The organism is Marinobacter halotolerans (assembly GCF_008795985.1).
GTDB lineage: Bacteria > Pseudomonadota > Gammaproteobacteria > Pseudomonadales > Oleiphilaceae > Marinobacter > Marinobacter halotolerans.
Window position 1 is genome coordinate 632,952 of record NZ_VMHP01000002.1, and the last position, 113,434, is coordinate 746,385.

Sequence of the window (113,434 nt, forward strand, 5' to 3'; positions counted from 1 at the left end):
TAGGTCCCGTAGTGCGTTGGAGAAAAAAGGACGGGCGCTGTAAAACACCACGGGTGTAGCCACCAGCAGGCTGAACCAGCGGAAGAAATCCACAAACTCGGGCGACACGTCATTGATCAGCTCGAAGTAGAGCGGAAACGCCAGCATCATGCTCTGGAACGAGCCAATGCCTGCCACTGCAAGGCGGATCAGGGCGGATCGGTTTTCAGTCTTCAGGGCCTGCTCCGCTTCGTCCGCCTGATACGGTCTGGCGGTGTAGCCGAGCTGGTGAACGGCAATCAGCAAGTCACTGAGTTGGGCCTGACTGGCATCCCAGACCAGCCTGGCACGCCGGGTGGTGTGGTTGACGGAGAAGGCGATCACGCCGGCCTGTTTCGCCATGTGATGTTCCAGCAGCCAGATGCAGGCAGCGCAGGTGATTCCGCCCACCAGCAACGTCGCCTCCTGACCGGCGGTAACAGGGCTCACAAAGGATTGCTGCACCAGCGGGTGGTCCAGCTCGCGCAGCCGGTCGATCTCGGTGTTCGTCAGCTTCTTGGGGGTAACGGCAGGTTCCGTCCGGAACCGGTAAAAGCCGCTCAGGCCTTCAGCGTTGATGGTCTGGAAAACGGCCTTACAGCCTTCACAGCAGAAATGGTGGTTCTTGCCCTCCCGTTCCAGTGTGATTGGTGGGTTGCCATTGGCGGGCTCACCACAGTGGAAACACGCCAAGGCATTCACCCGCGATCGTCAGTCCGGTAACCAAGTATCAGGTTCTGGGAAAGGGGCAGGTAGGCCTCGCCTTTCAGTCGCCAATCGTTGTCCGGACCGCGCAGGTCAAAATACCAGCGGCCGTCGATGGGCTGATTCAGGCTGGCGGTATACTGCCCGTTTCCGCTGGGGCGAAACTGTATGGTGCGGTCGCGCTCCGCCAGGGTGGGGTGATAGAGCTGTAACACCAGATAGGGGAAGTCGGCAGTGCCGTTTTCCGCTTCCATGGTCAGGCTGGCGGATTTGCTGTCGAAATCCAGGCTTGCTTCCAGGCCCATGGTTCGCGCCGTCTCGTCTCTCGCCCGCTCCAGGGCAATACCCCGGCCTTTCTTGGCGTAGTCGTCCATGACCAGGGAACTGTCGATATTCATGGCAACGGTGATCATGCTGATGCACCAGATAATTGCGGCGCCGGGGAAAATCAGCAGGAACCAGAACCAGGGCTGTTTATACCACGGGCTGATAATCTCTTCGTTACTCATAGTGCTTTCCAGAATGCGTTCAGCGATTAGGACCGAGGAATCGGCTTTCAGTTTCCAGAACCAGCGATGGATCGGTCTTCGAGGTCGCGGTAAAGGTAATGGTGTTGCTGGCGGATGAAATACTGTCCGGGTCGACATCAACAACGGTTGGAAGCGCGCGGATATCGGTGCTGTCCACCGTAATCGTGTTGTCCGTCAACAGTTGCATGTCGTCCATGCCGGAGACCGACAGGGTGAAGGTTTGCGGCACCTCGGACATATTCTCGATCCGGACGCTGAAGCTGTTCTCGACACGGCCCTGGCCGTTGAATCTGAACAGTGCGCCCCGATCACGCTCGACTTCCAATTTGGCCGGCACCCGGGTTGCAATGGTGTAGCCCATCGCAAGGATCATCAACACCAGTGCAATGCCGTAGCCGAAGGTGCGAGGACGCATGAGCTTGGAGGGCTTGCCCTCCAGCTCGTTTTCGGTGGTATAACGAATCAGCCCGCGGGGATAATTCATCTTATCCATGACCTCATCGCAGGCGTCAATGCACAGAGCGCAGCCAATGCACTCATACTGAAGACCATCCCGGATGTCGATCCCTGTGGGGCACACCTGAACGCATTGGCCGCAATCAATGCAGTCGCCCAGCCCTACTTCTGCCGGGTCTATGCCTTTCTTTCGGCTGCCTCTTGGTTCTCCCCGGTTGGGATCGTAGGACACCACACGGGTGTCCGGATCAAACATCACAGACTGAAAGCGGGCATAGGGGCACATGTACAGGCATACCTGCTCCCGCATCCAGCCGGCGTTCAGATAGGTTGCTGCGGTGAAAAAGGCCACCCAGAAATAGGCCCAGCCACCGGCCTGGAAGGTGAACAGGTCGGCGATCAGTTCCCGGATGGGGTAGAAGTAACCGACAAAAGTAAGGCCGGTCGCCAGCGCGACCAGGCCCCAGGCGGCGTGTTTCGCGGATTTCTTCGCGACTTTGCGGCCGGACTTTGGTGCCTTGTCCAGTTTTATGCGCTGATTGCGACTTCCCTCTATGCGTTCTTCAATCCACATGAAGATAAACGTCCACACGGTCTGGGGGCAGGTGTAGCCGCACCAGACCCGGCCAAACAGGGTGGTAATGAAAAACAGCCCGAATGCACAGATGATCAGTGAGCCGGAGAGCAGGATGAGGTCCTGGGGAAAGAAGGTGATGCCGAACAGGTGGAACTCACGTTCCGGGAGGTTGAAATAGATCAGCGGCTGACCGTCCACTGAAATCCACACGAACAGGAAATACATTCCCATAAGTGCGACCAGGCTGACATTACGAATGCGCTGAAAGAAGCCCTTGACCTCTCTCACATAGATTTTCTTTCGGCTGGCGTATAGATCTACGGTTCCGGTGTTGTTCTTGTTATCGGAGGCGCCAGAGGAAGGGTCAATCTGTTTGACCGGAATCTCACTGTTCATCGTTACCTCCCGATGATGTCCGCTGCGTTATGTCAGCGGAATCGGCTTACCGGATCAGAAACGATTTCCGACCCGGCAAGCCTGTCCGGAGCATAAGCTCCAGTTACTGATTACTTCGACAGACCGTAAACGTAAGCCGCCAGGATCTGTATCTGATCGTCCGAGAGGCGGCCACTTTGCGCAGGCATCATGTTCTGCCGGCCGTTGACAACCGTTTCTTTAATCCACTCATAGGTTGAACCATAAAGCCAGGCATCGTCAGTCAGGTTCGGAGCACCAATGCTATTGTTGCCTTTGGCATCGGGGCCGTGACAAGCCACACAGGCCTGCATGTAGACTTCCTGGCCTTGTTTGGCTGCTTCTTCATCCTGAGCCCGTCCGCTGAAGCTGAGCACATAATTGACCACCTGATCGACCTGCTCTGATGTCATGTTGGGCATGGTGCCCATGGCAGGCATGGCGCCAGCACGACCATTGTGCAGTGTCTGCAGGATGGCATCTGGGCTGCCACCGTATAGCCAGGCGTCGTCAGTGAGATTCGGGAAGCCAATGTTACCGCGCGCTGCCGAGCCATGGCATTGGGCGCAGTTGTTGGCGAACAGACGCTGTCCGATCTGCATGGCCTCCTGGTTGGTATAGAGTTCTTCAACCGGAGTGCCACCGTAGCGGGCGTAAAGCTCGCCATAACGGGCTTCTGCAAGCTGTTGCTCGGTTTCCCACTGGTTTTCCTGGGTCCAGCCCAGCAGGCCTTTATAATTGCCCAGGCCCGGGTAGAGCGCGAGATAGACCAGAGCAAACACACAACTGGCGACAAACAGGTAGTACCACCATTTTGGCAGCGGGTTGTCCAGTTCCTCGATTCCATCAAAGGAATGTCCGGTCGTGCGGTCAGTCTCTGTATCGCTTGTTTGCCCTTTGCGGGTCGCGTGCAGCAACCACCAGCAGCCAAATACGGTACCGAGCACGATTACGCTGATCCAGATGCTCCAAAAGGTACTCATCGCTTTTTCTCCGTCTTTTCCTGTTCAAGAGTACGCTTTTCCACCTCTTCATCATCAAACGGGAGGTGGGCTGCTTCTTCGTTTGCACGCCTGCGGCGGGAGCTGTAGGCCCACCAGATAATGCCGAAGAACATGGCCATGATGACCAGGGTGTGCACGCCGCGTAAGTCGTTTATATCCATCGGGATCACCGTTTCTCTGAAATCACGGTACCAAGTTGCTGCAGGTAGGCGACCAGCGCTTCAATCTCGAACTTGCCTTCCACCTGTTCTGCCGCATTATTGATCTGCTCGTCGCTGTAGGGGACCCCCAGCGTGCGCAAGGTTCTCAGCTTGTCGGCTGTCTTGGTGTGGTCAACATAGTCTTCGAAGAGCCAGGGAAACGACGGCATGTTCGATTCCGGAACCACACTGCGCGGGTCATAAAGGTGCTGGCGTTGCCACGCATCGGAGTAGCGGCCGCCAACGCGGGCCAGGTCAGGACCTGTGCGCTTTGAGCCCCAGAGGAACGGGCGGTCGTAAGTGAACTCCCCAGCCACGGAGTAGTGTCCATACCGCTCGGTTTCTGCGCGGAACGGGCGGATCTGCTGGGTATGGCAAACGTGGCAGCCTTCACGAATGTAGATGTCCCGTCCTTCCAGTTCCAGCGCCGAGTAGGGCTCCAGGCCTTCAACCGGCGTATTGGTAGACTTGAGAAAGAACAGGGGCACTACTTCCACCAGAAAGCCGCCACTGATGGTCAGGATGATCAGGATGATCATCAGGCCAATGTTTTTTTCAATAATGTCGTGTTTCATCAGACTAGTCTCCCGTTACGCCGCCTGTACTGCCGCACTTTCGTTCGTGGCGGGCTCTTTCTGGTTCACAGTCCGGTACACGTTATATGCCATGATCAACATGCCACTGAGGAAAATAACGCCACCGAAGAAGCGCACCAGATAACCGCCGTAGGAGGCCTCAAGGGATTCCACGAAGCTGTAGGTGAGCGTGCCGTCTTCGTTGACTGCGCGCCACATAAGACCCTGGGTAATGCCGTTGACCCACATGGCGACGATGTACAGAACGGTACCGATGGTGGCCAGCCAGAAGTGCAGGTTGATCAGCGGTGTGCTGTACATTTCCCGGACACCCCAGAGTTTCGGAACCAGGTGATAAACCGCGCCAATACTGATCATGGCAACCCAGCCAAGGGCGCCGGAGTGGACGTGGCCGATGGTCCAGTCGGTATTGTGGGAGAGCGCGTTCACGGTTTTGATGGACATCATTGGACCTTCAAACGTGGACATGCCGTAGAAGGACAGCGATACCACCAGGAAGCGCAGAATCGGGTCAGTGCGCAGTTTGTGCCAGGCCCCGGAGAGGGTCATCATGCCGTTGATCATGCCGCCCCAGGATGGCGCCAGCAGGATCAATGACATTACCATACCGGCGGTCTGCGCCCAGTCCGGTAGTGCCGAGTAGTGCAGGTGGTGACCGCCTGCCCAGACGTAGGTGGCGATCAGCGCCCAGAAGTGGACGATGGACAAACGGTAAGAGTAAACCGGGCGGTCTGCCTGCTTGGGCACGAAGTAGTACATCATGCCCAGGAAACCGGCTGTAAGGAAGAAGCCCACTGCGTTATGGCCATACCACCACTGCATCATCGCATCCGTTACGCCAGCGTAGGCCGAGTAGGACTTGAAAGCGCTGGCCGGCAGGGCCAGATTGTTGCCGATGTGGAGTATGGCAACGGTGACGATGAAGGCGCCATAGAACCAGTTAGCAACATAGATATGCGGGGTGCTGCGCTTCATGATGGTGCCGAAAAATACCAGTGCGTAGCTTACCCAGACAACAGCGATGGCAATGTCGATCGGCCATTCCAGCTCTGCGTATTCTTTCGAGCTTGTCAGGCCAAGGGGCAGGGTAATGGCTGCGGCAACAATGATTGCCTGCCAGCCCCAGAAGGTGAAGGCTGCAAGGCCATCAGAAATCAAACGTGCCTGGCACGTGCGCTGAACAACATAATAGGCTGTCGCAAACAGCGCGCTTCCGCCAAAGCCGAATATTACGGCATTGGTGTGCAGAGGCCGGAGGCGGCCGAAATGGGTCCAGGGCAGGTCAAGGTTGAGAGCGGGCCAATAAAGCTGCGCTGCGATCAGCACGCCAAGTCCCATTCCCACGATGCCCCATACGACGGTCATGATGGTGAACTGTCGCACCACCTTGTAGTTGTATGTCAGGTTTGAATTTGCTGTGGTCATAGCCTTACCAAGAGGGTTCAGAGTGAGGGAATCTGCGGGCGCAAGTATGGAGAATCGCTCCGCCGTTTGCAATGCGCTAGTTGACCCCGAGTGTTCTGTCAAATCCGCCCAAATCAGTAAGATGGCGAATGTATTATAGAATTCGCGCGGGTAGTTGCCGGAGTAGACAATGGTAAAAAAGATCCGGGGATACTCTGTATGTAGTCCACTGATCGGGAGACCGCAATGACAGTCGCAAGATTGCTGGAAAACAGGCCAGAAAAAATTGATAAATGTAAAAGAAAAAATAATTCTTTGATTCTGGCCCATGGGGCCGGGGCACCGGCCGACTCGGAGTTTATGGAGCGTCTGTCTGAAGCTCTGTGTGCGGAAGGCGTTGCAACTGTACGTTTCGAATTTCCATACATGGAACGCCGCCGGGAGGACGGGCGTAAGCGCCCGCCGGATCGCGCCCCTGTGCTGCTTTCGCGGTTTCGTGATGTGATCAGGGCGGTCATTGAGGATCCCGCCAGAAAAGGTGACCGGATATTTATCGGGGGAAAGTCCATGGGCGGCCGAATGGCAAGCCTGCTGGCAGCTGAGCCTGATCTGGCGGGTATCCTGGCCGGCTGCGTCTGCTTCGGCTACCCCTTCCATCCGCCGGGCAAGCCTGATCGCTGGCGGGTGGAGCATTTCGGGCGATTCGCCGTTCCGGTGCAGATTATTCAGGGCACCCGGGATCCGTTTGGCAAGCAGAGCGAGGTGCAGGACAGCCCTTTAGTTCAAGTCGACAGCTGCGGAATTTACTGGCTTGATGGGGCGGACCACGATTTCAGGCCCCTGGCGCGACAGCCCGAAACCCAGGAACAGATGATCGCAAACGCTGCGAGAATAGCGGCCGGCTTCATGGCAGTTAGGGGTTGATTACGAACCTGCTTCCAGGGCCTGCACGGTGCGGTTTCGGCCACTGGTTTTGGCGGTATAAAGGGCCTGGTCTGCGCGTCGGAAAAGCCCCTTTTCGTCTTCTCCGGGCTGCAGTGTGGCTGAACCGGCGCTCATCGTGATTGTTGTGCTCTCGCCGTTGGGCGTTGTCATTGAACTCTGTTCCATATCTTCGAGGATGCGCTGACAAAGGCCCATCGCCCCGCTGGCTTCAGTTCCCGGCAGAAGCAGTGCAAACTCCTCACCGCCAAAACGGATGGCGACATCTCGCGGCCGTTTTACATGTCGGCTTAGCACATTAGCGATGTGCTTCAGGCATTCATCACCAAAGTCATGGCCCCAGCGGTCGTTAACGGATTTGAAATGGTCTGCGTCGAGCAGGGCAAGTGTCAGCGGTTGTCCGGTTCGCCGGGCTTCAGCGCAGAGCTCCGGTAGCAGGTTGTCCATGTGGCGGCGGTTATGAAGCCCGGTCAGGGAATCATTGAGGCTTAGAGTAGCCAGTTGCCGATTGGCCTTCTCCAGCTCCCGCATAGTGGATCGCAATTGGGCGGTGCGCTCATGAACCTTGTGCTCAAGTTCAGTTCGGGCGTTCTGCTCTACGTCCAGTAGCTTCTGATTCAGCAGGCGCCAGCGTTGCACGATCGCATAGTTGAGCAGCAGAACCTGGGTGCCCACCGCCACCTGCATGAAAATCTCCCGGGCCATGAAGTCCGCGATATAGCCGAATGCGGCGAGCGCATAGATCAGAGTGCCCGCCAGCATGCCGGACCAGGCCAGCACGTACCACTTTGCAGGACTATAGCCTTCATACCAGCGAATCCAACCGGTTATGAAAAGGCTTGCAACGATGAGCAGCCCGACAGCCGCATTGATCATGATCGACAGACTGTATGGCAGCACAAACGCCAGTATTGCCATGACAACGCTGGTCCATGCCTGGGCCTTGAGCAGGCGGTCAGACAGGGTATTGGTCGCAATGTCGAGAAAGGATCGGCCGAAAAGGGTAATCGAAAGGCAGCAAATCGCAACCAGCAGGGGAATGGAAGTGTTCGCAAAGCCGGTACTGTCGGGCCAGAAATACTGGTTGGCGAAACCGCCCATGGCGAACAGGAACATGGCCAGTGACGCCATGTAGAAGGCGTTATGGAGGTAGTAGACGGTTCCCGAGCTGAAGTAGAGCAGCAGATTGAAGATGGCGAATATGGTCAGGGCCCCGTAGAACAGACCATGGGCCAGGGTCAGGTTGTTGCTGCGAGTGATAATGTCGTCAGGCGTAGAAAGCGATAGCGGAACGTTCAGGGCGCCGTCGCTCTGTATTCTGAGTGTCAGGGTTGCTTTGTCACCGGCTCCGAGTGTGACGGGGAACAGGTAATATCGGTAATCTACCGCCCGTGAATGAAAGGGATGCTGATCGCCGGTCTCTATGTATTGATTCTCGGGATCCTGGGCCGAACTGTCACCGACCATCCAGAACCGGAGCTGATCGAGCAACGGGTAGTTCAGCCTCAGGTACCATTGCTGGCGCAGGTCCGACAGGTTTGCGACTCTGACTCGAACCCAGTACACCGATTCGGTCTGACTGAACACCAGGTCGTGCCCGTCGGCGGATTGCCAGTCCAGGTCTGCCGGAAGCTGCGATGGCTGCCCGGCACCGTGGGCCGGATGCAATGGAGGTGCGGCTACAAAGCAGACATACTCCATCAGCGCCTGTCGCTGGGCGGGATCGCTGGCATCAAGTGTGGGGCAGGCGTCCCCCTGTTCAGCACCTGCGCCCGAAGCAGGCACTGACACGATCAGGGCCGCAAAGGCAAGCAGGCAGCGCAGATACTGCATTATTGTTGTCTCTGCCGGGATTAAGCAGAATAGTGTAGCCAATAACGGGAGTTTCGTTTGTTAAACAGTTACAAATTTGTCCAGTGTTGTGAAGGGCGCGGTTTTGATGTGCTATGCCCCTGGGGTGCCCGATGATGGAGCAGCTGGTGGCATTCTGCCGTCCGGGTTTCGAGGTGGATGCGGGCAGGGAATTAACCGATGCCGCAGCTGCCGTCGGTGCTTTCGGTTATTTTGAGCCGGGATCGCAGCCGGGGTTTGTGCTGTTCAATCTGCCCGGCCCGGCGACCGCAGCAGATCTGCTGGATAGCCTGGCCGTGGAGGATCTGGTTTTCGTCCGGGACTGGTTCGTGGTTGTGGCGGATATTGCGCTGCCACGGGAGGATCGTGTGGGAGCCGTTGTTGATGCGTTGCGGGAGTCCGAAAGCCGATATCCTGACTGTAGTCGCGTTGAAATCAGGCTGACCGAGGCGAACGACGATCATGATTTGGGTAATTTCGCCCGGAAATGGGTGTCGCCGCTGTCAAAAGCGCTCAGAGGTGCCGGTCAGCTCGGGCAGGATCCGGACGCCGCTGCCCCGGCAAGACTCGAGCTGTTGCTGCTTTCCTTTGAGCGGGTTGTCGCGGGGATCAGCCTTGCCAGCAATCGGGCAAGGTACGTTAGCGGGATTGTCCGATTGCGATTGCCCGGCGCAGCACCAAGCCGGTCAGCGCTGAAGCTGGAGGAAGCCTGGCGGGTATTCCTGCCCCGGGGAAAGGAACTGGATTATCTGGGTGGCGGCAAGCAGGCCGTGGATCTTGGGGCGGCACCAGGTGGCTGGACCTGGCAATTGGTCAAGCAGGGCATGCTGGTTACCGCCGTGGACAACGGCCCAATGAATCCGGAGCTGATGGCTTCAGGTCAGGTGACTCATATCCAGGCAGACGGCTACCAGTGGAAACCCCGTCGCGGCGTCGACTGGATGGTATGCGATATTGTCGATCATCCAAGGCGAACCACGGCCATGGTGGTTGAATGGCTGACCGAAAAGCTCTGCCGTTACGTGGTTTTCAATCTGAAGTTGCCCATGAAAAAACGATATGATGAATGGGTGATCTGCAAAGAGATTCTGGAAACCGGTCTGGGCCAGAGTGGCATGAATTTCCGGGTCAATGCCCGTCATCTGTACCATGACCGTGAAGAGATCACCTGTTTCATCGAGCGGGTCGACTGATCTGTCGTTCAGCCAGCATGCTGGAGAACGGTAATTACCTCGTCCCGATCCATCATGGGAACCAGTTCCGCCATGAGATATTTGCGTTCATCGGACCCGTACCAGCGTTGCCAGTCCGCCTCGGAACGCCAATTGGCGAGGGTAAAGCGGTGGTTCGGGTCATCAGTGTCCACCAGAGTTTCGCCGGATACGAACCCTGGCGCACTGACGGCACGCTGGAGAATCTTGCGGGATCTTTCCTCGTACACAGGCTCCAGAGATTCAGCGATATGGCGTTCAATCAGTACCCGGATCATTGTTCACCTCTGTTTATTTAGACATCTATAAACAATAATTTAGCACGTATTTTTGAAAAATCAGCCTTTAATCTGGAGACCACAGTGAGTGCGAATTCAGGCGAAAATTCCGGAGCAGGTTCCGCAACGCGCAGCGGCGACCGGTCGTGGGATGAAGAAATGGATGCCCGGGGGCTATTCTGCCCGGAGCCGGTGATGCTACTGCACAACCGGATCGAGGAGGTCAGTGAAGGACAGATACTGAAGGTTGTTGCGACAGACCCCTCCACAACTCGTGATATTCCGCGCTTCTGTCAGTTTCTGAACCATGAGCTGCTGGAGAGCGTGGAGAAAGACGGGGAATTCCTCTTCTTCATACGCCGGGGCGGCTGAGTCGCCCAAGGTGGTCGAGGAACTGGTCCCGATCCATTTCCCCCAGCACCCGGGCATTTTCAAGCTCTTCGCCCCCCTCACTGTAGAACAGGATCGCTGGCGGGCCGAACAGCCCCAGTTCGTTCAGCATCGCCTGCTGTTCGGGTGTGTTCTCCGTCATGTCCAGCTGCAGCAGAGTGTAGGGTTCCATTGCCTCGGTGACCTGTGGATCACTGAATACGTTGCGCTCCATGACTTTGCAGGAGATACACCAGTCAGCATAGAAATCCAGGATGACCGGTGTGTTGTTCAGGCTGGCATTGCGGATGGCGTTGCGGATCGACGCTGGCGATTCTACCCTGAGGAACTCGGCGTGGCTGACTGTATTTGCCGGTTTTGCGCCGCCCGAAGGCTGGGCCGCCATTAGTGGGTCCAGCGGTCGCAATGGATCGTTGGCGCCGGTGACCGCTCCGGCCAGAAGTGCCAGACCATAGGCAAACATGATCAGGCCGAATCCCTTGTGGGTGCGCTCCCAACCGGCTCTGGCGGCATCAAAAGCGCCCAGCTGAACGCCGGTGATGGCAACCAGCAGTCCCCAGAGTGTCAGCGCCAGCCAGGCCGGCACCAGCCGTTCCACCAGCCAGATCGCGACGGCCAGCAGCATCACACCGTAGAATGCTTTGACCACATTCATCCAGGGACCGGTGGTCGGTAAAAGTTTCCGTCCACCAACCGCTACCAGAATCAGTGGAATGCCCATGCCAAGCCCCAGAGCGAACAAGGCGACGCCACCAATAACAGCATCCTGGGTGGTGCTGATGTAAAGCAGACTTCCTGCCAGGGGGGCGGATACACAGGGCGAGACAATCAGCGCGGACAGCGAACCAATGCCGAAAATACTGAACAGGCGAGTACCGGTCAGTTTCTGGCTGGCGTCGTTCAGCGGTTCGCGGATAAATCGTGGCAACTGGATTTCGTACAGGTTGAACATGGATAGGGCAAACACCACGAAAAGCCCTGCAAACACCCCGAGAACCCAGGGCGACTGAAGCTGCGCTTGAAGATTGAAGCTGGCTCCGAGCAACCCGGTAATGACCCCGGCGGCGGCGTAGGTCAGTGCCATGCCGAGGACGTAGCTGACCGACAGCAGCAGGGCGTGGCTCGTGGTGCGGGTATTACGCCCTGAAACCAGCGATGAAATGATCGGCACCATCGGCAGGACACAGGGTGTAAAGGTCAGGCCCAGGCCAAGAAGCAGGAACAGGCCGGCGATCACCAGTGTGGATTGTTCGGCAAGAAATCCGGCCAGGCCGGTGGCGGTGCTCGTGTCGCTTGCCGCCGCCGGCGTGCTTGTGTTGGTCGCCGGCACCGGCGGGTTGCCGCCAGCAGAGGCGGATTGCGTTGAACCCGCGTAATAAAGTACATCCCGGGTCTGTGGTGGATAGCAAAGGCCCGCCTTGGCGCAGCCCTGATAGGTCACTTCCAGCTGCGCCTCCCGGACCCCATCGGGAAGATTGACCGGCACCTTCGCCTGTACCGGGTCATAGAATACTGTCACCTTTCCAAAAAAGTCGTCTTCGGTATCCGTGCCCTGGTAGGAAAATTCCGGCTGGCCTAAAGTAACGCCTGGTGTCTGGCTGGTGACACTGACGCGGCCCTTATACAGGTAATGCTCGGGGGCGATATTCCAGTTGAGGAGGACACCATCGGGGCCATTTGAAAACGAAAACGGCAGGGCCTGGTCCACCGGCAGGAAATCGGTGCTTCCGCCGAACAATGAACCTGTTCCCTGGCCCAGAACGGGTGTGGACAGCCCCAGTAGCGTGAAGAAAAACACAAGGCAGCGCAGTGCAGCTTTTGTGGTCGTGCGGATCAGCGCCGGATGTTTGCGTTTCGTCATTAATAAGGTACCGTTCTGTGACGTTGATGGACACACACTGGCCGCTAAAGTTCCCTCTGGTATTGGCAGCCCGAAAGTCGCACAATGGCCTTCCCATGAAGCACGACCCGAATGATCTTATCATGCTGTTCAACGACCTGTTCCGGGGACCCTTCCGGACGGTTCTGGTCAGAGGCGGCGGCGAGCCAGAATATATACCAGCAGACGAAGCGAATGGCTTCGCCCAGATTATCTTCGCTCACGGGTATTATGCCAGTGCTCTGCACGAAATCAGTCATTGGTGTATCGCAGGTGTGGAGCGCCGCACACTCCATGACTATGGCTATTGGTATTGTCCCGACGGTCGAACCACCGAACAACAGCAGGCCTTCGAGGCGGTGGAAGTGAAACCGCAGGCTCTGGAGTGGCTGTTTTCGGCCGCGGCCGGATCGCGGTTTCATATCTCCGTGGATAATCTCTCGGGTGATGGCGCCGTTGATGAAGCGGCGTTTCGTCGGAATGTCCTCGGCCAGGCAGACCGCTACCTGACTCATGGCATGCCCGCGCGCGCCGGGACGTTTTTCCGCGCGCTCAGGACATTTTATGGAACATCCGACGATTTTCGGCGGGTCTGGCAGCAACAGACCGGGCGTCGGGAAATCAAGTGCTCCGAGACAGACACCGAGGTAAGTTAAGTTCCTATGACATCCGATACACCAGAATCCGGCAAGACGCTGTTCAAAGATCTGAATCTGGATCAGCGAGTACTTGATGCCATTACCGATATCGGTTTCCGGTATTGTACGCCCATTCAGGCAGAGACACTGCCTTTTACCCTGGCCTGTCAGGATCTGATTGGTCAGGCCCAGACCGGTACCGGCAAGACCGCGGCCTTCCTGATCACCGCCATCCAGAGCATGCTGGAAACACCGATTCCCGCCCAGGACCGTTTTGCTTCCGAGCCCCGAGTGCTTGCTCTGGCGCCGACCCGGGAACTGGCAATGCAGATTGCCAAGGATGCGGAAGAGCTGTGCGGATACACCGGCCATAACGTGGTGACCGTTGTTGGCGGCATGAACTACGACAAGCAGCGTGACCAGCTGCAGAACGAGATCGTGGATATTCTGGTAGCGACTCCGGGCCGGCTGATCGACTTCCTGGGCTCCCAGGATGTGTTCCTCGACCAGCTTGATATCCTGATTCTGGACGAAGCGGACCGCATGCTGGACATGGGCTTTATACCTGACGTGAAACGGATCATCCGCAAGTGCACGCCCAAGGAAGAGCGGCAGACCCTGCTGTTCAGCGCCACCTTTAACCAGGATGTGCTGAATCTGGCCTCCATGTGGACCAAAAACGCCGAATTTGTGGAGATCGAGCCGGAACAGAAAACGGCAGAGCGTGTGGAGCAAACGGTTTACCTGGTGGGCGAGGATGAAAAGCTGCCCGTGCTGGTGAACTATCTCAAGAAGCCGGAAGTGGAAAAGGCGCTGGTGTTTGCCAACCGCCGGGATCAGTGCCGGGACCTGGACGAGGATCTTCGCAATCAGGGCGTGAAAGTCGCGCTGATGTCCGGTGAAATTGCACAGAACAAACGCCTGAAAACCCTGGAACAGTTCAAGGAGGGCAGTATCCAGGTGCTGGTGGCAACGGACGTCGCCGGTCGTGGTATTCACGTTAACGGCGTCACCCATGTATTCAACTATAATTTGCCCGACAACGCCGAAGATTACGTGCATCGGATCGGTCGTACCGGCAGGGCTGGAAAAACCGGCGTTTCGGTAAGCTTCGCCAGCGAAGACGATGCCTTCTCGCTGCCGGCGATTGAATCCTATATCAGCCAGAAGCTGACAACGGCCGTACCGGAAGAAGCGTTGATGGCTGAAATGGAAAAACCGCCAATCACACGGAAACGGGGCGGACGCCGTCCGCCTCCGGGCAACCGTAGCTCGGGCGGCCGCTCTGGCGGTCAGCGACCACGCAGATAATGACTGGCCGGAAAACAGCATCATGATTATCGTAGCGGACGAAAATATTCCCTTACTCGAGTCGTTTTTCAGCGATATTGGCGACATTCGTCAGGTTCCCGGGCGCGCCATGTCCGCGGCCGAGGTGAAAGACGCGGATATCCTGCTGGTGCGCTCGGTTACGCGAGTGGATGAAGAGCTGCTTGCGGGAAGCCGGGTCCGTTTTGTCGGAACCTGCACCATTGGTACTGACCATATTGACCAGCAGTGGCTGGAATCCGCCGGTATTGCCTTCGCGGCGGCGCCGGGTTGTAACGCCAACAGCGTCGTTGAATATGTGCTGTCGCTCATCTCCCTGCGAGCTGAAAAGCTCTGTATCAACGACTGGACCGAACTTAGTGTCGGAATTGTTGGTGCGGGTAACGTGGGCGGTGGTTTGGCACACAAGCTCGAGCGTCTGGGCTTTGACGTGGTGGTTTGTGACCCGCCCAGGGCTGAAGTCGAGGAAGAGGACGAAGAAGCGTTCGCTGAGCTGGATGAGGCTCTGAAGTGCGATGTGGTGACGCTGCATACACCTTTAGTGCGCGATGGGGACCACCCCACCTATCATCTGCTTGATGCGCCGAGGCTGGCTGCGCTGAACGCCGACCAGTTACTGATCAATACCAGTCGCGGTGAAGTCATTGATACCGCCGCCCTGGTGCAGCGACTGGCTGAGGCCGACTCACCCTGCGTGGCACTGGATGTGTGGGAGAACGAGCCGAGAATCAACCCGGAACTGGCAGAACTTGCGTGGATTGCCACGCCCCATATCGCCGGGTACAGCCTTGAAGGAAAAGTGCAGGGCACCGAGATGATCTATCAGGCCCTGAGCCGTTTCATGGGCCTGCCGGTGAGGAAACAGTCGGGCCAGTTTCTGCCAGAGCCGGCGCTGAGCAAACTGTCGTTCACCAGCGCCGCCGATGAAATGGATGCCGCCAGCACTGCGATTCGTTGCTGTTTTGATCCCAGACGGGACGATGCCCGGTTCAGGCGCAGCCTGAGCCTTGCTGCAGACGAGCGCGGTCGGGAGTTTGACCGGCTTCGCCGCGAATACCCGGTCAGGCGGGAATTCTCCAGCCTCAAGATCCAGCTCAAGGGCACCAGCAAATCCGCCCAGGACACCTTCCGCGCCCTGGGCTTCAAGCTCAAACTCTGATCGCGGCCCTCAGAGCTGGGCGTTGGACAGCGCTTCGATTCTCTTGTCCAGAGGAGGGTGGGTCATGAACAGAGCACTGAGGCCACCCCTCGCGCCGCGATTAATGCCGAATGCCTGCAGAGTGTCCGGCATCTGATCCGGCACCTCACTTTCCCGCTTGAGGCGCTGCAGCGCGCTGATCATTGAACTACGGCCTGCCAGCTGGGCCCCGGCAATGTCGGCCCTGAATTCACGGCGTCGTGAGAACCAGAACACGATTGTACTGGCGAGGATGCCGAGCACGATTTCCGCCGCAATACTGACCGCGAAAAAGCCCAGGCCGTGACCGCTTTCATTGCGGAACACCACCCGGTCCACGACCGAGCCGATCACCCTCGAGGCAAAAATGACAAAGGTGTTCACCACGCCCTGAATCAGTGCCAGGGTTACCATGTCCCCATTGGCGACATGGCCGATTTCGTGGCCAAGTACTGCGCGGATCTCCTCTTTGCTGAAGCGGGACATAAGCCCCTCACTGACGGCAACCAGCGCCTGGTTCCGGTTCCAGCCCGTTGCAAAAGCATTTGACTGGCTGGCCGGAAAAATGGCGACTTCGGGCATACCGATGCCGGCGTTCTGGGCCAGTTGGGCCACTGTTTCCACCAGCCAACGTTCTGCAGGTGTCCTTGGAGTTTCAATGACCCGCGCTTTGGTACTCCATTTTGCCATGCGTTTGGAAATCAGCAGGGAAATGATGGAGCCTGCAAAGCCGAACACGGCCGCAAACGCCAGCAACGACCCATACTGGATACCGTTCTGGGCGAGATAGGAATCAACGCCAAGCAATCGGAGCGTGACACTTGCGATCAGAATCACCGCAAGGTTAGTGGCAAAAAACAGTAGAATTCTCATGGTCTGTCCTGATCCCCACGGCTCTGGGCGCCGTTGATGTCGTGCATTATGAGGCAGTTATAGGGACTGGGAACTCCGGATCAAGAGGTTTACGCCAATTTAATGATCCTGGAAGAAAATAGCCTGCATAACGCGGCTGATACGGGCAGAACTGCCGCTTTTGAGGGCATCGCGGATGGCGTGGATATTGGTGGAGAGGTCACTGCGGATGGCCGGTGGCAGGGCCGGGTCCGGTGCTGGCTGGCCGGGCTCGAGATCGGCACGGGCGGGCGCGCTCAGCTGGATAAAGGCCTGCTGGGTCAGTACTGCCTGGTCCAGCGCGTCCTGGCGGATGGTGTCCACATAGCGCAGCAGGTTTTCCTCGGCCAGCCACAGCAGGGTTCCGAAACAGGCCATATGACGTTTGCTGTGCAGGCCGAACTCATCCGGGCTGTCTGACCCCGCGATATCCTCGACAAACAGGTTCACCCTTCTGGGAAACGCGTTGTAGAGCTGCACCAGTGCAATGGCGCTGTCCTTGTAGAATTCCTCGATGTGAATATCTGCCACTGCAGCCTCCGTCAGACCCGGTACGACGCCAGAAAGTGTGCCAGACGTTTCATGGCGTCTTCCAGAGTGTCTTCCCTGGGCAGGAATACCACGCGCAGGTGCTGCTTGTCGTCGATATTGAATGCCGAGCCTTGAACCAGAAGGATCCGTTCCTGTATCAGCAGGTCCAGCACCAGCTTCTCATCGTTCTGGATCGGGAAACGCTTCGGGTCCAGGCGAGGGAACATGTAGAGCGCGCCTTTGGGTTTGACACAGCTGACGCCCGGTATGTCATTCAGCAGGTTGTAAGCGGTCTCACGCTGTTCATAAAGCCGTCCGCCCGGGGCCACCAGGTCATTGATGGACTGATAGCCGCCCAGCGCAGTCTGGATCGCCAGCTGTGCCGGCACGTTGGCGCACAGCCGCATATTGGACAGCATTTCGATGCCTTCGATCAGGTCCGGTGCCCGGTGCTTGGCGCCACTGATGATCATCCAGCCGGAACGATAGCCGGCCGCCCGATAGTTCTTTGACAGGCCGTTAAAGGTGAAGAACAGAACATCGTCGGCCAGCGAAGCCGTGGGGATATGCTTTGTTCCGTCGTAAAGAATCTTGTCGTAAATTTCGTCCGACAGAATAATCAGATTGTGCTGGCGAGCCAGTTCAACGACCTGCTCTAGCAGTTCCCGGGAATACACCGCGCCAGTAGGGTTGTTCGGATTGATCAGTACGATGGCCCGGGTGCGGCGGGTAATCTTTTTCTTGATGTCGTCGATGTCCGGAAACCATTCCTGCTGTTCATCGCACCGGTAGTGGACCGGCTTGCCGCTGGAGAGGGTCACTGCGGCGGTCCAGAGGGGATAATCCGGCGCCGGGATCAGGACTTCATCACCAGTGTTGAGCATTGCCTGCATGGACATCACGATCATTTCACTAACGCCATTGCCCAGGAAGATGTCGTCGATGTCGACCTTGTCGATACCAATCTGCTGGCAGTAGTGCATCACCGCCTTGCGCGCGGAGAACAGCCCCTTGGATTCCACATAGCCCTGGGCCAGCGGCATATTGTAGATCACGTCCTGCTGGATCTCTTCCGGGACGTCCAGCTCGAATGCTGCCGGATTGCCGATATTGAGCTTCAGAACCCGGTGGCCTTCTTCTTCGAGCCGGCGGGCTTCACGCAGAACCACGCCACGTATCTCGTAGCACACGTTATCCAGCTTGGCGGATTTCAGATAGTTCTGCATAAGCCCGGGTTGTCCTTAAAAACGGTGTAAGTCGTTGATCTCGCAATTTCTCATCAAGCCTGTATTCTAGCGGAGCAAGGGCGCTGCACAACAGGGCAATTGTGATGAATTGTGGCATAGATGCCTGGATTCGATGGTTTTAACGGATAGAGGGAAGGAAGATGGCTGAGCAGACGGTGTATGACTTTACCGCAACCAGTATTCAAGGCGAGGAGCAGTCCCTGGACAGATTCCGGGGAAAGGTTCTGTTGATCGTCAATACGGCGAGCAAGTGTGGCTTCACACCCCAGTTTGAAGGGCTGCAGTCGCTTTATAATGATTTGAAAGGCAAGGGGCTGGAGGTGCTGGGCTTTCCCTGCAACCAGTTCAGAAATCAGGACCCGGCCGACGATCAGGCCATCAGTGAGTTTTGCAGCCTGAACTACGGTGTGGATTTCCCCATGTTTTCGAAAATCGATGTAAACGGTCCGGGTGCCCACCCTCTGTTCCAGCACCTCAAGCGTGAGGCCAAGGGTCTGCTGGGCTCTGAAGGCGTGAAATGGAACTTCACCAAGTTTTTGGTGGACCAGCAGGGCCGGGTTGTGGGCCGGTATCCGCCCACCACAAAACCTGAAGCCATTCGTGCGGACATAGAAAAACTTCTGGGTTAGCCCGGCGGTGTATCATCCGTCGGGGGCGGCGCCCAGCGTTCGATAATGGCCTTCAGGTCAGCGCGGTTATAGGGTTTGGTGATGTAATCGTTCATGCCCGATCCCAGGCAGTCGTCCCGGTCTCCCTGCATGACGTTGGCGGTGATGGCGATGATGGGGAGCCTGTTCCAGTCAGGGTTCTGACGGATAATCTGGCTGGTCTCATAGCCATCGAGCACGGGCATCTGGCAGTCCATCAGAATCATGTCAAAGGCGTCGTCCGACGCAAGAATGTCCAGCGCCTGCTGGCCCTGGTCGGCGACCACCACCTCATGACCGAGCTTCTTCAGCATGCTGCTGGCGACCAGCTGGTTGACATGGTTGTCTTCCACAAGAAGAAACCGCATTGGCCGGTCGGCGCCCGCAGCTTCGGTCTGGCTGTCGGTGCCGTAAACCCCCGGCGGTTCCCCGATCCGGCCCCGGATGTCTTCGTCCGTCCCGGTTGCCAGCCCCATGGTATTACGTAGCGCAAAGAGGAACGGGCCGCGGCGTAGAGGCATGGCCAGATGCGGCTGACCGTTCTTTCTTCGGCTTTGCCCAAAACGGTCAATCAGCAGAACGCCGGCCCCGGTCCAGGTATCGGGGTTAATGTCGATGGCATCGTCATTGCCTCCGACAGAGGCAATCAGAATGCCGCCTCCGCCCGTGGACGCCTGTCTGACCGGTATACCCCAGGCTTCAAGCTGGGATCGGATGGGACGAAGGTGAGGGTGATGGTCTGACAGGGCAAGGTCCACACCTGCCCGCCTGAGTTCATCCGGAACCGGCGACCCCGGCAGGTCAACGCCTGTGCCCGGTTCTTCCACGGGCAGGGGCAAGCTGACAGTAAAGTGGGTGCCCTGATTCGGCTCCGATTCCACCAGTATCTGGCCATGCATGCGTTCGACCAGCTGCCGACAGAGCGTCAGGCCGAGGCCGGTGCCGCCGTAGAGCCGGGTGGTGTCGGCATCCGCCTGGGAGAAGGGCGAGAAGATGCGATGCAGGCCCTCTTTGGACATGCCGATGCCTGTGTCCACTATATCGAAGCGAACATTGCCGTTATTCCGGGTTACAGAGAGCCTCACGCTGCCGCTTTCAGTGAACTTGATGGCATTGCTCAGCAGGTTATTCAGGACCTGGCGGGTCCGTGTGGGGTCGCCGATAAACGTTTCCGGCAGCTGACCGTCTATGTCTGCAACCACGTCGATATTCTTGCGACGTGCTTGCTGGGCGTGGAGTGTGGCGCATTCCTCGACCAGATTGCGGACACTGAAGGGAATGGTTTCCAGGCTGAGCTTGCCGGCTTCCACCTTGGAGATATCAAGAATGTCATTAAGCAGCCCCAACAGGCTCTGGCCCGCATTCAGGGCAATTTCCAGCCGGTTTCGCTGTTCCGGCTCGACCTCGTTCTCGAGGGACAGGCTCAGCATTCCCAGCACGCCGTTTAGCGGCGTGCGTATTTCATGGCTCATGCTGGCCAGGAAGTTGGCTCGTGCCCTGGCCCGTCTGACCGCGTCCTCTTTGGCTCTCACCAGTGCCTTGTTGCCGCGCTGGAGCGCCTCGTTCTTCTCGGAAATCTCCCGGGTCCGGTCCTCAACCTCATGCTCGAGCTTGCCCGAATAGTTTTTGATGGCCGCTTCTGCATCGCGCAGTTGCGCCAGGCTCTGATCGATGGTTTCCAGGTGCCGGTTGATGATGCCCACCATCTGCCCGATTTCGTCGTCCCGGTGATTGGGCGGTACCGGCAATCTGGCTTTTTCCGGGCTTTCCGCTTTTACCCGGCCCAGGGCATTAATCACGTTGAGCATCGGCCGGGTAAGGGTGAAATAGAAAATGGTCAGCAGGGCGATGGTCAGAACCAGGCTCTTCAGCAGTCCGCTGAGCAATGTGTAGCCGGCCCGTTGCAGGAACAGCAGGCCGTAGTGATAGGTATCAATGGTGATGGTCAGGTAACCGAGGGAAAGGTCGCTCAGTTGGGGTACCTTGAGTTCTTCCTGAAAGCTGCGGCTGGCGCCGAACAGCATATCGCTGATCCATCGGTAACTGGATTCGGGGCTGCTCTGGCTGGCCGCCGCCATGGTCTGGCCGTTGCTGTCGATGATGCGCGCGTCGATGGTGGCCGGGTGTCGCAGCAAGCCATCCAGCAATTCTTCAGCAAGTCGGATATCGATATTGTAGGCAATCTGGGACGCAGGGCTGAGGCTGATATCAATCAGCGCAGTGATTTCCTGTTCCATGGAGTCACGGGCATTGAAGTAGTCCAGTGTCACCTGAACCACATTCAGAATCAGTCCCAGAAGCATGGCAATTAAAACGGTGTCTCGGGTCAGTCTGAAGGACAGCCGTTTTTTGAATGGAGTTGTCACAGCGCTTTAGGTTTCCTGCCCGGCAGAGTGTGTTAGCGGTATATACGTTGTGTCTGAGCTTTCCGGGTTGTTGTATCAGTTATCGTAATCCGCTTTTTTGCGCCATTCGTCATCGTGCAGAAAGGTGTCCCACTCGCGGTCGAGTTTTGACTGACCCTCTTCCTGATGACTCTGCTTGCCGTCTTTCTCCATGGCTTCCAGTTCCTTGATGCGGGTACGGAAGCTCTTGACGGCTTTGAGCGCCAGCGGGTTGTCCCTGGACTTGCCCATCTCGGTGCTGGCCAGATGGTAGGAGTGGATGGCCTTGCGAATCTGGTTCTGCCGGACATGGTCCCGGGCCTGGAATACGTGCAGGTCGGCATGGGTTTTATGAACCAGAAAAAGTACAAATTTCAGATTTTTCTTGGCAGTAGGGCCGTCTATCTGACCCGCCTTGTGCATGCCCTCTATCATCCGGAAGAGGTTCTGCAGCAGTTCCTGCACGTAATTGGATTTATCGGGCGAATCTATTTTTACCGGCGTCCGCTGGTCATCGTTGTTCTCTACTTTCTGGCGAAGTTCGGCGGTAGACGCCTGCCAGGCGGCGACATCGGATCGGGCTTTCAGAGCCGCGAGCGATCGGCAGGAATCTTCCATACTCCGTATCAGTAAAAGCTTCAGGTCGTTGGTCAGGTATTGCCCGGGCAGCTCCGACAACAGACGGCTGGCGCGTTTGTAGGCATCTTCGAGAGCAGTGATTTTGCGTGCCCGCTCTATCCGGGCCCGTTCACGCATCTGGCTGCCTACGATAATGACGATTGATACGGTCACGATCGCGGCCAGCAGCAGCACAATCATTGTGGTATCCATGACAGTTCAGATACTCCGAGTGGTGGACAAGCGGCCGGACGAATCAGACAAAAAACCCGAAAATCCAGCGAGTAACAAAAGATTAGCAGAAAACACCCAAAGATACCGGTAACCAAAGGTAAACATTTCCGCTTCATATCAATGGCGTGAATTGTTAACCTCGTGGCAATAGATCTGATGAATAAAAGCACGTTTCGGACGGTGACTGAGCATGGACATTTCCCGCGTAGACCTCAACCTGCTGGTGTATCTTGATGTTCTCCTGCGGGAGCGCAATGTCACCAAAGCTGCCAACCATCTGGGTATTACCCAACCGGCCATGAGTAACGGTCTGCGACGGCTAAGAGACCTTTTCGGTGACCCGTTGCTGGTCAGAACCAGCGAGGGTATGACGGCAACCGAGCGTGCGACCGAGTTGCAGCCTCTGGTGCGGGGCATACTGTCTGATATCGAGCAGGCCGTTCATGAGAAAAGCGCTTTCGCGGCCATGGAAAGCCAGCGGGTTTTTCGCATCATGGCCAGTGATTACGCTGAATCCTGCCTGATGCCCAGGGTTCTGCGGCGGATTCGCCAGGAAGCGCCCCATGTCACGCTGGATGTGCTTACCCCAAGCGATGTGAGCTTTCTGGATGTGGAGCAGGGCCGGCTGGACATGGCCATTAACCGGTTCGACAAGATTCCGCAGTCCTTCCACCAGAAAACGCTCTGGACCGAATATTTTGCCTGTCTGATGAATGCCCGCAATCCGATACTTCGGGAGCCCTTTACTCTCGATACCTATCTGGATGCCAGCCATATCTGGGTCAGCAAAACCGGCTTTGGCGTGGGCGTAGGGGTAAATCCCAAAGACGTACAGCGGCTCGGCTGGGTCGACGAGGCTCTTTCCAGAATGGGGCGTAAGCGCCAGATCTCGGTGTTCACCCGCCATTACCAGGTGGCCATGCTGCTGGCAGAACAGCACGACCTGATCGCGACCCTGCCGTCCCGGGCGGCCTGGCTGCAGAAGGACAACCCGAATCTTGTGGTTAAGGTGCCGCCATTCGAGATTCCGCCGTTTGAACTGAAAATGGCGTGGAGCCCGTTACTGCAGCACAACACGGACCATCAGTGGCTGCGCCGATTGATTACCGAAGTCGCTGAGGAGGTGGACGCCGAGTTTGTGCCTTTCGGAGCCCAGTTCGAGTCCGCCGAGACCGCCCGGATGCTGCACTCAGAGCGGTAGCTGTCTCAATTCGATGGAGCTGCGTCCGCCGTCCCACATGCGCTGGAAGGCATCCTCCAGCAGCTTTACGCGCCCGCCATCAGCGAACTTGGCAAAGCCTTCCGGGTTCTCGAAATCGTGTCGGTAAATGACGCCTTCCCGGTCAGCCAGCAGGAATGGCTGGTCTTCAAAGGGCAGTTCGTGATTGATCAGGCGGATGAAGATATGGCTGGGAAGGCGCCGCATCAGTTCCACCAGGCGATGGCGCCGCTTTACCAGGGGTTTTTCATCGTGAATCAGTATCCGGACTTCGCTTTGCCGATGACGACGGGCCAGGGCGGACAGCAGCTCTCGAAAGCGGGCGCGGTCGTACAAATCATGGTCCAGAAAGCGGTCATACAGCCAGACCCGCTGGCGGGCCTGGCCTACCACCGAATCCATCAGTTTCAATTGGGTGTCTTCCCTGTCAAATAGCCAGGCGTTGCTGTCCGCACCCGCGATCATCGGCCTGGGGTGGTCCCCGAGGTTGTCGAGTATCAGGCCGGGCGCGTAGCAGCGCATATCGAAGTGCGGGATACCGGCATCGTCGTAGACGTCAGAGCAGACGTGAAAGCCGGACTGCTCATAGAAGGGGATCGCATGTTCCTGGGCGGACAGCTGCAACTGGCCAAACTCCGCACCGGCTTCCCCCATCAGATGTCGCAACAGATGCTGGCCGTGGCCCTGGCCACGGAATGCCGGCAGAATGGCCATCCGGCCGATATGAGCGACTTCCCCCAGGGTTGAGAACACCCGGGCAACGCCGATAGGCGTATTGTCAGGCAAAACCATGAGGTAGTGATCGGCAATCTCGTCCGTGCTGTCCCACTCGAGCTCTGGTGGTACCTGTTGTTCGTCGATAAATACCCGCTGGCGAATCTCCCGCACCGTGCCCGGCGCCAGTTGCCAGCTGTACTTGCGTATCCGTGCCGTCATTCGAAGTAGAGTGAGCCCTGGTTAACCAGTGTACAAAGCAGTCCGCAGATGGCGTCGTCCCCGGCAAAACCGGCCAGCCTGTTCATGTCAGGCCTGGCGCCGGCGCAAAGCAGCCCGGCGATAGGTGTGGCGTCGCCGCGAAGCAGATATTGCTCGCCATCCACGAACAGCGCCGTTTCATCTTCAAATTCATAATAGGCGAAGCGGGAGCCTTCGTTCCAGCGTATCTGGTTGTCAGCGGAAATGAGCTGGCTCAGAAATTCCGGTGTCAGGGTCTCGTCCGGCGGCACCACAATGTCGAGGCTCTTGGGTGCCGTTGAGAACTGCCCGAACCAGAGCGCGAGTTGGCGGCGGTCCTGGAGTTTTTCACGCATGATGCGGTCCAGCCGGCCGATCACATCGGGACTAATGGCGCCGGGGTTGTCCTGTACGTCAAGGTCGGGATCTGACAGGTGCTCGCTGGTGTCCGAGCGGCTGCAGAGGAAGTCGGTAAACCCGGTCAGCAGGTCGTCGACGGTTGGCGCCCTGAAACCGATGGAAAGGGTGATGCAGTCGTTATCGGCGATACCGTGATGGCCGATGCCCGGCGGTAAATAGAGCATGTCACCAGGGTTGAGAGTGACTGTTTCCTCTGGCGCCCAGTCCTTCAGTATCCGCAGGGGTGTGCCATCGACTCTGGGGGAGTTTTCGTCGCAGTGGCCGCCAAACTGCCAGGTGCGTTGGCCTTCGGCCTGAAGCAGGAAGACGTCGTACTGGTCAAAATGCGGGCCGACGCTGCCACCTTGTGGCGCGTAGCTGGCCATGATGTCGTCCAGGCGCCAGTTGGGAACAAAACGGAACTCATCCAACAGATCGGCGATCTCGGGCACCCAATGGTCCAGCCCTTGCACCAGCAAAGTCCAGTGGGTTTGCGGGAGTTCACTGAAGCGTTCGGGCGCGAACGGCCCGTTGTGCAGCTGCCAGGGTTTGCCGTTGTCGTTCTCGATGACAATCCGTGACTCCACGGCTTCCTCGCAGGCCAGCCCCGCCAGTTCATCGGCGGACACCGGGCACTGGAAGTCGGGAAAGGCCTGCCGTAGGACTCTGGGTTTTTTCTGCCAGTTTTCCCGCAGGAACTGCTCTGCTGGTAGGCCGCCCGGAAGTTTCATGGTTCAGATATCCCGGGCCTGGTCTGCGGCGTTGCCGACATAGGTGCCCGGCGTCAGTTCCATCAGCTCGTTTTTGGCCGAGTCGGGAATATCCAGCGACTGCACAAACGACTTGATCAGTTCCGGCGTCATGGCTTTTCCGCGGGTCAGATCCTTCAGTTTTTCGTAGGGCTTTTCGATGTTGTAGCGGCGCATAACCGTCTGAATGGGCTCCGCCAGAACTTCCCAGGCATGGTTCAGATCGTCGTCCAGTCTCGCGGCGTTAAGCTCGAGCTTGCCCAGGCCTTTCAGGGTAGCTTCGTAGGCAATCAGGCTGTGGGCGAAGCCAACGCCGAGATTGCGCAGCACGGTGGAGTCCGTCAGATCCCGCTGCCAGCGGGAGATAGGCAGTTTGGCTGACAGATGGCTGAACAGGGCATTGGCAATGCCCAGGTTGCCCTCGGAGTTCTCGAAATCGATCGGGTTCACCTTGTGAGGCATGGTGGATGAGCCCACTTCGCCCGCCACGGTTTTCTGTTTGAAATAGCCCAGGGAAATATAGCCCCAGATGTCCCGGTCCAGGTCGATCAGGATGGTGTTGAAGCGGGCAATGGCATCGTAGAGCTCGGCAATATAGTCGTGGGGCTCGATCTGGGTGGTGTAGGGATTCCAGTCCAGACCCAGGCTCTCGATGAATTCCCGGGCATTGGCGGCCCAATCAATAGACGGATAGGCGGAAAGATGGGCGTTGTAGTTGCCCACCGCGCCGTTGATCTTGCCCATCAGCTCAACCGCCCCGATCTGTTTGATCTGGCGACGCAGCCGGTGAACCACGTTGGCGAACTCCTTGCCCACGGTTGACGGTGACGCGGTCTGACCGTGGGTGCGGGACAGCATGGGCTGCGTCGCGTGTTCGTGGGACAGTTCTGCCAGGCGATCCACCACACGGTTCATGGCGGGCAGCAGGCCGTGGTCCAGGCCTTCTCGCAGCATCAGAGCATGGGACAGGTTATTGATGTCCTCGGAGGTGCAAGCGAAGTGAACGAATTCGGTGACGGCATGAAGTTCCGGGACCGGTTCGATCTTTTCCTTGATGAAGTACTCGACCGCTTTGACGTCGTGGTTGGTCGTGCTTTCGATGGCCTTGATGCGCTCGGCGTCTGCCAGGCTGAACTCTGAAACCATGCGATCCAGAAAGGCGTTGGCCTCGTCGGAGAAGGCGGGAACCTCGGTCACCTGCGGATGCGCCGCCAGCTTCTGCAGCCAGCGGATTTCCACCGTTACGCGGTTTCGTATCAGGCCATATTCGCTGAAAATCTCGCGAAAAACGCTGACCTTGCTGCCGTAGCGGCCATCAACCGGAGAAATGGCGGTGAGGGTGGAAAGCGGTGTGGGTTCCATCAAAAACCTCTTAATCATCAAGAATCGGAAACGTGTCAGAAAACAGGGGCGCTAATGATACACCAGCGCAGGTGGCAATTCAGTCGTAAACCGACCGGTTGGCTTTCTCCGCCAACTCCGCAGCAATGCCGATCACTTTGCGGCGGTTGAAGATCAGCTGCCACCGCCGCCCGCCGGTCTGGTGCCAGAGCACCGCGGAGCGGATACCCGCCAGCAGCAGGGCCCGGACCTTTGCCGCATTCTCTTCACGCTGCAGAATGGTGGGCTGGCCGCTGACCTGAATTCTCATCCGGAAGGTGCTGATGGTGTCGGTGTAGACCGAGCCCAGATTGGCTATCAGGTTAGGGTGGGTGTAGCCAAAGTGGCTGGCGGTGTGCCGGGCCTGGTCAATGCGGCTGCCAATGACGTCAAGCATGTCCTTGTCCCGACGCAGCTTGGCTTCCAGGTTGATCAGGTTCAGGGCGTAACGCAGCACCTCGATGTCCTGCTGACGGGTCTGCTTGCTGAGAACACCGGACAGCGTTGCCAGGCCTTCGCGAAGGTCTCTGAGTTCGCCACCGTAGACGTCCAGCGTGTTGGCCGGCTCCGTGGCGAACAGTGATCGGATGCAGGTCTCAAGGCTGGAGTCGGCACACTGGCCGGTCTGGGCGACCTGCTGTACAAGTGCGGACGCCTGAAAAACGCCTGCCAGCGCAAGGGTCTGATCCTGAAGTGATCGGCTCATGGGGTGGTTTCCTCATCCCGCCAGGTCTGTTCGATAACGCCGCCCCCCAGGCAGATATCGCCATCGTAGAAAACCACGGACTGCCCCGGGGTCACTGCCCGCTGGGCATGGTCAAAAACCACCCGTACACCGTCGCCGAGTTCCGTGACGGTGCAGTCCTGATCCGGCTGGCGATACCGGGTTTTTGCCTTGCAGCGGAACGTGTTTGTTTCGGAGGCAGGCGGCCGACCGCCAACCCAGTCCACGGGCCCGCTGATCAGCCCGCGGGAGAACAACAGTGGGTGCTGTTTGCCCTGTACGGCGACCAGCACGTTGCGGTCCAGGTCTTTCTCCGCCACATACCAGGGTTCGTCGCCGTAGTGGCTCAGGCCTCCAATGCCAAGCCCCTGACGCTGGCCTATGGTGTGGTACATCAGCCCCTGATGGCGTCCGATGACTTCGCCATCCGGCGTTTCGATCCTGCCGGGCTGGGCCGGCAGGTACTGTTTCAGGAAGTCGCTGAATTTGCGCTCGCCGATGAAGCAGATGCCGGTGGAGTCTTTCTTGTCATGAGTGACAAAGCCCTGTTCCGCCGCGATGCGACGAACCTCCGGTTTCTCAAGTTCACCCACGGGGAACAGGGTTCTTGCGATACGCTCACCGGACACTGCATGCAGGAAATAGCTCTGGTCCTTGTTCGGGTCCAGTCCCTTGAGCAGCTGTGCACGGTCTTCGCTAACGGCCCTGCGCCGCGTGTAGTGGCCGGTGGCAATGTAGTCAGCGCCCAGGGTAACCGCGTAATCCAGAAAGGCCCGGAACTTCACTTCCTTGTTACAGAGAATATCCGGGTTCGGCGTTCGCCCGGCCTTGTATTCCGACAGGAAATGCTCGAACACCCGATCCCAGTATTCCGCGGCGAAGCTTGCAGTATGAAGGGTAATGCCGATCCGGTCGGCAACGGCCTGAGCGTCGGCAAGGTCGGTCATCGCGGTGCAGTATTCGGTGCCGTCGTCCTCATCCCAGTTCTTCATGAACAGGCCTTCCACCTGGTAGCCCTGATCTTTCAGCAACCAGGCGGCCACGGACGAATCCACGCCTCCGGACATTCCGACAATTACCCGCGTCTGTGATGGTGCTTTGTTCATGGCAGACTGAAATGGCCCTTCAGAAAAGGAGGCGATAGTACCATTTCATGCCGGTGGCGTCTGCGCCTCGACGATGACATCCAGCGGGAAGCGCCGCCCGTTTCGGTAATCTTCTATGCATTTGAGTACCAGCGGGCTGCGCAGCTGGTCCTGGCGATCTTTCAACTGGTCGACGGTGAGCCAATGGGCGGCAATAATGCCATCATCCAGATTGTCGGTGATCCTCGTCAGGGCCGTGGCTGCAAAGCAGAAGCGATAGTAGGTCACGCCATTGGCAGGGGCGGTAAACGTGTATAACCCCAGGAAATAGTCCGGCCGAACCTGGTAGCCGGTTTCTTCAAGGGCCTCCCGGAGTGCAGCGTCCAGGATGCGTTCATCCTCCTCCACATGACCGGCGGGCTGATTGAACACTATCTGGCCGTGGCTGGATTCCTCCACCATCAGAAACCGGCCCTGATCGTCTTCGACAACAACGGCAACGGTTGCATGGGGTGTCCAGGTCATTTTCCGGGTTTCCTCCGTTTTCCGGGCCGGGCAGGGGGGTGAAGCGTCAGCGCACGGTATTCGCCGGGCGCAAGATCTTTAACGGTCCATTCGCCAATAGCGTAACGGACGAGACGCAGGGTGGGGAAGCCCACGGCCGCGGTCATCCTCCTGACCTGGCGGTTGCGGCCTTCGGTGATGGTAATGCTGAGCCAGCTGGTGGGTATGGTTTCGCGGTGGCGAACCGGTGGTGTGCGTGGCCACAGATCCGGTTCCGGAAGATGCTCAACCGTGGCCGGGCGGGTTCTGCCGTCTTTCAGGGTGACGCCCTGTCGCAGGGAATTCAGTGCGTTATCGTCCATCTGCCCCTCAACCTGCACCCAGTAGGTCTTCGGCATTTTGTTCCGGGGAGAGGCAATCTGGTGCTGCAGGGGGCCGCTGTCGGTCAGCAACAAAAGGCCTTCGGAATCATAGTCGAGCCTGCCCGCGGGGTAGATTGCAGGCATGCTGATCCAGTCAGCCAGTGTTGCGCGGCGGTTCGAGGGATTGCCGGAATTATTGTCCGTAAACTGGGAGAGAACCTGAAAGGGTTTGTTGAATAGAATCAGGGATGCCATGTTGCCTGCAAAAGCTAACCGCCAGTCGCAATGGGATTTACGACTGGAAAGTTGTGTGTTGCTTCAGGATGCAGGTGTCAGCCGTTTACAGCGCGCTGCTGCTCCTGATAACTGGTTTGCTCGGATTTTTCCCGAGACCCTTCGCCGGTGTTTGCCTCATCAACGGACGGCTTCTCCTGTCGCTGGGGCATTTCCTGCGGGACAATATTAACAGCGTGGACGCCTTTGTCGCTTGGTTTCTTTTCAAAGGTGACCGGCTGGCCTGCCTTGAGGGTCTTGTAGCCCTCCATCTGCACGGAAGAGAAATGGGCAAACAGATCGTCGCTGCAGCCGTCCTCGATGATAAAGCCGTACCCTTTGGCGTTATTGAACCACTTGACCTTGCCTTGAGGCATGATGAACTCCCCTGTTCTGTCACTGTCGGACGTTTATTGTCGTCTTGTTATTCGACGGTTTTCGGCCGTTTAATCAGCGCGCATTTGCCTCGCGCGGTTGACGCCAGGTTACAAACCCGTTACGCCAGTTAACAAGATTTTACATTGCTTTGTTGCTATTGGCCAATAATCGTTCAGTTCAAAATGAGAAACAGTGCGTATCTATGATTCAAGTCCAGGTACCTATGGTTGAAGCCGGGCGTCAGCCTGTATCATTACCGTATGCTTAACTTTGCTGTTCTGGTTTACCTGACGCTTGAAAACGGGGACAGTGACAACCATCTTTAACGACGAGGCACCGATTTCCGGTAAAGAATCATGCGGACTATCCAGAATTCTCTACTAGTATTTAATCAGGGGGATGAAGAACAGCCCGGTCGTCAGGACGACGTCAGTACCGCGCCGGAGAAACCGGCATTAAAGCGTCCTGCGCGCTTTCGGGTGATGCTTCTGAACGATGATTACACGCCCATGGATTTCGTCGTGGACGTGTTGATGAAGTTCTTCGGGATGAATGAAGAAAAGGCGACGCAGGTGATGCTGGTCGTCCATACGCAGGGAAAAGCCGTGTGCGGGGTATATTCCCGGGACATCGCGGAAACAAAGGCAGCACAGGTGAACCAGTATTCTTCGGAATGCGAGCATCCGCTCCTTTGCGAGATTGAACGTGCGGACTGATAGACCTTGGGGTGGCCCATGCTGAGCAAAGATCTTGAAATTACACTGAATTCGGCTTTCAAAAGTGCGAGAGACAAGCGTCATGAGTTCATGACCGTCGAGCATCTTTTGTTGGCTTTGCTCGATAATGAATCGGCAGTGGGCGTACTGAAGGCTTGTGGCGCAGATCTGGCCCAGCTTCAGGAAGAACTGGTTGAATTTGTAGATTCAACCACTCCACTGATCCCCAGCAACGACAGTGAGCGCGAGACTCAGCCAACGCTCGGCTTCCAGCGCGTATTGCAGCGTGCTGTATTTCATGTCCAGTCCTCTGGCAAGAAAGAGGTTACTGGCGCCAACGTGCTGGTCGCGATTTTCAGCGAGCAGGAAAGTCAGGCTGTCTATGTTCTGAAAAAGCAGAGCATTGCCCGCATTGATGTGGTCAATTTCGTCTCCCACGGGATTTCCCGGGTACAGGGTGCCGAGGAAGAAGGACACGATCAGGCATCCCAGGAAGAAATGGGAGAAGAGGGCGGTGGTTCCAGTCCCCTGGAAAGCTACGCAACCAACCTCAACGAACAGGCCCGTCAGGGTCGCATTGACCCATTGATTGGCCGTGAACATGAGGTCGAGCGGGTTGTGCAGATTCTGGTACGGCGCCGTAAGAACAACCCGCTGCTGGTGGGTGAAGCCGGTGTCGGTAAGACGGCGATTGCCGAGGGGCTGGCCAAGCGCATTGTGGACGGCCAGGTGCCGGACATCATTGCCGACGGTGTGGTCTATTCTCTGGATCTTGGCGCCCTGCTGGCAGGCACCAAGTATCGGGGTGACTTCGAGAAGCGGCTGAAGGGATTGCTGGCGGATCTCAAGAAAGAAGATCATGCCATCCTGTTCATCGATGAAATCCACACCATCATCGGTGCCGGATCGGCTTCCGGTGGTGTCATGGATGCTTCGAACCTGCTTAAGCCCATGCTCAGCTCGGGCGAAATGCGTTGTATCGGTTCCACGACCTTCCAGGAATTCCGGGGCATCTTCGAGAAAGACAGTGCTTTGGCTCGTCGATTCCAGAAAATTGACGTCAATGAGCCGAGCGTCGAAGACACCTATCAGATTCTGAAAGGTCTGAAGACTCACTTTGAGAAGCATCACGACCTTAAATACACCGATCAGGCGTTGCGAGTTGCAGCGGAGTTGTCGGAACGTTACATCAATGATCGGCATCTGCCGGACAAAGCCATTGACGTAATCGACGAGGCGGGTGCCCATCAACGGCTGCTTGCCCCTTCCAAGCGCAAGAAGACGATCGACGTTTCTGAAATCGAGGACGTCGTTGCCAACATCGCGCGGATTCCGCCGAAGAACGTTTCCAGCAGTGACAAGGATCTGCTGCGCAACCTTGAGCGGGATCTGAAGATGACGGTGTTTGGGCAGGATCCGGCGATCGAATCGCTGTCCACTGCTATCAAGCTGGCCCGTGCCGGTCTGAAAGCACCGGAGAAACCGGAAGGTGCCTTCCTGTTCTCTGGCCCCACCGGCGTCGGCAAGACCGAAGTGACCAAGCAGCTGGCGAAAGTGCTGGGCATCGAGCTGGTGAGGTTCGACATGTCCGAGTACATGGAGCGGCATACGGTTTCACGCCTGATTGGCGCGCCGCCGGGCTACGTTGGTTATGATCAGGGTGGCCTGCTGACCGAATCTGTCAGCAAGCACCCTCACTGCGTACTGCTGCTGGATGAGATCGAAAAAGCCCATCCGGAAGTCTTCAACCTGCTGTTGCAGGTGATGGACCATGGCACGCTGACGGACAATAACGGTCGCAAGGCCGATTTCCGCCACGTGATTCTGGTTATGACCACCAACGCCGGGGCCGAAAGCATGGCCAGACGTTCCATTGGCTTCAGTGAGCAGGACCACAGCACGGATGGCATGGAGATTATCTCCAAGACCTTCACGCCGGAGTTCCGCAACCGCCTGGATGGCATTATCCAGTTCGGCGACCTGCAGCCTGCGACCATCACGCATGTGGTGGACAAGTTCCTGACCGAGCTTCAGGCACAGCTTGATGAGAAGCATGTTGTGCTGCACGTGGATGATGAAGCGAAAGTCTGGCTTGCAGAGAAAGGCTACGACGTCACCATGGGCGCCCGCCCGATGGGTCGGTTGATTCAGGACAAGATCAAGCGGCCATTGGCTGAACAGATCCTGTTCGGTCAGCTGTCAGAGAACGGCGGTGATGTGTATGTTCATCTCAAGGATGACGAGCTTGTTTTCGAATATGAGGACGAGCCAGCGGAGGCCGTTTAATCGGTCCGCGATCCTGAGATGTCAGAAACAAAAAGGCCACACTCCCGGGTGTGGCCTTTTTCGTTCAGTCAGATGTCGGCAGTAATCAGCGGGCGCGGTAAACGATGCGGCCCTTGCTGAGGTCGTAAGGAGTCAATTCGACCTTCACCTTGTCGCCGGTCAGAATGCGGATATAGTTCTTGCGCATTTTTCCGGAAATGTGAGCTGTTACAACGTGGCCGTTTTCGAGTTCAACACGAAACATGGTGTTTGGAAGCGTATCAAGAATAACGCCTTCCATTTCAATGGCATCTGATTTCGGCATTCAGTAGAAACCTCGTAAATTAGCTTGCGGTAATTTTAAACTGCGCAATTCTGCCTTATTTGGGCGGATATGGCAAAAATCAGTGGGGGTCCATGACCTGCCAGTGACCGTCCCTGAGCGCCTCAATGGGGCGGAAACGTGTTTTATAGTTCATTTTACGGCACTGTGCGATCCAGTAGCCAAGATAAAGATAGGGAAGTTCCTGGCGACGGGCCTCCTCCACCTGCCATAACACGGCGAACGTGCCCAGGCTGCGATGCTCGTAGGCGGGGTCAAAAACCGTATAAATGGCGGAAAGACCCTCATTCAGCCGGTCGACGGCGGCCAGTCCCACCAGTTTTTCACCATCCAGAATCTCGATGAACCAGGAGTCCGTTGCCCCTTCCACCAGGAATGAGGTGAACTGTTCCCGCGAGGGCGGGTACATGTCCCCGTCCGCATGACGCTCTTCGATGTAGTGGGCGTAGAGTTCGTAGTAACGTTCGGTGAAGCAGGCCCGCACCATGCGACAGGTCAGGTCGCTGTTTTTCTTCAGGACTCTGCGTTGGCTGCGGTCGGGGTGGAAATCCTCAACTCTTAGCCGCACTGGCACGCAGGCGTTGCAACTTTCACAGTGAGGGCGGTAGTAGTGGGAGCCGCTGCGGCGAAAGCCCAGGGCTGTAAGCTGGCTGTACAGGCGCTTGTCTACCTCGGCCCGGGGGTCAACAAACATGGTGGTTGCCTGGCGGTCGGGCAAATAGCTGCAGTCGTGAGCAGGCGTGGCAAAGAAGACCAGCGTTCTGAGGTTGCTCATTTAACCCTCCGCGTTGACCTTGGCTGCCCCTCCGGGCCGGGCCATCGCCATTGAATGTCCCAGGCGTCATGGCCGGGGCGTTCGCTGACTGCTTCCCTGAGTATAGATAAAAACCGGCGGCGAGGAATAGTGCGGGCGCCCATTCTCAGCAAGTGTCCGCTTTCCACCTGGCAGTCCATTATGGAGTATCCCCAGGATTCCAACTGGCCCGCCAGGTGAACCATCAATACCCGCGACGCGTTGGTCTCTAGCGAAAACATGGATTCGCCAAAAAAGCAGCGGCCCAGGCCAATCCCGTACATGCCGCCCACCAGTTCGCCATTGGGGTTCCATGCCTCGATGGAGTGGGCAATGCCCTGGCGGTGGAGTTCGCTGTAGCTGGCGATCATGTCTTCAGTGATCCAGGTTCCCTCAGCGCGGGTCCGGGCGCACAGGCGAATCACCCGGCTGAAGGCCCGGTCGGCGGTGATGGTGAAATACTGGCGGTTCAGAGTGCGCCTGAGGCTCCGGGCAACGTGGATTTCATCCGGAAACAGCACACATCGGGGGTTTGGCGACCACCAGAGAATAGGCTGGTCGTCGCTGAACCAGGGAAATATGCCGCTCTGGTAGGCGAGAATCAGGCGCCTGGTGGAAAGGTCGCCGCCGATGGCGAGCAGGCCATCGGGGTCGTCCAGTGCCTGTTCCGGGTCCGGGAACCAGAGTTCCTTTTGGTCGAGCCAGGGCAGTGAGGTCATCTCGGTCCGGCTATTGTTCGAGATCAGTCCTGATCCAGAAATTTCTCGGCGTCCAGGGCTGCCATACAGCCAAAGCCTGCCGAGGTGACCGCCTGGCGATAGACATGGTCAGCCACGTCACCAGCGGCAAATACGCCAGGCACGCTGCTTTGCGTGGCCATGCCCTCAAGGCCGGACTTGATGCGGATATAGCCGTTTTCCATGTCCAGCTGGCCCTGGAACAGGTCGGTGTTGGGCTTGTGACCGATGGCGATGAATACGCCCGCCAGTTCCATGTCCTGGGTTGAGCCGTCTTTGGTGCTTCTGATTCGCATGCCGGTCACACCGGTGCCGTCACCCAGCACTTCGTCCAGAGTGTGGTCCCAGACGATCCGGACGTTGCCGTTTTCGGCTTTCTCGAACAGTTTGTCCTGCAGGATTTTTTCGGCGCGCAGGCTGTCGCGGCGGTGCACCAGAGTAACTTCGTCGGCGATATTGGACAGGTACAGCGCTTCTTCCACGGCGGTATTGCCTCCGCCGATGACGGCGACTTTCTGCTTCTTGTAGAAGAAGCCGTCGCAGGTGGCGCAGGCGGAGACGCCCTGGCCCTTGAACTTCTCTTCCGATTCCAGGCCCAGGTACATGGCAGACGCGCCGGTGGCAATGATCAGCGCGTCACAGGTGTATTCGCCGTTATCGCCTTTCAGGCAGAAAGGGCGGCTGTGCAGGTCAGCTTCGTTGATGGTGTCGTAAACCACGCTGGTTTCGAAGCGTTCGGCATGTTTCAGCATCCGCTGCATCAGTTCCGGGCCCTGTACGCCGTCGTTATCCCCGGGCCAGTTATCAACATCCGTGGTGGTGGTCAGCTGGCCGCCCACTTCAATGCCGGTGATCAGGGTCGGGTTCAGGTTGGCCCGGGCCGCATAAACTGCGGCGGTATAGCCGGCGGGGCCCGAGCCAAGAATGATCAGTCTGGAATGCTTGGTGTCGCTCATGGATGTTGCTCGCTTACAGATCTTGAAGTGTGTAGTCGGATCTTAATTACTCAATGACAGAAACTGAAGTCAGCAGATGCCGTATCCGTTCCTGGCTCTTGCCGGATTCGCCCTGTTCCAGGCGGTGTTCGGCGACCGCGGGGAAGACCGCCTGGATGTCGTCCGGCAGTACATGATTGCGGCCGCTCATCAGTGCCCAGGCCTTAGCGGCCCTGACCAGTCCCAGTCCGGCCCGCGGAGACAGGCCATAGACCAGCCCCGGCATTCGGCGGCTCTGTTCCAGCAGTCGCTGGACGTAATCCAGCAGGGCCGGGCTGGTGGTGATTTTTTCAACGGCGCCCTGCAGCGAACGGAGGTCTTCTCCGGAGAGGAAGGTGGCTAAGCGATCAGTGAGTATGCGGCGGTCCTCTCCCTCAAGTAGCTCCCGTTCTGCCCTCGGGTCCGGATAGCCCAGGCGGATTCTCATCAGGAAACGGTCCAGCTGTGATTCCGGTAGCGGGTAGGTGCCGCCCTGTTCAATGGGGTTCTGGGTCGCAATGACAAAGAAGGGTACTGGCAGGGGGCGGGTTTCCCCCTCGATCGATACCTGGCGCTCTTCCATGGCCTCAAGCAGGGCACTCTGGGTGCGCGGCGAGGCGCGGTTGATCTCGTCGGCCAGTACCACCTGGGCAAAAATAGGGCCGGGGTGGAATACCAGGCTGCCGGCAGCCTTGTCGTACATGGAAAAGCCTAGCACGTCGGCCGGCAGCAGGTCGTTGGTGAACTGGATACGCTTGTAGGTCAGGCCCATTACCTTTGCCAGGGCGTGGGAGAGCGTGGTTTTGCCCATGCCGGGGATGTCTTCTATCAGCAGGTGGCCCTTGGCCAGCAGGCCGCAAAGGGCCAGCCGGACCTGGTGGTCCTTGCCCAGCAATATGCTGTTCAGTGCCTCTATCACCCGGTCTGTTTTGGCTTTCATGCGTGGCTCAGTCCCTCACCCGTTTTGTGATGTCGCCATAGGCGTCTATGCGACGATCACGGAAATACGGCCAGATGCGTCGAACCGATTCACTGCGGTTGCGGTCGATGGTGGCGGAGAGCACGATTTCGGCCTTATCGTCGGCGCGGGCAAGGAATTCACCCTGGGCACCACAGATGAAACTGTTGCCCCAGAACCTGATGCCATCCGACGCTCCGGACGGGTCGGGTTCGGTACCAACACGGTTGGGCGCAATGACGGGAAGGTTGTTGGCCACAGCGTGACCACGCTGTACAGTCACCCAGGCATCCAGCTGGCGGGACTGCTCATCCGGCTCGTCGGTAACGTCCCAGCCGATGGCGGTGGGGTAGATCAACAATTCGGCTCCGGCCAGCGCCATCAGGCGGGCCGCTTCCGGGTACCACTGGTCCCAGCAGACCAGCACGCCAAGGCGTCCAACGGAGGTGTCGATGGGGGTAAAGCCGTTACTGCCATCGTTCCGTGTGCCATCACCGGGGGTAAAATAGAATTTCTCGTAGAAGCCCGGATCGTCGGGAATGTGCATCTTGCGGTATTGGCCTGCAATGCGGCCATCCGCTTCAAACACCACGGAGGTGTTGTGGTAGACGCCATTCATCCGGCGCTCGAAAATGGATCCCACAATCACCACGCTCAGTTCCGCGGCCAGGGCTGCCAGTCGCTCGCTGGTTGGGCCGGGAATCGGCTCCGCCAGGTCAAAAACGCTGGCGTCCTCGGTCTGGCAGAAATACCGGGTGGCGTGGAGTTCCTGCAGTATCACCAACTGGTGTTTATCAGCGGCAGCCTGGCGGATCAGCCGTTCGCTGTGGTCCAGGTTTGCCTGTTTGTCATCGCCGCAGCTTTGCTGGATCGCCGCGACTTTCAGCAGATTGGTGTCGGAGTGGCTCATGGACAGACGACCCCTTCCGGAAGTTGCATGGTGACACAGTGCAGGCTGCCATGCTGATGGATCAGCGGGCGGCAATTAATGGCAATAATTTCCCGTTCCGGGAAAATGCCCCGGATGATCTCCAGGGCCTGCTCGTCCTGGGGAACGTCATAAACGGGCACCAGCACGGCGTTGTTGATGATCAGGAAATTGGCGTAGGTGGCAGGCAGACGTTCGCCGTCTTCGTCGACAATGGCATCGGGCCAGGGCAGCGCCGTCAGCCGATAGGGTGAGCCGTCCGCCTGCTGGAACTGCGCCAGATCTTCTTCCATGGCTGCCAGTGCGCTGTAGTGTTCGTCGCTGACATCCGGGCAGCCCACGTAACAGATATGGTCGGGGGCGCAGAAGCGTGCCAGGGTATCAATGTGGCTGTCGGTATCGTCGCCTGCCAGATAGCCATGATTGAGCCAGAGAATGCGGTCGGCCCCCAGGGTTTCTTTCAACAGCGCCTCGATGGCGGAGCGGTCCATTTCCGGATTGCGCGACGGCGCCAGCAGGCATTCGCTGGTGGTCATAAGAGTTCCCTGACCGTCCGATTCCAGAGATCCGCCTTCCAGAACGAATTCCACCGGCACCAGGGGTGTCCTGCCAAAACTGCTGAAATTCGCCAGGTGCCTGTTCAGGGCGTTGTCCTTTTCCCAGGGAAACTTTCCGCCCCAGGCGTTGAAACTGAAATCCAGCAGTTCGGCCTTGCTTTCGCCAGTGCGCAGGGCAATGGGGCCATGGTCCCGGGCCCAGGTGTCATTGGCAGGGGCGGGAACGCCGATGACGCGTCCCGGCAGCTGATGGTCGACAGCGTATTGGTTCAGTTCTTTCTCGAGGGCCTGCACTCTGAACACGTGTTCGCAGCTCAGTAGCAGGTTTTCGAAGCGCAGAACGGCCCGGGCGATCTCGAGGAAAACCGGTTCCACTTCATCCAGCACAGCGCTCCAGTCTGTACCCGGATGGGGCCAGGTGAGCATAACGGCGCTTTGAGGTTCCCACTCCGCGGGCATCACAGGTCTGGAGGTCAAGATACGAACACCTCAGTAAAAAGCGGACATTCTAACGGACAGACTGCGTTGCGTCAGGGTATGCGGCCAGATTTTTAGCGATTGTGTTTCAGAACCGAGTGAATGACCCGGTTGCCTTCGAAGTAGACCACGAAATCCTCATAGTGCCACTGATAGATGGGGGGCTCGCCCACAGGGCCGGTGACGGACTGGGGCTGGCCCCAACCGTTTCTGACCGAAGACTCGCTCATGCCATGGCGTGGCAGGTTTTCCTGAAGGGACTGCTGTACCTGGCTTTTCACTGACATGCGGACTTCCTCTGCGGCGATTCCGCTCGAAGCCAGTAGCAAGGTGGCGGAGGCAGTGGCAGCGCAAAGCGACTTTAACGTGGGTTTTCTCATCAGTGAACTACTCCCTGGCGTGTTACCGGAAAAATGCCGGACGTTGATTAATCGTAATTTGCGACAGAATGACTTAAAAAACCACCCTTAGTCTGTGACATTTGGTCACTTTTGCCGTGATGGTCGCGGCTATCCGTTCTGCCGCTGGCGTATCTGCCAGCGCAGAACATGCCGCGCGATCTGCTGGCGATCATGGTCGTGAATGTCGACGAATCCCGTATGGATGCTGGATCCACCGTCTTCGAGCGGTTCAACGGACAGAACCCTGGCGGTGGCTACGGGCTGGAAAAGTTCCGGCGGCAGGGTCATGCGCATGGCTAGATGCTCGCCGAGGGCGTAGTTTTCCGAGCGGCTGTAAAACGACAGCCCGCCCTCGCTCAGGGTGACGTCCTTCCAATCCTCCGGTTGCAACGGATTTTGCTCAAAGGCCATAATGCGCGCCAGTGTATCGAGCTTGCCGTTGAGTGATTTGATCAGCGACGTCAGCAGCCGGTCCCTTTCCGCGAGATTGGCCAGCTGTGACCGCACATCCTGATCCAGGCGGCGGAATTCGGCGCGCAGGACTTCAACGTGGCTGCCATCGAACGGTTGGCCAGAGGGTGATTCCGTCGCAACCTGACGACGTATTTCCAGGCCAATCCGGTCATTTATGCGATAGAAATCCCGGCGATCAGCCGAAGCAGAATCCGTCGCAGGATTGTCAGAATGGTTCGCGGCCATTGTTACCCCATAGCGCTGTAAACTTGTTATTGCGCAGTACACATTGATTTTTATGATCTGTTTTCAGAAATCAGTCTAACAGCTTCCGGCCGGATCACAGGCGGCAGGAATTCCAAAGCACCAGAAGGCAGCGACAGGCTCCTACCCAATGTTCAGACCCTTATCACTATACATCGGCTTGCGGTACACCGCTGCCAAACGGCGCAACCACTTTATTTCTTTTATTTCACTGACGTCCATGATCGGCCTTATGCTGGGTGTGGCGGTTCTCATCATTGTTCTGTCCGTGATGAACGGTTTTGACCGTGAGCTGAAACAGCGGATTCTGGGCATGGTGCCCCATGCGGTGGTTCAGGGTGACCCGTACCTTCAGGACTGGGAGTCCGTTGACCGACAGGTCCAGCAACATCCTTCCGTGCTGGCTGCTGCCCCCTTCATTCAGGGACAGGGCATGGTCACCGGCGGCGGCAACGTACGCGGTGTTGCCCTCAACGGCATACTGCCGGAGCAGGAGCGAAGCGTTTCCATTATCGAGAATCACATGCTGTCGGGCGGGCTGGAAGATCTGAAGTCCGGCGAATTCGGCATTATTATCGGCAAGCTGATGGCTTCGAGCCTGAGGTTGCAGGTAGGCGACAAGGTCACCGTGGTGCTGCCTGAAGCGTCCATCACGCCCGCCGGCGTACTTCCGCGACTGAAGCGCTTTACCGTGAAAGGCGTCTTCAGCGTTGGGGCCGAGCTGGACGGCAACTACACCCTGATCCACATGGATGATGCCGCAAAACTCATGCGGACCGGCGGCAATGCCCAGGGCGTGCGTCTGCTGGTGGATGATCTGTTCAAGGCGCCGGTTGTTGCTGAGCAGGTTGCCAGCCAGCTTTCCGGTCGCCACTTTATATCCGACTGGACCCGCACCCACGGCAATCTGTTCCAGGCCATCCGCATGGAAAAAACCATGATCGGGCTACTGCTTATGTTCATTGTAGCGGTAGCGGCATTCAACATTGTGTCAACCCTGGTGATGGTGGTGACGGACAAAACCGCGGACATTGCCATCCTCCGGACCATGGGCGCGACACCCGGGCGAATCCTACGGATTTTCATCGTGCAGGGCGCGGTTATCGGCCTGACCGGAACCCTGGTGGGCACCGCTCTGGGCATTCTCGGCGCCTACAATATCAGCGCGTTCATCGCCTGGCTTGAATCCTTTCTGGGCCACCAGTTCCTGAGTTCGGATGTGTACTTCATCAGCTACCTGCCGTCCCAGTTGAAGTGGCAGGATGTCTACATTATCAGTGGCGCCGGTCTGGCGATGAGCCTGCTGGCAACCATTTACCCGGCCTGGCGTGCGTCGCGGGTTGATCCGGCGGAGGCCCTTCGATATGAATGAACAGGCACCTGGCAGCGCCGAGCAGGCGATGATTATTGATTGTGAGAAGGTCACGCGTACCTACAACGAAGGCCCTGGCAAACTGACGATTTTCTCGGATATTTCTCTGCGGGTCGCCGCCGGTGAAACCGTCGGCATCGTCGGCAGCAGCGGGGCTGGCAAGACCACTCTGCTGAACCTGCTGGGCGGGCTGGACCGCCCGTCGTCAGGGCATATCGAGATCTGCGGCAAGGACATTCATCGTCTCAGCGAGGCCGCAAGAGCCCGTTTCAGAAACCGGCACCTGGGGTTTGTTTACCAGTTCCATCATCTGCTGCCAGAGTTTTCAGCGCTCGAGAACGTCATGCTGCCCGGCACACTCGGTGGCATGTCGGTCAGGGAAGCGTCCGATCGCGCCGCCACCATGCTTGAGCGGGTTGGTCTTGCCGGACGACTGAAGCACAAGCCTGGTGAGCTCTCTGGTGGTGAGCGCCAGCGTGTTGCCATTGCCCGGGCACTGGTCAATGAGCCTGACTGTGTGCTGATGGATGAGCCTACCGGTAACCTCGACGAGCAGACGGGGCAGGGCGTGCGTGAGCTGATTGAATCCCTGCGCGACCAGATTGGTATCGCCTTTGTGTTGGTCACGCATGATATGACGATCGCAAGGGCACTTAACCGGGTGTTGCGGTTGGAGCAGGGGCAGCTGTTTCAGGAATCCTGACCCGCCGCCCGCTGTTTCCGCGCTGCTTTAAGTCTGCGGTTCCTGGCCCGGATCCGTTCCCCCCAGTCCTTGCGAACCTTGCGACGCCAAAGGTACTGGACTATCAGGTATCCCGTGCATGCGCCGATCGTAGCGACCAGCAGCGAGCCCAGGTAGAGCGGGATGCCGATATCCATCAGACGCTCGCTAAGCCAGGACCAGCTCAGGTGGAACTCGAAGTCCAGCACCGGGCGGTCAAGCACCATGGCCCCAACCTTGTAGTTGAAATAGAACATGGGGGGCATGGTGATAGGATTGCTGATCCAGACCAGAATCACCGATAGCGGCAGATTGGCATTGAACCAGATGGCAAAGAGAACGGCGGCTACCATCTGGAAGGGCATGGGAATGAAACAGAAAAACAGACCGATCAGAAACGCCCGGGCCACGCTGTGACGGTTGATATGCCATAGGTTGGGCTCATGCAGTATATCGCCAAGAAAGTGGAGCGATTTGATCGCTCGCACCCGTTCCGGCGTCGGTAAATACCGTTTCATGAACTTCTTTGGCATCGGGAAGTTCTGCTGACAATTGGGGGACAAGGATTGTCCGGAAGTTTTATGGCCAGAATCGGCCTTGCCTGCTTTGCATGCGGCGTCATCTTACTGTATTGCCTGACAGTATTGCCACCTCCGTCGTGGGTCAGTCTGGTGACCGTGATGGTTCTGCTGCCGGTCTTTTTCATTGGCGGGGGCGGGGCGCGACTGCTCTGGCTGGCGCCGGCGCTTACCCTACTTGGATTCACCTGGGCGCTCTGGCAAGCCGACGCCCGCCTCGACTCCCGTTTGCCCGGCCTGCTGGAAGGCAAGGCTATTGAGGTGTCCGGTTATGTCTGCGGCGTGCCGGAACCCGGCAGTTTTGGTAGCGTCCGGTTTCCCTTCTGCGTTTCCACCTGGCATTTAACGGACGGGGATATGCCCCAGGGCGTGTCGGGTGAGCGTCTGCCGCAGCGGCTTCGCCTGGCCTGGTACGGCGAAGAGGCCGGTCTTCAGGTACCAACGCGGCTGCGTCTGACGGTAGTGCTTAAAAAGCCCCATGGTGGCGTCAATCCCCGCGGATTCCGCTATGAGTCCTGGCTGTTCCGACAGAATTACGGGGCCATAGGTACTATTCGGGGGGCCAGGCAGGATCTGTCCGTGCCCTGCGGTGTGGTGTGCCGATACCACCAGTGGCGCACAGACACGGTGGAGAATCTGATCGGGCGTCTGGAATCGGTTGAGTCAGCCCCGCTGATTGCCTCCCTCATGCTTGGCTATCGGGGATTGCTTGAACCGGAGCACTGGCAGGTACTGAAAGCTACGGGCACCATTCACTTGGTGGCGATTTCCGGTCTGCACCTGGGCCTGGTTGCCATCGGGGCCGGCTTCCTGCTTCGGCGACTACTGGTGTGGTTGCCGGAGCGCTGGTTTTCACCCGCGCAGGCGCGGTTAGCGTTATTCGTGCTGGTGTGTCTGGCCAGCCTGGCCTATGCCCTGGCCGCCGGGTTCTCGGTGCCCACCCGCCGGGCGCTGATCATGGTTGTGGTGGGTTGCTGGTATGTGTTCGCGGCTAGGCGTGGCCGGGCAGCGGATGCCGTGCTCTTTGCGCTGGTGCTTGTGCTGGTCTCTGACCCTCTGTCGCCGCTGGATCAGGGCTTCTGGCTGTCTTTCGGGGCGGTCGGTATTCTGACGCTTGTGTTCAGTGGCCTGCTCCGGCCGGCGGCCTGGTGGCGCAGCCTTTTGCTGGCCCAAGTGGCCATATTTGCCTCGCTCTGGCCAATCTTGGCGGCTCTGGATCAGTCGCAGCCGCTGGTGGGATTTGTCGCCAACCTGGTGGCTATTCCCCTGGTCTCACTGCTGATTATGCCCGCCGTTTTTCTGAGCGCATTAACCATGATTCTGGCGCCGGCGCTGGAGCCGTTTTTCACAGCTGTTCTCGATCTGTTGATGAAAGCACTCTGGTGGTTTCTTGAGCAGACTTCCGGTCTGGTTCTGCCGGTGATCACGCCTGGCTTTGGCGAGCTACTGGGTTTTGCGGTGGTTGTTGCGCTGGCAATGGCGTTTCCTTTCCGGGGATTTCGGCTGACTCTGGCGCTGACAGCGGCTTTATGGCTGGGCGTTTCGGGCGGCCTGTTCACGAAAAAGGGAGAAATGCAGAACGCCCGGGTCCCTTTTCCTGAAGTCCGGATTTGGGATGTCGGGCAGGGGCTTTCGGTTCTGGTGCGTGAGGATGACCGCGTGCTGCTTTATGACACCGGGCCGGCACTGGAGGGTGTGTATTCCTCGGTTGAATCGGTGCTGCTGCCAAATCTGCTGTCGCTGGGCGTTCAGCGTATTAACACGCTCGTGATCAGCCATGCCGACGGTGATCATTCCGGCGGCGTCCCGCTGCTACTGGATCGGGTCCGGGTTGATCAGATTATCAGCGGCGAGCCTGAAAAAATGGCCCGACGCCTGGGGCCTGCCAATTCGTTTGATATCCAGCCCTGCCAGGACCGATCCGGCGAGGCAGGCCCTGCCTTTACTGCCTGGCAGTCCGCCGGAGAAGAAAGCGGAAACAATGCCTCCTGCGTGCTCACCTTTGCCTTTAATCAGGGGCGCCAGCAGATGATACTCGGGGGTGATATTTCCGCCTCGAGCGAACGGTTGTTTATTGCGAACAGTCCGGCAGTGACGGCCGGTGCCAGCAGTTTCCGGGTGGTTCTGGCGCCGCATCACGGCAGCAATACCTCGTCATCCACAGAGTGGGTTGCCGGGCTTGCTCCGGATCTGGTGTTGTTCAGCGCGGGCTATCGCCACCGTTACGGACACCCGCATCCGGACGTTGTCAGCCGTTACCGGGCGGCGGGGAGTCAGTTGCTGAACACGGCAACCTCCGGGGCCATCCGTCTGACTTTCACTCCGGACGGCGTACGGGTGTTTAAGGAAAGGCAGGCTGCACCTTTCTGGATCGAGCGCTGGAGCGGCCAGGATCGCTGATCGGCGCGAATAGGCGCAACATTGCAGAATAGTGTGTAAATTCCGCAAGCTTGCGGGTGTGGCGACAATACAGAGCTATGCTAAAGTAGCGCGGCTTGCAAACAATCAGGGAGACCAAGCGTGTTCGAGCTTCTGAAAGCGGGTGGCATTTTAATGGTGCCGATTATTGCCTGTTCCATCATTGCCCTTGCGATCATCCTTGAGCGGTTTTACACCCTCAGACCGTCGAGAGTGACGCCTCAGCACACCATCAACGAGCTCTGGCGATGGATCAAAAAGAAAGAACTCAATGGCCGGAAGCTCAAGGCCCTGCAGGGTTCGTCTCCGCTTGGCAGAATACTGGCTGGCGGACTGATGAACGCCAAACACGGTCGTGAAATCATGAAAGAAAGCATCGAGCACGAGGCCAGCCAGGTCATCCACGATCTCGAGCGCTTTCTGAACCCTCTCGGTACCATTGCGACCATTACTCCGCTGCTGGGCCTTCTGGGTACGGTTATCGGCATGATCAAAGTGTTTGCCGAGATCCAGCTTGCCGGCGTGGGCAATGCCGGCAACCTGGCCGGCGGTATTTCCGAGGCCCTGATCACCACCGCCTCTGGCCTGAGCGTGGCGATTCCGGCGCTGATCTGCCATCGCTATTTCATCCGCCGGGTGGACGAGTTGGTTGTCGGTATGGAGCAGGAAGCCATCAAGCTGGTTGAAGTGGTCCACGGTGACCGCGAAATCGACGTGGAAGGAGCCTGAACACGTGAAGTTCAAGCGCCAGAGAAGCCAGGAAGTCGGCGTCGACCTGACCCCCCTGATCGACGTTGTGTTTCTGCTGCTTATTTTCTTCATGGTGTCGACCACCTTCACCCGCGAGAGCCATCTGAATATTGAACTGCCGGACGCGCAGGGTGAGCGGTCGGAGCAGCAGGCGGAGCTGATTGATGTGGTCATCAATGCCGACGGGCAGTACCGCCTGAATGATCGTGCTCTGGTCAATAATCAGCGGGCGACACTGGAGCGGGCGGTAAGCGAGCTGGCAGGCGGCGATACCTCTCTGCCGTTCATCATTACCGCAGACGCGCGAACGCCCCACCAGTACGTGGTGCGCGCGATGGACGTTGCCGGTTCCCTCGGCTTTGCCAAACTGAGTATCACCACGGAACGTCGGGGTGAATCCGAGTGAGTGAAGCGGCGGACACCGAGCAGACCCCCCGATCCGGCCAGACCGGTTCTGGCTGGATGACCTACCGGCGCTTGCTGGCCTACGTCAAACCCTTCTGGGTGGCGTTTGTGTTGGCAGTGATCGGCAACGTAATCTACGCAACCGCGTCAACGGGCATGGCCGCCGCCATGGAATACGTGATCACGGCGCTGGAGAACCCCACCGAGCAAAACCGGCTGTTGCTGACGGGCATGATTGTCGGCGTGTTTGCGCTGCGGGGCCTCGGCTTTTTCCTGAGCCAGTATTACATCAACTACGTGGGCCGTAATGTTATCAATGCGCTACGCAAGCAGGTGTTCGACCGCCTGCTGTCGCTGCCGTCGCGGTATTTCGACGAGAACGCTTCGGGTCGCCTGGTCTCCAAGCTGACGTTCAATGTGGAACAGGTGGCCGCTGCGGCCAGTAATTCCATCACAATCATGTTGCGGGAGGGGCTGACCATCGTCGGTCTGCTGAGCTTCATGATCTATACCAACTGGAAGCTAACTCTGGTGTTCATGGCTGTGGGGCCGATTATCGGCCTGGTCGTCAACTTTGCCAGCCGCCGGTTCCGCCGGATAAGCCAGCGAATCCAGACCTCCATGGGCGACATTACTCATGTGGCGTCTGAATCCATCAGCGGCTACCGCGTGGTCAGAACCTTCGGTGGCGAGCAGTATGAGCGTGACCGTTTCCGCGGTGTCAGTGAGAAAAACCTGGAACAGAGTCTGAAAATGGCAACCACCCAGGCCATCAGTGTGCCGGTGATCCAGGTGCTGGTCGCCGTCGCCATTGCCGCGCTGGTTTGGACCATGCTGGCGCCGGAGATTCGCGGCAGCATGACCACCGGTGAACTGGTCGCCTTTATCACCGCGGCCACCACCATGGCCAAACCGATTCGCCAGGTCACCTCGGTTCACGCGGAAATCCAGAAGGGCGTTGCCGCCTCCCACGATGTGTTTTCAACGATTGATGAGGAGCCGGAGGCCGACACTGGCACCTATGCCCCTGAGCGGGTGGATGGCCGGATTGAATTCGACAACCTGTCCTTCCGCTATCGGGACCAGCTGGACGATGTGCTTCAGGATATCTCGCTGACAATCCCGCCAGGGCAGAGCGTCGCGCTGGTGGGGCGGTCCGGCAGTGGCAAATCGACTCTGGTGAGCCTGCTGCCAAGATTCTATGAATACACCGGTGGCGACATCCGCCTTGATGGCCATTCCCTGAAAGACTATTCCCTGAAAGCGCTGCGTGCGCAGATTGCCCTGGTGACCCAGAACGTGGTGCTGTTCAACGATACCATCGCCGCCAATATTGCCTATGGCGTTCTGCGGGACTGCCCCGAAGAGCAGATCCGCGAGGCGGCCGCCAAGGCCCACGCCCTCGAATTCATTGATCGGATGCCCGAAGGGCTTCAGACCATGATCGGCGACAACGGCGTCATGCTCTCGGGCGGTCAGCGCCAGCGGCTGGCGATTGCCCGAGCGCTGTTGAAGGATGCACCGGTGCTTATCCTCGACGAGGCAACCTCGGCCCTGGATACCGAATCCGAGCGGCACATCCAGGAAGCGCTGGAGTTCGTGATGCGCGGTCGTACCACGCTGGTCATCGCCCATCGCCTGTCCACCATTGAAAAAGCTGACCGGATTCTGGTGATGGACGGCGGCCGCATCGTGGAGTCGGGACGTCACGACGAGCTGCTGGCTAAAGGCGGCGCCTACGCGCAACTTCACCAGATGCAGTTCAGCGAGCAGGGATGACTGGCTGGGTTGATCGGCTCTGGTACGGCAAGGGGCGACCGCTCTGGCCACTCTACCCGTTTGCCTGGCTGTATCGACTTATCTCGGAGCAGCGGCGCAGGGCCGGCTGGCAGGCCATGTCTGCGCCGATCCCGGTGCCGGTCGTGGTGGTGGGCAACATTACCGCTGGCGGCACCGGCAAATCACCGCTGACGGCGATGCTGGCGCAGTTACTGAAGGATGAAAGCTGGCGCCCGGTCATTCTTACCCGGGGATACGGCGGAAAATCCGGACACTACCCATTTCAGATCCAGCCGGAAACCTCCGCGTCAGAGGCCGGAGATGAGCCGGTCATGCTGTCCGATCAGGCCGGGTGCCCGGTGGTGGTGGATCCGGATCGGTGCCGGGGAGCGCTCTGGGCGCTGGATCAGGGTTTGGGGAACATTCTGCTATGCGATGACGGATTGCAGCACTATCGCTTGCCCCGGGATATCGAGATCGCCGTTTTTGACGGCCAGCGCGGCCTCGGCAACGGTGCGCAGATTCCGGTCGGCCCTCTGCGTGAACGCCCCGACCGGTTGTCTTCCGTTGATTTCGTGGTGACCAATGGCGGCTGGCTGTCGGAACTGGATCATCCGCACCAGCACACCATGACGCTTGTACCCACCGCCCTGCGGCATCTTGCCTCGGGAAGGGGTGTACCATTGGATGAAATCCGGGGAAAACCGGTGACGGCGGTGGCCGGTATCGGCAACCCCGGGCGTTTTTTCGATACACTGAGAAACCTGGGCGCAACGGTTTCAGAGCGCGCGCTGCCTGATCATCACCAGTTCAGGCCGGAAGACCTGCAGTGCAATGGTGACCAGTGGCTGGTCATGACCGCCAAGGATGCCGTCAAGTGCCGCGAGATGGCGCCGGATAATGCCTGGGTGCTGGAGGTTTCGGCGCAACTGCCGCAGGCATTTTCCGCGGCTTTTCTGGCGGCGGTGAATACAGCGGACCAAACCCATTAAGAGAAATAGCATGGACAAGAAATTGATCGCTTTGCTGGCGTGCCCCGTCTGCAAGGGAGACCTCGAACTGAATGACAAGCGTACCGAGCTGATCTGCTATATGGACGCAATGGCCTTTCCCATCAGGGAAGGAATACCGGTGATGCTTAGCTCCGAAGCCCGGACACTGAGCACCGACGAGCGACTTCACAAACGCTAACGGGGTTTTTATGTCGTACATCGTGGTGATACCCGCGCGATACGCGTCTACCCGGTTGCCGGGCAAGCCGCTGGCGGATATCGGTGGCAAACCGATGATTCAGCATGTGTATGAACGCGCTTGCGAAAGCGCCGCGTCGCGGGTTGTGATCGCGACGGATGACGAGCGTATTGAAAAGGCCTGCCGTGGATTCGGTGCCGAAGTGGTGATGACGTTGGCGACCCACGCCAGCGGCACGGATCGGCTGGAAGAGGTGGCCCGCAAACTGGGATTCGGCCCCCGGGACCGGGTGGTCAATGTCCAGGGCGACGAACCGCTTATCCCGCCGGAACTGATCGACCAGGTCGCCGACAACCTTGAAGCCTTTCCTGAAGCCGCTATCGCCACCCTGTGCGAATCCATTACCGATACTAAAACGCTGTTCAACCCCAATGTGGTGAAAGTGGTGGCCGATGCCAGAGGTATGGCCCACTATTTCAGCCGTGCGCCAATCCCCTGGGCCAGAGAGGCATGGAGTGGTGACGTGCGAGTAGACGGTGCACGCGACATGCCGGCGAACGCCCGATATTTTCGCCACATTGGCATCTACGGTTACCGGGTCAGCCTGCTTCAGGCCTTTGTAACCTGGCCTCCCGCCCCGACCGAACTCACCGAATCCCTGGAGCAGCTGCGAGCGCTCTACAATGGCGCGCTGATTCATGTGGCGGAGGCAGCGGTCAGGCCGCCGGCCGGCGTGGATACGCAGGAGGATCTTGAACGACTCAGAGCCATGGTTAATGAAAGGGGATTGCTGAATGAGTGAACCTGTCCGAGTGCTGTTTGTGTGTCTTGGCAACATCTGCCGTTCCCCCAGCGCAGAGGGTGTATTCCGGCAGGTGGTGGAGAATGCCGGTTTAAGTAACCAGGTGAAGATAGATTCCTGTGGAACCGGCAGCTGGCATGTGGGAAAGGCGCCGGACGGCCGTGCCCGGGAAGCGGCCGCCAGGCGTGGCATTGATATCAGTGACTTGAGGGCGCGGCAGTTTCAGGAATCGGATTTGTTCGAGTTCGACTATGTACTGGTAATGGATCGTCAGAGCCTTGCCGATATCAAGCGCGTCCAGAAGGAGATTGGCGGAACCGAGCCGGAACTGTTTCTTGATTACGGAAGTCCTTCCCACGACGAGGTGCCCGACCCGTATTACGGTGGCAATCAGGGTTTCGAGATGGTTCTGGACCTGATTCAGGAGGCCAGCGAAGGGCTTCTGGCCCGATTGCGGGAGAGACTGGCTTGAGCCTCCCCCCGGTCATTCGCGAGTGGGTCAGTCTGAGGGGCAAGAACAGCCTGGGCATCGCGGCAAGGGCCCAGTACTTCACCCAGGTTCGCTCCCTTGATGATCTACGTTTTGCCCTGGACTGGGCAGACACCCATGCCGCAGAAACACTGATTCTGGGTGGTGGCAGCAACCTGGTATTTGCTGGGGATTTCCGCGGGCTTGCGGTGCAGGTGTCTATCAGCGGGCGCTGCTGGCAGGCGGTTGAAGGCGACGCGGCCACCCTTGAATTGGGCGCCGGCGAACCCTGGCATGAGTGCGTGTTATACGCTGCCAAAGCCGGTTATCGGGGAATCGAGAATCTCGCGCTGATTCCCGGCACCGTGGGTGCAGCACCGGTTCAGAATATCGGTGCTTACGGCACAGAACTGGCCGACACCCTGGTGGATGTGACCGCGCTGGACCGGACCACAGGTGAGGAGGTGCGGCTGTCGAACGCGCAGTGCCGGTTCAGCTATCGCGACAGCCTGTTCAAGCATGAGCCAGGACGCTTTATCATTACCCGGGTTCGCCTCCGACTGTCCCGAAGCCTGCCCCTGCAACTGGAGTATCGGGACCTGAAAGAGTATTTCAGCGAGCAGAACACCAGAGAGCTTACCCCCTCCGACGTTGCCCAGGCGGTTATGGCGGTGCGCCGGCGCAAACTGCCGGACCCGTCGCAGATACCCAATGTGGGAAGCTTCTTCAAGAACCCGGTTGTCCCCATTGCCCAATGGCATCAACTGAAAGCGCAGCATCCGGGCCTGGCGGGTTATCCGGACGAAACCTCGGCCAAGGTGGCGGCTGCCTGGCTTATTGATCAGTGTGGCTGGAAGGGCTATCGGAACGATCGGGTGGGGGTCCACAACCATCAGGCTCTGGTACTGGTTAACCATTCTGATGGCAGCGGCCAGGACGTTCTGGATCTTGCGTCCAGAATCCGTGCCGACGTTCTTTCGACATTCGGTATCGAACTGGAAATGGAGCCCGGCGTAGTCGGTGACTTGCCCGCCGGGCCCTCAGACGGCTTTTAGAGCCCGCCTCTCGGAGACTGGTTGATCAGGAAGGGCAGAGCCTCATCCAGAGGAATGTCCTGTTTGTCGGCATCATTGCGGCCCTTGTATTCCAGGGTTTCGGCTTCCAGCCCGCGGTCGGACACCACGAACCGGTGGGGAATACCGATCAGCTCGATATCCGCAAACTTGACTCCGGGCCGCTCGTTCCGGTCATCCAGCAGCACATCGAACCCTGCCTGCTTGAGTTGGGCATAGAGCCGTTCGCCAGCTTCCTGAACCGTCGGGGATTTATGGCCGTTCAGGGTCACGATCGCGACCTCGAAGGGTGCAATGGCATCCGGCCAGATAATGCCTTTATCGTCGTGGTTCTGCTCGATGGCCGCAGCCACGATGCGTGACACGCCGATGCCATAGCAGCCCATTTCCAGGATGCCCGCCTTGCCGTTCTCGTCCAGCACGGTGGCGTTCATGGCGCTGCTGTACTTGTTGCCCAGTTTGAAGATGTGGCCCACTTCAATGCCCCGGCGGATTTCCAGAACGCCCTGGCCGTCCGGGCTGGTGTCGCCTTCCACCACGTTGCGGAGGTCCTCAACCCGGTTCAGGGGAACATCCCGTTCCCAGTTCACGCCGGTGAGGTGATAGCCCTCTTTGTTGGCACCACAGACGAAGTCTGCCAGGTGGGCCGCACTCAGATCGACGATGACCGGGACCGGCAGATTCACCGGGCCGATGGACCCGGCCTTGCATCCAACCGCCTGTTCGATTTCCTCGTCGGTCGCCATGGTAAGTGGCTCGGCCACACCCGCAAGGTTTTCCGCCTTGATTTCGTTGAGGCTGTGATCACCGCGAAGGATCAGCGCAACCAGGCCGCTGGTACCGTCTTCATCTTCCTCGGCTTTGACCAGCAGGGTCTTGACCGTCGACGTGACATCGACACCCAGGAAGCTGGCTACCGCATCAATGGTGCGCTGGTCCGGGGTTTCGACCTTTTCCAGTTCGGCTGATGGGGCTGGCCGCTCGCCCTGGGGCGGCAGTGCCACGGCTTTTTCGATGTTGGCGGCGTAGCTGCTTTCGGTGCTGAACACGATGGCGTCCTCACCGGAGGAGGCCAGCACATGGAATTCGTGGGAGGCACTGCCGCCAATGGCGCCGGAATCCGCCTCCACCGGGCGGTAATCCAGCCCCACACGATCAAAGATCGAGCAGTAGGTGCGGTGCATGACCTGATAGGTGTCGTTCAGCGACTCTTTGGTCAGATGGAAGGAGTAGGCGTCCTTCATGATGAATTCCCGTGCGCGCATCACACCAAAACGGGGGCGTCGCTCATCGCGGAATTTGGTCTGAATCTGGTAGAAATTCGCCGGCAGTTCCTTGTAGCTTTTCAGCTCGTTGCGCACCAGATCGGTGATGACTTCCTCATGGGTCGGGCCGAAGCAGAAGTCCCGGCCGTGGCGGTCCTGCATGCGCAGCAGCTCGCCGCCATACTGCTCCCAACGGCCTGATTCCTGCCACAGTTCCGCGGGCTGGATAGCGGGCATCAGAACTTCCTGGGCGCCGCTTTTGTCCATCTCCTCCCGCACTATGCGCTCAACCTTACGCAGCACTCGCAGCCCCAGTGGCAGCCAGGTGTAAAGACCGGCTGCCAGCTTCCGGATCATACCGGCTCTGAGCATCATCTGGTGGCTGATGATTTCCGCGTCTGCGGGGGTCTCTTTCTGGGTGGCAATCAGGTAACGGCTTGCTTGCATAATGTGATCCGTCGGAATTATTTGGGATTGGTGACAGGTCCGAAAGTCTGCTTTCAAAGACTGGGAGTGCCCGCTATTGTACGGAGCGAATCAGACAAGGTACAGACGGAGACAGGCGGATGAGTTTGACGGCACAACAACTCGGCGAGTTGATTCGCGCCGGGGTTCCCATGGCAGAGGATATCGGATTTACGGTAGACGACGCCGGTGAGGGATTTGCAAAGGCGAGACTGATTTTTTCGGAGCGGCTTATCCGGCCCGGTGGCACGCTGTCAGGCCCGGTGCAGATGGCCCTGGCGGATGCCGCCATGTATGCCGCAGTGATGGCCACCATCGGGCAGGTGGAAATGGCGGTGACCAGCAACCTGTCCATCAACTTTCTGGAGAAACCGGCCCCGGGGGATCTGATTGCGGATGCCGTGGTGCTGAGGCTGGGGCGGCGGATTGCGTTCTGCGAAGTGCGCCTGCTTTCCCCGGATGCGGACAAAGGCGAGGATGTGCTCGTTGCCCATGTCACCGGCAGCTACGCCTTGCCGGGGAACCGCTGAACGCCTATCAGGTCAGGTAGCCCAGGGGCAGTGCGGTGCTGTCAATCACCCGTCTAAGCACGAAACTGGAGTGCACGCCGCTTACGCCCTGAATCCGGGTAATCCGGTTGAGCAGGAAGTGGTGGTAGTGGTCCATGTCCGGTACCACCACCTTCAGCATGTAATCGGCGTCCTGGCCGGTAATCAGATAGCACTCCTGTACTTCCGGATACTCGCCCACCTTGGCTTCAAACTCGGCAAAGCGTTCCGGCGTGTGCCGGTCCATGCCGATCAGGATGATGGCGGTGAGGGACAGGCCCAGCTTCTTGTGATCGAGAATCGTCACCTGGCGCAGGATAATGCCGGATTCCTCGAGGGCTCTTACCCGACGAAGGCAGGGGGAGGGCGACAGGCCAACCTTGTCGGCCAGTTCCTGATTGGTCAGCGAGCCGTCTTTCTGGAGCTGCTCCAGGATATTCCGGTCTATTCTGTCAATTTTGATCAGTGTCTGGCTATTACTTGCCATAAATCGTCACCATTTTAAAAAAATACGCAATTTATCACTAATAAATAATCTTTTACTGAAAAAAAAGCAATCATTAACCCCTCCAAAGCCGGTAACCTGTTCGGTAATCACAGAAACCGTTTTCCGTTCAATCAGGGACCAGACGTTATGGCTTTTGATCACCGCAAATACATCCCGTTCAAACCGATGGCAAAAACCGATCGCCGTTGGCCCGACCAGGTCATCGAGAAGGCGCCCAGATGGTGCGCTGTTGATCTGCGGGACGGTAACCAGGCGTTGGTCAAGCCCATGACGGTAGCCCAGAAGCAGCGGCTGTTCGATCTGCTGGTAAAAGTTGGCTTCAAGGAAATCGAAATCGGGTTCCCCGCGGCCAGTCAGCCGGATTTTGATTTCTGCCGGAAACTGATCGAAGAGAACCGGATTCCGGATGATGTCCATATCCAGGTACTGACTCAGGCGCGCCCGGAATTGATCGAGCGTACCTACAAGGCTCTTGAGGGCGCAAAAAAGGCGATTGTTCACGTCTACAACTCCACCTCTACTGTCCAGCGTGAACAGGTGTTCGGCATGGATCGGGAGGGTGTTAAGGAAATCGCGGTCAATGGCGCCCGGGTCGTGAAATCCATCGCCGAGCGTTACCCGGACACCGAATGGACCTTCCAGTATTCGCCCGAGAGCTTCACCGGCACCGAGATGGACTATGCCGCCGAGGTGATCGATGCGGTGAACGACGTCTGGCGCCCCGATCAGGGCCAGCCGGTGGTGATCAACCTGCCGGCAACCGTGGAAATGGCAACGCCCAATGTGTTTGCCGACCAGATTGAGTGGATCTGCGACCGGGTTCGTTATAGGGAGCATATTGCCATCAGCGTGCACACCCACAACGACCGTGGATGTGCCGTTGCTGCGGCCGAGCTTGCGGTCATGGCCGGCGCCGACCGGGTTGAGGGCACCCTGATGGGTAATGGTGAGCGCACCGGCAACATGGACCTGGTAACCATGGCCATGAATCTCTATTCCCAGGGCGTTGATCCCACCGTGAATCTGTCCGGCATCGCCGAAATTACCGACGTGGTGGAGGCCTGCACCGAGATCTCGACCCATCCCAGGCACCCCTATGCCGGCGAGCTTGTATTCACCGCCTTCTCCGGCAGCCACCAGGACGCCATCCGGAAATGCCTGTCGAAACGCAAAGATGACGATCTGTGGAATGTGGCCTATCTGCCGATTGATCCCCGTGATCTCGGGCGCAAATACGAAGAAGTGGTGCGCATAAACAGTCAGTCCGGCAAGGGTGGCGTGGCCTACATTCTGGAACGGGATTACAACATCAGTCTGCCACGCTGGCTGCAGATCGAATTCAGCAAGGTGGTTCAACGCGAGGCGGAAACGAACGGCGGCGAAATCGATTCACTGACTATTCATCGCCTGTTCGAAACCCGGTATCTGAAGGTCCGTAAGGCCTGGGAGCTGCGTTCCTACGATCTGCATCGGGATGACAACGGCGTGAACGCGACGGTCAGTATCGGTCCGGAAGCCAGCCCGACGACACTCAGCGGTCACGGTCTGGGAGCGGTTGAAGCGGTGTCCGCGGCTCTGGAATCACTGTTCGATGTGTCCATTGCCGTTGAAGCCTATGACGAGTTTGCGCTGAGCGAAGGCACCAAAGCGAATGCGCTGGCCTGTATCCGGGTCACAGCAAACGGCGAGCACTGCAGTGCGGCTGCCCTGGCAGAAGACACCACCTCGGCGACCCTGCAGGCACTGTTCTCGGCAGTCTCCCAGGTGGTACCGACAGATCCCTCAGGAGCGGTGCAGAAAGCAGGCGAAACCGAACAGGTGGGTGTCTGACATAAAAAAGCCGGCTTTCGCCGGCTTCTTCATCTTCCCTGTGCCCGTGAGGGGCATAGGGCGGATGCGTAACTTTCCGGCCTGATCAGACCGGCGTCACGTTCTCCGCCTGAGGACCTTTCGGACCCTGTGTTACAGTAAACTGCACCTGCTGACCTTCGGTCAGGGTGCGGAAACCGCTGGCGTTGATTGCACTGTAGTGAACGAATACGTCACTGCCACCGTCCTGAGCGATGAAACCAAAGCCCTTGGACTCGTTAAACCACTTTACATGGCCTGTTTTGGTATCTGACATTGATCTTTCCTGTATTTCTGCAATTTTCCCTCACGGGACCTTCTAACTACCAGCTTTTGACAGCCAATTTTTAGTATAGACCGACTCTGGAGCGCGTCAACGGCTTTTTTTGTCACTTTTCTGAAATAATTAACGTTCAAAAACAATCGCTTGAATGCGTTGTCGGTCATCCTTTCAATTGTTCGCTGATCTCTTCCAGAATGGAGGGATCGTCGATCGTGCTTGGCACCTTGTATTCCTCACCATCGGCAATCTGCCGGATCACCCGTCTGAGGATTTTACCCGACCGGGTCTTGGGCAGGCGCTCAACAACAAGCGCCCGGCGGAAGCAGGCAATGGCGCCGATTTTCTCCCGCATCATCTCCACCAGTTCTTCTTCCAGTTCATCGTGGCCGATGGTTGCGCCGTCCTTGACCATTACCAGGCCAATCGGAATCTGTCCCTTCATGTCGTCCTGGGCGCCAACAACGCAGCATTCGGCAATCGCCGGGTGGCCGGCAATCACTTCTTCCATTTCGCCGGTGGACAGGCGGTGGCCCGCCACATTGATGACATCGTCGGTGCGGCCCATCACAAAAACATAGCCGTCCTCATCGACGAAGCCTCCGTCACCAGAGGTGTAAAAGCCGGGAATTGGGTCCAGATAGGTCTTGCGGAAGCGTTCGTCGTCGCCCCAGACGGTGGTCATGCAGCCGGGGGGCAGGGGGAGTTTTACCGCGATCTGGCCCTGTTCGCCTGCCGGCATCTGTGAACCCTTGAAATCCACAACCCGAACATCGTAACCGGGCGAGGGGAAAGTGGCGGAGCCGGGCTTGGTCGTCATCTGCTCCAACCCTACCGGGTTGCAACAGATAGCCCAGCCTGTTTCGGTCTGCCACCAATGGTCCAGCACCGGCAGGGTGGTATGCTCCTTGAGCCATTCATAGGTGGCCGGATCCAGCCGTTCACCGGCCAGAAACAGCCGTTTCAGCGAGCTGATATCGTAGCGGCCCAAAAGATCTGCTTCCGGATCTTCCTTGCGAATGGCCCGGAAGGCTGTGGGTGCGGTAAACAGGAAGTTTATCCGGTGATCCTGCACCACCCGCCAGAAAGCGCCGGCGTCGGGAGTCTTGACCGGCTTTCCTTCATAGAGGACGGTGGTGCATCCGGCCAGCAGCGGACCATAGACAATGTAGCTGTGACCAACGACCCAGCCCACGTCCGAGGCCGCCCAGAAAACATCCCCGGGGCCGGCATCGTAGACCAGTTCCATGCTGTAGCGCATGGCAACCGCGTGGCCGCCGTTGTCGCGTACTACCCCTTTGGGTTTGCCGGTGGTGCCTGAGGTGTAAAGGATATAGAGCGGGTCGGTCGCAGCGACAGGTACGGGATCGGCGGCTGTGGCACCGGCAATAAGCGACTGCCAGTCGATGTCCCGACCCTCAACCAGGCTGGCCTTGACCTGGGGGCGCTGGTAAACCACGCAGAATTCCGGCTTGTGGCTGGCCTCTTCGATGGCGAGATCGACCAGCGGCTTGTATTCAATGAGTTTCTGCACTTCGATGCCGCAGGATGCAGTGATCACGGCCCTGGGGGAGGCATCGTCGATTCTGACGGCCAGCTCGTGGGCGGCAAAACCCCCGAATACGACAGAGTGAACCGCGCCCAGGCGGGCGCAGGCCAGCATGGCGATAACCGCTTCCGGAATCATGGGTATGTAGATGATCACCCGGTCGCCTTTGGCGATTCCCCGACTTTTCAGCGCGCCGGCAAACAGGGCGACTTCATGGGTTAGCTGGCTGTAGGTATAGGATTTCTGATTGCCAGTCACCGGGGAATCGTAGATCAGCGCTTTCTGGTTGCCGCGCCCGGCGCGGATATTGGCGTCAAGCGCTGCCTCGCAGGTGTTGATGATGCCATCGGGAAACCACTGACCATGGCCGTTGTCGGTGGCCTGCCAGATTTTCGTCGGGGGCTCGATCCAGCTTACGTCCGCTGCCTTTTCCCGCCAGAACGCTTCCGGCGTGTTCATTGAACGACTGAACTCTGATTGATAGCTCACACGGCCCCCTTGCCAATTCCGTTGTTATAGTTCCACGGAATCAACTTTAGGCGCTTTGAGAATCGGCACTAGTAGACCATCGGCTAAGAGCTATACAGGAGAATTATTGGAGCCCGTTTCTGCACTTACGGAGGTTACTTCAGCCTCGATGCGGCCACCGGATACCCTAGCGGTCACGGCATCGCCAGGGCTCAGGTGTCCAACTTCCCTGACAATATTACCCCGCCTATCCTGAACAATCGCATACCCCCGGCCCAGTGTGGCCAGCGGGCTGACTACGTTGAGGGTCTGGGCCAGATGTTCCATACGGTTGTTCTGACGATCCAGCTGTTGATTGATCGCCTTGGAGAGACGCTCATTGAGGTTGTCCAGGTTGTTATGGCTTTCCTTCAGGCGCCGGGAAGGAGATTGCAGCGTCAGACGCCCGCTGAGATGAGATGCCCGTGTCTCGGAACGCTCCAGCCGCTGGCGCATGGCCTTGCCAAGCCGAACATCCAGCTCGTCCATGCGCTGGGCCTTTTCCATAAGCTCACGCCGGGGATCGCGAAGTCGAGCGCTGAGGTGCCTGAGCGCGGTTTCCAGTCGGGTGAGGGCCCGCTTTGCGGCTCCCGCCAGCCGAAGTTCGCCTTCTTCCAGTTGGCGTATCCAGGTGGTCTGGTCCGGCGAGACCTTTTCCGCCGCCGCCGAGGGCGTCGGCGCCCTGAGGTCTGCGACAAAGTCGGCAATGGTTATGTCAACTTCATGGCCTACAGCGCTGACGGTGGCAATCGCTGATCCTGCAATGGCGCGGGCAACGGCTTCTTCGTTGAAACACCACAGGTCTTCCAATGAGCCGCCTCCGCGGCCGATAACCAGCACATCCGCAACCCCATGGGCATTGGCGGTCTCGATGGCGCGCACGATATCGCTGGTCGCCGCTTTCCCCTGGACAGCCGTGGGGTAGAGGGTGACCGGAATCGAAGGGCAACGCCTGGCCAGAACGGTAAGGATGTCGTGAATGGCCGCCCCGGTCGGCGAGGTGATCACGCCGATGTGCCGCGGAACCGCCGGCAGCGGTTTCTTGCGCTCCATGTCGAACAGGCCTTCCTGCTGCAGACGGGCTTTCAGAGCCTCGAAGGCCTGCTGCAGGGCGCCGGCGCCGGCAGGCTCGATCTGCTCGACGATAATCTGGAAATCACCGCGATTCTCGTAAAGGGTGACTTTCCCACGGATACGCACCTGGTCGCCTTCTTTGGGAATGTCCCGCACCCGCTGGTTAAAGCCGCGGAACATGGCGCAACGGACCTGGCATTTTTTATCTTTCAGGGAGAAATACCAGTGGCCGGAAGAGGGCCGTGAGAAGCCGGAAAGCTCGCCTTCGACCCACACCTGAAGAAAACTGGCCTCAAGGAGATGTCGGGCCTGATGGTTCAGTTCACTGACGGACAGCGCGCGGGGCCGGGAATCCTGGAAACCGTTGGTCAAAAGTGCACTCCAGTGGGTTGTATACGCAAATGCCGAAAAAGAACTGGCAAAAATAACGGAATTTCAAAAAGATGCAAACTCAGGGGCGGAGGCTACCGGTTTACTGTCAATGACCGCGCACTTATAATAGGTCGATTAAGGATTTTGCTTTGCTGAATCCTCCAATCTAGCATGTTCAAAAGGCGGATCCCAATGCTGCGAATTGCCGAAGAAGCCCTCACGTTTGACGATGTTCTGCTGGTCCCCGGCCGCTCCGAAGTGTTGCCGCATCAGGTTGACCTGCAGACCTGGCTGACCAAGGATATCAGGCTGAACATTCCTCTGCTGTCGTCGGCGATGGACACCGTGACTGACGCGGATCTGGCGATTGCCATGGCCCAGGAAGGCGGCATCGGCATCATGCACAAGAGCATGTCCGTTGAGCAGCAGGCGGCAGAAGTTCGCAAGGTCAAAAAATATGAAAGCGGCGTGGTGAAAGACCCCATCACCGTGTCCCCCGATACCACCGTTCGAGAGCTGGTGGACATTACCACCGCCAACCGTATTTCCGGTCTTCCGGTTGTTGATGGCCGGGATCTGGTCGGCATTGTGACCGGCCGGGACATCCGTTTTGAAAGCCGCATGGATACGCTGGTCCGCGACATCATGACCGGCAAAGACCGACTGGTCACCGTCAAGGAAGGCGCCGACCTCGAAGACGTGAAAGAGCTGTTGCATCGCAACCGGATCGAGAAGGTTCTGGTGGTCAACGACGATTTCGAGCTGCGCGGCCTGATCACCGTCAAGGACATCCAGAAGGCCAAGGATTACCCGCTGGCATGCAAAGACGACCAGGGCCGTCTCAGGGTTGGCGCCGCGGTCAGCACTGGTGGCGATACCGACGCCCGGGTGACCGCCCTGGTTGAAGCCGGCGTTGACGTCATTGTGGTCGATACCGCCCACGGCCACTCCAAGGGCGTGATTGACCGGGTAAGATGGATCAAGAAGACCTATCCGGACGTGCAGGTGATCGGCGGCAATATTGCTACCTCTGCAGCGGCCATTGACCTGGCAGACGCCGGGGCGGATGCGGTCAAGGTGGGCATCGGCCCCGGTTCAATCTGCACCACACGCATTGTGGCGGGTATTGGCGTGCCGCAGATTACTGCCGTGTCCAACGTGGCGGCGGCCATGAAGGAGCGGGGCGTGCCGGTGATTGCCGATGGCGGCATCCGGTTCTCCGGTGATATTTCCAAGGCTATTGCCGCAGGCGCGCACAGCGTGATGATCGGCAGCCTGCTGGCAGGCACCGATGAGGCGCCGGGTGAAGTCGAACTTTTCCAGGGCCGCAGCTACAAGGCGTACCGTGGTATGGGCTCAATCGGTGCCATGGGGCAGGGCTCCGGTGACCGTTATTTCCAGGACGCCAGCAAGGGTATTGAGAAGCTGGTTCCCGAAGGCATTGAGGGCCGCGTCGCCTGTAAGGGTCCCATGCGTAACATCGTGCATCAGTTGATGGGCGGCCTCCGGGCCTCCATGGGTTACACCGGTTGTGCCACCATGGAAGAGATGCGCACCAAGCCGGAATTTGTGCGCATCACCAACGCCGGCATGCGGGAGAGCCACGTGCACGACGTGACCATCACCAAGGAAGCGCCCAACTACCGCATCGGGTAACCGGTTCCCGACAAGCGCGGCTCATCCAGTGAGTCGCGCTTTTTTCTTTCTGATCTGAGGATTTCATGGCTCATAACATTCACGACCACCGCATTCTGATTCTCGATTTCGGCTCCCAGTACACCCAGCTGATTGCACGCCGGGTTCGCGAGATTGGCGTTTTCTGCGAAGTTCGGGCGTTTGATATCACCGATGAGGAACTGGCCGAGTTTGCGCCCAGAGGCATCATTCTTGCCGGTGGTCCCGAATCCGTGACCCAGCTTGGCGGGCCAAGGGCTCCGGAGGGGCTGTTTGATCGCGGCATCCCCATTCTGGGCATCTGCTACGGAATGCAGACCATGGCAGAACAGCTTGGCGGCCGCGTGGCCAGCTCCGAGAAGCGTGAATTCGGCTATTCCCAGGTCAAGGTGCGGGCGGACGGCCCGCTGTTGAAAGATATCACCGATCATCTGACGCCCTCTGGGGAGTCCCTGCTGGATGTCTGGATGAGTCACGGCGACAAGGTCGTGCAGATGCCTGATGGCTTCGAGCTGCTGGCATCTACGGAAAGCGCACCCATTGCGGCCATGCAGGACGTCAGTCGCAAGCTCTACGGAGTGCAGTTTCATCCTGAGGTAACACATACCCTTCAGGGCAAGCGCATCCTCGAGCATTTCGTATTCAGCATTTCCCAATGCGAGGCTCTCTGGACGCCCGCCCGGATCGTGGACGATGCGGTTGAACAGATCCGCAATCAGGTTGGCAAGGATAAGGTCCTGCTTGGGCTTTCCGGCGGCGTGGACAGCTCCGTCACCGCGGCCCTGCTGCATAAGGCCATTGGCGATCAGCTCACCTGTGTATTCGTGGATAACGGCCTGCTTAGGCTTCATGAAGGCGACCAGGTCATGGACATGTTCGCCAGCAACATGGGTGTGAAGGTGATCCGTGTTGATGCCGAAGACCTGTTCCTGTCCAAGCTGAAAGGCGTGGATGATCCGGAAGCCAAGCGCAAGATCATCGGCAATACCTTTATCGATGTGTTCGACAGCGAAGCCGCCACAATTACCGATGTGAACTGGCTGGCCCAGGGCACCATCTATCCGGATGTGATCGAATCGGCCGCGTCAAAGACCGGCAAGGCCCATGTCATCAAGTCCCACCACAATGTGGGCGGACTGCCGGAAACCATGAAAATGAAACTGGTTGAGCCGCTGCGGGAGCTGTTCAAGGACGAGGTCCGCCGCATTGGCCTGGAATTGGGCCTGCCTTACGATATGGTCTATCGTCATCCGTTCCCCGGGCCGGGTCTGGGCGTGCGGATTCTGGGCGAAGTGAAGAAGGAATACGCGGACATCCTGCGCCTTGCCGATGCGATCTTCCTGGAAGAGCTGCACAGGGCGGATTTCTACCACAAAACCAGTCAGGCCTTCGCCGTGTTCCTGCCGGTTAAATCCGTTGGCGTTGTCGGCGACGCCCGTCGTTATGAATACGTGGTTGCGCTTCGCGCGGTCGAGACCATCGATTTCATGACGGCCCGCTGGGCGCACTTGCCTTACGACCTGCTGGAAACCGTGTCGAACCGGATCATCAACGAGATCACCGGGGTTTCACGGGTTACCTACGACGTGTCGTCCAAGCCGCCTGCCACGATTGAGTGGGAGTAAGGTCAGGCACTCGTCCCCGTCTTGGGATCGAGTGCCTGCGCCCTTACTGGACTATCTAACGGTCCTGACTACGACCTCTGGCAAGGCGAAATACCGAGCTCAGCAGCAGGCCACCGGCCAATAGTGCTAGTGATCCCGGTTCGGGAACCTCACGGGGGACCGGCGGAGCCGAAAAAATAGCACCGACCGCGTCAATATCCGCTCCTACTGTTGAGCCACTTGAAGCGCCCTCATCAATGTCGTCAATCAGCTGGACAGCGTCGAATCTGAGTTGGCCGGCCCCGAAACCTCCGAATACAGAATCAATATCCAGGGACGAAGTCGCACCAAATACTTTACCGATACTGAAGAAACCATCATTGATCTCCAGTCCGCTGAAAGCGCCAAGCAGGCTGAGGGTATCCGCCGTCGGACGAATGGCAACAAAGGTGTCTTCGACATCCGGTCCGATCTCGAAGATGTGCAGGTCGTTGTCTGCGTCACCGCTGTTGGTAAGGCTGTTGTTATCGAACAGCAATTGGATCAGTCCACCGCTACCTAACGAAACCGATCCGATATTCGAAGAATAGTCTGGCGCACCCAGGGCAGCCCCAGGATCAAGGAAGTTCGGGTCCGTCGGGACGGTCCCGCCGCCTGAGTTGCGCCTTTTACGGCGAGGGTAGGAAGGCAGAAAACTACCGGCTGTAAAGATTGCTGACGGTTTACCGGGGGCCCAGGCTATCCAGTCTGCGGGGTTTGGCAATACCAAAGCCCTGACCATAGTCCACCTGTATCTCCCGGAGGGCTTCCATGGTTTCCATGTCTTCGACATATTCCGCGATTGTGCGAAGATCCAGAAAATGGCAGAGCTCGTTGATTGACCGCACCATGGCGTAATTCGTCATGTTGGTGGTGAGATCGCGAACAAAGATGCCGTCGATTTTTACGTAGTCCACCGGAAGCTTCTGAAGGTACGCGTAAGAGGAGAGGCCGGTTCCAAAATCGTCGAGAGCGAAACGGCAGTTCAGGCGTTTCAGCTCGTTCATGAAATCAGCGGCAAAGTGGAGGTTGGAAACCGCAGAGGTCTCGGTCACCTCGAAACAGAGCTTGTGCGCCAGCTCCGGACTTCTCCTGAGCATTGTTTCCAGCCCAAGCATGAAGCTGTCGTCGCTCAATGAAGCGCCTGATAGATTTACGTTTAGTGTCGTAATCTTTTCCAGGGCGTCCGGATTATTCCGCATCCAACTCATTATCTCTGAAACAACCCACATATCCACTCTGGTGCTTCGCCTGAACTGTTCTGCCGCTTCGATATAACCCTGGGGAGAGACTTCTGCCCCGGAGCTGTCCTTTAATCCCAGCAAAAGTTCATACATGTTGCCCTCGCCCGACTCGGGGTCGAGAGAAACGATGGGCTGCGCGCGTAGATAAAGGCTTCCATCCTGGATGGTGCGATCAATCTCGGTTACCCACTGACGGCTGCTGTTCCGTAAGGGTTTGTCAGTCTCCCGAACCAGTTCAATGCGGTTGCCGCCCTGCTTTTTAGCGGTTCGCAGGGAGAGGCTGGCCTGGTTGAGAAGATCTCCGGGCGACGAGTCGGCTTCGGTCACCGGCCTTATGCTTATACTCACGGACGTCCTATATTCCGCCGAACCATGATGGAAAACCTGCCGCTCGATCTGGCGCCGGATGGATTCGGCAAAATCCAGACAGTCTTCTGTGGCGACATCGTCCAGAATGGCGGCGAACTCATTGCCGCTTATCCTGCCTATACAGGCATTCGGAAAGCGTTCCTGACACTCATTGCGAAGTCTTTCGGCAACGTGCTTCAGCAGCGCGTCACCGGTTTCGGCGCCGTAGGATGCGTTAATCACGCTGAATTCATCAATATCCAGTATCAGCAAGGCCGCGCCCGCGTCTCCGGAAGGGGCCGGGGCTCCGTTGATGCGTTGCAGTATCTGCTTTTCGAAATCATGCCGATGCATGCAGCCGGTGAGGGCATCGTGGGTGGCCTGAAAATTCAGCTTTCGATAAATGTCCTCAACGACGGCGAAAAGGCTCTGATCCAGAAAGGGAATTTCATGATCCCTGACCAACCACGCCTGGCCGTCGGCAAGTTTCTCCACAAACTCCGGGAAGTTAAAACTGACCTCACTCATTCCTTTGGGGGAGAGAAAAACAAATCGCAGGGATTCCTCCCCGCCCCACACCAGGCGCATTCGCCGGACCTCGCCGCTTTCGAGCCGGATTTCTACCCAGTCACCAACCGCAATGTCCCTCGCTCTTATGGCCCAGCGACTGTCCTCGACTTCCGGTGCCAGTGTTGTGTCTGCATCATCGTTGTCGCCGTACGACTCCAGCCAGGTAGTCTCTGCTTCCTGGTGACCCTCGAGAACCCGGGTCAGCTCGTCGATTACCGATCGGGTCAGCGCGGGATTACCAACGGTTTTGAGCTCCCGCTCGATGAACCTTAGTGTGACCCCGCTTTCTAGCTCCTTCTCGAACGCCAACTCGCCTGATGTGCCGTCTGGAGATAACCACTCCTGTAGCTGGCTCACAATCTCAAAAAGCTCTTCACATTGACGGGTTTCCGGGCCTTCCCGCAGCATCGCCAGGACAATGAGTTGCTCCCAGCCGGCTTCCAGCAGGCGGGTCAGTACCTTGGGTGTCTGCCGCCCAGCCAGAAGCCCGTTCAGTCGTTTGCCTGCGGCCCGGCGTGTCTGGCGCAGACGCTCCTTGCCTTCGAGGTTCTTGGCCAGCCGTTCCGAGTTGCGGACAAAAGATCGGTCCTGTCGCTCGACAAGTTGCCTTAGCCGTTCACCCACAACCTCAAGCTGGTCAGGATCCGATGCGTCCAGATTGGTCAGTTCATCAATAATTTCGGCAACCGTGGCTTCCAGTTTCTTGCTCGACGCCCGTTCTGCAAGGCAGATGTGCATCAGGTTATTGATAATGCTGCGGGCCGGGTGGTTCTCATCGTTCAGAAAATCCGGAGTCTCAACCAGTGTTTCGAAGATCGGTAATCGAAGCATTTGCAGATGGTGGCGGAGTGGTTCTGAAAGCTCCTCCTGGGTTTTTAGCGGGGCGAATATCCGGTCTACAAGGCTCGCCTTCTCAACAGCCGTGCGGTCAAGCGCACCGGCCAGGCCTGCGTCTGACACAGCCAGTTCCTGCAGAAGCCCCTCCATGTCCGGCTCTTCGCTTTTCAGGCGGTCCAGAATCTCAGTTCGCCTGGGCCTGAGGTTTTCAGTCAGTTGCGGGTTGGGTGCCTGCCAGCCTGATCCTGCTGCTCTCGGGTCCTCTTCCAGGGCCATTAACCGGAAAAGGGATTGGCCGGCCGTCGGCATTGTCGAGACCGCCTCGCCCGACCGGGAATTCCGGGCCGGCGTGCCGGCGCTGCTTTGATCGGCAAGGCTGTCAGCCTTTTGCGCTGTCTCGCTGCTTGACCAGTTTGCCGGCAGTTCGGTCAGGTCGATGGCTTCAAGCCCGCCCCGACGGAAGTCGTTAATCATGGAGCGGATCGCGGCGGGCCAGATTCCTGCAAGGGCGCTCTCCCAGGCCCGGTATATGGTCTGGCGATGTTCCCGAGCTATGCCCAGGTGGTCGACCATGTATTGCAGGCAAATGCTGAGCGCTCTGGGAGTAAGCGGATTGTTGTTTTCGTTAACGTCACGTTTGAAAATCTGGTTCAGAAACTGATTCAGCAGGAAAGTGGTGCCACGATTCTGCGAGTTGATGCGATTGGAGATGGCCTGCAGGTCCAACCAGTCTTCAAATTCGTGCTGTTCCAGCAGATGCAGTTCCTTCGCGCCGCGGCGGGACTGGGGGCTTGGCTCAAGATCGGCCTGGTTAGCCTGAAATTGCGTCTGAAAGTCCTGGAGCATCCGTTGTTCGCGACTCTGAAAGATAAAGCGCATGTCCTTCAGGCGCGTAATGTCCCGCAGCTCTGCCGCCTGCTGGAGCTCTGATTCGATGCCTTCAAACGTGCTTTCCATGAACTCGGGAAGCAGCTGCTCCAGCAGCCTGCGACAATGCTGGTTGTAAAGGTGACTGAGGGACGGCGCGCCGGCGGGCGGCATCAGCTTTGTTGAGGCAGCTCCCAGTTGCAGCAGTCGGTCGAATTCACTGGTTGTGGTCTGCTCGCGTGCCGTAACCTCGAGGAAAATCCGACTCGCCGGTCCGGCAGGGACGAGGCCTTTAAATTGGAAATGCTGCTTGTCCTGTCCGTCATCGGGGAAAATGTGCAACTCGGCCGGAATAGCGTCCGGTGATGAGAGCTGCTCATAGACGGCCGGGGAGGAAAAGTCTTTTAGCTGGAATCGAACGGTGGGGCCGTCCTGGCTGACACGCTCAATCAGGCACGAACAGGGAATAAGCCCCGGAGTCACTAAAAGCGCGTCCATCTTGAGTATCAGTCTTGAAGCCTTGGCCCGGGTCATCAACCGCCTTCCTGAGCAGAATAAATGAATCAGTGTTCCGTCTTTGCTTTGCCCAAGTGTAAGGCGATCGCTGCCAGAAGCAAAGTTAATCCGGATGAACGGGTGCGGCTGTCTCTGACGGCAGATGGATGCGAACTGCCACACTGCGGTGTTATATTCCCGTTCTTGAGAAAGCGCGGTAAGTTCATTTGAGGGGTGCGCGGCTTTGGGCAACATGCCAGATCAGGTTGACGGGTTGACCGACAGTTACTGGATGAACAGGGCTCTTGCTCTGGCGGAGTTGGCAAAGCGGATTGGCGAGGTACCGGTTGGCGCCGTGGTGGTGCTGGATGGACGGGAAATCGGGGCGGGTTTCAATGCCCCGATATCCGGTTGTGATCCGACCGCTCACGCGGAAATACGTGCTCTGCGGGATGCCGCAGCCCGGGTGGGCAATTATCGGCTTTCCGGGGCAACGCTCTACGTCACGCTTGAGCCCTGCACCATGTGCGTCGGGGCGGTCGTTCATAGTAGAATCAGCCGCTTGGTTTATGGGGCGACTGAGCCGAAAGCCGGCGCGGTTGAATCGATTCGTCAGAGCCTTCAGGAAAGCCATCTTAACTGGCAGGTAGAGTCCGTGGGCGGCGTCCTGGCGGATCAGTGTAGCAGCATCATCAGCGAGTTTTTTTCTGCGCGACGGGCCCAGATTCGCCGTCGCAGGCAGGCTCAGACAGGGAAGGAGTAATAGCAGCCAATGAAAGTACTTGTGACTGGAGGCGCCGGCTACATCGGCAGCCACGTCGTTCGGCAGTTGGGCGAGGCGGGCCACGACATCGTGATTTTCGATAACCTGTCTACCGGCTATCGCTGGGCGGTTACCTGTGGTGAGCTTGTTGTCGGGGATCTTGCTGATGAAGCTACTATCGAGCAGGTTTTCGCGGATCATGCTTTCGAGGCTGTGCTCCACTTCGCGGCCAATATTGTGGTGCCGGAATCCGTTGAAAACCCCCTGAAGTATTACAGTAACAACACCCGTAATACCCTGAACCTGTTGAAAGCCGTTGAGCGACACCAGGTTCCCCGCATGGTGTTTTCCTCTACAGCAGCCGTTTACGGCATGCCCGAACAGACCGTACTGACAGAAGATTTGCCGTTGGCGCCGATCAATCCTTACGGTGCATCCAAAATGATGAGCGAACGGATGATCATGGACCTGGCCGCGGCAAGCTCACTGAACTACGTTATTTTGCGCTATTTCAACGTCGCAGGGGCCAACCCGGACGGACTGCTGGGCCAGGCCACGCCCGAGGCCACGCACCTGATCAAGGTTGCCTGCGAGTGTGTTACCGGCAAGCGCGATGGCATGAGCATCTTTGGTACCGACTACGATACCCGCGATGGCACCTGTATCCGTGATTACATTCACGTGGAAGACCTGGCCAAAGCCCATGTGATGGCGCTGGATTATATGGCCGGCGGCGGTGAATCCCGTGTACTGAACTGCGGTTATGGCCGTGGTTTTACCGTTCGCGAAGTGATTGAAATGGTGAAGCAGGAATCCGGCGTCGATTTCAGTGTGACTGAAACCGGCCGCCGGCCAGGGGACCCGGGTGCACTGATGGCCGATAACACCAGAATCCGGGACGTGCTCGGATGGGAGCCATCGTTCGATGACCTGAAGACCATCGTTTCAACGGCGCTGGCCTGGGAAAAGATCTGGGCTGAAAGGCAGTCGCACTAGAGCTAAACGTGCCGCCCTTATTCAAAAGCTAAGAATTCTATTCAAATTTATTGATAAATCAGGATTTTAAGGATGAAGATTACAATTTTCGGCACCGGTTATGTTGGCCTGGTCACAGGTGCCTGCCTGGCGGATGTTGGTCATCATGTTCTGTGTATGGACGTGGATCAGGGAAAAATTGAAAAGCTGAAAAACGGCCAGATCCCGATTTACGAGCCGGGGCTCGAGTCCATCGTCAAACACACCGTCGAGGCCGGCCGCCTTGCTTTTACCACGGATACCGAGGAAGCCGTCGGCCACGGCATTCTGCAGTTCATTGCGGTAGGTACTCCGCCGGATGAAGACGGTTCCGCCGACCTGCAGTATGTGACTGCGGTGGCCCGTTCCATCGGTCAATACATGACGGATTACAAGGTGGTGGTGGACAAGTCCACCGTGCCGGTCGGCACGGGCGACCGGGTCAAGGCAGCGGTGCGCAGTGAGCTCGACAAGCGCGGCCTTGAACATGAATTCGACGTGGTGTCGAACCCGGAATTCCTGAAAGAAGGCGCCGCCATCAACGATTTCATGAAGCCGGATCGCATCATTGTGGGCACAGACAGCGACCGCGCCATGGAGCTTCTGCGTGAAGTGTATTACCCCTTCAACCGCAGCCACGACCGTATGATCTTTATGGATATCCGGTCGGCGGAGCTGACCAAGTACGCCGCCAACTCCATGCTGGCGACCAAAATCAGCTTCATGAACGAGATTGCCAACCTGGCAGAACGTCTGGGCGCTGATATCGAGAATGTGCGCCGGGGTATCGGTTCCGACCCACGCATTGGCTATCACTTTATCTACCCGGGCTGTGGTTACGGCGGTTCCTGTTTCCCCAAGGATGTTCAGGCGCTGACCCGCATCGCGCGGGATTGCGAATACGACAGCCATCTGTTGAACGCGGTCGAAACGGTCAATAATGCCCAGAAATACGTGCTGTTCGACAAGATCAGCCATTTCTTTAACGGCGATCTCAAGGGCAAAGTTGTGGCGCTCTGGGGGCTTGCGTTCAAGCCAAACACCGACGACATGCGGGAAGCGTCCTCAAGAACGCTGATGCAGCAGTTGTGGAAGGCCGGTGCGTCAGTCCAGGCCTTCGATCCGGAAGCCATGGAGGAGACCCAGCGCATCTTCGGGGATCAGCCGGGTCTGACGCTGTGTGGTACCAAAGAGCAGGCCATCAAAGGCGCGGATGTACTGGCCATCTGTACCGAGTGGAAGGAGTTCCGTTCTCCTGACTTCGAGGCTATTGCCTCAGCATTGAGTGGCAAGGCGGTCTTCGACGGACGGAACCTGTACGAACCGGAAATGCTGGAACGCCACGGCATGATCTACTACGCCATCGGTCGTGGCCGGAACCAGTTTCACGGTAATTGATATGAGTTACGATCAGCCCTTCGTTCTGCACTCAAAGCTGGAAGCGGATACCGTTTCCCTCGGCCAGAGCCGGCTGTGTGAAGTGCGGCTGATGAACGACAGTCACTGGCCCTGGGTGTTGCTTGTACCCAGGGTGGCGGATGTCCGGGAAATCTATCAGCTGCCCAAGGAACAGCAGCTTCGGCTGGCTGAAGAGTCGTCCTTGCTGGGCGAGGGCATGATGAAGGTGTTTGCCGGTGACAAGTTCAATGTGGCGGCGCTGGGCAACATGGTGCCCCAGTTGCACCTGCATCATATCGTGCGTTTCGAGGGCGATGCGGCCTGGCCCGGCCCGGTGTGGGGAAAGGTTAGCCCGGAAGCCTATGATCCACAGGCCATCGCTGACATCCGGGCCCGACTGCAACCGACTCTGGATGCATTGAAATAGCGCTATTCCCCGCGATCAGCAATGGCGCGGGAACCTACCAGAATGATTCTGAGCTCGGTCTTCAGTTTATCCTTCAGCAGTTCCTTCTCGGCGTTGGTGGCGTCCAGGGCATCGGCACCCTGATTGAATACCAGCGTCACCATCGCTTCCGCCACCAGCCTCGAGCTGTACAACGGGCGGTTGCGCTCCTCGGCAATCCGCTTCAGATCTGCCTCCAGTTCCGCCACGAAATGGTCGATCTCCGCCTTGATCGCCGTTCTGAAGGGCTTTGATACCCCGGTACTTTCCCGCAGCATCAACCGGAACAGGTTGGAGTTGTTGCCAAGGTACTCCATGAAGGTGTCGACCGACGTGCTGATTGCGCTGCCATCGCGGGCAATACGCTTGCGGGCCTGACGCATCAGTTGTCTGAGCGCCACACCGCCTTCATCCACCAGCGCCAGTCCCAGTTCGTCCAGTTCGGCGAAATGCCGGTAAAACGAGGTGGGGGCAATGCCGGCTTCCCGCGCGACCTCCCGCAGGCTCAGACTACCGAAACCACGATCGGCACTGAGTTGGGCCAGGGCGGCGTCCATCAGGGCGCGCCTGGTGCGCAGTTTCTGCTCGGCTCTTGTTGACAAATCGGCACTCCAGCGGCGTTGGAAAGGCAACATTCTAGCCGTCAATCACCGAACCGTCATCTACGATCCTTTTGCTCACAACGGAGCCTGATTTTCAGTGTCATTGTGTTTATAATGGCCCACTTTTCGCACACATCAGAAACAACGGGAACCGGTATGCGCAGTCATTATTGCGGTGGGATCAACGAATCCCACATTGATCAGGAAGTCACACTTTGCGGTTGGGTGCACCGTCGCCGCGATCATGGCGGGGTCATCTTTCTGGATCTCCGTGATCGGGACGGTATGTCCCAGGTAGTGATTGACCCGGATACCCCCGAAAGCTTTGCGCTGGCGGAAAAAGTCCGCAGCGAATTCGTCGTGCAGATTACTGGCCGTGTTCGCCGCCGCCCGGCAGGAACCGAAAACAGCAACATGTCCACCGGCCAGGTGGAAGTGCTGGGCAAACAGCTGGCCATTCTCAACGCCGCTGCAACGCCGCCTTTCCCGCTGGACGAGCACGAGCATGTGGGCGAGGACGTTCGCCTCAAATACCGCTATGTGGATCTGCGTCGGCCGGAGATGATCAATCGACTGCGCTTTCGTTCGCGAGTTACCAGCTATGTCCGGAACTTCCTGGACGGCAACGGCTTCATGGATGTGGAAACTCCGATCCTGACCCGTGCAACACCGGAAGGTGCCCGTGATTACCTGGTGCCGAGCCGCACCCACGAAGGTTCCTTCTTCGCGCTTCCGCAATCGCCCCAGCTGTTCAAGCAGTTGCTGATGGTGTCCGGCGTTGACCGTTATTACCAGATCGCCAAGTGCTTCCGCGACGAAGACCTGCGGGCGGATCGCCAGCCGGAATTCACCCAGATCGATATCGAGGCGTCCTTCGTTGATGAAGAGACCCTGATGTCGCTGACCGAAGACATGATCCGGGCCCTGTTCAAAGATGTACTGGAGATCGCCCTGCCAGCCTTTCCGCGCATGCCTTACAAGGAAGCCATGCAACGCTACGGCAGCGACAAGCCGGACCTGCGTATCCCGCTGGAGCTGATCGACGTGGGCGACCTGGTGGCCGGTGTGGATTTCAAAGTATTCGCCGGCCCTGCCAATGATGAAAAAGGCCGCGTCGCGGCACTGCGTGTTCCCAGGGGCGGGGAGCTAACCCGCAAGCAGATCGACGACTACACCAAGTTCGTCGGTATCTATGGAGCGAAAGGCCTGGCCTATATCAAGGTCAACGATGTGTCGAAAGGTGTGGAAGGCCTGCAGTCGCCGATCATCAAATTCCTGGGGGATGATGTCGCCCAGGCCGTGATCGAGAGGGTTGCCGCCGAAGACGGCGATATCGTCTTCTTCGGTGCGGACAAGACCAACGTGGTCAACGAAGCCCTTGGCGCGCTGCGCATCAAGGTCGGCCACGATATGAAGCTGCTGACCACCGACTGGGCGCCGCTCTGGGTCGTGGATTTCCCGATGTTCGAGGAAACCCCGGATGGCGGTCTGACCGCCATTCACCACCCGTTCACCGCGCCTTCCTGCACCCCGGAAGAGCTCGCCGCGTCGCCGGCCACGGCTTTGTCCCGTGCCTACGACATGGTGCTGAACGGTACCGAGCTGGGCGGTGGATCCATTCGTATCCACGACCAGTCCACCCAGGAAGGCGTGTTCCGTGCTCTGGGTATTGGTGACGAGGAAGCCCGTGAAAAATTCGGCTTCCTGCTGGATGCCCTGAAATACGGCTGTCCCCCCCATGGCGGTCTGGCCTTTGGCCTGGACCGGTTGATCATGCTGATGACCGGCGCCACTTCCATTCGTGACGTCATCGCGTTCCCGAAAACCCAGAGCGCGACCTGCCTGATGACCCAGGCTCCGGGCGAGGTCACCGACAAGCAGCTGCGGGAACTCCATATCCGCCGCCGCAAGCCGGCCGCCAAAGCTGGTGAGGGGAGCGTGGCACAGCAGGCAGAGGAATCGTAAGGGAACCCTGTGCCGATCATCCTGGGAGTCGATCCCGGTTCGCGAATCACCGGTTATGGCCTGATCAGGGTTGATGGACGGGATATCGAATACCTGGACAGCGGGTGTATCCGCGTCGGTGAAAAGCCGATGGCGGAGCGCCTGCAGACCATCTTCCACAGTCTGGCAACGCTGATCGGCGAATACCGTCCCGAGGAGTTCGCCATAGAGCAGGTGTTCATGGCGCGCAACCCCGATTCGGCCCTCAAGCTGGGCCAGGCTCGAGGTGCAGCAATTGTCAGTGCGGCAAATAGCGGGCTGGCAGTGCATGAATACTCGGCGCGGCAGGTAAAGCAGGCTGTGGTTGGCAAGGGCGGTGCCGACAAGGCTCAGGTACAGCATATGGTTCAGGTACTGCTGGGACTGTCCCGTAAGCCTCAAGCCGATGCGGCTGACGCCTTGGCCATTGCCTTGTGCCATGCCCATATGAGTCAGAGCATTACCCGCCTTGCCGGCAGTGGCGGAAAGGTTCGCGGTGGCCGGGTTCGCCGTTAACACCATAAGTCTGGAAAGTGAACGGGCATGTCTTGCCAGAATCGTGCGGAGCCATGGATGGCGGAGCCCGAGCGTACAGGGACTTATTTACAGCGTATTCTGGCAAGACATGCCCGCTCGCTTTGTGCACATTTGTTGAGCAGGAGGAAGGCCGGTGATTGGTCGTATTCGAGGAGTTCTGATCGAGAAATCACCCGCGCAGGCGCTGGTTGAGTGTGCCGGGCTGGGCTATGAAATCGATATTCCCGTGACAACCTTTTTTAACCTCCCGGAGCCCGGTGAAGAGGTCTTGTTGCACACCCACTTTGCGGTCCGCGAAGATCATCAGAGCCTGTTTGGTTTCGCCGCCCGGTTTGACCGGGATCTTTTTCGTCAGTTGATCAAGGTGAATGGCGTTGGCCCGAAAATGGCCGTTGGCATTCTGTCCGGCCTGGACGCCAACCAGTTCATCCGTTGCGTTGAAGCCCGGGATATCAATTCGTTAGTCAAACTGCCGGGTGTCGGTAAAAAAACCGCAGAGCGTTTGCTGATTGAGATGACTGACAGAATCAAGCAGCTTGAAGGCCAGTTTGCTCTAGCCACCGGTGGCGCAACTCCAACAGACCCGGCGGCAGCTCAGCCCCTGCCGGCAGGCCATTCTCCGGTAGAAGAAGCCGAGTCAGCCCTGATTTCCCTGGGCTACAAACCCCAGGAAGCTACCAAGACCATTAGCCGAATTGCCGAGGAAGGAATGTCCAGTCAGGAGCTTATCCGGCTGGCATTGCGGGCTATGATTCCGGCAAACTGATGGTTTGTGGCGTCTTGCTGCAAAGTCTGGTCGCTTACTCATGCCCCGGAGTTAGTATGTGTATAGAGCGTAACGTGACACTAACCCGGGTGTTTGTAGAATTGCGCTAAGATGTTGATTCACTCCAGCGAGTAAACAGATGATTGAGTCGGATCGCCTTATCACGGCCCAGGCAGGTCAGTACGAAGAAGTTCAGGACCGGGCAATCCGGCCTGGTGTACTGGCGGATTATGTGGGCCAGCCCGCTGTTCGCGAACAGATGGATATTTTCATCTCCGCTGCCCGTGGGCGTGAGGAAGCGCTGGATCATGTGCTGATCTTCGGCCCGCCCGGGCTGGGCAAGACCACGCTCGCCAACATCATCGCCAACGAAATGGGCGTCTCCATCAAGACCACCTCCGGCCCGGTACTGGAAAAGGCCGGCGACCTGGCCGCCATGCTGACCAACCTCGAATCAGGCGATGTGCTCTTTATTGATGAGATCCATCGACTGAGCGCCGCCGTTGAGGAAGTGCTGTACCCCGCCATGGAAGACTATCAGTTGGACATCATGATCGGTGAGGGCCCCGCAGCCCGGTCGATCAAGCTGGATCTTCCGCCTTTTACATTGGTGGGCGCCACCACCCGGGCAGGCTTGCTGACATCTCCTCTGCGGGACCGGTTTGGCATAGTTCAACGGCTGGAGTTCTATAACACCGAGGACCTGACCAGCATCATCCTGCGCTCGGCTCGGCTGTCTTCGGTGACCATTGATCAGGGTGGGGCGTTTGAAATCGCAAGACGATCAAGGGGCACGCCGCGGATCGCCAACCGCCTGCTGCGCCGGGTGCGTGATTTTGCCGAAGTGAAAGCAGACGGCGCCATCAGCGAATCCATTGCCGACCAGGCACTGAACATGCTGAAAGTGGATGCCCAGGGCTTCGATCACATGGACCGGCGTCTGCTGCTGGCGATGATCGAGAAATTTGACGGCGGCCCGGTTGGTGTTGAAAGCCTGGCGGCGGCAATCAGCGAGGAGCGCGGTACCATCGAGGATGTGCTGGAGCCCTTCCTGATCCAGCAAGGGTTCATGGTGCGCACCCCCCGGGGCCGCATGGTAACCTCCAATGCCTATCAGCATTTTGGAGTCGTGCCGGTGAATCCTGACCGGGAGGATCGTTTTGACTGAGCCCGCGCCCAATGGCTTCTCATTGCCGCTGCGTGTCTATATCGAGGATACGGACGCCGGCGGCATCGTCTATCACGCCAAATACCTTCACTACATGGAACGCGCCCGCACCGAATGGGTGCGTAGTTTTGGTGTAGGGTTACGGGATGGCTTGAGCGAGAACATCAGTTACGTCGTGCAGAAACTGTCGATCCATTACGGTGTGCCGGCAAAGCTTGATGACGAGCTGAGGGTAACAACCGAGCCCGCCGGGTTTGGCCGGGTGTGGATGGATTTCCGGCAGCGGGTGGTCAGGGTCTCTGACCAGAAAGAGCTGGCTGCCGCCGATGTCAGGGTGGCCTGTATTGCACTGGATTCCGGGCGACCGCGCCGTTTGCCACCGGCCATGGTGGATGTGCTTGCATTGAGCCAGCAACCGGTTTGACGGTCTAACGTAAGAGTAAGAACAAGGAGCTAAAGGTGGAGTCAGAACTTTCTGTCTGGTATCTCATTGCGAATGCCGGGGTACTCGTTCAACTGGTCATGCTGTTGCTGGCTCTGGCCTCGGTGGTTTCCTGGGCGCTGATTTTCCAGCGCGTACAGGTGTTCAGAAAGGCCCGGCAGGCTCAATTTGCCTTTGAAGAGCGGTTCTGGTCCGGCATGGATCTGGGCAAGCTTTACCGCGAGGTCAGCGAGAACCCGACGCCTTTTTCCGGCATGGAATCGCTGTTCCGGTCTGGCTTCAAGGAATTTTCCCGCCTGCGTCAGCAGAGCCGCGATGCGGATGCCGTTATGGAAGGTAGCCAGCGGGCCATGCGAGTCGCGTTCTCGCGGGAGCAGGAAAGGCTGGAAGCGCACCTTCCGTTTCTGGCGACGGTAGGGTCCACCAGCCCCTATATCGGTCTGTTCGGCACCGTATGGGGCATCATGAACTCGTTTCGCGGCCTGGCCCAGGTTCAGCAGGCAACACTGGCAACCGTGGCTCCGGGTATTTCAGAGGCCCTGATCGCAACCGCCATGGGCCTGTTCGCGGCCATTCCCGCGGTCATTGCCTACAACCGGTTCTCGGCCATGTCCGATGCGCTTCTGAAGAATTACGAAACCTTTGCGGAAGAATTCTCCAGTATTCTGCATCGTCGGGTTCACAGCTCCGAGGAGTAAACCGCTATGAAAGGCATGGGAATGATGCCGCCCCGGCAGCGCAAGCCAATGTCGGAAATCAACGTGGTCCCCTACATCGATGTGATGCTGGTGCTGCTGGTGATCTTCATGGTCACGGCGCCAATGCTCACCCAGGGTGTGAAGGTGGATCTGCCGGAAACCACCTCCGAGCCGATACAGTCAGATAAGAACGTGGAATCGATTGTGGTGTCGGTGGACAGCAACGGCGCCTACTTCATGGAAATTGGTGGCGACAGCAGTCAGCCGATGCCCCTGGCGGACGTTCGCGATCGCATATCCAAGATTCTGTCCCAGCGCGCCGATCGCGAGGTGCTGGTGCGAGGGGACGAGAACGTCAGTTATGGTGTAGTGGTGAGTCTGATGGCTGAACTTCAGGCCGCTGGCGCGTCCAATGTGGGCCTGATAACCGAAGCACCTATGAACGATGAGTAAGCAGAGATTGCTGACTGAAGGCCGGAACAGCGTGGGTAGTTCATTGTGATTGGTCATGAGCGGGACACAGGAGACAAAGCACAGGCACCCTGGAAGTCGCCTGTGGCGCTCTCCGTGTTTTTGCACGCCCTGGTGCTAGTGGTCGCATTGGCAGGCTGGTCCTGGACCAACCCTGACGACGACCCGCAGCCGCCCAGCATTTCGGCGCGGTTGATCACCCAGGCGGAACCCGAACCCAGCCCGGTTGTCGATACCGTAGACGAGCCTGACCGGGACCAGGAACGCCAGAAGGCCCAGGAAGAGCAACGTCGCCAGCAGCAGGAAGCCGAACGTCGCCAGAAAGAAAAGGAGCAGGCCGAGGAAGCTCGTCGTATCCAGCAGCAAAAAGAGCAGGAACGTCAGCGCCAGGCCGAGGCAGAAAAGAAACGGGAGCAGGAACGTCTGAAAGCCCAGCAGGCGGCCAAGGAAAAAGCCGAGGCCGAAGCGAAAGAGCGGGCACGGCAGAAAGCCGAGGAAGAACGCCGTAAACAGGAGGCCGCACGCAAGGCTGCTGAGGAAAAACGCCGCGCCGAAGAGGAGCGCCAGCGCCAGGAGGCCGAGCGCCAGGCCCGGGAAGAGCAGGAGCGCCTTGAGGCTGAACGGAAACGCAAAGAGCGCGAGCGTCAGCTCCGGGAATCCCAGCTTGAGGCCCTGGCCGAGGAAGCCGCCCAGGAGCAGCAGGCTGAGGAACGCAGGCGTAAGGAAGCGGCAGCCGCCAAGGCCCGCCAGGTGCAGATGCTGTCGGAAAGTCAGAAATTCCGGGCGCTGATCCGTGATCGGCTGATGAAAGCCTGGTATCCGCCACCGTCGGCGACCAGTGCCATGTCCACAACTTTGCAGATCAACCTGCTGCCAACGGGCGAGTTGGTTGGGGTGAAAATTCTGTCGGCGAGCGGAAACTCAGCCTTCGACAACACGACGCTTAGCGCAGTCCGCGCGGTGGGGCAGTACCCGGTTCCTGAAGACCGGCAGATATTCGAAGAATATTTCCGCCAGTTTTCCATAGAATTCAACCCAGAGAATGTGCAATGACGCCAACGAGGCAATCATGACAAATCGGAGCAACACAAAGGGCGGCGCACTATCGCTGCTGGTAGCGTTTATTCTGTCGCTGCTGGCCGTTCCTGCTGCTGCCAACGAGCTGCTTATCCGGATCACCGAAGGTGCCGAGTCGGCCATTCCCATTGCCGTGGTGCCTTTTGCCGAATCCGGCCAGATGCCCGCTGGTGACAAGATCTCCAGCATTATCCGCAGCGACCTGCGGCTGAGCGGAGAGTTTGACCCGCTGGCACCGGAGAAGATGCTCAGCCTGCCATCCAGCGGCGACGACGTGTTCTTCCGGGACTGGCGGTTGCTGGGCCAGCGTTATGTGCTGGTTGGGCAGGTGACCAGCACTGGCGGTACACTGCAGGCCCGTTACGAGCTTTACGATGTCAGCCAGGAAAAAAGACTGGTCGGTGCCACCGCCTCGGCGCCACAGTCGGCCTCAAGAACACTGGCCCACCACATCAGTGACCGCATTTATGAAGCCATTACCGGTGTCCCCGGCGTGTTTTCCACAAAGCTTGCCTACGTCACCCTTGAACGCAGTCAGGCAGGGTCCAGATATCGGCTGAACGTCAGTGACGTCGACGGTAAGCGGGCCACGGTCCGTCTTGAAAGTGACGAGCCCATCCTGTCCCCGGCCTGGTCGCCGGATGGCAAGAAGCTTGCCTATGTGTCTTTTGAGACCGGAAAACCCGCCATCTACGTTCATGAACTGGGTTCGGGTAAGCGGGAACGGGTTGCCGATTTCCGCGGGCTGAATTCAGCGCCGGCCTGGTCGGGTGATGGGCGTTCCTTGTTGATGACCCTGTCCAAGGATGGCAATGCCGAAATCTACCGGATGAATCTGGCCAGTGGTGAGCTGAAGCGCCTGACCAATCACTGGGCGATTGATACCGAAGCCAACTGGGACCACGGCGGTAACGGCTTTTTCTTCACCTCGGATCGCTCCGGTGGCCCGCAGATCTATCACAAGGCCAGTGAAAGCGCCGAGCCCCGTCGGATAACCTTCGGTAGCCGCTACAACGCGCGTCCCCGTTCTGATTCCGATGGTGAATATGTGTACTATGTTCACCAGCGTGAGGGATCGTTCCACATTGCCCGGACCAATCTTGAAACCGGCAACGAGACCATTCTGACGCGCACCGGATCCGATGAATCACCCAGTCTGGCGCCCAATGACCAGATGCTGATATACGCAACAAAAAAAGGCGAAGACAGTGTACTGACCGTCATCTCCGCGAACGGCGGATCAGCGTATAGTCTGCCTGCATCCCGTGGTGATGTCCGTGAACCGGCCTGGTCGCCGATCCTCCGATAGCGGCCGTGCCGCCTCGGCTTATTGCTAGCAACAGAAGACACTCAAACGAAAGGGTAAAGATATGAAACTGACAGCAACACACAAAGCACTGGCACTGGTTTTTTCATTCGGCCTGATGGCTGGTTGCAGCAGCACCGGCGACACCATGGGCGACGATGGAAGCATGGGTGGCACTGGCGGAACCTCTGGCCAGGAAAGCGGCACCACCGTGTTTGGCGGTGAAGACGGAAGCGGCGTGTCCTCCTCCGAGATGACCGAGCAGCAGCGTCGCGAAGCCGAAGCCCGTGCGGAAAGGGCTCAAGAGCAGGCCATGCGCGAAGTCACCACTTTCTACTTTGATTTCGATACCGCTGAAATCAAGCCGGAAGCTCGTGATGTGCTGGTTGCCCATGCCCGTTTCCTGCAGGCCAACCCGGACCAGAACGTGAGAATTGAAGGCCATGCCGACGAGCGTGGCACCAAGGAATACAACCTGGCCCTGGGCGAGCGTCGTGCCAATGCGGTTCAGCGTTTTCTTATCGTCAACGGTGCGGCCCGCGGCCAGACTGAAACCGTCAGCTACGGCGAAGAGAAGCCCGCTGTACTGGGTTCCGGCGAGAGCGTCTGGGCCCAGAACCGTCGTGTTGAACTGATCTTCCAATAACAGGCAATGATCATGAGGAAATCTCTCATGGCGGCCCTGCTGACCTCGCTGGCATTCATGCCAGTGGGGTCAGCGCTGGCCCAGTCGGGCGGCTCGGGCAGCCAGGCTAACGCCGAATTGTTTTATATGATCCAGCAACTGCAGGGCGAAGTGCGCCGTTTGCAGGGCAGGGTTGAAGAGCAGGGTCACCAGATCGAGCGCCTGACGGAACAGGCGCGTGATCGCTATATCGATCTGGACCAACGCATTCTCGATTTGTCGGCGAAAGTGTCAGAAGCTGACAAGCCTGCAACTGCCGCATCGGCAGAACAGGGCGGCGCCCAGGGGCAGCCTCAACCGGTAAAGCAGAAAGAGTATCGCGCGCCCACCGCTGAAGAAAAGAAAGCCTACGACACCATCCAGACGCTCATTCGTGAAGAGAAAAAGTTCAACGAGGCCATAAACGCCCTGTACGACTTTATCGACCGCTACGATGAGGGCGACCTGACCGTCAACGCCTATTACTGGTTGGGCGAGGTTTATCTGGCCGAAGACCAGCTGGAGCAGGCGAAGCAGGCGTTCACCATTGTGGCAACCCGTTTTGGCGATCACCGCAAGGCGCCGGATGCCGTCTACAAGCTGGGCGTGACCCTTGACCGGCTGGGTGAGACCGCCGAAGCCAAGCGTCGGATGGAGTCGGTTGTCCGCAAATACCCGGACAGCAATGCCGCCTCATTGGCTAAAAGCTATCTTGACGGTAAAAGGGGTTGATCGGCGCGTAAAAATCATTACTATATGCGCCTCGTTTGGGTCGTTAGCTCAGTTGGTAGAGCAGTTGGCTTTTAACCAATTGGTCGAAGGTTCGAATCCTTCACGACCCACCAAATCCGAAAATGAGCTGGTGGTTGTCATTGTCAGTTCATTCAGATTTTCCGGGCTCAGGCTTCGCCGGTTCAGGAAATCTACCAGTTATGGGTCGTTAGCTCAGTTGGTAGAGCAGTTGGCTTTTAACCAATTGGTCGAAGGTTCGAATCCTTCACGACCCACCAACGAAAAGGGAAGCCCACAGCTTCCTGAACGAAAAGAGCCTTCGGGCTCTTTTTTTTTGCCTGAATGATCATACATTGTACGTAGGCCACCGTAACAAAGACTGAAGGGTTGCGGTTGCAGGAATGTGACGCTGCCATGAAACTCCGGGCCAGAGTGATATACTTTTTCCAGCCCGACACCACCGAGACGTTGTAATGACACGAGCTGTAGACCGAATTCTGGTGCAGGAACACCTTGCACACCGCGCAGAGCCCAAGCCTTTGAGCGACAGTGAAAAATCCGATCTTGAAACCCTCATCAAAAACGCCCTCAAGGCCGAGGACGCGGTGCTGGTCGCGCACTACTACACGGATCCGGATATCCAGCGCCTGGCAGAGGAAACCGGCGGCTGCGTTGCCGATTCCCTGGAAATGGCGCGTTTTGGTAACCAGCACAAAGCCTCGACCGTGGTGGTTGCCGGTGTGAAGTTCATGGGCGAGACCGCCAAGATTCTGAATCCGGAAAAGCGGGTGCTGATGCCGACCCTGGAAGCCACCTGCTCACTGGATATTGGCTGCCCCGCTGACGAATTCACGCGATTCTGTGACGAACATTCTGACCGCACGGTGGTGGTATATGCCAACACCTCTGCCGCTGTAAAGGCCCGGGCTGACTGGGTGGTTACCTCCAGCTGCGCCCAGGCGATTGTGGAGTCACTGGACGCCAGAGGCGAAAAGATCCTGTGGGCGCCGGACAAACACCTGGGCCACTACGTGCAGAAAACCACCGGCGCGGACATGCTGTTATGGGATGGATCCTGCATTGTGCACGAGGAGTTCAAATCCCGGGGCCTGGAGGATCTGAAAGCGCTTTATCCGGATGCCGCCGTGCTGGTTCACCCAGAGTCTCCGGACGCGGTGGTCGAAATGGCCGATGTGGTCGGGTCTACCTCCCAGCTGATCCATGCGGTTCAGACGATGCCCAACGAGCAGTTCATCGTGGCCACCGATAACGGCATTTTTTACAAGATGCAGCAGCTGGCGCCCAATAAGACGTTGATAGAAGCGCCGACGGCCGGCAATGGCGCGACCTGTCGCAGCTGCGCCCACTGTCCTTGGATGGCCATGAACGGTTTGGAAAACCTGCTTCGGGTGATAGAGCAGGGTGATCAGGAAGTTCACGTTGATCCGGAACTCCGGGAGAAGGCTCTCAAGCCCCTTGAGCGGATGCTGGGCTTTACTGCCAACATGAACCTCAAGGCCGCTGGCAACGCCTGAGCCGTCAGCTCTTGCGCTTGTTCGCCAGGGCTGTTGATACCTGTGACAATCTCTCTGTTACAACCTGCCGCGTGGGCGTTCCCGGCGGCAGTTTTTCCTGGGCCTGGCGAAGCTGTCGTTCAGCGGCCTCAAGGTCTCCCATCAGAATGTTGTACTCGGCCCGGGCCCGGTGAACCCCGACGATGTTCCGTGCCATGCCTTCCGCTTCCGCCAACTGAAGCCAGAGGTGCTCACGGCCCGGCAATTGCCGGGTCAGCTGCTTGAGCCGTTCGGCGGCCTTTTCCGCATTGCCCGCCTTGATTTCAATCGTCGCCAGCTTCTCGGTGATGGGATAATTGCCGGGGTTTTTCTCCAGGGCTGTCAGCATCATCTGCCGCGCCTCCTGATATTGCTCCTGTTCCACCAAAGCTTCGGCCAGCGTGACAAGGTAGGTGATCCGTCCCGGATTGCGGTCCAGAAGCTTGCGAAGCTCGGTTTCCGCCTCAGCGGGTTGGCTGTTCCGGAGCAGGGCAACCGCCAGACCGTACTGCAATGAGCTTCCGTTTTCCGGCGTTGCCTGCTCAAGATCACTGCGGAAGGTGTTAACGGCAACGTCGGCGGAACGGGCATAGCGGACCTGCAGTCGGGCGCGTACCAAGTGGTATTCCAGCGAATCCTCATAGCTGGATTCCGGGTATTGCTTGGCCCGGCTCATGGTATCCGACACCCGGCTCTGGGTGAGCGGGTGGGTGGACAGATATTCCGGAACCTGATTTCCCTGAAGCCGGTTCTGTCGCATCATGATCTGGAACATTTCCGGCATGCCTTCCGGGTCCAGGCCCGCGTTTGCCAGAATTTCCAGGCCTACCCGGTCAGCCTCCTGCTCGTGACTCCGGCTATAGGCCAGCATGTTCTGTACGGCCATGGCCTGGGTGCCGGCGATCGCCGCAATGCCGATATCCGACTGGGTGACCGCCGTCAGCACGATCCCCGCCAGCATTCCCGCAATCTGCAGAGGGGCGCTCATTTTCTGTTGCTCCAGCCGGCGGGCAAAATGTCGCTGGCTCAGGTGGGCAAGCTCGTGGGCCATCACCGAGGCGAATTGCTGCTCGGTCTCGGCGTTCAGGAACAGGCCGCCGTTCACGCCCACAATGTTGCCCGGCACCGCGAAGGCGTTTATCGCCGGGCTGTCGATCAGGGCAAGCGTCAGGTCGGGGCTTTCCAGCGGGGTGAACGGCACCAGCCGGTAGGTTATGGCGCTCAGATAACTGTATACCAGCGGGTCCTCGATCTGGTCGGCAGAGCGGCGGATCGAGATCATCACCTGGCGGCCAATGTCGTTTTCCTGCTGTTCAGAAATCAGACCGCCACCCACGCCGCCAATGCTTGGCAGCGGTGCTTCTCCCGGCGACTGCCCGCTGGCCGGGGTGGCGACCAGAAGGACGCAGGCCAGGCTCGCGCAGAGAACACGGGCAAGGGACTTGGGGAAAAACAGGCGGTGATTCATGGCTCTGGGGCACTCACTGGTCTGATACTATGATGGTGCATTAAATTGGTTCCGGCGGCATAATGCTCGCCTTTCAGTCTATTTGATTCTGGTGCTTCTTCCCTATGACAGATCGTACTCTGGATACCACCGGGCTGCGCTGTCCGATGCCGCTTCTGAAAACGAAACTGGAGCTCAACGGCATGGCGGCCGGCGACGTGCTTCTGGTTATCGCTTCTGATCCCGGTTCCGCCAGGGATATTCCGGCATACCTGTCGTTGACCCGCCACGAGCTGGTCAGTTCCTCGGAAGAGGGAGGCCAGTATACGTTTATGATAAAGTGCGCCGGTTAAGTCCACGTTGTCAGTCTTTCGGAGTCATTGATGATCAAAATATTACGTGGTCTTGCCCACAAATACTTTTCAGATGAAGAAGCCGTCATACTTTTCCTCATTCTGGTGCTGGGCACGGTATTCATCATCCTGTTCGGCGCCATGCTGGCGCCTGCCATCGCGGCGGTGATTGTCGCCTTTATTCTGCAGGGCCTGGTTACCAAGCTGAATCGTGTTGGCGTGCCTGAGGTCGTTTCGATCATCGGCGTATTTCTGGTGTTTCTCGGGCTCCTGATAGGCTTCCTGTTTGGCCTTTTGCCTCTGATCTGGGGTCAGGTTACCTCCCTCGCCGGCGAAGCGCCGCGGATATTCCGCGAGCTGCAGACCTACCTGGAACTGCTGCCCCAACAGTATCCGACGCTGATCTCCATGGAAGGTATCAACACAATCTACAATCAGGTCACCACAGAGGCCGGCCGGATTACCCAGTGGCTGGTTTCGTTCTCCCTCGAGAGTATTCCCGATGTGGTTGCCCTGCTTATCTATATGGTGCTCTTGCCCATCCTGGTCTTTTTCTTCCTGAAGGATCGCAAGGTACTGCTGGGCTCCATTGCCCGGTTGCTGCCGCCCCAGCGCCCCATGATGGTCAAGATCTGGAATGAGGTAAATCTTCAGTGTGCCAATTATGTCCGGGGCAAAGCGGTTGAAATCCTGATCGTTGGCGGTGTCACCTACGTTGCCTTCAAGTTCCTGGGTGTGCCCTACGCTGCGTTGCTTTCTCTTATGGTGGGGCTGAGCGTGGTCATTCCCTATATCGGGGCGGCGGTGGTCACCATTCCCGTTGCCATGATCGCATTGTTCGCGTTTGGCTGGGGCAGCCAGTTCATCTGGGTCATGGTGATCTACGGTATTATCCAGGCGCTGGACGGTAACGTGCTGGTGCCATTGTTGTTCTCGGAAGTAAACAACCTGCACCCGGTGGCCATTATCATTGCGGTGTTGTTCTTCGGAGGCATCTGGGGTCTGTGGGGTGTATTCTTTGCGATCCCGCTTGCTACCATGCTCAAAGCGGTGTTTGCCGCGTGGCCGGTAAACGGTCATCAAACAACGGGGCCAACTGAACAGGCCTGAGGGCGGGTAATTCCCTTGTGTCAGTTCAAACCCGACATTACCATATCGCTTTTATTCGGACGGAGCTTTTATGATTACGGGTAGCCTTGTCGCTCTGGTCACGCCCATGCACGAAGATGGAAGCGTTCACTGGGAGCATCTCGACCAGTTGATCGACTTTCACCTGAACAACGGGACTCATGGCATTGTCGCTGTCGGTACAACCGGCGAGTCTGCCACTCTGGATCCGGACGAACATATGAGTGTGATCGGCCACATCATCAAACGGGTGAATGGTCGTATCCCGGTGATTGCCGGCACCGGCGGCAACAGCACCCGTGAGGCCATCGAGCTGACCGAAAGGGCCCACAAGCTCGGCGCCGACGCCTGCCTGCTTGTTGTGCCTTACTACAACAAGCCTACCCAGGAAGGCCTTTACCGCCACTTCAAGACCATTGCGGAAGCCGTCCCGGGCGTCAACCAGATCCTGTACAACGTACCTGGCAGAACTGCCTGTGACATGCTTAATGAAACGGTTGAGCGCCTGGCGGACATTCCCAATATCATCGGTATCAAGGACGCCACCGGTAATATTCCCCGCGGTGCGGAACTGGTCGAGGCCGTAAAAGGCCGCCTGGTTGTCTACAGCGGCGACGACGCCACCGCAGCCGGCCTGATGCTCGCTGGTGCCAAAGGCAATGTGTCGGTCACGGCCAACGTTGCCCCGAAGGGCATGGCGGCGCTTTGCGAAGCTGCGATTGCCGGCAACGAGGAAGAGACCGATCGCCTCAACGAATTGCTGATGCCCCTCAACCGCAAGCTCTTTCTTGAGGCCAATCCGATCCCCGTCAAATGGGCATTGCACCGTATGGGCATGATCGGGGAAGGCATCCGCCTGCCACTGACGCCGCTGAGTGAAAGATTTCACGGCGAGGTGGAAGACGCGCTTAAAGCTTCGGGCGTGCTCTGAGCCGGGCGGAAACACCTATCAAAACTGGAGTCGCCTGATGGCGTTCATGTTCAGGATTAATATCCCGACATTTAGTGAGTATTCTGTTAAGAAAATCGGGCCCCTTGCGGGCCTGATGTTTGTATTGGCGGCCTCCGGCTGCAGTTTTATCGAGGATCGTACCGAACGCTATGTCGATGCGCCGGAGGGTACACCACTGAAGCTCCCGGAATCCGCCGACGAAAGCCGTTTCAGCCAGATGATGCCGGTTCGGGAAATTTCGGCGCCGGATGCCGGTCGGATGTACGTCGGCGAATTGCCGGAACCGCCGGATATGACTTCCGAAATTCTCCAGGAAAACTACGTCATTGAAGTGGTTGATGACGAAATCTGGCTTCTGGTAAACGATGTGCCCGGTCGTTTGTGGCCTGCGGTCAGTACCTGGATGGCCCAGCAGGGGCTGGGCATTGCCTACCAGAACCCCCAGCTTGGTCTGCTTCAGAGCGAACTGGTCAATTACAGTAAGCGTGCCCGGGAGTTGCTGGGGCTTCCCGACAAGCCCGCTGGTGAAGAACAGTTGCTTGCAGTGCAAGCGAAGGTCGCCCCCGGTGTTCGCAGAAAAACCACTGAAATTCAGGTGCGCACTTTCAACGCACAAAGCAACGATGTCAGCCAGCTCGTGGCCTGGAATGACAGTGCCAGCCGTTCCGAAACCGAGCTGGAGACCAGCCGCAGGTTGCTGACCGACCTGAGCGAATTCCTCAAAGCCCGGGAAGACAGCAAATCATACTCCCGTGCGGCGTTGAATATGCCCGCCGAGCCTCTGGTCAGGCTGGTGTCCGAGGACGAAGTGGCCAAGCAGATTGTGATGGATCTGGATTATGGTCGCTCCTGGGGCGAGGTTCGCCGTGCCCTGGACGAAGCGGGAATACCCGTGGTCGATCTGAACCGGGAAGAAGGCTATTTCTTCGTGGATGCCCGGCCGGATTCCGCCAGGGATTCTGGCTGGTTCCCCTGGTCGAGCGACCCCTCCGACCCGGTTCGCACCCATGACCTGATTCTGGAAGCAGGGGAAGAGAACCTGATCGTGACCGCCAGAAGAGCGCCCGAATATACCGGTGATATCCGCCCCGAGGCTTTACTGTCCAGGCTTTTCGAATATCTTTATTAAGTAACAGCACTGCCCGGCGGCCCGGGCATGTCCGGAGACAAACGATGGAAAAACGTGAAGAGCTATACGCGGGCAAAGCAAAATCGGTGTATCGCACCGATGATCCGGAACGGTTCGTGATGGTCTTCCGAGACGACACCTCTGCCTTTGACGGTGAAAAGAAAGAACAGCTCAACCGTAAAGGCATGGTTAACAACCGTTTCAACGCCTTCATCATGGAAAAGCTCGAGGCGGCGGGTATCCCCACGCATTTTGAAGGCCTGTTGTCAGAGACCGAATCACTGGTCAAAAAGCTCGATATGATTCCGGTGGAGTGCGTCGTTCGAAATATTTCCGCCGGCAGTCTCTGCCGTCGACTGGGGGTGGAAGAGGGCAAAACCCTGCTCCCGCCCACTTACGAACTGTTTCTGAAAAACGACGCCATGCATGATCCAATGGTGAACGAGAGCCTTGCGGTCAGTTTCGGCTGGGCCGAGGAAGCCGAACTGGCGCGGATGAAGGAACTGACCTATCAGGTCAATGATGTCCTCAAGGCGCTGTTCGAGGAAGCCGGCATGCTGCTGGTGGACTACAAGCTCGAGTTCGGCCGTGCCGGCGACCAGATCGTCCTGGGTGACGAATTCAGCCCTGACGGCTGCCGCATCTGGGATAAGGAAACCCGCAAAAAGATGGACAAGGACCGTTTCCGTCAGGGGCTTGGCGATGTGATTGAAACCTATGAAGAAGTGGGTCGCCGTCTTGGAATCCAGTTCGGCTGACCACTGACTGACTATAACGGAGACAGGTATTTTATGCGTAAACTAGCAACAATCGCAGGCAGCGCCCTGCTGGTGACCAGCTCTTTTGCCGCGGCAGACGTTCTGGGCGTTGGCGCCAGCGTTAGCTACTGGGATTCTGATCTTTCCGGTGAGGCCGGCAAGAACTCCAGTGTAGTCGACCTGGAAAATGACCTGAATCTCAGTAGTGACAGCAGCGCCAACCTGGAAGCCTATTTTGAGCACCCGGTTCCGATTCTGCCGAATGTTCGCCTGAACTACACTCGGATTCAGCAGAGCGGTAGCGGCGAGCTTTCCACGGGTTACGATGTCATCAGCGGTGGCGCGCCCGTGGATTCCGACCTGGACCTGAGTCAGTTCGATGCGACGCTTTACTACGAGCTGCTGGATAACTGGGTCAATCTGGATGCAGGTCTGACCGTGCGCAGCCTTGATGGCGAACTGATCGTCCGGGAGCAAACCACCAACGGACAGGTCAGCCGTACCGAGATCAAAGGCGCCATACCCATGGGCTACCTTTCAGCCCGGTTTGACCTGCCGTTTACCGGCGTGTCGGTAGGTGCCCAGGGCAACATCATCAGCTATGACGGCGATTCGGTCTCTGACTTCAACGCCTATGGCCAGTATGAGGTCTCTGTACTGAGTCTTCGCGCCGGCTATCGCCAGATGAACATTGATTTCGAAGACAGCAACGATCGACTGGACGTAGAAGTAGGCGGGCCCTTCATCAGCGCGGGCCTGACTTTCTGACCCGGCCGGATATGAAGCCGGCCTGACCTTCCACGGATAATGGAGAAAGCAGTGAAAATTCTGGTTACGGGCACCGCGGGGTTTATTGGCTCCCATCTTGCGCATCGGCTTCTGGACCGGGGCGACGAGATTATCGGCGTAGACAACGTCAATGACTATTACGACGTCAGCCTGAAAGAGGCCCGCCTGAGCCGGCTGACCTGTAAGCAGGGTTTCACCGAGGTCCGCAAGGACGTGGCAGATCGTCAGGCCATGGCGGCACTGTTCGAGGAGCATAAGCCCGAAAGGGTCGTACACCTGGCCGCCCAGGCCGGTGTGCGTTACTCCCTTGAAAATCCCCATGCCTACATCGACGCCAACCTAGTGGGCTTTACCAACATTCTGGAAGGGTGCCGCCACAACGGCGTAAAGCATCTGGTGTACGCGTCCAGCAGCTCCGTCTACGGCGCCAACGAGGCCATGCCTTTCTCGGTTCACGATAATGTGGACCACCCGCTCAGTCTCTACGCCGCCTCAAAGAAAGCCAATGAGCTAATGGCTCACACCTACAGCCATCTTTACAACATGCCCACCACCGGCCTCCGCTTCTTTACGGTTTATGGCCCCTGGGGCCGCCCGGATATGGCGCTGTTTATCTTCACCAAGAAGATCCTGGCCGGTGAGCCCATCGACGTGTTCAACCATGGCCATCACAGGCGCGACTTCACCTACATTGATGACATTGTGGAAGGCGTGATCCGCACCCTGGACAACGTCGCCACACCGAATCCCGCATGGAGCGGCGCAAAACCTGACCCTGGCACCAGCATGGCGCCTTACCGTCTCTACAACATCGGTAGCAATAATCCGGTAGAACTGTCACGCTTTATCGAGATCATCGAAGAACGTGTGGGAAGAAAAGCCGAAAAGAATCTGCTTCCGCTGCAACCGGGAGACGTTCCGGCAACCTACGCCAATGTGGACGACCTGATCGAAGACGTGGGATACAAGCCCTCTACAACGGTCGAAGAGGGGATCGCCAACTTCGTGGACTGGTATCGGGAGTTCTATCAGGTCTGAGTAAGGCAATATAACGCCAGAAAGGAGGTCTTTATGAGCGGTAAAAGCCGGGCAGAGCAAAGGTTTGAGCGACATTTAAGGGACCATCTTCTTGTTGAATACCGTCAGTTGATGGACGAGGATCAGGAAAGCGAGGAAACGCTCGAAGCTCACGCTCTGCTGACCGACGCCGTCAACGCCCGCGCCACCGACCTTCACCTGGATCCTTTCCCCGATCAGTATCGGGTCCGGCTGCGGATCGACGGCATGATGGTCGACGCCATGGAAGTCTCCTACGACCAGGGCCGTCGCCTGGTAAACCAGTTCAAGGCTATGGCCACCCTCGACCCTATCCCATCCGTCCGCTGCAACGAAGGCAGCTTTGTCTATAGTCTCGACGAGACCGATCTGGATTTACGGGTCACCGCTATCCCCTGTGTTTCCGGCGACAAACTCGCCATCCGGGTGTTGTCACCGCCGGAAGCTGTCCAGGACATTCAGGAACTGGGCATTCCCTCCGAAGGCGTTGAATGGATCAGACGCTGGATGGACGCCACCGGCGGCATGTTTCTGGTGGCCGGCCCCACCGGCAGCGGCAAGACCACCACGCTCTATGCCCTTCTGCACGAGCTGAAGCTCAGCGACAGCCATGTGATCACTCTGGAGGATCCGGTCGAGTACGAGATACCGGGCATCAACCAGATTCAGGTGGACCCCATGCATGACCTGACCTTCGCCAATGGCACCCAGGCCATGCTGCGCCTGGATCCGGACTATGTGCTGATCGGCGAAATCCGTGATGTGCCCTCTGCCCAGGCGGGTATCAGCGTGGCCACCAGCGGCCGCTCATTGATGGGAACACTGCACAGCCGCGATGCGGTTGGCACCATTACTGCCCTTCGCAATCTAGGTCTTGACGATTACGAGATCGCTGCCAACCTTGGTCTGGTGGCCGCCCAGCGTCTGGTGCGCAAGCTTTGTCCCGAGTGCCGTACCAAAGGCAAACCGGACAACATTGAAAAGCAGTGGCTCAGGCAATGCGGCCGCGAGGTCCCTGACGAAACCTGGATACCGGTCGGTTGCCCGGCCTGCAATAACCTTGGCTTCCGTGGCCGGATTGGCGTGTTCGAGGTGTGGCAACTGACCGAAGATGACTACGCCCGTATTCTGCGCCATGAGGACGAGCTCAGCCTCCGGCACAGCCTGATTGAAAGAGGCCAGCCGCTTATGCTCGACGATGGCCTGGCGAAAGTTGAAGAGGGCTTTACCACGCTGCGTGAGCTGCTGCGAACCGGGGTTCTTTTGTCCCACCATTCTCCTTCAGAGCTCGACACGCAGGAAAAATAGGGCCTCGCAGCATCTGAAATTACCAAACCAGACGGGAGGAATTATGGATACCCGAACGTTCGGAAGTACAGATATTCAGGTGACACCGGTGGGCCTTGGCACCTGGGCCATTGGTGGCTGGATGTGGGGCGGCACGGATGAAACCCAGTCCATTGACACCATTCACGCCGCGATCGATAAAGGCATCGGCCTGATTGATACCGCACCGGTCTACGGATTCGGCCGCTCCGAGGAAATTGTGGGTAAGGCTCTGCAGGGCGGCCGTCGCGACAAGGTTGCACTGGCCACCAAGGTTGCCCTCAACTGGAACGACGACCACAACAAGGTCTGGCGCGACGCCACGGCCAGCCGTATAGAGCGGGAAATCGATGACTCGCTGAAACGCCTGCAGACAGACCACATCGACATCTACCAGGTTCACTGGCCAGACCCCATGACCCCCATGGAGGAAACCGCCCGGGCTTTGGAGAAGCTCTACAAGGCCGGAAAAATCCGCGCCATAGGCGTAAGCAACTTCAGCCCCGATCAGATGGCGGAGTTCAGCAAACACGCGCCCCTGCACAGCCTGCAGCCGCCCTATAACCTGTTTGAACGCGAGATCGAGCAGGACGTGCTTCCACACTGCCGGGAGCAGGGGATTGCCACCATTACCTACGGCGGCCTCTGCCGTGGCCTGCTGACCGGCAAGATGCGGGAAGACACCGAGTTCACCGGTGACGACCTGCGCAAGAACGACCCGAAATTCCAGGGTGAACGCTATGGCCAGTACCTGAAGGCGGTGGCAGAACTGGACGCCTTCGCCCGCGAGCGTTACCAGAAAAACGTGCTGGCACTGGCGCTTCGCTGGCTGGTCGATCAGCCGGGTGTGACCACGGCACTGTGGGGTGCAAGACGCCCGGAGCAGCTTGATCCGGTCAGCGAGATCGAAGGCTGGTCTCTGGATCAGGACGCGATGGCTGCTATCGACGGAATTCTGGAGCGCTGCATCAAAGATCCGGTAGGGCCGGAGTTCATGGCGCCGCCAGCTCGGAAGTAGCTCTTAGGGTCTTTCAAAAGGGCACAAAAAAGCCGCTGGGGATTAAATCCGCCAGCGGCTTTTTTTGTGGAATCCTCGGCGAGAGTGGTAGGACCAGGCAGATTTGAACTGCCGACCTCTGCCATGTCAAGGCAGCGCTCTAACCAACTGAGCTATGGTCCTATTTGTCATAACCGTCTCGCAACGGGGAGGAAATATACTGATTCGCCCCCATTCGGTCAACCTCTTTCAGGCACTTTTACGGTTTCTGGTCCGGTCCCTGATGGCTTTGCGCAGCGTGGTCCAGCGGTTGATCAGCAGAGCCGCGAAAATCAGTGCGCATCCGGCCAGTTGCATGCCGGACATGGTTTCACCAAACCAGCCCGCCGCAAACAATGCCACCCAGACCGGCTCCAGCACCAGAAACACAACGCCGTGGCTATTGGCAGACAGGCTCTGGGCGTAGGTCTGGGTCAGAAAGCGCCCGGCGGTGCCGATAATGGCGCTGGCGCCGATCCAAACCGCCAGTATGGGCGGAAAGTCAGACAGGGTAGGTGCCCAGGGTTCCAGTATCAGGGATTCAACGAAGGTCACGGCGCCGACCGTAAGCAGTGCGATGGCCGTCAGGGGCAGGGCGGGCACGCGGGCCTTTTCAATGGATCGGCCGCTTCGATCGGTGCTGGTGCGCTGGTTTGCCGCCCGGGTGTTCAGGTTGAAATAAAGTGCAAAAATAAACGCCGCCACCACGAAGAACAACTGGCCTACCTCCGGGCGAAAGCCGTTGCGAAGGGAAAGCATGGCCAGCCCGGCCACCGCCACCGGAATGGCAATCCAGGTGCTGACGGGCTGGGGTTCGCGGAAGATCACCCGCGCCATAACTGGCACAATCACCACGCCCAGGCTCACCAGAAACGCCCCTTCGCCCACATGGCTGGCATGGAATAGCCCCATCACCCAGCAGCTCATGGCAATGCCGAAAACCATACCGACACCGGCGGCGCGGCGGAACTGGTCCAGGGTCAGGGCCCGTAACGCCGGAAACGCAAACGCTGCCAGAATGCTGCCCGCCAGGAAAAAGCGCATGGCCATGAACATCAGCGGCGGCATCAGTTGTACGGCTTCTTTCGAGAACATCCAGCTGATAGCGGCCATGAGGGTGACACAGACCATCAGCAGGTCTGACTTTCTTGCGTTGGGCAAAACCATTGTGAATAGACCCTGATGCCATGGGGTAGGGAGATTAAGGAGGCAAGTCTATCACGGAGGGAGGGCTCGTCCTGAGCCTGAATGCCATTCCCTGGCAGGTAGGTTATCGGGAACCCTGAAACATCAGTTGTTCAGAGTGTTGTACACCAGTGAGGACATGTCGGTCTGGCCGGAGCCGGGTACTTCCACGTACTGGTCACCGGAACCCCACCACTGCCACCAGGCACGCTGGTTGTAGGTGCGGCTGGCGAAATCAACCCGCAGCCCGTTCAGCGTGCGGTTGTTGACCACAGGCACTGACGTGTTGCCGGTTTCCGATCCCAGCACCCCACTGTGGGAAGCGCCCTCGTTCATCAGCACGGGGTAATGGTTGTAGTACAGGGCGGATGGGCCGTCCTGGCTCGAAACCTTGCCCGCCAGGCTCAGATTCGACGAGCAAGAATCGATGCCGTTGCTGGTAGTGGCACCACAGGCGGAGTGGGTGGGCACCACGCCGTCATCCGTTCCGGCAATGAACGGCTTGGTAATGCCGCCATAGGAGGAACCACCAGCGACAAACCGCAGACGCGGGATGTTGTTGGGGCTGACCGCCAGATTGCGGGCCGCGTTGGTCTGCAGGTCGTTGACCACACCCAGGCTGCCCGGCTCCGGTGTAATGCCGGTAAAGGCGCGCACGGCCTGTTTCAGGGGCCAGTTATACCAGCTGTCGTTATAGGCCACGTTCAGTGCCAGATCCGCCAGCTCGGTGCCGCCACCGGCGCCGGAGAAGTCGATGGAGGCCAGAACCTTCAGCGGGGCAAGCCCGGCGTTCTGCAACCAGCGGGCCTGGTTTTCCAGCAGATAGCGGGTGACCAGATCACCGGTGGAGTGGGAAACCACGATGCAGTAATCGTTGCACAGTCCCTGCTGGCTGATGGATCGCAGTTGCTGGTAAGCCTGCTGGGCAATCTGGCCTTCCACCCGTCCGTCGCTGCCCCAGTCGATGCGCGCATCGGCACGGGACAGCCAGAAGGTGCGCCAGTAGTCCGCGCCGGCGTTCTTAACGTCCTGAAGATTGGCTGGCGGGTTTGCCAGGTCTTCCTGCTGGAAGCCGTGAACCAGAATCACATTGTGGCCGGCAAGCTGGGCGCTGGCACTGCCAGCGAACAGACTTCCCGTGATGGCGGCCGCCGCAAGGGCAACCTTACAGGCACTTCCTATTCTTGTTTTCATAGTGTTGCTCCGTCCTTTGCTTTGTTTTTGTTGCTAGACGTTTATCCGGCGGCTGGCCCCTTGTTCGGGCTTCTTGTTGGCCGGTACTGCCCGGCGTCGGGCCGGCGCGGCGTACCGCGATCAGAACTTGTCTGCCAGCTTCTGCAGCAGGGCAGCCCGTTGCTCTGATTCTGGGTCACTCGCCGGAGTGTCCGTCAGGGACTCCAGGTCCGGCGGTGTGAAGGTGTAGCCCTCGTCAGGTCCATAGCCGTAATCGGTACGGTCGCCGGGCTGGGCGGGTAAGCGGCGGATCTGAAGATGGCGAAGCTGCAGCTTGCCTTTCAGATTCTTCCCCGCCAGCACCGAGCCGTGGGCACGAAGGTCGATAGTGTTGCCCGAGGTTTCCAGGCGCTTTTCCGCGCTCAGCAGGGCAATCGGCTGGCCGTTGTCCATCAGCTGGGCGGAGAGGGCGTAGAAACCGGACTCCCGGGCATCAAACTCCACGGGAATGACCAGGTCGTTATTGCGCACTTCGGGGTCGCCCAGCCCTGTGAAATCGCCCAGGTCGGGCTCAACGGTCAGTGTTGATACATGGCGAACGGTCTCACCGTCGATGTCGGCTTCCACAATCAGACGGTACTCGCCGGGTTCGCCTTCCGCTGTCAGCACACCCTGGTAGAAGCCGTCCTCGCTGGTCAGCTCTGTCGACTCCATGGTGTCCCGGTTTTTCGCTTGCTCAAGGGTGGCCGTCATTTGTTGCGATACCACCTGGGGGCCGGTGATTGTGGCAGCAATCAGGATGTCCTCTCCCTGTACAAAGCGGAATTTCTCGAGGGTGACGGTAAAACGGCCATCCCCGGGCAGGGGCAGGGCAATGGGCTCGAATCGGTTGCCGGCATAGGCTTCTGCCTGGGCGTCGCTTAATGGCAGGGAGTACTCGGGGTAGCGGATGTTCTCGGCATACTGCTGCGCCACATTGGCAAGCATAAAGCCCAGGGCATCGTCAGAGGGTTCCGACGGGGAGGGGGGCTGGCCGGAGTCGGCCGTCGGCGGTTGCGGAGGTTGTTGACTGCCTCCGCTGGCCATGGCCGGTTGTGATTCTGACCCGGTCAGCCATGAAAAGCTGCCGGTGTTCTCTGCCGACAGCAGATAACCGAAACCGATGGTGCTAAGTACAATGAATGCGATGGCCAGTAACAGGCGAACAGGCATTCCGGAATCCTTGTTGTTGGCTTTTTCGGCGTGGGCGCCATTTTTATTGTCCTACAATACTAGGTCGCCCGCCGATGCAACGCCAAGAATCCCGTCGCAAATGTAAACGGATGTAATCAGGCTGTGACGCGGGTCACATTGAATGACCCGCGGATGCTCAGTTCAGCCAGCCGTCGGATTTCAGATTGGCCTCGAAGCCGAATCGCATATTGACGGTGTCTCCCACCAGGCCGTTCTCCACCGCATAGGTCATGCCCCATTGGCTGCGCTTCAGGGTCGCTTCCGCGGTCATACCCAGAGTGTATTTTTCATGGGTAATGGGGTACTCGGCCGCTTTGTTCAGGGTCACGTTTACATCGACCGGGTGGGTCTGGCCAAGCATGGTCAGGTCGCCGGTCACGACGCCGGTTTTCTCGCCGGTGGGTTTGAAATCGGTCACCTTGAAGGTAATTTCCGGAAACTCGTCGCTGTTCAGGAAGTCGTCACCGCGCAGGTGGTCGTCCCGTTTTTTATGGTTGGTGTAGACGCTCTTGCTCTTGAAGGTGAGCTGGCCGGAGTCCAGCTCGTTGGTTTCCTCGTTGTACTGGAACTGGCCTTCCACTTCCTCGAACATGCCCATCACCGGGGCATACCCGATATGCTGAATTTCAAACATCATGGAGAAGTGTTCGTCGTCCACCACAAAGGTGCGCAGTTCAGCAGTCGCCTGGGAAGCCCCCAGCGTCAGCAAAAGGCCAAGCAGGCCCATGACCGGAGCTTTGAGAATTTCAAGAATCTGTTTCATGGCGTTCTCCCGAATTGGCAAACGTTTGGTACAGCCAGCGAAGGTCTGTACCGAAGGAATAGCACAGAAGTGCCAGTGCTAACATCAGCGACCAGTAGGCCAAGGCGTCCGGTGTTACGGGTACCAGGGCCACCATCAGGGTAACCAGTTGCCAGACACACACGGTTTTACGGCGAAAGCTGTCGGGCAATGGCCGGTTAATGAACGGCCAGATAAGCCCTGCCACTACAAAACCGTAGCGCATCAGCCCCAGCGCTAGCACCCACGCGCCCGCTTTATCGAGGGCCAGGATGGCAACGCAAAGCCCGAGAATAAACAGCGCATCAAGCTCCATATCAAACCTGGCGCCGAATGCCGTCTGGGTGCCGGTGGCCCTTGCAGTCCAGCCGTCAACGCCGTCAAGCAACAGAGCGATTATACTCAGTGACACATACAGCCAGAGGTAGTTCCCGGCGGCGCCGGATGGCAGTTGGCCCAGAAACGGCGCCAGGCTGACCAGGGCCAGTACCAGCACACCTCTGGCCAGGGTGACGCGATTGGCCCAGCCGAAATCCCGGCGCCGGGGCCAGAAACAGACGATCAGACCGCCGCCCACACACCCGAACAGGGCCAGCACCAGGTAGAAAACGGACCCTGGATCAAACAGCGCGCCCAGTGCCACAGCCACCGCCAGCATCAGCAGCGCGGCCAGCACAAGGTCTGCGGCAAGAGGCAGATAGAATGTCGGGGAACGGGAATCCATCGTCAGCCCTCGGCGTATTCCTCAAGCAGAGTGTATTGTTCAGTATACGGCAGTCATGGAATTTTGATCTCAATCGAGATTAAGGATAGGCAACAGATTATGGCAAATGCATTCTGGGTCACCGGTCCGGGACAGGGCCGGATTGACGAAACCAGCGTCAGCCCAGGCTCCCCGGGCCAGGCCGACACGGTTCTGGTTAAAACCCGTTTTTCTGGAATCAGCCGTGGTACGGAATCCCTGGTGTTTACCAACCAGGTACCTGAATCCGAGTTCCAGACCATGAAGTCACCATTCCAGGAAGGGGAGTTTCCCTACCCGGTGAAGTACGGCTATGCCAACGTTGGGCGGGTAACCGAAGGGCCGGAGGACCTCAGGGGGAAAAGCGTGTTCTGTCTTTATCCCCATCAGGATGAATACCGTGTGCCGGCATCCGCGGTGATTCCCCTGCCGGAGGGCCTGCCAGAGTCCCGGGCCGTGCTTGCAGCGAACATGGAAACCGCCGTTAACGGCCTGTGGGATGCAGCGCCGGTTGTCGGCGAGCGAATCGCCGTGGTGGGTCTGGGCGTTGTTGGCTGTCTGGTGGCCTGGCTGGCCAGCCAGATTCCGGGTACCCGTGTAACAGCCATTGATGTGAACCCCCGCAGGCGGGCGACCGCAGAGGCTCTGGGGCTGAATTTCGCCACCGGTTCAGAAAACGATGACCACGATTTGGTGATCCACGCCAGTGGTCATCCGGGCGGGCTCGAAACAGCCCTTGGCCTGTGCGGGCCGGAAGCCCGGGTGATTGAGATGAGCTGGTACGGGGAACAGTCAGTCCCGGCGCCCCTGGGCAGGGCTTTCCACTCCCGCCGGCTGACCATACGTTCCAGCCAGGTGGGGCAATTGAACCCCAATCAGCGCCCGAGATGGGCCCACTCCGACCGAATGAAGCTTGCGCTGCAGCTACTGACTGATCCACGACTGGACTGCCTGATCAGCGGCGAAAGCCGTTTCGAGGATCTGCCCCGGGCCATGGCCAGTCTGTCGGGCCATGTGGATGACCCGGCCATGCCCTCGGCGGCGGACACCCTTTGCCATCGCATCGTTTACTGAACTTTCAACAATCCTCCACAGACACTTCTAAAAGGACACCGGTATGTTTTCACTAACCGTCAGAGACCACATGATGATTGCCCACAGTTTCAAGGGCGAGGTATTCGGCCCGGCCCAGAACCTGCATGGCGCGACCTATGTGGTGGACGTTACCTTTGAGCGCAAGGCCCTGGACGAGGACGATCTGATTGTCGATATTGGCCTGGCGTCGGACGTGCTGTCGTCGGTGATGGCGGAATTCAACATGCAGAATCTGGACGAGTTGCCGGCGCTGGCCGGGCGCAATACCACCACCGAATTCATGGCCGCCACCGTGTTTGACCGCCTGGCAAAAGCGATTCACGAAGGTCGGCTGGGGGAAACCGGAAAAGGGCTATGCGGCATGAAAGTCACACTGGGCGAATCCCATGTGGCCTGGGCCAGCTATCACGGCGAACTTTGATTGTGCTCGGCAGTAGCGATCAGCCTGTGCTGTTTCTGGTGCCCGGCGACCCCGGTCAGAGAACCGGGGGCTACCGGTATGTCAGCCATCTGGTCAGCGCTTTGAATCAGCGAGGCCTACGCGCCAGCGTCGAGGGGTTGGAGGGTCGCTTTCCCATTCCAGACGCGGCCGCGGAATCATCGATGGATTCCGCACTTTCGGCCTGTCAGGACGGTGCACGGGTCGTATTGGATGGCCTGGCGATGGGCGGGATGCCGGGGGTGCTGGAGCGACACGCCGGGCGACTGGAACTTGTGGCCCTGGTTCATCATCCTCTGGCGGATGAAACCGGCCTGGGTGAAGAAGACAGAACCTTTCTTTTTGCCTCGGAAAAACGCGCGCTGGCAGTTGTCAGTGGCGTGATAACCACCAGCCAGCATACGGCGGAACGCCTGAGGGATTTTCAGGTGGCGCCCGAGCGGATTAAGGTCATCGAGCCCGGGGCGGATACGGTTGCATCCGCTCCTCCAGTCGCCGATAGGGCACCTGACCGAACGCCTGAAAGAACACCGGAAAGAGTCGAGCTGCGTCTTCTCTGCGTTGCCAGCCTGTCTCCCCGCAAAGCCCAGCACCAGCTTGTGGAAGCGCTCAGTGAATTGCAGCACCTGCCCTGGCGTTGCACCCTTGCTGGCTCTACCGAACGTGATCCGGCCTACAGCCAGCAACTGGCTGAACAGATCTCAGCGGCGGGGCTGGGCGAGCGTATCACCCTGACCGGCGAGCTGGATGACGCGGCACTGGCGGACCATTACCGCAACACGGATCTTTTTGTGCTGCCGTCGCTTTATGAAGGCTACGGCATGGTGATTGACGAGGCCCTGGCAGCAGGGCTTCCGGTGATTACCAGTGACGGGGGAGCCCTGGCCAGCACTGGCAACCGCCCCGGGGTCCGCCAGTACCCGGCGGGTTCCGTCATGGCCTTGTGCAATTGCCTGGAGCTTTGCCTGACCGACCGGAAAGCTCTGATGGAGATGGCCGATGCCGTGCAGCAGAATGCTGGCGCCATCCGCCACTGGTCCGATGCGGCCGCGGAATTTGAAACCGTACTCAAGCGGCAACCCCCGCGATCCAGCCCGGGCAAAGACCATAGCCAGTTCGATCAGAACTGGCTGGCCCTGCGGGAGCCGGCGGACCATCAGGCGCGCAATCGCCAGCTACTGGCCCAAGTTCAGGACTGGTCGGCGGAGCGCACGCAGAACCCGGCCCACCGGCAGGCTACGCTGCAAATAGCGGATCTGGGCGCCGGCGCCGGTTCAAACGGCGTGTTTCTCAGCGCTGCACTCGCGGGCAAACAGCACTGGACCCTGCTGGATCAGGATCCGCTTCTGCTGGCGCAAGCCCAGGGGCGCCTGGCGCCGCTGGTGGACAGTCTGGATATCCGGCAATGCACGCTAGAGGCGAACAACCTCGCCGAACGGATTCCGGTGGAAACCGACCTGATAACCGCCTCGGCGTTGATCGATCTGACCTCGGCGCCCTGGCTGGACGCCCTGGCAAAAACAGCAAAGGCCCGGCAGGCCGCGGTGTACATCGTCCTCAGCTACGCCGGTGAATTCCGCCTGAATCCGGAACACCCGGACGATAACCTGATCCGTTCCCTGGTAAACGACCACCAGCATGGGGACAAGGGCAGCGGAGCGGCACTGGGCCCGGACGCGACGGAATATCTGAAGGAACGGCTTCAGGACCTGGGCTATCAGGTAGCGGTCGCGTCCAGCCCATGGAAGCTGAACAGAGACCACCAGGCCCTGCAGGCCGCCCTGATATCTGGCTGGTGCGAAGCTGCACTGGAGCAGAACCCGGCACAGCGGTCGCGTATCAGAGACTGGCAGGCTGCGCGGCTATCGGCGGCGGAGCAGGGCGGGCTGGCGACTGAGGTTGCCCATCACGATCTGTTTGCCTGGCCCGGAACCGACGCGACCCCATGAGTGACTCACGTCCCTCTGTCATCCGGGTGCCGCTCGCCGCCCGATGGTTGCTGACTCTGGTATTTCTCGGCTTGCTGGGCTGGTTCCTGGATCTTGAACAGTTAGTGGTGGAACTGTCCCGGTTCTCCCTGCTGGCGGTGGGTATGGCCCTGCTGGTGTCTGTAGCGCAGGTTGCGCTGTCGGCCTGGCGCTGGCGTTACACCGCGCGCCGCCTGGGCCTGGGGCTGACCATGAAAGCCGCGGTGACCGAGTATTACCTGGCCATGTTCCTGAATCAGTGCCTGCCCGGAGGCGTGATGGGGGACGTTAACCGCGCCTGGCGTCACGGTAGCGGTTCCGGCGAGCGGCAGAAAGCCTTGCATGGGGTGATGATCGAGCGTCTGTCCGGGCAACTGGTCATGTTTGCGGTGGCGGTTTGCGGTGGCTTCTGGTTGATCGCGGGCCATCCCGACCTGCAGATGCTGGCGGACAACTGGGCTAACGGCGTCATCGGCCCTGCGCTTGTGCTGATTGCTGTTTTCGTGTTGGTGCTTGGCCTCGGTAGCAGGGCCTGGCAAGGGCTGAGGCGCTATCTGGCGACTCTGGGCCGGGACATCTATCGCGGGTTGCTCAACCCGAGAAGTCTGCCGCTGCAGATTGTGTCGTCGCTGCTGGTGGTGGCCAGTTACCTTGGGGTTTTCTGGCTGCTGGCTGCCAGTGGTCGGGAAGGTATGAGCGCGGAACAGACACTGACCCTGCTGGCCCTATGCAGTCTGCTGTTGCTGGCGATGGTGATTCCTCTCACCGTCGCGGGGTGGGGCGTTCGCGAGGGCGCGGCGGCAGTTCTCTGGCCCCTGGCCGGGCTACCGGCGGAGCAGGGGGTCGCACTGAGTGTGGGATACGGGCTGACGGTTCTGCTGTCCAGCCTGCCCGGTGGCCTGTTTGTGTTCAGCCGTGCTTCAGCCGGTCGCTGAAATCCAGATCAAACAGCATGTCGCTGCCCAGATCCACCATGTTGGCGGAAGGGCGCAGGGCACTGTCCAGTTTTTCAATCTCCGGCAATGAAAAGGCAGGGCGCCCACTGCCAATTATCATGGGCGCCACCATCACATGAAGGTGATCCAGAAGGCCTGCGTTCAGAAAACCGGAAACGGTCAGGCCGCCGCCCTCGATAAACAGCCGACGGAGCCCGAAATCCGCCAGAACCGCCAGTATTCTGTTCGGTTGGGTCTGTTCCTCGCTGCCCAGGCATGGGACGTCCAGCACACCGTTTGCGGGAAGCGTCTTCTGGCCCGGCTCGTAGTCTCCCGCCACCAGGCGCAGGGTCGGGGACTGCTGGTCGGTAAACACGGTATGGGAGTCGGGCACCCGCCTGTTGCGGTCGATCACAACCCGTACCGGATTGGGCCCGCTGGCCAGGCGCACGGTGAGCCGGGGGTTGTCTTCAGAGGCCGTACCAGCCCCCACCACCACCGCATCACAGACCGCTCGCAGGCGGTGAAGGTGTAGCAGGCCGCCTTCACCATTGATGTATTTCGAGGCGCCGGTGACGGTGGCAATCCGGCCATCCAGGCTCTGGCCCATCTGCCCCACCACGATAGAAGCGGCGTTCTCCGGCAGATGGCGGCAAAGGGGCAGGAAGGTGGTCAATAGCTGCAGGGCCTCCGAATCGGCGGGAATGCGCAGATCCCAATGCCCGTTTTCGCCGATATCCAGCACCTGCTGGGTGCTGTCATCGGGCGGAATTGTGGCGTTGCGTTGGTCCACCGCCGAAAGAATTAGCTGCCAGGCGGTGTCGATGTCCAGAATGTCCAGAGCTTTTGCAGCCATTGCGTCTGTTCCCGTCAAAAGAAGTGTCGTCGGCCCTGCATGGATTGACGTCAGATTGTCCGTATCGCTTAATGTACGCTAGATTTCGGGTTTGATTCACTCCACAAGCGCCATTGGTCACAGAGAGCTATTCAGCTATGCGGTATCTGCAAAGTTTTCATCGCCGTCTCAGGCAGATTCGCGACAAGTCGCAACTGACCAGAGAGGATGTTGCCAGCATCTGCAATGTCGGTGAAGACCGGGTGGCAAGCTGGGAGGCAGAGGATAGCCGGCAGCGAACCTACCCGGGCGTCACCGAGCTGCTGGACCTGTGCATACGCACGGAAACGGCCGTGGATGAGTTTCTGGATCTTGATGATACCGGGGACACCGGCCAGCTTGAGTTGCCGGGGCTGACGTTTACTCGCGGGGATGATCTTTCGACCGCATTGAAACAGCTGGAGCAGGAGATAAAGCGGGTAGAGCTTTCCGATGAGGAAGCCGAGTTGCTGCGCCGGTTCCGTAAAACCTCAGCCGAAAACCGGCGCATGATTCTTCAGATTCTGGGCCGTTAGGCCCAGGGCAGCTTATTTGCCCTTCTTGTAAATGTTCTCGTAAACATAGTTGGTCGCTTCCACAAAGCCGTCAATGCTGCCGCAGTCGAACCGGCGACCCTTGAACTGGTAAGCCAGCACGCAGCCGTTCTTCGCCTGTTCCAGCAGCGCATCGGTAATCTGCACTTCGCCATTCTTGCCGGGCTCGGTACGCTCGATAATGTCGAAAATGTCCGGCGTCAGAATGTAACGGCCGATAATGGCCAGATTGCTGGGAGCATTTTCCGGGCTGGGCTTCTCCACCATGTCAGTAATGCGGTAGAGCCCGTCTTTCATCTCTTCGCCGGCAATCACGCCATACTTGTGGGTTTCGTCCGCCGGCACTTCCTCAATCGCCACGATGGAGCAGCGGAACTGGTTGTACAGCTTCACCATCTGCGCCAGTACTCCGTCCGAACCTTCATCCGCCACGCAGAAGTCGTCTGCCAGCACCACGGCGAACGGGCTGTCGCCCACCAGGTTGCGGCCGGTAAGGATGGCATGGCCCAGGCCCTTCATTTCATTCTGTCGGGTAAACGCGAAGGAGTTGTTGTCGATCAGGTCCCGGATGGACGTCAGCAGGTCTTCCTTGCCTGACCCGGCAATCTGGTGTTCCAGCTCATAGCTGATATCGAAATGATCTTCGATGGCCCGCTTGCCGCGACCGGTCACAAAGCCGAATTCGTGCACCCCTGCTTCCGCAGCTTCTTCAACGCCGTACTGGACCAGTGGCTTGTTCACAATGGGCAGGATTTCCTTGGGCATCGCCTTGGTGGCGGGCAGGAAACGGGTGCCGTAGCCGGCAACGGGAAACAGGCATTTTTTGATCATGTGAATTGTCCTTCTGCTGATACACAGGTGTTATCCATAAAGTGTGCCGAGTTTAACCAAGTTATCTGGCGAAATGCAGGGGTGACTCGCCGATTGTTTCTGAAACATTAAGATACAACTTTCATACACTGCGATAAGATTCTGTTTTTGATGAACATTAAATTTGTAATTTTTGGCAATAAGCGCTGTTTTTTAGCGCGGGTCTTTCCTAGAGTATACGTAATACTGCCAACGACCCACCGAGGCGTCTGTTTTGCGAATTCCTTGCCTACTTGCACTGTTGTGGTGCGCGCCCGTTGGCGCTGCGTCACTGGCGGACCTGGCCAGCAGGGCGCCGGTGAATCCCATCATGTATCCCATGAGCCTGCTTCGGTCGGTGTCCGGCTATCTGGCGTCGCAGCTTGAGTTCTCCGGCAACTCCAACCAGACCAGTGACGCCGCCAATGGCCAGCTCCATATGGTCGGCAGTAATCTGATTATGGCCAGCCACGATCTGGCACTGGATTTTCACGATTCGGTGTCCCGTCGCAATGGCAGTGAATCCCAGAGCCTGCGGGTGCGCTATGCCTTCCCGGTAGCGGGCGGTGATTTCAGCCTGGCACTGGAGGAGTCGGACCACGCCGGTGAGGTCAGCAGTGGCGACCAGCGATTCGACGCCCAGGGCGAGTACCGGGCTTTGTCCTTCTCCGGCAGCCGGGCCCTCTGGTCCGGACGGGGTCTGGAGCTCGACAGTGTGTTCAGCCATTCTTCAGGCTCAAGCAGCGCCTATCAGGATTCGGAGTGGGTGAGTGATTCCAGCCATCAATCGTCCCGCGTCGGCCTGCGGTGTTCAGGCCAGCGGGAATTGCCGGGCGGCTTCGTGGCGGGCTCCACTCTGACCGCCATGGGCGGTTGGGAAAGCTGGGAATCCGAGAGCGCGGATGACTCAAGCTCTGGTGGTTCCCGCTACCACAAGCTGGCCTTTTCAGCGTCACTGAACCGATCGTTTTATACCTGGGATTTTGGCGTTGATGGCCGCTATCAGTTCGCGCCAGAGGATCTGGCGTCTTCCGAGTACCTGCAGGTGGCCGGTCCGTCCATGATGCGGGGCTTCAATGGCCAGTCAAAGTACGTGTCCGAGGGCGGTTGGTTCCGCGTGAATGCCCGCAGCCCCGGCTACCCGGTACCCTTCACCAATGCGTTCAATTCCTACCTGGCGGTATCGGTTTTGAAAGGCTGGTCCGCTGAGTCAGACGCGGGCGATGAGGCGTTCCGCGCCAGCACCGGTGAAATCTCCCTCCGCCTTCAGGGGCAGGACTTTAACGCCAGCGTAAGTGTCGGCCAGATACTGGATCTGTCAGGCCAGGCCATGCAGCGCCCCGCAAGCCCGGATGTTTCCTTGACCATGGCCATGCGAATCTGAGGGTTTCGTAATATTCGGCCGGTTCCCCGAATCTTTTGTCCATTCCCGTGTAAAATTCGTATAAAGCGCTTACAAAGATGTCACTTGAGGTCAGTACCGCCTCAAGTGCTACATTCACGTCACGAAAAAAAATCGGGAAATTTTTGCATGAGAGGTTCAGGACTAACCCTAACCGGCCTGTTGCTTTGTCTGTTTGCCGCCTTGCCCTCGCTGGCCGGTGCTTTCGGCCTGGAGGACGTGGCAACCAAAGCAAAGGCCCTGGCGCAAAAGGAGTATCGCGCCCCCCAGCCGGCACCGGAGTTTTTAAGGGCGCTGGATTACCAGGCCTATCAGTCGATCCGGTTCAAACCGGAGGCCAGCCTGTGGCGTCGGGGCAGATCCCTGTTCCAGATCATGATGATTCCCCAGGGCAGCTTCTACCGTCACCAGGTCAAGCTTAATGTCATCGACCGCGAAGGCGTTCATCCCCTGGCGTTCGAGAAAAGCGACTTCGACTACCCCAATTCCGAACTGGCAAAACGCATCCCCGCAGACCTGGGCTACGCCGGTTTTAAACTGACTTTTCCGCTTTCCGGCGAGGGCGAGCAGAACCAGTTTCTGGTGTTCGGCGGAGCCAGCTATTTCCGTGGCGTGGGTACCGGCCAGCACTTTGGCCTGTCGGCGCGGGGGGTCGCGGTTGATACCGGCCTTCCGTCAGGGGAAGAGTTTCCTTCCTTTACCGAATTCTGGTTGGAGCGTCCCGCCGGGGGCAGTGACACCATGGTGGTTTACGGGCTACTGAATGGCCCCAGCCTGACGGGTGCTTACCGCTTTGTTATCGAGCCCGGTGAGAGTTTACAGATGAAGGTCCAGTCGAAGCTCTTCTTCCGCGACGACATTGATCAACTGGGTCTGGCACCGCTGACCTCCATGTTCTATTACGGTGAAAACACTGTTCGCCCCCGGGGTGAATGGCGGCCACAGGTTCATGATTCCGACGGCTTGCTGGTGCACAACCGCGAATCCGGTGAATGGCTCTGGCGGCCGCTGCTCAACCCGTCGCAACTGCAGTTGAGTTTTCACCAAGTGAAACAGTTGGACGGGTTCGGCCTGATCCAGCGGGACCAGAAGTTCCACCACTTTGAAGACAGCGAGGCCCGCTATGACCTGCGCCCCAGTGCCTGGGTACAACCAGTCGGGGAGTGGGGCCCGGGATCGGTTGTGCTGGTGGAGATCCCATCCAACGCCGAATCCAACGACAACATTGTTGCATTCTGGAAGCCCGACCAGCCGGTAAAGGCGGGGCAAGAACTGCCGTTCGAGTATTCCCTGGCCTTTGGTGAGCCGGGGATTACCAGCCATCCCGCCGGCCGGGCGATCAACACTTTTCTTGGCGATGGCGACCGCATAGGTGGCGGCGACGAAGCCGGTGCCTATCGGTTTATCGTTGATTTCAAGGGCGGGGCGCTTGGCGGGCTCAAGCCTGAGTCGCCGGTTGTCAGTAAGGTCACCGGCGGCGATGGCGTTGAGGTCATCGAACATTTTGTTGAGTATATCGAGGCCCGGGATGCCTGGCGTCTTTCGATACTGGCTCGCCCGGCGACAAATCGACCGCTGGCACTGAGAGGGTTTCTCAGCCTGGATGATCAGCCGCTGACCGAAACCTGGACCTATTCGCAGGCTCCCTCAACGGGACTTCGAGCCAATTCCGAATAGCGCCGCTAAGGACAGGAGGCATCCTATGGCAGACCAGACGCTGCAGCGTGTATTCACCCGCGTTTTTACCTATTTGACGGAGTCGGGTGTGGACATGACCCGGGCCGATTGCCGCACCCTGCTGCAACTGATTGACGATGCGCTGGTTGATGACACCCAGACCGATCAGTCGGGGGCCCTGGACGAAGCACGCCTGCTATCCCGCGCAATGGACCGGCTACCGGCTTACTTTCCCATAGCAGAGGAAATGCTGCCGGCACCCAACCCGCCCCTGTGCCGGGGCAGCATCGGATATCCCGCCCATGGCTGAGATCCAGGAGGGCAACCCGGCGCCCGCATCCACGCCCATCTCTGCACCCCGCCACCGCTGGCGGGGTGTCGCTTTTTTCCGGCGCAGCCTGCTGATGCTGTTTGTGTTCGGGCAGACCGCCGTGGCCTGCTACTACCTGCTCTGGGTGTTGCCGTACCATGGTGGCACCTGGCTTGAAATCGCCATGACGGCGCTCTTTGCCGTCCTTTATATCTGGATTGCGGTGGGTTTCTGGACCGCCGTGCTGGGTTTTGTCATGCGTCTGATTGGCGGCGACAGACACGCCCTGTCGCGTCGCCACACCGATGAAGAACTGGCGGCAACGCCCCTGGCAAAAACGGCCATTCTGCTACCGATCTACCATGAACCGGTGCACTGGACTTTGAGCGGACTTCGGGCGGTTTACGAGGACATCGAGCGTACCGGTAATATCGAGCACTTCGAGTTTTATATCCTTTCAGACAGCCGTGACCCGGATGTCTGGCTGGAAGAGCAGGCAGCCTGGCACCAACTGGCCCGGGAACTGGGTGCCGAAGGGCGCCTGTTCTACCGGCGGCGTTCGCTCAACCTCAACTACAAAAGCGGGAATGTGGCGGACTTTCTCCGGCGCTGGGGGCGCCGCTGCAAATACATGGTGGTACTGGATGCCGACAGCCTGTTGAGCGGCGACACGGTCGTGAAAATGGTCCAACTGATGGAGCGGGAGCCGGGCGTTGGCATTCTCCAGACCAATCCCACCATCATCAACGGCCAGTCGCTGTTTGCCCGCCTGCAGCAGTTTGCCAACCGGTTCTATTCCACCCTGTTTGCCACCGGCCTGGCCGCCATCCAGATGGGGGACGCCGCGTTCTGGGGCCACAACGCCATCCTGCGGGTGGAGCCTTTCATGAAACACTGCGGCCTGCCCAAGCTTTCCGGTTTTGGCATATTCGGCGGGCCGATCATGAGCCACGACTTTGTCGAGGCCGCTTTCATGGGAAGGGCAGGGTATGAAGTCTGGCTGGAAACAGGCCTCGGCAACAGTTTCGAGGAGTCGCCCCCGACGATTGCCGACGAGCTGTCCCGGGATAACCGCTGGGCCAAGGGCAACCTGCAACATCTGTGGCTGCTGTTGCGCGAGCCGAAGATCCGGTTTGCCCACCGAATGGCCTTCCTGAACGGCATTATGGCGTACCTGGCGTCACCGCTCTGGTTGGGCTTTTTGATTCTGACCACCGTGGAAGCGGCGCGGATGACGCTGTCGCCTATCGAATATTTCCCGGAGGGCCATCAGGGCCCGTTTCCCCTCTGGCCTGAGTGGCGCCCAGAGTGGGCTCTGGGCCTGGCGCTCAGCACCCTGGCTTTGCTGTTCCTGCCCAAGTTTCTGGCGATTCTGGACGCGGTCATTCACCGCTACGTTCGGGAATTCGGTGGTTTCATGAAGCTGTTCGCCAGCGTGATGATCGAAATTGTGATTTCCGTGCTGCTGGCGCCGGTGCGTATGTGGGCCCACAGTCGTTTCGTGGTGGCGGCACTGTTAAACCTGTCGCTGACCTGGGCGGGCCAGAATCGCACCGAGGAAACCACCTGGCGCGAGGCATTGGTGACCCAGTTTCCCGGCATGGTTCTGGGTGGTGGGTGGTCCGCCTTCGCCTGGAGCCTGGATCCGCTCTTCTTTTTATGGTCGCTTCCCGTTGCCGTTCCGCTGATTCTTGCCGCGCCAACGGCGGTGTATCTGAGCCGCAGCGGCCCCGGGGAGTTTCTGAAGGACCTGGGGCTTCTGAGCATACCCGAAGAGCAGGAGCCGCCCATGCCGTTGCTGAAAGATGCCAGGCGTTATCGCAATGAAGAAGCCGGCGAACACCGGCTGACCGCGTTCGAGCAGGCAGTGCTGGTGCCCAGACTGAACCGCCTGCACCGGGTATTGTCCCGGGATCTGCGGCGCGGCCCCCGACGGGCGGAACTACAGACGTCGGTTGCCCGCTGCCTGAAACGGGGCCCCGGCGACCTGACCCGCAGCGAACTCAGCTTTATTGCCCGTGATGGTCAGTCCCTGAAGGAAATGCACGCGGGCGCGTGGCGCTCCCCTGATGACAGCTATTGGGGCCGCTGCATCCAGCGAAAGCACCGGGAACCGGTCACTGATTGAACTCCAGGAAACAAACAGGACAGACAGCAATGATGGACAGACGAACACTGGTCAAGGCATTGGCCGCTCTGACCGGCACCGCGGCCTTACCCGTTGTGCCCTTTGCCTATGGCGCCGATATCAAAGCCGTTTCCGGCAGCCAGTCCCAGCCGTTCAGCTATGCCTGGCTCAAGGGCCGGGCCCGGAAGCGGGCCGGTGAAGCTTACGTGTCCCGCAAGGGGGAACTGCCCAAATCACTGCAGAATATTTCCTGGGATGACTATCAGGCCATCGGATTTCGTTCTGACCAGTCCCTGTGGCGGGGCTCTGACAGCGCCTTCCAGATTCAGCTTTTCCACCTGGGCCTGTATTTCCAGCAGCCGGTGAAGATTCACGAAGTGGTGAACGGCCAGGCCAACGAACTGGCTTACCGTCAGGACCTGTTCAATTACAACGGTGAACAGCCACTTGGCGACCTGCCAGACGATCTCGGCTACGCCGGGTTCCGGGTGCACTATCACAACAACTTCGCGCTGGATCTGGCGGCGTTTCTGGGGGCCAGCTATTTCCGCGCCGTGGGCTCCGAGATGCAGTACGGCATGTCCGCCCGTGGCCTGGCCATTGATACCGGCATGAATCGCGAGGAAGAGTTCCCGCGCTTCTCCGAATTCTGGCTGGAGCAGCCTGAGCCGGGCAGCCAGGTTCTGAAAGTCTGGGCGCTTCTTGATTCGCCAAGTATCACCGGTGCCTACGCGTTCCTTCTGGACCCGGGACGCAACATGGTGATGGACGTGGATGCTGCCCTTTATCCACGAACCGAAGTCGCGCGCGCCGGGATTGCCCCGCTCACCAGCATGTATCAGGTGGGGGAGAACAGCCAGCGCATGGATTACGACTGGCGCCCGGAGATCCACGATTCCGACGGCCTGGCCATGCACTCCGGCAGCGGCGAATGGCTCTGGCGGCCCCTGGTGAACCCGCGTAATCTGAATTTCAACAGTTACCAGGACAACAATCCCAGGGGTTTTGGTCTGCTGCAGAGGGACCGGAACTTCGATCACTATCAGGACGACGGCGTGTTCTACGAACGTCGGCCGAGCGTCTGGGTCGAGCCCCGGGGTGACTGGGGGCAGGGCAGTATTGACCTGGTGGAGATTCCCACCGTTGATGAAACCTTCGACAACATCGTCGCCTTCTGGCACCCGGAAAAGCCGCTGCTGCCGGGCCAGGAATACCTGTTCAGCTATCGTCTGCACTGGGGTGAACAGGCGCCGGTCAGGCCCTACGAGCTGGCCACCGTTCAGGCCACAAGAACCGGGTTGGGCGGCGTGATTGGCCAGAAACGCACCTACTTCTCCTGGCGCTTTGCCGTTGACTTCGCCGGCGGGCCTCTGGAAATGCTGGCCCGGAACGTGGATGTCGAGCCGGTGATCACGGTTAGCCGGGGCGAGGTAGAAGTGACGTCGGCCCGCCCATTGTCTGCAATCAACGGCTACCGGGCGATGTTCGACCTGGTGCCGGGGGATTCCGTCGAGCCCATCAACATCCGCCTGTACCTGCGGTTAGGGGAGGAAGCGCTTACGGAAACCTGGATCTACCAGTACACGCCGCCGCCCCTGGATGACCGCCGGTTGTACTGATTGGCGACAATCTCTGCCTCGTACCTTCCATTATTGTTGACAATATGGGTGGTCAGGCGTAGTTTTGCACGAAATCACGATGGTTTTGTCGACAAACTATGCCTGAACTCCTGTCTCCTACCTATACTCGCGCTGATGAAGCCTTCGATTGTCTGCAAACGGCCATCGTCAAGGGCGACCTGGCCCCCGGCGACAAGATCGGCGAGGTGGACCTGTGCGAACGCTTCAACCTGACCCGCGGCCCGTTGCGGGAAGCCCTGGGGCGCCTTGAATCCCGGGGCCTGCTGGTACGCCGCCCCCACGCCGGCGTGAAGGTGGTGTCGGTCAGCGCATCGGAACTGATGGAGCTTTATCGCATCCGGGAAGTCATGGAAGGCCTGGCCGCGCGTCAGGCCGCCGAACGCATGACCGACCAGGAAATCATCGACCTGCAGGCCACACTGGACAGCCACGAGCGGATGATTGACGAAGCCCGAGGCCAGGCCTATTACCAGGCAGAGGGCGATTACGACTTCCACCACCGCATCGCCACCGGCAGTCGCAACACCAAACTGGCGCAGATGCTCCTGGGTGATCTTTACTACATGGTAAGGATGTACCGTTACCGTTTAAGCACCTCCACCGGTCGCCCCCACCGGGCGCTGGGTGAACATCGCCGTATCGTCGAGGCCATCGCCGCGCGCGACGGAGAACTCGCCGAATTCCTGATGAAAAGACACATAAACGCCGCCCGCCTGAACATCGAAAAGAAGATTCAGCAGGGCGAAATCACCATTTAACACGTTGGATTACGGCTTCGCCTAATCCAACACCAGAATTCAAATCAGAGAGAGGCAACAACATGTCCACAAAACTCACCCCCGGCGCCCGCTTCCGCAAAGCCCTGAAAGACAACCACCCCCTGCAGATCGTAGGCACCATCAACGCTTACGCCGCCATGATGGCCGAGAAAGTCGGCCACCAGGCCATCTACCTGTCCGGCGGCGGCGTTGCGAACGCCTCCTACGGCCTGCCGGACCTGGGCATCACCACCATGAACGATGTGCTCGAAGATGTCCGTCGGATTACCGCAGCCACTGACGTACCGCTGCTGGTGGATATCGACACCGGCTGGGGCGGCGCGTTCAACATCGGTCGTACCATCCGCGAGATGGAACGGGCCGGTGCGGCTGCTGTCCATAT

At 58.5% G+C, this 113,434-nt stretch carries 111 protein-coding genes and 3 tRNA genes (2 of these 114 only partly in view); 64 read left to right on the plus strand and 50 right to left on the minus strand.

The window, feature by feature from the left end; genetic code table 11:
* The 7 genes from FPL19_RS13215 to ccoN form a co-directional block, all read right to left on the minus strand.
* Positions 1–720, minus strand: the beginning of a protein-coding gene (locus tag FPL19_RS13215; RefSeq protein ID WP_150913015.1) for a heavy metal translocating P-type ATPase. It extends 1,740 nt beyond the left edge of the window; the window shows 720 of its 2,460 coding nt (coding positions 1–720); its start codon is at positions 718–720; its stop codon lies off the left edge, out of view.
* Positions 717–1,232 carry a FixH family protein gene (locus tag FPL19_RS13220; RefSeq protein ID WP_150913016.1) on the minus strand — a complete coding sequence of 172 codons (516 nt, stop codon included), beginning with the start codon at positions 1,230–1,232 and terminating at the stop codon, positions 717–719. The genes FPL19_RS13215 and FPL19_RS13220 overlap by 4 nt, the downstream gene beginning before the upstream one ends.
* A gap of 19 nt (positions 1,233–1,251) precedes the next feature.
* A complete protein-coding gene (ccoG, locus tag FPL19_RS13225; RefSeq protein ID WP_150913017.1) occupies positions 1,252–2,682 on the minus strand; it encodes a cytochrome c oxidase accessory protein CcoG in 1,431 nt (476 codons plus the stop codon).
* Positions 2,683–2,792: 110 nt separating this feature from the next.
* On the minus strand, positions 2,793–3,683 hold the full coding sequence (ccoP, locus tag FPL19_RS13230; RefSeq protein ID WP_150913018.1) for a cytochrome-c oxidase, cbb3-type subunit III: 891 nt from the start codon (positions 3,681–3,683) through the stop codon (positions 2,793–2,795).
* On the minus strand, positions 3,680–3,865 hold the full coding sequence (locus FPL19_RS13235) for a cbb3-type cytochrome oxidase subunit 3 (protein WP_150913019.1): 186 nt from the start codon (positions 3,863–3,865) through the stop codon (positions 3,680–3,682). Before FPL19_RS13235 ends, ccoP begins: the two co-directional genes overlap by 4 nt.
* Positions 3,866–3,870: 5 nt before the next feature.
* Complete coding sequence (ccoO, locus tag FPL19_RS13240) at positions 3,871–4,479, minus strand: cytochrome-c oxidase, cbb3-type subunit II (RefSeq protein ID WP_150913020.1); 609 nt, start codon at positions 4,477–4,479, stop codon at positions 3,871–3,873.
* Between the two features lie 15 nt (positions 4,480–4,494).
* Positions 4,495–5,925 carry a cytochrome-c oxidase, cbb3-type subunit I gene (ccoN, locus tag FPL19_RS13245; protein ID WP_150913021.1) on the minus strand — a complete coding sequence of 477 codons (1,431 nt, stop codon included), beginning with the start codon at positions 5,923–5,925 and terminating at the stop codon, positions 4,495–4,497.
* A gap of 294 nt (positions 5,926–6,219) precedes the next feature.
* On the opposite strand from ccoN, the gene FPL19_RS13250 reads away from it, so the two are divergent.
* Positions 6,220–6,828 (plus strand): alpha/beta fold hydrolase, encoded by a 609-nt coding sequence (locus tag FPL19_RS13250; RefSeq protein ID WP_225314424.1) that lies wholly within the window; start codon positions 6,220–6,222, stop codon positions 6,826–6,828.
* On the opposite strand, the gene FPL19_RS13255 is transcribed toward FPL19_RS13250, so the two are convergent.
* The gene (locus FPL19_RS13255; protein ID WP_150913023.1) at positions 6,829–8,679 is read right to left on the minus strand and encodes a sensor domain-containing diguanylate cyclase; all 1,851 of its coding nucleotides are present in this window, start codon (positions 8,677–8,679) and stop codon (positions 6,829–6,831) included.
* A 134-nt stretch (positions 8,680–8,813) separates the two neighbouring features.
* On the opposite strand from FPL19_RS13255, the gene rlmM reads away from it, so the two are divergent.
* A complete protein-coding gene (gene rlmM, locus FPL19_RS13260) occupies positions 8,814–9,890 on the plus strand; it encodes a 23S rRNA (cytidine(2498)-2'-O)-methyltransferase RlmM (RefSeq protein WP_150914225.1) in 1,077 nt (358 codons plus the stop codon).
* An 8-nt stretch (positions 9,891–9,898) separates the two neighbouring features.
* Here rlmM and FPL19_RS13265 read toward each other — a convergent pair whose 3' ends face one another.
* The gene (locus tag FPL19_RS13265) at positions 9,899–10,186 is read right to left on the minus strand and encodes an antibiotic biosynthesis monooxygenase family protein (protein WP_150913024.1); all 288 of its coding nucleotides are present in this window, start codon (positions 10,184–10,186) and stop codon (positions 9,899–9,901) included.
* Positions 10,187–10,345: 159 nt separating this feature from the next.
* Between FPL19_RS13265 and tusA the strand changes: the two genes are divergently transcribed.
* The gene (tusA, locus tag FPL19_RS13270; protein ID WP_150914227.1) at positions 10,346–10,558 is read left to right on the plus strand and encodes a sulfurtransferase TusA; all 213 of its coding nucleotides are present in this window, start codon (positions 10,346–10,348) and stop codon (positions 10,556–10,558) included.
* Here tusA and dsbD read toward each other — a convergent pair.
* Positions 10,539–12,437, minus strand: coding sequence for a protein-disulfide reductase DsbD (dsbD, locus tag FPL19_RS13275; protein WP_150913025.1), 1,899 nt, complete (start codon positions 12,435–12,437; stop codon positions 10,539–10,541). The two genes, tusA and dsbD, sit on opposite strands and share 20 nt — an antisense overlap.
* A 95-nt stretch (positions 12,438–12,532) precedes the next feature.
* Between dsbD and FPL19_RS13280 the strand changes: the two genes are divergently transcribed.
* The 3 genes from FPL19_RS13280 to pdxB are packed head-to-tail and all read left to right on the plus strand — an operon-like array spanning position 12,533 to position 15,581.
* On the plus strand, positions 12,533–13,111 hold the full coding sequence (locus tag FPL19_RS13280) for an elongation factor P hydroxylase (RefSeq protein ID WP_150914229.1): 579 nt from the start codon (positions 12,533–12,535) through the stop codon (positions 13,109–13,111).
* A 6-nt stretch (positions 13,112–13,117) separates the two neighbouring features.
* Complete coding sequence (locus FPL19_RS13285) at positions 13,118–14,404, plus strand: DEAD/DEAH box helicase (protein ID WP_150913026.1); 1,287 nt, start codon at positions 13,118–13,120, stop codon at positions 14,402–14,404.
* Positions 14,405–14,426: 22 nt separating this feature from the next.
* On the plus strand, positions 14,427–15,581 hold the full coding sequence (gene pdxB, locus FPL19_RS13290) for a 4-phosphoerythronate dehydrogenase PdxB (protein WP_150913027.1): 1,155 nt from the start codon (positions 14,427–14,429) through the stop codon (positions 15,579–15,581).
* Positions 15,582–15,590: 9 nt separating this feature from the next.
* Here pdxB and htpX read toward each other — a convergent pair whose 3' ends face one another.
* The 3 genes from htpX to FPL19_RS13305 all read right to left on the minus strand — a co-directional run bounded on the left by htpX (position 15,591) and on the right by FPL19_RS13305 (position 18,247).
* Positions 15,591–16,472 (minus strand): protease HtpX, encoded by an 882-nt coding sequence (gene htpX / locus FPL19_RS13295; protein WP_150913028.1) that lies wholly within the window; start codon positions 16,470–16,472, stop codon positions 15,591–15,593.
* A gap of 99 nt (positions 16,473–16,571) precedes the next feature.
* On the minus strand, positions 16,572–17,021 hold the full coding sequence (locus FPL19_RS13300; RefSeq protein ID WP_150913029.1) for a hypothetical protein: 450 nt from the start codon (positions 17,019–17,021) through the stop codon (positions 16,572–16,574).
* Between the two features lie 11 nt (positions 17,022–17,032).
* Complete coding sequence (locus FPL19_RS13305; RefSeq protein ID WP_150913030.1) at positions 17,033–18,247, minus strand: pyridoxal phosphate-dependent aminotransferase; 1,215 nt, start codon at positions 18,245–18,247, stop codon at positions 17,033–17,035.
* Between the two features lie 161 nt (positions 18,248–18,408).
* Between FPL19_RS13305 and FPL19_RS13310 the strand changes: the two genes are divergently transcribed.
* Entirely contained in the window at positions 18,409–18,897 is a 489-nt protein-coding gene (locus FPL19_RS13310) for a glutathione peroxidase (protein ID WP_150913031.1), read from the plus strand.
* On the opposite strand, the gene FPL19_RS13315 is transcribed toward FPL19_RS13310, so the two are convergent.
* Together FPL19_RS13315 and FPL19_RS13320 are read right to left on the minus strand one after the other, a co-directional pair.
* On the minus strand, positions 18,894–21,218 hold the full coding sequence (locus tag FPL19_RS13315) for a hybrid sensor histidine kinase/response regulator (RefSeq protein WP_150914231.1): 2,325 nt from the start codon (positions 21,216–21,218) through the stop codon (positions 18,894–18,896). The genes FPL19_RS13310 and FPL19_RS13315 overlap by 4 nt on opposite strands.
* A gap of 138 nt (positions 21,219–21,356) precedes the next feature.
* Positions 21,357–22,130, minus strand: coding sequence for a hypothetical protein (locus FPL19_RS13320; protein WP_150913032.1), 774 nt, complete (start codon positions 22,128–22,130; stop codon positions 21,357–21,359).
* A 211-nt stretch (positions 22,131–22,341) separates the two neighbouring features.
* Between FPL19_RS13320 and FPL19_RS13325 the strand changes: the two genes are divergently transcribed.
* Positions 22,342–23,352: a LysR family transcriptional regulator gene (locus FPL19_RS13325; RefSeq protein WP_150913033.1), complete on the plus strand. Its 1,011-nt coding sequence runs from the start codon at positions 22,342–22,344 to the stop codon at positions 23,350–23,352.
* Here FPL19_RS13325 and FPL19_RS13330 read toward each other — a convergent pair.
* The 8 genes from FPL19_RS13330 to FPL19_RS17795 form a co-directional block, all read right to left on the minus strand.
* Positions 23,341–24,306: a GNAT family N-acetyltransferase gene (locus tag FPL19_RS13330; protein WP_150913034.1), complete on the minus strand. Its 966-nt coding sequence runs from the start codon at positions 24,304–24,306 to the stop codon at positions 23,341–23,343. The genes FPL19_RS13325 and FPL19_RS13330 overlap by 12 nt on opposite strands.
* A complete protein-coding gene (locus tag FPL19_RS13335) occupies positions 24,303–25,454 on the minus strand; it encodes a cupin domain-containing protein (protein WP_150913035.1) in 1,152 nt (383 codons plus the stop codon). The genes FPL19_RS13330 and FPL19_RS13335 overlap by 4 nt, the downstream gene beginning before the upstream one ends.
* 3 nt (positions 25,455–25,457) lie before the next feature.
* Positions 25,458–26,834: an adenylosuccinate lyase gene (purB, locus tag FPL19_RS13340; RefSeq protein WP_150913036.1), complete on the minus strand. Its 1,377-nt coding sequence runs from the start codon at positions 26,832–26,834 to the stop codon at positions 25,458–25,460.
* Positions 26,835–26,913: 79 nt separating this feature from the next.
* Positions 26,914–27,558, minus strand: coding sequence for a high frequency lysogenization protein HflD (gene hflD / locus FPL19_RS13345; protein ID WP_150913037.1), 645 nt, complete (start codon positions 27,556–27,558; stop codon positions 26,914–26,916).
* On the minus strand, positions 27,555–28,682 hold the full coding sequence (gene mnmA / locus FPL19_RS13350) for a tRNA 2-thiouridine(34) synthase MnmA (protein ID WP_150913038.1): 1,128 nt from the start codon (positions 28,680–28,682) through the stop codon (positions 27,555–27,557). Before mnmA ends, hflD begins: the two co-directional genes overlap by 4 nt.
* Positions 28,683–28,727: 45 nt before the next feature.
* Complete coding sequence (locus FPL19_RS13355; RefSeq protein ID WP_150913039.1) at positions 28,728–29,186, minus strand: NUDIX hydrolase; 459 nt, start codon at positions 29,184–29,186, stop codon at positions 28,728–28,730.
* Positions 29,183–29,782: a pseudouridine synthase gene (locus FPL19_RS13360; RefSeq protein WP_150913040.1), complete on the minus strand. Its 600-nt coding sequence runs from the start codon at positions 29,780–29,782 to the stop codon at positions 29,183–29,185. The genes FPL19_RS13355 and FPL19_RS13360 overlap by 4 nt, the downstream gene beginning before the upstream one ends.
* Positions 29,783–29,859: 77 nt before the next feature.
* Positions 29,860–30,177, minus strand: a complete 318-nt coding sequence (locus FPL19_RS17795) for a cold shock domain-containing protein (protein WP_150913041.1) — start codon at positions 30,175–30,177, stop codon at positions 29,860–29,862.
* Between the two features lie 357 nt (positions 30,178–30,534).
* Here FPL19_RS17795 and clpS point away from each other — a divergent pair, with 357 nt between their 5' ends.
* Both clpS and clpA read left to right on the plus strand, forming a co-directional pair.
* Positions 30,535–30,894, plus strand: a complete 360-nt coding sequence (clpS, locus tag FPL19_RS13370) for an ATP-dependent Clp protease adapter ClpS (RefSeq protein WP_150913042.1) — start codon at positions 30,535–30,537, stop codon at positions 30,892–30,894.
* An 18-nt stretch (positions 30,895–30,912) separates the two neighbouring features.
* Positions 30,913–33,180: an ATP-dependent Clp protease ATP-binding subunit ClpA gene (gene clpA, locus FPL19_RS13375; protein WP_150913043.1), complete on the plus strand. Its 2,268-nt coding sequence runs from the start codon at positions 30,913–30,915 to the stop codon at positions 33,178–33,180.
* A gap of 85 nt (positions 33,181–33,265) precedes the next feature.
* Here clpA and infA read toward each other — a convergent pair whose 3' ends face one another.
* The 9 genes from infA to FPL19_RS13420 all read right to left on the minus strand — a co-directional run bounded on the left by infA (position 33,266) and on the right by FPL19_RS13420 (position 40,026).
* Positions 33,266–33,484 (minus strand): translation initiation factor IF-1, encoded by a 219-nt coding sequence (infA, locus tag FPL19_RS13380; RefSeq protein WP_150913044.1) that lies wholly within the window; start codon positions 33,482–33,484, stop codon positions 33,266–33,268.
* Positions 33,485–33,563: 79 nt separating this feature from the next.
* Positions 33,564–34,277, minus strand: coding sequence for an arginyltransferase (locus tag FPL19_RS13385; RefSeq protein ID WP_150913045.1), 714 nt, complete (start codon positions 34,275–34,277; stop codon positions 33,564–33,566).
* On the minus strand, positions 34,274–35,014 hold the full coding sequence (gene aat, locus FPL19_RS13390; protein ID WP_150913046.1) for a leucyl/phenylalanyl-tRNA--protein transferase: 741 nt from the start codon (positions 35,012–35,014) through the stop codon (positions 34,274–34,276). The genes FPL19_RS13385 and aat overlap by 4 nt, the downstream gene beginning before the upstream one ends.
* Positions 35,015–35,037: 23 nt before the next feature.
* A complete protein-coding gene (gene trxB, locus FPL19_RS13395; protein WP_150913048.1) occupies positions 35,038–35,988 on the minus strand; it encodes a thioredoxin-disulfide reductase in 951 nt (316 codons plus the stop codon).
* A gap of 46 nt (positions 35,989–36,034) precedes the next feature.
* Positions 36,035–36,946 carry an AAA family ATPase gene (locus FPL19_RS13400; RefSeq protein WP_150913050.1) on the minus strand — a complete coding sequence of 304 codons (912 nt, stop codon included), beginning with the start codon at positions 36,944–36,946 and terminating at the stop codon, positions 36,035–36,037.
* A gap of 7 nt (positions 36,947–36,953) precedes the next feature.
* Positions 36,954–37,874 carry a carbon-nitrogen hydrolase gene (locus tag FPL19_RS13405; protein WP_150913052.1) on the minus strand — a complete coding sequence of 307 codons (921 nt, stop codon included), beginning with the start codon at positions 37,872–37,874 and terminating at the stop codon, positions 36,954–36,956.
* A complete protein-coding gene (locus FPL19_RS13410; protein WP_150914233.1) occupies positions 37,871–38,908 on the minus strand; it encodes an agmatine deiminase family protein in 1,038 nt (345 codons plus the stop codon). Before FPL19_RS13410 ends, FPL19_RS13405 begins: the two co-directional genes overlap by 4 nt.
* A 92-nt stretch (positions 38,909–39,000) precedes the next feature.
* On the minus strand, positions 39,001–39,306 hold the full coding sequence (locus FPL19_RS13415) for a hypothetical protein (RefSeq protein WP_150913054.1): 306 nt from the start codon (positions 39,304–39,306) through the stop codon (positions 39,001–39,003).
* 129 nt (positions 39,307–39,435) lie between these two features.
* Positions 39,436–40,026, minus strand: a complete 591-nt coding sequence (locus FPL19_RS13420; RefSeq protein WP_150913056.1) for a PilZ domain-containing protein — start codon at positions 40,024–40,026, stop codon at positions 39,436–39,438.
* Positions 40,027–40,174: 148 nt separating this feature from the next.
* On the opposite strand from FPL19_RS13420, the gene FPL19_RS13425 reads away from it, so the two are divergent.
* Positions 40,175–41,416 carry a lipoprotein-releasing ABC transporter permease subunit gene (locus FPL19_RS13425; protein ID WP_150913058.1) on the plus strand — a complete coding sequence of 414 codons (1,242 nt, stop codon included), beginning with the start codon at positions 40,175–40,177 and terminating at the stop codon, positions 41,414–41,416.
* Entirely contained in the window at positions 41,409–42,119 is a 711-nt protein-coding gene (locus FPL19_RS13430) for an ABC transporter ATP-binding protein (RefSeq protein WP_150913060.1), read from the plus strand. Before FPL19_RS13425 ends, FPL19_RS13430 begins: the two co-directional genes overlap by 8 nt.
* Here FPL19_RS13430 and FPL19_RS13435 read toward each other — a convergent pair.
* The gene (locus FPL19_RS13435; RefSeq protein ID WP_150913062.1) at positions 42,107–42,670 is read right to left on the minus strand and encodes a DUF2062 domain-containing protein; all 564 of its coding nucleotides are present in this window, start codon (positions 42,668–42,670) and stop codon (positions 42,107–42,109) included. The genes FPL19_RS13430 and FPL19_RS13435 overlap by 13 nt on opposite strands.
* 48 nt (positions 42,671–42,718) lie before the next feature.
* Between FPL19_RS13435 and FPL19_RS13440 the strand changes: the two genes are divergently transcribed.
* From FPL19_RS13440 to murB, 9 genes are all read left to right on the plus strand, one after another.
* Complete coding sequence (locus tag FPL19_RS13440) at positions 42,719–45,115, plus strand: DNA internalization-related competence protein ComEC/Rec2 (protein WP_150913064.1); 2,397 nt, start codon at positions 42,719–42,721, stop codon at positions 45,113–45,115.
* 120 nt (positions 45,116–45,235) lie between these two features.
* Positions 45,236–45,862 (plus strand): MotA/TolQ/ExbB proton channel family protein, encoded by a 627-nt coding sequence (locus FPL19_RS13445; RefSeq protein ID WP_150913066.1) that lies wholly within the window; start codon positions 45,236–45,238, stop codon positions 45,860–45,862.
* Positions 45,863–45,866: 4 nt separating this feature from the next.
* The gene (locus FPL19_RS13450) at positions 45,867–46,289 is read left to right on the plus strand and encodes an ExbD/TolR family protein (RefSeq protein WP_150913068.1); all 423 of its coding nucleotides are present in this window, start codon (positions 45,867–45,869) and stop codon (positions 46,287–46,289) included.
* 56 nt (positions 46,290–46,345) lie between these two features.
* Positions 46,346–48,067 carry a lipid A export permease/ATP-binding protein MsbA gene (msbA, locus tag FPL19_RS13455; protein WP_150914235.1) on the plus strand — a complete coding sequence of 574 codons (1,722 nt, stop codon included), beginning with the start codon at positions 46,346–46,348 and terminating at the stop codon, positions 48,065–48,067.
* Positions 48,064–49,059 carry a tetraacyldisaccharide 4'-kinase gene (gene lpxK / locus FPL19_RS13460; RefSeq protein WP_150913070.1) on the plus strand — a complete coding sequence of 332 codons (996 nt, stop codon included), beginning with the start codon at positions 48,064–48,066 and terminating at the stop codon, positions 49,057–49,059. Before msbA ends, lpxK begins: the two co-directional genes overlap by 4 nt.
* A gap of 10 nt (positions 49,060–49,069) precedes the next feature.
* Entirely contained in the window at positions 49,070–49,258 is a 189-nt protein-coding gene (locus FPL19_RS13465) for a Trm112 family protein (RefSeq protein WP_150913072.1), read from the plus strand.
* A gap of 10 nt (positions 49,259–49,268) precedes the next feature.
* The gene (gene kdsB / locus FPL19_RS13470; protein ID WP_150913074.1) at positions 49,269–50,060 is read left to right on the plus strand and encodes a 3-deoxy-manno-octulosonate cytidylyltransferase; all 792 of its coding nucleotides are present in this window, start codon (positions 49,269–49,271) and stop codon (positions 50,058–50,060) included.
* A complete protein-coding gene (locus FPL19_RS13475) occupies positions 50,053–50,532 on the plus strand; it encodes a low molecular weight protein-tyrosine-phosphatase (RefSeq protein ID WP_150913076.1) in 480 nt (159 codons plus the stop codon). The genes kdsB and FPL19_RS13475 overlap by 8 nt, the downstream gene beginning before the upstream one ends.
* Positions 50,529–51,584 (plus strand): UDP-N-acetylmuramate dehydrogenase, encoded by a 1,056-nt coding sequence (murB, locus tag FPL19_RS13480; RefSeq protein ID WP_150913078.1) that lies wholly within the window; start codon positions 50,529–50,531, stop codon positions 51,582–51,584. The genes FPL19_RS13475 and murB overlap by 4 nt, the downstream gene beginning before the upstream one ends.
* Here the strand turns inward: murB and FPL19_RS13485 are convergent.
* Positions 51,581–53,314, minus strand: coding sequence for a proline--tRNA ligase (locus tag FPL19_RS13485; protein ID WP_150913080.1), 1,734 nt, complete (start codon positions 53,312–53,314; stop codon positions 51,581–51,583). The two genes, murB and FPL19_RS13485, sit on opposite strands and share 4 nt — an antisense overlap.
* 125 nt (positions 53,315–53,439) lie before the next feature.
* On the opposite strand from FPL19_RS13485, the gene FPL19_RS13490 reads away from it, so the two are divergent.
* Complete coding sequence (locus FPL19_RS13490; RefSeq protein WP_263656809.1) at positions 53,440–53,862, plus strand: PaaI family thioesterase; 423 nt, start codon at positions 53,440–53,442, stop codon at positions 53,860–53,862.
* A gap of 7 nt (positions 53,863–53,869) precedes the next feature.
* Here the strand turns inward: FPL19_RS13490 and FPL19_RS13495 are convergent, their stop codons facing one another.
* On the minus strand, positions 53,870–54,367 hold the full coding sequence (locus tag FPL19_RS13495) for an Lrp/AsnC family transcriptional regulator (RefSeq protein WP_150913083.1): 498 nt from the start codon (positions 54,365–54,367) through the stop codon (positions 53,870–53,872).
* Between the two features lie 147 nt (positions 54,368–54,514).
* Between FPL19_RS13495 and leuA the strand changes: the two genes are divergently transcribed.
* Positions 54,515–56,218 carry a 2-isopropylmalate synthase gene (gene leuA, locus FPL19_RS13500; RefSeq protein WP_150913085.1) on the plus strand — a complete coding sequence of 568 codons (1,704 nt, stop codon included), beginning with the start codon at positions 54,515–54,517 and terminating at the stop codon, positions 56,216–56,218.
* Between the two features lie 85 nt (positions 56,219–56,303).
* Here the strand turns inward: leuA and FPL19_RS13505 are convergent, their stop codons facing one another.
* From FPL19_RS13505 to xseA, 3 genes are all read right to left on the minus strand, one after another.
* A complete protein-coding gene (locus FPL19_RS13505; protein WP_008169155.1) occupies positions 56,304–56,513 on the minus strand; it encodes a cold-shock protein in 210 nt (69 codons plus the stop codon).
* Positions 56,514–56,679: 166 nt separating this feature from the next.
* A complete protein-coding gene (locus tag FPL19_RS13510; protein WP_150913087.1) occupies positions 56,680–58,554 on the minus strand; it encodes a propionyl-CoA synthetase in 1,875 nt (624 codons plus the stop codon).
* A 90-nt stretch (positions 58,555–58,644) separates the two neighbouring features.
* On the minus strand, positions 58,645–60,018 hold the full coding sequence (gene xseA, locus FPL19_RS13515) for an exodeoxyribonuclease VII large subunit (RefSeq protein WP_150913089.1): 1,374 nt from the start codon (positions 60,016–60,018) through the stop codon (positions 58,645–58,647).
* A 192-nt stretch (positions 60,019–60,210) separates the two neighbouring features.
* Between xseA and guaB the strand changes: the two genes are divergently transcribed.
* The gene (gene guaB / locus FPL19_RS13520) at positions 60,211–61,674 is read left to right on the plus strand and encodes an IMP dehydrogenase (protein WP_150913091.1); all 1,464 of its coding nucleotides are present in this window, start codon (positions 60,211–60,213) and stop codon (positions 61,672–61,674) included.
* A 65-nt stretch (positions 61,675–61,739) separates the two neighbouring features.
* A complete protein-coding gene (gene guaA / locus FPL19_RS13525) occupies positions 61,740–63,317 on the plus strand; it encodes a glutamine-hydrolyzing GMP synthase (RefSeq protein WP_150913093.1) in 1,578 nt (525 codons plus the stop codon).
* A 55-nt stretch (positions 63,318–63,372) separates the two neighbouring features.
* Here guaA and FPL19_RS17550 read toward each other — a convergent pair whose 3' ends face one another.
* Together FPL19_RS17550 and FPL19_RS13535 are read right to left on the minus strand one after the other, a co-directional pair.
* Positions 63,373–63,834, minus strand: a complete 462-nt coding sequence (locus FPL19_RS17550; protein ID WP_191965279.1) for a PEP-CTERM sorting domain-containing protein — start codon at positions 63,832–63,834, stop codon at positions 63,373–63,375.
* Between the two features lie 184 nt (positions 63,835–64,018).
* On the minus strand, positions 64,019–67,735 hold the full coding sequence (locus FPL19_RS13535) for a DUF1631 family protein (RefSeq protein ID WP_150913097.1): 3,717 nt from the start codon (positions 67,733–67,735) through the stop codon (positions 64,019–64,021).
* A 214-nt stretch (positions 67,736–67,949) separates the two neighbouring features.
* Between FPL19_RS13535 and tadA the strand changes: the two genes are divergently transcribed.
* The 4 genes from tadA to FPL19_RS13555 all read left to right on the plus strand — a co-directional run bounded on the left by tadA (position 67,950) and on the right by FPL19_RS13555 (position 71,298).
* A complete protein-coding gene (gene tadA, locus FPL19_RS13540; RefSeq protein ID WP_150913099.1) occupies positions 67,950–68,459 on the plus strand; it encodes a tRNA adenosine(34) deaminase TadA in 510 nt (169 codons plus the stop codon).
* Between the two features lie 9 nt (positions 68,460–68,468).
* A complete protein-coding gene (gene galE / locus FPL19_RS13545) occupies positions 68,469–69,455 on the plus strand; it encodes a UDP-glucose 4-epimerase GalE (RefSeq protein WP_150913101.1) in 987 nt (328 codons plus the stop codon).
* A gap of 72 nt (positions 69,456–69,527) precedes the next feature.
* Positions 69,528–70,871: a UDP-glucose dehydrogenase family protein gene (locus FPL19_RS13550; RefSeq protein WP_150913103.1), complete on the plus strand. Its 1,344-nt coding sequence runs from the start codon at positions 69,528–69,530 to the stop codon at positions 70,869–70,871.
* 1 nt (position 70,872) lies between these two features.
* Positions 70,873–71,298: an HIT domain-containing protein gene (locus FPL19_RS13555; protein ID WP_150913105.1), complete on the plus strand. Its 426-nt coding sequence runs from the start codon at positions 70,873–70,875 to the stop codon at positions 71,296–71,298.
* A gap of 2 nt (positions 71,299–71,300) precedes the next feature.
* Here FPL19_RS13555 and fabR read toward each other — a convergent pair whose 3' ends face one another.
* Positions 71,301–71,918, minus strand: coding sequence for an HTH-type transcriptional repressor FabR (gene fabR, locus FPL19_RS13560; protein WP_150913107.1), 618 nt, complete (start codon positions 71,916–71,918; stop codon positions 71,301–71,303).
* A gap of 156 nt (positions 71,919–72,074) precedes the next feature.
* Here fabR and aspS point away from each other — a divergent pair, with 156 nt between their 5' ends.
* The 14 genes from aspS to nadA all read left to right on the plus strand — a co-directional run bounded on the left by aspS (position 72,075) and on the right by nadA (position 83,297).
* Positions 72,075–73,883: an aspartate--tRNA ligase gene (gene aspS / locus FPL19_RS13565; RefSeq protein WP_150913109.1), complete on the plus strand. Its 1,809-nt coding sequence runs from the start codon at positions 72,075–72,077 to the stop codon at positions 73,881–73,883.
* A 9-nt stretch (positions 73,884–73,892) separates the two neighbouring features.
* Complete coding sequence (gene ruvC / locus FPL19_RS13570) at positions 73,893–74,417, plus strand: crossover junction endodeoxyribonuclease RuvC (RefSeq protein ID WP_150913111.1); 525 nt, start codon at positions 73,893–73,895, stop codon at positions 74,415–74,417.
* 154 nt (positions 74,418–74,571) lie between these two features.
* Positions 74,572–75,204 carry a Holliday junction branch migration protein RuvA gene (gene ruvA / locus FPL19_RS13575; protein ID WP_150913113.1) on the plus strand — a complete coding sequence of 211 codons (633 nt, stop codon included), beginning with the start codon at positions 74,572–74,574 and terminating at the stop codon, positions 75,202–75,204.
* Between the two features lie 139 nt (positions 75,205–75,343).
* A complete protein-coding gene (gene ruvB / locus FPL19_RS13580; RefSeq protein ID WP_150913115.1) occupies positions 75,344–76,372 on the plus strand; it encodes a Holliday junction branch migration DNA helicase RuvB in 1,029 nt (342 codons plus the stop codon).
* Positions 76,365–76,796 (plus strand): YbgC/FadM family acyl-CoA thioesterase, encoded by a 432-nt coding sequence (locus FPL19_RS13585; protein ID WP_150913117.1) that lies wholly within the window; start codon positions 76,365–76,367, stop codon positions 76,794–76,796. Before ruvB ends, FPL19_RS13585 begins: the two co-directional genes overlap by 8 nt.
* A gap of 35 nt (positions 76,797–76,831) precedes the next feature.
* Positions 76,832–77,512 (plus strand): protein TolQ, encoded by a 681-nt coding sequence (gene tolQ, locus FPL19_RS13590; RefSeq protein WP_150913119.1) that lies wholly within the window; start codon positions 76,832–76,834, stop codon positions 77,510–77,512.
* Between the two features lie 6 nt (positions 77,513–77,518).
* Positions 77,519–77,965 carry a protein TolR gene (gene tolR / locus FPL19_RS13595; RefSeq protein ID WP_150913121.1) on the plus strand — a complete coding sequence of 149 codons (447 nt, stop codon included), beginning with the start codon at positions 77,519–77,521 and terminating at the stop codon, positions 77,963–77,965.
* Between the two features lie 102 nt (positions 77,966–78,067).
* On the plus strand, positions 78,068–79,036 hold the full coding sequence (tolA, locus tag FPL19_RS13600) for a cell envelope integrity protein TolA (RefSeq protein WP_150914237.1): 969 nt from the start codon (positions 78,068–78,070) through the stop codon (positions 79,034–79,036).
* A gap of 16 nt (positions 79,037–79,052) precedes the next feature.
* Positions 79,053–80,369: a Tol-Pal system beta propeller repeat protein TolB gene (tolB, locus tag FPL19_RS13605; RefSeq protein ID WP_150913123.1), complete on the plus strand. Its 1,317-nt coding sequence runs from the start codon at positions 79,053–79,055 to the stop codon at positions 80,367–80,369.
* Between the two features lie 61 nt (positions 80,370–80,430).
* Positions 80,431–81,012, plus strand: a complete 582-nt coding sequence (gene pal / locus FPL19_RS13610) for a peptidoglycan-associated lipoprotein Pal (RefSeq protein WP_150913125.1) — start codon at positions 80,431–80,433, stop codon at positions 81,010–81,012.
* 12 nt (positions 81,013–81,024) lie between these two features.
* The gene (ybgF, locus tag FPL19_RS13615) at positions 81,025–81,762 is read left to right on the plus strand and encodes a tol-pal system protein YbgF (protein ID WP_150913127.1); all 738 of its coding nucleotides are present in this window, start codon (positions 81,025–81,027) and stop codon (positions 81,760–81,762) included.
* A gap of 37 nt (positions 81,763–81,799) precedes the next feature.
* Positions 81,800–81,875 (plus strand) — tRNA-Lys (locus FPL19_RS13620).
* 89 nt (positions 81,876–81,964) lie between these two features.
* Positions 81,965–82,040, plus strand: a tRNA-Lys gene (locus FPL19_RS13625).
* Positions 82,041–82,235: 195 nt separating this feature from the next.
* Positions 82,236–83,297 (plus strand): quinolinate synthase NadA, encoded by a 1,062-nt coding sequence (gene nadA / locus FPL19_RS13630; protein ID WP_150913129.1) that lies wholly within the window; start codon positions 82,236–82,238, stop codon positions 83,295–83,297.
* A 4-nt stretch (positions 83,298–83,301) separates the two neighbouring features.
* Here the strand turns inward: nadA and FPL19_RS13635 are convergent, their stop codons facing one another.
* Positions 83,302–84,783: a M48 family metalloprotease gene (locus tag FPL19_RS13635; RefSeq protein WP_150913131.1), complete on the minus strand. Its 1,482-nt coding sequence runs from the start codon at positions 84,781–84,783 to the stop codon at positions 83,302–83,304.
* A 104-nt stretch (positions 84,784–84,887) separates the two neighbouring features.
* Here FPL19_RS13635 and FPL19_RS13640 point away from each other — a divergent pair, with 104 nt between their 5' ends.
* The 9 genes from FPL19_RS13640 to FPL19_RS13680 all read left to right on the plus strand — a co-directional run bounded on the left by FPL19_RS13640 (position 84,888) and on the right by FPL19_RS13680 (position 93,271).
* Positions 84,888–85,115, plus strand: coding sequence for a sulfurtransferase TusA family protein (locus FPL19_RS13640; protein ID WP_150913133.1), 228 nt, complete (start codon positions 84,888–84,890; stop codon positions 85,113–85,115).
* Between the two features lie 30 nt (positions 85,116–85,145).
* Entirely contained in the window at positions 85,146–86,225 is a 1,080-nt protein-coding gene (locus FPL19_RS13645; protein ID WP_150913135.1) for an AI-2E family transporter, read from the plus strand.
* A 70-nt stretch (positions 86,226–86,295) separates the two neighbouring features.
* Entirely contained in the window at positions 86,296–87,174 is an 879-nt protein-coding gene (gene dapA / locus FPL19_RS13650) for a 4-hydroxy-tetrahydrodipicolinate synthase (protein WP_150913137.1), read from the plus strand.
* A 37-nt stretch (positions 87,175–87,211) separates the two neighbouring features.
* Positions 87,212–88,324 carry an outer membrane protein assembly factor BamC gene (gene bamC / locus FPL19_RS13655; RefSeq protein WP_191965280.1) on the plus strand — a complete coding sequence of 371 codons (1,113 nt, stop codon included), beginning with the start codon at positions 87,212–87,214 and terminating at the stop codon, positions 88,322–88,324.
* Between the two features lie 44 nt (positions 88,325–88,368).
* Positions 88,369–89,082, plus strand: coding sequence for a phosphoribosylaminoimidazolesuccinocarboxamide synthase (purC, locus tag FPL19_RS13660; protein ID WP_150913139.1), 714 nt, complete (start codon positions 88,369–88,371; stop codon positions 89,080–89,082).
* 33 nt (positions 89,083–89,115) lie between these two features.
* A complete protein-coding gene (locus FPL19_RS13665) occupies positions 89,116–89,850 on the plus strand; it encodes a TIGR04219 family outer membrane beta-barrel protein (protein WP_150913141.1) in 735 nt (244 codons plus the stop codon).
* A gap of 51 nt (positions 89,851–89,901) precedes the next feature.
* Complete coding sequence (locus tag FPL19_RS13670; RefSeq protein WP_150913142.1) at positions 89,902–90,909, plus strand: NAD-dependent epimerase; 1,008 nt, start codon at positions 89,902–89,904, stop codon at positions 90,907–90,909.
* 33 nt (positions 90,910–90,942) lie between these two features.
* Positions 90,943–92,235, plus strand: a complete 1,293-nt coding sequence (locus FPL19_RS13675; RefSeq protein ID WP_150913144.1) for a GspE/PulE family protein — start codon at positions 90,943–90,945, stop codon at positions 92,233–92,235.
* A gap of 43 nt (positions 92,236–92,278) precedes the next feature.
* Positions 92,279–93,271, plus strand: a complete 993-nt coding sequence (locus FPL19_RS13680) for an aldo/keto reductase (RefSeq protein WP_150913146.1) — start codon at positions 92,279–92,281, stop codon at positions 93,269–93,271.
* An 85-nt stretch (positions 93,272–93,356) separates the two neighbouring features.
* Here FPL19_RS13680 and FPL19_RS13685 read toward each other — a convergent pair.
* The 6 genes from FPL19_RS13685 to FPL19_RS13710 all read right to left on the minus strand — a co-directional run bounded on the left by FPL19_RS13685 (position 93,357) and on the right by FPL19_RS13710 (position 98,385).
* Positions 93,357–93,433: transfer RNA gene (locus tag FPL19_RS13685), tRNA-Val, on the minus strand.
* Positions 93,434–93,499: 66 nt separating this feature from the next.
* Positions 93,500–94,456 (minus strand): DMT family transporter, encoded by a 957-nt coding sequence (locus FPL19_RS13690; protein ID WP_404802828.1) that lies wholly within the window; start codon positions 94,454–94,456, stop codon positions 93,500–93,502.
* A 123-nt stretch (positions 94,457–94,579) separates the two neighbouring features.
* A complete protein-coding gene (locus tag FPL19_RS13695) occupies positions 94,580–95,668 on the minus strand; it encodes a hypothetical protein (RefSeq protein WP_150913148.1) in 1,089 nt (362 codons plus the stop codon).
* Between the two features lie 120 nt (positions 95,669–95,788).
* The gene (locus FPL19_RS13700) at positions 95,789–96,859 is read right to left on the minus strand and encodes a hypothetical protein (protein WP_150913150.1); all 1,071 of its coding nucleotides are present in this window, start codon (positions 96,857–96,859) and stop codon (positions 95,789–95,791) included.
* A 157-nt stretch (positions 96,860–97,016) separates the two neighbouring features.
* A complete protein-coding gene (locus FPL19_RS13705) occupies positions 97,017–97,607 on the minus strand; it encodes a YceI family protein (protein ID WP_150914243.1) in 591 nt (196 codons plus the stop codon).
* Between the two features lie 19 nt (positions 97,608–97,626).
* The gene (locus FPL19_RS13710) at positions 97,627–98,385 is read right to left on the minus strand and encodes a CDP-alcohol phosphatidyltransferase family protein (protein ID WP_150913151.1); all 759 of its coding nucleotides are present in this window, start codon (positions 98,383–98,385) and stop codon (positions 97,627–97,629) included.
* Between the two features lie 99 nt (positions 98,386–98,484).
* Here FPL19_RS13710 and FPL19_RS13715 point away from each other — a divergent pair, with 99 nt between their 5' ends.
* The 4 genes from FPL19_RS13715 to FPL19_RS13730 are packed head-to-tail and all read left to right on the plus strand — an operon-like array spanning position 98,485 to position 102,839.
* Entirely contained in the window at positions 98,485–99,477 is a 993-nt protein-coding gene (locus tag FPL19_RS13715) for a zinc-dependent alcohol dehydrogenase (RefSeq protein ID WP_150913153.1), read from the plus strand.
* A gap of 43 nt (positions 99,478–99,520) precedes the next feature.
* Positions 99,521–99,919 carry a 6-pyruvoyl trahydropterin synthase family protein gene (locus FPL19_RS13720; RefSeq protein ID WP_150913155.1) on the plus strand — a complete coding sequence of 133 codons (399 nt, stop codon included), beginning with the start codon at positions 99,521–99,523 and terminating at the stop codon, positions 99,917–99,919.
* Between the two features lie 2 nt (positions 99,920–99,921).
* Positions 99,922–101,886, plus strand: a complete 1,965-nt coding sequence (locus tag FPL19_RS13725; RefSeq protein WP_225314428.1) for a glycosyltransferase — start codon at positions 99,922–99,924, stop codon at positions 101,884–101,886.
* Entirely contained in the window at positions 101,883–102,839 is a 957-nt protein-coding gene (locus tag FPL19_RS13730) for a lysylphosphatidylglycerol synthase transmembrane domain-containing protein (protein WP_150913159.1), read from the plus strand. The genes FPL19_RS13725 and FPL19_RS13730 overlap by 4 nt, the downstream gene beginning before the upstream one ends.
* Here FPL19_RS13730 and FPL19_RS13735 read toward each other — a convergent pair.
* Positions 102,814–103,695 carry a RibD family protein gene (locus tag FPL19_RS13735; RefSeq protein WP_150913161.1) on the minus strand — a complete coding sequence of 294 codons (882 nt, stop codon included), beginning with the start codon at positions 103,693–103,695 and terminating at the stop codon, positions 102,814–102,816. The two genes, FPL19_RS13730 and FPL19_RS13735, sit on opposite strands and share 26 nt — an antisense overlap.
* A gap of 137 nt (positions 103,696–103,832) precedes the next feature.
* Between FPL19_RS13735 and FPL19_RS13740 the strand changes: the two genes are divergently transcribed.
* Positions 103,833–104,249, plus strand: a complete 417-nt coding sequence (locus tag FPL19_RS13740; RefSeq protein ID WP_150913163.1) for a helix-turn-helix domain-containing protein — start codon at positions 103,833–103,835, stop codon at positions 104,247–104,249.
* A 12-nt stretch (positions 104,250–104,261) separates the two neighbouring features.
* Here FPL19_RS13740 and galU read toward each other — a convergent pair whose 3' ends face one another.
* Entirely contained in the window at positions 104,262–105,098 is an 837-nt protein-coding gene (galU, locus tag FPL19_RS13745; protein ID WP_150913165.1) for a UTP--glucose-1-phosphate uridylyltransferase GalU, read from the minus strand.
* Between the two features lie 253 nt (positions 105,099–105,351).
* On the opposite strand from galU, the gene FPL19_RS13750 reads away from it, so the two are divergent.
* The 7 genes from FPL19_RS13750 to prpB all read left to right on the plus strand — a co-directional run.
* Positions 105,352–106,500, plus strand: a complete 1,149-nt coding sequence (locus tag FPL19_RS13750) for a ShlB/FhaC/HecB family hemolysin secretion/activation protein (protein WP_150913167.1) — start codon at positions 105,352–105,354, stop codon at positions 106,498–106,500.
* Between the two features lie 147 nt (positions 106,501–106,647).
* The gene (locus tag FPL19_RS13755; protein ID WP_150913169.1) at positions 106,648–108,195 is read left to right on the plus strand and encodes a glucan biosynthesis protein G; all 1,548 of its coding nucleotides are present in this window, start codon (positions 106,648–106,650) and stop codon (positions 108,193–108,195) included.
* A gap of 25 nt (positions 108,196–108,220) precedes the next feature.
* Positions 108,221–108,505, plus strand: coding sequence for a hypothetical protein (locus FPL19_RS13760; RefSeq protein WP_150913171.1), 285 nt, complete (start codon positions 108,221–108,223; stop codon positions 108,503–108,505).
* A complete protein-coding gene (mdoH, locus tag FPL19_RS13765) occupies positions 108,498–110,633 on the plus strand; it encodes a glucans biosynthesis glucosyltransferase MdoH (RefSeq protein WP_150913173.1) in 2,136 nt (711 codons plus the stop codon). Before FPL19_RS13760 ends, mdoH begins: the two co-directional genes overlap by 8 nt.
* 29 nt (positions 110,634–110,662) lie before the next feature.
* Entirely contained in the window at positions 110,663–112,252 is a 1,590-nt protein-coding gene (locus tag FPL19_RS13770; protein ID WP_318527389.1) for a glucan biosynthesis protein, read from the plus strand.
* A 98-nt stretch (positions 112,253–112,350) separates the two neighbouring features.
* Positions 112,351–113,031: a GntR family transcriptional regulator gene (locus FPL19_RS13775; RefSeq protein ID WP_150913175.1), complete on the plus strand. Its 681-nt coding sequence runs from the start codon at positions 112,351–112,353 to the stop codon at positions 113,029–113,031.
* 62 nt (positions 113,032–113,093) lie between these two features.
* On the plus strand, positions 113,094–113,434 hold the 5' portion of the coding sequence (gene prpB, locus FPL19_RS13780; protein WP_150913176.1) for a methylisocitrate lyase. It continues 547 nt past the right edge of the window; the window shows 341 of its 888 coding nt (coding positions 1–341); it begins with the start codon at positions 113,094–113,096; its stop codon lies beyond the right edge, outside the window.

Bases quoted from the DNA above. Each gene is read 5' to 3' on its own strand.
- FPL19_RS13220 (WP_150913016.1), bottom strand. From the start codon at position 1,232: ATGAGTAACGAAGAGATTATCAGCCCGTGGTATAAACAGCCCTGGTTC.
- ccoG (WP_150913017.1), bottom strand. From the start codon at position 2,682: ATGAACAGTGAGATTCCGGTCAAACAGATTGACCCTTCCTCTGGCGCC.
- ccoP (WP_150913018.1), bottom strand. From the start codon at position 3,683: ATGAGTACCTTTTGGAGCATCTGGATCAGCGTAATCGTGCTCGGTACC.
- FPL19_RS13235 (WP_150913019.1), bottom strand. From the start codon at position 3,865: ATGGATATAAACGACTTACGCGGCGTGCACACCCTGGTCATCATGGCC.
- ccoO (WP_150913020.1), bottom strand. From the start codon at position 4,479: ATGAAACACGACATTATTGAAAAAAACATTGGCCTGATGATCATCCTG.
- ccoN (WP_150913021.1), bottom strand. From the start codon at position 5,925: ATGACCACAGCAAATTCAAACCTGACATACAACTACAAGGTGGTGCGA.
- FPL19_RS13255 (WP_150913023.1), bottom strand. From the start codon at position 8,679: ATGCAGTATCTGCGCTGCCTGCTTGCCTTTGCGGCCCTGATCGTGTCA.
- rlmM (WP_150914225.1), top strand. From the start codon at position 8,814: ATGGAGCAGCTGGTGGCATTCTGCCGTCCGGGTTTCGAGGTGGATGCG.
- FPL19_RS13265 (WP_150913024.1), bottom strand. From the start codon at position 10,186: ATGATCCGGGTACTGATTGAACGCCATATCGCTGAATCTCTGGAGCCT.
- tusA (WP_150914227.1), top strand. From the start codon at position 10,346: ATGGATGCCCGGGGGCTATTCTGCCCGGAGCCGGTGATGCTACTGCAC.
- dsbD (WP_150913025.1), bottom strand. From the start codon at position 12,437: ATGACGAAACGCAAACATCCGGCGCTGATCCGCACGACCACAAAAGCT.
- FPL19_RS13280 (WP_150914229.1), top strand. From the start codon at position 12,533: ATGAAGCACGACCCGAATGATCTTATCATGCTGTTCAACGACCTGTTC.
- FPL19_RS13285 (WP_150913026.1), top strand. From the start codon at position 13,118: ATGACATCCGATACACCAGAATCCGGCAAGACGCTGTTCAAAGATCTG.
- pdxB (WP_150913027.1), top strand. From the start codon at position 14,427: ATGATTATCGTAGCGGACGAAAATATTCCCTTACTCGAGTCGTTTTTC.
- htpX (WP_150913028.1), bottom strand. From the start codon at position 16,472: ATGAGAATTCTACTGTTTTTTGCCACTAACCTTGCGGTGATTCTGATC.
- FPL19_RS13305 (WP_150913030.1), bottom strand. From the start codon at position 18,247: ATGCAGAACTATCTGAAATCCGCCAAGCTGGATAACGTGTGCTACGAG.
- FPL19_RS13310 (WP_150913031.1), top strand. From the start codon at position 18,409: ATGGCTGAGCAGACGGTGTATGACTTTACCGCAACCAGTATTCAAGGC.
- FPL19_RS13315 (WP_150914231.1), bottom strand. From the start codon at position 21,218: ATGCTTCTGGGACTGATTCTGAATGTGGTTCAGGTGACACTGGACTAC.
- FPL19_RS13320 (WP_150913032.1), bottom strand. From the start codon at position 22,130: ATGGATACCACAATGATTGTGCTGCTGCTGGCCGCGATCGTGACCGTA.
- FPL19_RS13325 (WP_150913033.1), top strand. From the start codon at position 22,342: ATGGACATTTCCCGCGTAGACCTCAACCTGCTGGTGTATCTTGATGTT.
- FPL19_RS13330 (WP_150913034.1), bottom strand. From the start codon at position 24,306: ATGACGGCACGGATACGCAAGTACAGCTGGCAACTGGCGCCGGGCACG.
- FPL19_RS13335 (WP_150913035.1), bottom strand. From the start codon at position 25,454: ATGAAACTTCCGGGCGGCCTACCAGCAGAGCAGTTCCTGCGGGAAAAC.
- purB (WP_150913036.1), bottom strand. From the start codon at position 26,834: ATGGAACCCACACCGCTTTCCACCCTCACCGCCATTTCTCCGGTTGAT.
- hflD (WP_150913037.1), bottom strand. From the start codon at position 27,558: ATGAGCCGATCACTTCAGGATCAGACCCTTGCGCTGGCAGGCGTTTTT.
- mnmA (WP_150913038.1), bottom strand. From the start codon at position 28,682: ATGAACAAAGCACCATCACAGACGCGGGTAATTGTCGGAATGTCCGGA.
- FPL19_RS13355 (WP_150913039.1), bottom strand. From the start codon at position 29,186: ATGACCTGGACACCCCATGCAACCGTTGCCGTTGTTGTCGAAGACGAT.
- FPL19_RS13360 (WP_150913040.1), bottom strand. From the start codon at position 29,782: ATGGCATCCCTGATTCTATTCAACAAACCCTTTCAGGTTCTCTCCCAG.
- FPL19_RS17795 (WP_150913041.1), bottom strand. From the start codon at position 30,177: ATGCCTCAAGGCAAGGTCAAGTGGTTCAATAACGCCAAAGGGTACGGC.
- clpS (WP_150913042.1), top strand. From the start codon at position 30,535: ATGCGGACTATCCAGAATTCTCTACTAGTATTTAATCAGGGGGATGAA.
- clpA (WP_150913043.1), top strand. From the start codon at position 30,913: ATGCTGAGCAAAGATCTTGAAATTACACTGAATTCGGCTTTCAAAAGT.
- infA (WP_150913044.1), bottom strand. From the start codon at position 33,484: ATGCCGAAATCAGATGCCATTGAAATGGAAGGCGTTATTCTTGATACG.
- FPL19_RS13385 (WP_150913045.1), bottom strand. From the start codon at position 34,277: ATGAGCAACCTCAGAACGCTGGTCTTCTTTGCCACGCCTGCTCACGAC.
- aat (WP_150913046.1), bottom strand. From the start codon at position 35,014: ATGACCTCACTGCCCTGGCTCGACCAAAAGGAACTCTGGTTCCCGGAC.
- trxB (WP_150913048.1), bottom strand. From the start codon at position 35,988: ATGAGCGACACCAAGCATTCCAGACTGATCATTCTTGGCTCGGGCCCC.
- FPL19_RS13400 (WP_150913050.1), bottom strand. From the start codon at position 36,946: ATGAAAGCCAAAACAGACCGGGTGATAGAGGCACTGAACAGCATATTG.
- FPL19_RS13405 (WP_150913052.1), bottom strand. From the start codon at position 37,874: ATGAGCCACTCCGACACCAATCTGCTGAAAGTCGCGGCGATCCAGCAA.
- FPL19_RS13410 (WP_150914233.1), bottom strand. From the start codon at position 38,908: ATGCCCGCGGAGTGGGAACCTCAAAGCGCCGTTATGCTCACCTGGCCC.
- FPL19_RS13415 (WP_150913054.1), bottom strand. From the start codon at position 39,306: ATGAGAAAACCCACGTTAAAGTCGCTTTGCGCTGCCACTGCCTCCGCC.
- FPL19_RS13420 (WP_150913056.1), bottom strand. From the start codon at position 40,026: ATGGCCGCGAACCATTCTGACAATCCTGCGACGGATTCTGCTTCGGCT.
- FPL19_RS13425 (WP_150913058.1), top strand. From the start codon at position 40,175: ATGTTCAGACCCTTATCACTATACATCGGCTTGCGGTACACCGCTGCC.
- FPL19_RS13430 (WP_150913060.1), top strand. From the start codon at position 41,409: ATGAATGAACAGGCACCTGGCAGCGCCGAGCAGGCGATGATTATTGAT.
- FPL19_RS13435 (WP_150913062.1), bottom strand. From the start codon at position 42,670: ATGCCAAAGAAGTTCATGAAACGGTATTTACCGACGCCGGAACGGGTG.
- FPL19_RS13440 (WP_150913064.1), top strand. From the start codon at position 42,719: ATGGCCAGAATCGGCCTTGCCTGCTTTGCATGCGGCGTCATCTTACTG.
- msbA (WP_150914235.1), top strand. From the start codon at position 46,346: ATGACCTACCGGCGCTTGCTGGCCTACGTCAAACCCTTCTGGGTGGCG.
- lpxK (WP_150913070.1), top strand. From the start codon at position 48,064: ATGACTGGCTGGGTTGATCGGCTCTGGTACGGCAAGGGGCGACCGCTC.
- FPL19_RS13465 (WP_150913072.1), top strand. From the start codon at position 49,070: ATGGACAAGAAATTGATCGCTTTGCTGGCGTGCCCCGTCTGCAAGGGA.
- kdsB (WP_150913074.1), top strand. From the start codon at position 49,269: ATGTCGTACATCGTGGTGATACCCGCGCGATACGCGTCTACCCGGTTG.
- FPL19_RS13475 (WP_150913076.1), top strand. From the start codon at position 50,053: ATGAGTGAACCTGTCCGAGTGCTGTTTGTGTGTCTTGGCAACATCTGC.
- FPL19_RS13485 (WP_150913080.1), bottom strand. From the start codon at position 53,314: ATGCAAGCAAGCCGTTACCTGATTGCCACCCAGAAAGAGACCCCCGCA.
- FPL19_RS13495 (WP_150913083.1), bottom strand. From the start codon at position 54,367: ATGGCAAGTAATAGCCAGACACTGATCAAAATTGACAGAATAGACCGG.
- leuA (WP_150913085.1), top strand. From the start codon at position 54,515: ATGGCTTTTGATCACCGCAAATACATCCCGTTCAAACCGATGGCAAAA.
- FPL19_RS13505 (WP_008169155.1), bottom strand. From the start codon at position 56,513: ATGTCAGATACCAAAACAGGCCATGTAAAGTGGTTTAACGAGTCCAAG.
- guaB (WP_150913091.1), top strand. From the start codon at position 60,211: ATGCTGCGAATTGCCGAAGAAGCCCTCACGTTTGACGATGTTCTGCTG.
- guaA (WP_150913093.1), top strand. From the start codon at position 61,740: ATGGCTCATAACATTCACGACCACCGCATTCTGATTCTCGATTTCGGC.
- FPL19_RS13535 (WP_150913097.1), bottom strand. From the start codon at position 67,735: ATGACCCGGGCCAAGGCTTCAAGACTGATACTCAAGATGGACGCGCTT.
- tadA (WP_150913099.1), top strand. From the start codon at position 67,950: ATGCCAGATCAGGTTGACGGGTTGACCGACAGTTACTGGATGAACAGG.
- galE (WP_150913101.1), top strand. From the start codon at position 68,469: ATGAAAGTACTTGTGACTGGAGGCGCCGGCTACATCGGCAGCCACGTC.
- FPL19_RS13550 (WP_150913103.1), top strand. From the start codon at position 69,528: ATGAAGATTACAATTTTCGGCACCGGTTATGTTGGCCTGGTCACAGGT.
- FPL19_RS13555 (WP_150913105.1), top strand. From the start codon at position 70,873: ATGAGTTACGATCAGCCCTTCGTTCTGCACTCAAAGCTGGAAGCGGAT.
- aspS (WP_150913109.1), top strand. From the start codon at position 72,075: ATGCGCAGTCATTATTGCGGTGGGATCAACGAATCCCACATTGATCAG.
- ruvB (WP_150913115.1), top strand. From the start codon at position 75,344: ATGATTGAGTCGGATCGCCTTATCACGGCCCAGGCAGGTCAGTACGAA.
- tolR (WP_150913121.1), top strand. From the start codon at position 77,519: ATGAAAGGCATGGGAATGATGCCGCCCCGGCAGCGCAAGCCAATGTCG.
- tolB (WP_150913123.1), top strand. From the start codon at position 79,053: ATGACAAATCGGAGCAACACAAAGGGCGGCGCACTATCGCTGCTGGTA.
- pal (WP_150913125.1), top strand. From the start codon at position 80,431: ATGAAACTGACAGCAACACACAAAGCACTGGCACTGGTTTTTTCATTC.
- ybgF (WP_150913127.1), top strand. From the start codon at position 81,025: ATGAGGAAATCTCTCATGGCGGCCCTGCTGACCTCGCTGGCATTCATG.
- nadA (WP_150913129.1), top strand. From the start codon at position 82,236: ATGACACGAGCTGTAGACCGAATTCTGGTGCAGGAACACCTTGCACAC.
- FPL19_RS13635 (WP_150913131.1), bottom strand. From the start codon at position 84,783: ATGAATCACCGCCTGTTTTTCCCCAAGTCCCTTGCCCGTGTTCTCTGC.
- FPL19_RS13640 (WP_150913133.1), top strand. From the start codon at position 84,888: ATGACAGATCGTACTCTGGATACCACCGGGCTGCGCTGTCCGATGCCG.
- FPL19_RS13645 (WP_150913135.1), top strand. From the start codon at position 85,146: ATGATCAAAATATTACGTGGTCTTGCCCACAAATACTTTTCAGATGAA.
- dapA (WP_150913137.1), top strand. From the start codon at position 86,296: ATGATTACGGGTAGCCTTGTCGCTCTGGTCACGCCCATGCACGAAGAT.
- bamC (WP_191965280.1), top strand. From the start codon at position 87,212: ATGGCGTTCATGTTCAGGATTAATATCCCGACATTTAGTGAGTATTCT.
- purC (WP_150913139.1), top strand. From the start codon at position 88,369: ATGGAAAAACGTGAAGAGCTATACGCGGGCAAAGCAAAATCGGTGTAT.
- FPL19_RS13665 (WP_150913141.1), top strand. From the start codon at position 89,116: ATGCGTAAACTAGCAACAATCGCAGGCAGCGCCCTGCTGGTGACCAGC.
- FPL19_RS13675 (WP_150913144.1), top strand. From the start codon at position 90,943: ATGAGCGGTAAAAGCCGGGCAGAGCAAAGGTTTGAGCGACATTTAAGG.
- FPL19_RS13680 (WP_150913146.1), top strand. From the start codon at position 92,279: ATGGATACCCGAACGTTCGGAAGTACAGATATTCAGGTGACACCGGTG.
- FPL19_RS13690 (WP_404802828.1), bottom strand. From the start codon at position 94,456: ATGGTTTTGCCCAACGCAAGAAAGTCAGACCTGCTGATGGTCTGTGTC.
- FPL19_RS13695 (WP_150913148.1), bottom strand. From the start codon at position 95,668: ATGAAAACAAGAATAGGAAGTGCCTGTAAGGTTGCCCTTGCGGCGGCC.
- FPL19_RS13700 (WP_150913150.1), bottom strand. From the start codon at position 96,859: ATGCCTGTTCGCCTGTTACTGGCCATCGCATTCATTGTACTTAGCACC.
- FPL19_RS13705 (WP_150914243.1), bottom strand. From the start codon at position 97,607: ATGGGCCTGCTTGGCCTTTTGCTGACGCTGGGGGCTTCCCAGGCGACT.
- FPL19_RS13710 (WP_150913151.1), bottom strand. From the start codon at position 98,385: ATGGATTCCCGTTCCCCGACATTCTATCTGCCTCTTGCCGCAGACCTT.
- FPL19_RS13715 (WP_150913153.1), top strand. From the start codon at position 98,485: ATGGCAAATGCATTCTGGGTCACCGGTCCGGGACAGGGCCGGATTGAC.
- FPL19_RS13720 (WP_150913155.1), top strand. From the start codon at position 99,521: ATGTTTTCACTAACCGTCAGAGACCACATGATGATTGCCCACAGTTTC.
- FPL19_RS13730 (WP_150913159.1), top strand. From the start codon at position 101,883: ATGAGTGACTCACGTCCCTCTGTCATCCGGGTGCCGCTCGCCGCCCGA.
- FPL19_RS13735 (WP_150913161.1), bottom strand. From the start codon at position 103,695: ATGGCTGCAAAAGCTCTGGACATTCTGGACATCGACACCGCCTGGCAG.
- FPL19_RS13740 (WP_150913163.1), top strand. From the start codon at position 103,833: ATGCGGTATCTGCAAAGTTTTCATCGCCGTCTCAGGCAGATTCGCGAC.
- galU (WP_150913165.1), bottom strand. From the start codon at position 105,098: ATGATCAAAAAATGCCTGTTTCCCGTTGCCGGCTACGGCACCCGTTTC.
- FPL19_RS13755 (WP_150913169.1), top strand. From the start codon at position 106,648: ATGAGAGGTTCAGGACTAACCCTAACCGGCCTGTTGCTTTGTCTGTTT.
- FPL19_RS13760 (WP_150913171.1), top strand. From the start codon at position 108,221: ATGGCAGACCAGACGCTGCAGCGTGTATTCACCCGCGTTTTTACCTAT.
- mdoH (WP_150913173.1), top strand. From the start codon at position 108,498: ATGGCTGAGATCCAGGAGGGCAACCCGGCGCCCGCATCCACGCCCATC.
- FPL19_RS13770 (WP_318527389.1), top strand. From the start codon at position 110,663: ATGATGGACAGACGAACACTGGTCAAGGCATTGGCCGCTCTGACCGGC.
- FPL19_RS13775 (WP_150913175.1), top strand. From the start codon at position 112,351: ATGCCTGAACTCCTGTCTCCTACCTATACTCGCGCTGATGAAGCCTTC.